The organism is Fictibacillus sp. EA-CB0309 (genome assembly GCF_055814265.1).
On the sequence record NZ_CP169271.1, the window covers coordinates 1,621,824 to 1,737,166 of the forward strand.

The following is a 115,343-nucleotide window of genomic DNA, read 5'->3' on the forward strand; positions in this document are numbered from 1 at the left end:
GGACTTAGAACGTGAACGTGGAATAACGATTAAATTAAATGCCGTTCAGCTTCAATATAAAGCAAAAGATGGTGAAATTTATACGTTCCACTTGATTGATACCCCAGGACACGTAGATTTTACATACGAGGTGTCTAGAAGCTTAGCAGCTTGTGAGGGAGCGTTGCTGATCGTTGATGCTGCTCAAGGAATTGAAGCACAAACGTTAGCAAACGTGTACTTGGCTCTTGAGAATGATCTTGAGATTTTGCCGGTTATCAACAAGATTGACCTCCCGAGTGCTGAGCCAGAACGAGTGCGCCAGGAGATTGAAGATGTTATCGGACTGGATGCGTCAGAAGCAGTACTTGCTTCAGCGAAAGCAGGCATTGGTATTCAAGACATCCTAGAGCAGATTGTGGCAAAAGTGCCAGCTCCTCCAGGTGATCCAGAAGGGCCGCTTAAAGCGCTTATCTTCGACTCTCTATATGATCCGTATAGAGGTGTAGTGACGTATATTCGTGTTGCTGAAGGAACTGTTAAGGTCGGCGATAAGATCAAAATGATGGCAACGGGTAAAGAGTTTGAAGTACTTGAACTAGGGGTGTTTACTCCAAAAGCGGTTCAGAAAGACTTCTTAACGGTTGGTGATGTTGGTTTCTTAACGGCATCCATCAAAAACGTCGGCGATACACAAGTCGGTGATACGATTACTAGCGCTGTAAAAGGGGCAACAGAGCCTCTTCCAGGTTATAGAAAGATGAACCCAATGGTATATTGCGGACTATACCCAGTAGACACGGCAAAGTATAACGATCTGCGTGAAGCGTTAGAACGACTTGTATTGAATGATTCTGCTCTTCAATATGAGCCAGAGACATCTCAAGCCCTTGGATTTGGATTCCGTTGCGGATTCTTAGGACTTCTTCATATGGAGATCATTCAAGAACGTATCGAACGTGAATTTAACATCGATCTAATCGCAACAGCACCAAGTGTTATTTATAACGTTACGATGACGGATGGGAAAAAATAGTCGTCGATAACCCTGCAAATATGCCTGAAGCACAGAAGATTTCTGTCGTTGAAGAACCATATGTAAAAGCTTCAATCATGACACCGAACGATTATGTTGGGACGATTATGGAGATCTGCCAAAAGAAACGCGGGATCTTCATGACGATGGATTATTTAGAAAACAATCGTGTAAACGTGCTTTATGAGATTCCGCTTTCTGAGATCGTGTATGATTTCTTTGATCAGCTAAAATCAAGTACAAAAGGGTACGCATCTCTTGACTATGAATTGATTGGTTATAAGCCATCAAAGCTGGTTAAAATGGAAATATTGCTGAACAATGAAAAGATTGATGCCTTATCAGTTATTGTTCATAAAGACTTCGCGTATGAGCGCGGTAAAGTTGTCGTTGAGAAGCTGAAAGAACTGATTCCGCGTCAACAGTTTGAAGTGCCAATCCAAGCTGCAATTGGTCAAAAGATTGTCGCTCGTTCAAACATCAAGGCATTAAGAAAGAACGTTTTAGCTAAATGTTACGGTGGGGATATCTCACGTAAACGTAAGCTATTAGATAAGCAAAAAGAAGGTAAGAAGCGTATGAAGACAATCGGTCGAGTTGATGTACCACAAGAAGCGTTTATGGCCGTTCTTCGTATGGATGATACTAACAACAACAAATAAAAACCATTATAAGACCGCGAAGGCAATTTTAGCGGTCTTTCCTAATTTATGAGAAAAAAGGCGGTGAACATCGTGCTTAAAGCGGCATATCTTCATATCCCATTCTGTGTTCAAATTTGTCACTATTGTGATTTTAATAAGATATTCATACATCAGCAGCCCGTAGATGAGTATATAGCGTCCATGAAAAAAGAGATGCTGAATACGACATCCAGGTTTAAGAACTATGAAATGGAGACGATTTTTGTAGGAGGAGGCACCCCACTTCTTTAAGCGAAAATCAACTGAATACCTTTTTAAATGATGTAAACGAAGTGTTAGGAAACAAATCCTTAAAAGAATTCACAGTTGAGGCGAATCCTGAACAAACAACAAAAGAAAAAATCGCAGTTTTAAAAAACAATGGGGTTAACAGGCTGAGTATAGGCGTACAAGCATTTCAATCCTCTTTGCTAAAAAAATTAGGCCGAACACATAATAGGGAAGATGTGTATTCGACGGTTGCTGAAGCTAAAGCAGCAGGAATTCACAATATGTCGATTGATTTGATGTTTGGTTTGCCGGGTCAAACGATGGATATGTTCAAGAAGTCAGTAGACGAAGCGCTAGCCTTAGATGTTCCGCACATATCGTCTTACTCATTGCAGATTGAAAAGAAAACCGTATTCTATAATTTAGCCCAAAAAGGTAAGCTCATCTTGCCAGAGCAAGAGCTTGAAGCCGCTATGTACGAATATTTAATTGAAACTCTTGATAAAAAGGGATACAAGCAATATGAGATCAGCAATTTTGCGATTCCCGGGTTTGAGAGCAAGCATAATCTCCAATACTGGAATAATAACGAGTATTTTGGCATTGGCGCAGGAGCTCATAGTTATGTTGAGGGGACGAGAAGAAGAAATGCGGGTCCGCTGAAACAATACATGAACTTAATTGAGGAACAAGGTTTTCCTTATATCGAAGAACATCCCGTACCTTTATCTGAAAAGATGGAAGAAGAAATGTTCATGGGACTTCGAAAACATGAAGGAGTTTCTGATAAGACGTTTGTTAATCGATATGGAGTATCTATGTTTGATGTTTATAAAGAGCCGATTGAAAGATTGATCCAAAAGGGATGGCTTGAAAAAAGGAACGGCACACTTCGTTTAACAAAGTACGGAATTCCTTTAGGTAACGAAGTCTTTCAAGAATTTATTGGTGTAGTTTTAGATTGACAACGAAGAGTACCTTTTGGTAACTTATATTATAGATTTAGCACTCGCTCTTTAAGAGTGCTAACAAATGGGGTGATGGTATGTTAACGGAACGTCAACTCTTTATTCTTCGTGTTTTAATAGATGACTATATTAAGCATGTTGAGCCTGTAGGTTCCCGTACAATCTCTAAACGAGAGGACATTACCTACAGTCCCGCAACGATTCGAAATGAACTTGCGGATTTGGAGGATCTTGGATTTTTAGAGAAAACCCATACATCATCTGGTAGAATACCGTCTGAAAAAGGTTATCGTTTTTATGTAGATCACCTTCTACCTTCTCTTTTTATGAAAGAAAGTGAGATTGGACAATCAGAACTTTTATTCACAGAAAAGGTACAGGAGGCAGAAGCGTTATTTGATCAATCAGCTAAAATTCTATCGGATCTGACCAATTATACATCTGTTGTTTTAGGACCGAACGCTCTAGACATGAAACTTAAGCACATGCAGATCATTCCGATATCGTCACAGATGGCTGTTGCTATTTTCGTAACGAACACCGGACATGTTGAAAACAGACAGATCGTTCTGCCTGATACGATTGAACCGTCTGAACTTGAGAAACTCGTTAATATTTTAAACGAGAGACTCGCAGGGGTTAGATTGATAGAGCTGAACACACGTATTCAAAAAGAACTTTCAGCTGTGTTTAAAAAACATCTCCGGGATTATCAAAACATGGGGGTTTTCCTCGATCAGCTTCTATTATGGAGCAAGAAAGAAAAGCTTTTTTATGGCGGGAAAACAAACATGCTTTCTCAACCAGAATTCCGTGACCTTGATAAGGTTAGACCACTTCTCGATTTTTTGGAAACGCGTGATTTAATGGAAAAGCTTGTTTCCTCTACTGATAAGGGTCTAACAATAAGAATCGGTACTGAGAATGAGCATGAAGCAATGAAAAATTGCAGTGTGATAAATGCTTCCTATACGATGCATGGAAAACATATAGGCACAATTTCATTGATCGGTCCAACGAGAATGGAATACAAGAAAGTTATTTCGCTGCTAGATTCGTTATCCAAGGAAATGACGAACCGGTTAAACGATTTTTCAAAATAAATGTATTAGTTTAGGGAGGTGAAAGCATGAACAAAGAGGACATCACTCAAGATCAAACACATACAGATGTGAATGAAGAAGTGACGAAAACGGAAGAAGTTGTTGAAGAAACAGAAGCTTCAACCGAGGAAACACTTAGTGAGGAACAGCAACGCATCTCAGAATTAGAAGCAAAGCTTGAGGAAGCTAGTCAAAAAAATCTTCGTCTGCAAGCGGACTATGATAATTTCCGTCGCCGTACAAGAGAAGAACAGGCAGCGAGCCTTAAATATAAATCTCAAAGTCTTTTAGAACAGTTATTACCTGCACTCGATAACTTTGAGCGTGCTTTGAAGACTGAAGCTACGAACGAGCAAACCAAAACGTTAATCCAAGGTATGGAAATGGTTTATCGTCAGTTGGCAGATGCGCTGAAACAAGAAGGATTGACAGAGATTCCGTCAGTCGGTCAAACATTTGACCCGAACTTGCACCAAGCTGTTATGCAAGTAGAGGATTCTGAATTTGAATCCAACACGGTTATTGAGGAATTGCAAAAAGGTTATTTGTTAAAAGATCGAGTAATTCGACCAGCGATGGTAAAAGTAAACGCATAAAAACTACATATGAATGATGGAGGGAAAAACATGAGTAAAATCATCGGTATTGACTTAGGTACAACAAACTCTTGTGTAGCTGTTATGGAAGGTGGAGAAGCGGTAGTTATTCCGAACCCGGAAGGTAACCGTACAACACCATCAGTAGTAGCATTCAAAGACGGAGATCGTTCAGTAGGGGAAGTAGCAAAGCGTCAAGCTGTAACGAACCCGAATACAATCATGTCGATTAAACGTTATATGGGAACTGACCATAAAGAAACGGTAGAAGGCAAAGATTACACTCCGCAAGAGATCTCTGCGATCATCTTGCAAAAATTAAAGTCTCATGCAGAAGACTATCTTGGAGAAAAAGTTGAAAAAGCGGTTATTACAGTACCTGCTTATTTCAATGATGCACAGCGTCAAGCTACTAAAGATGCTGGACAAATCGCAGGACTTCAAGTTGAGCGTATCGTAAATGAACCTACAGCAGCAGCATTAGCATACGGTCTTGAAAAAGACGAAGATCAAACGATCCTCGTATTTGACCTTGGTGGTGGTACGTTTGACGTATCAATCCTTGAACTAGGCGATGGTTTCTTTGAAGTAAAAGCTACTTCTGGAGATAACAAGCTTGGTGGAGATGATTTTGACCAAGTAATCATCGACCACTTAGTTAGCGAATTTAAGAAAGAGAACGGTATTGACCTTTCTCAAGATAAGATGGCGCTTCAGCGTTTGAAGGATGCAGCTGAGAAAGCAAAGAAAGATCTTTCTGGTGTAACATCTACACAAATCTCATTACCATTTATCACAGCAGACGCATCTGGACCTAAGCACTTAGAGTTAAATTTAACTCGCGCGAAGTTTGAAGACCTTTCTTCTAGCTTAGTAGAGCGCACGATGGGACCAACTCGTCAAGCACTTAATGACGCTGGTATGTCTCCGTCAGATATCGATAAAGTAATTCTTGTTGGGGGATCTACTCGTATCCCAGCTGTGCAAGAAGCAATCAAGAAATTTACAGGTAAAGAGCCTCACAAAGGCGTGAACCCTGATGAAGTTGTAGCACTTGGAGCAGCTATTCAAGGTGGAGTGCTTGCTGGTGATGTAAAGGATGTAGTTCTTCTTGACGTAACACCACTTTCATTAGGTATCGAAACAATGGGTGGCGTATTTACAAGATTGATCGATCGAAACACAACGATCCCTACATCGAAATCACAAGTATTCTCTACAGCTGCTGACAACCAAACTTCAGTTGATATTCATGTTCTTCAAGGGGAACGTGAAATGGCAGCACACAACAAGACGCTTGGAAGATTCCAGTTGTCTGAAATTCCGCCAGCTCCACGCGGTGTTCCTCAAATCGAAGTAAGCTTTGATATTGATGCGAACGGTATCGTAAATGTACGTGCAAAAGATCTAGGTACGAACAAAGAACAATCTATTACAATTAAATCTTCAACAGGGCTTTCAGATGAAGAAATCGACCGCATGGTGAAAGACGCGGAAGAAAATGCTGAAGCAGACAAGAAGAAGCGTGAAGAGATTGATACAAGAAACGAAGCGGATCAGCTTGTATTCACCGTTGACAAAACGTTGAAAGATTTAGAAGGTAAAGTTGACGAAGCAGAAGTGAAAAAAGCTGAAGAAGCAAAAGAAAGCTTGAAAAAGCTCTTGAAGGCAATGATATTGAAGCGATCAAGAAAGAAAAAGACGCTTTGAGTGAAATCGTTCAACAGCTATCTGTAAAACTTTATGAGCAAGCTGCACAACAAGCGCAAGCTCAACAAGGTGATGCAGAAGGACAATCTTCAAGCAAGAACGATGACAACATCGTTGACGCTGATTACGAAGAAGTTAACGACGATAAAAAGTAATTTTTAGCAGATAAAAGTCAAAGTCAGGTCATCTTGACTTTGACTTTTTTTCTGAAGTAAAGATTAGAACATCCGACTAAAGACGTAACAAAAGTGTTGCAGTTTTCGTCTTGAGTCAGGTGGTATTCAATGGTAAGATAACTTTTATGTGAGAATTCGGGAGTGTCCTATATGAGTAAACGAGATTATTACGAAGTACTTGGATTAGATAAAAACGCCTCAAGTGATGAGGTGAAAAAAGCATACCGTAAACTTGCCAGAAAGTATCACCCAGATGTAAATAAAGAGGCAGATGCGGAAACAAAATTTAAAGAAGTTAAAGATGCTTACGAAACGTTGAGTGATCCACAAAAGAAAGCTCATTATGATCAATTTGGCCATACGGATCCAAATCAAGGATTTGGTGGCGGCGGAGCCGGTTTTGACGGTTTCGGCGATATATTTGATATGTTTTTCGGCGGTGGAGGCGGTAGACGAAATCCGAATGCTCCTCGCCAAGGTAATGACCTTCAGTACGGACTGCGTCTTTCTTTTGAAGAAGCTGTGTTCGGAAAAGAAACTGAAATTCAAATTCCTACAGAAGAATCATGTGGGACTTGTCATGGTTCTGGTGCAAAGCCTGGAACAAAACCGGAGACATGCTCGCATTGTAACGGAAGTGGTCAGCTGAACGTTGAACAAAATACACCGTTCGGCCGAATTGTTAACAGAAGAGTATGTAACCACTGCAGCGGTAAAGGAAAAATCATTAAAGATAAATGTAATACTTGTCATGGTGCAGGAAAAGTACGCAAAAACAAAAAGATCTCGGTAAAAGTACCTGCTGGTGTTGATAACGGTCAGCAGATCCGTATGTCTGGCCACGGGGAACCTGGAGTGAACGGTGGACCTGCAGGTGATCTTTATGTGGTGTTCCAAGTAGCGAATCACGAGTTCTTCGAGCGTGATGGAGATGACATCTTGTGCGAGATGCCATTGACGTTTTCTCAAGCAGCACTTGGAGACGAGATTGAAGTCCCTACTTTATATGGGAAAGTTAAGCTGAAGATTCCTGCAGGAACACAAACAGGAACTCATTTCCGCTTAAGAGGAAAAGGTGTTAAGAACGTTCATGGAAGAGGTCAAGGTGACCAGCATATCCAAGTGAAAGTAATTACACCAAAAAACTTAACAGAAAAACAAAAACAGCTGCTTCGTGACTTCTCAGAAATCAGCGGCAGCATGCCAGATGAACAACAAGATGGATTCTTCGACAAAGTCAAACGCGCATTTAAGGGCGAGTAAAACTCTTTCAATAAATCAAAAGATTTTCCTTCCAAAAGCCTGCTGTTTTGTATGTATTACCTTCATTGACAGGTTGATTGGAACGGAAGGTGGCGAGACTCCTGCGGGACTGGCGGTCAGGTGAACCTTTAACGGCGCAAAGCGGCAAGGGGCTCACCGCCTGCCCCGCGGAAAGCGAGCCACATGGAGTGGATATCAACCACTTTCAAAGCAAGCAAGTAATAACCTATAAAAATGTTCTAAAAGCTAAACTAATAAACGGAGTTGATATGATGAAATGGTCAGAGATTAGCATCCACACTACTCAGGAAGCTGTTGAACCAGTATCGAATATTTTACATGAGGCAGGAGCAAGCGGAGTTGTGATCGAGGATGTTGATGACCTCTCTAAAGAGCGTCAATCCGTATTTGGCGAAATCTATCAGCTCAACCCATCTGATTATCCTTCTGAAGGTGTAATTTTAAAAGCTTACCTACCTGTTAACAGTTTTCTAGGTGAAACGGTTGAAGAGATCAAGCAAGCGATCACAAACCTTGTTAAATATGATATTGATATTGGGGCAAACACGATATCTATTTCAGAAGTGAATGAAGAAGAATGGGCAACCGCTTGGAAAAAATATTATAAGCCGGTAAAAATCTCAAAGAGAATCACGATTACTCCTACTTGGGAAGATTACAAGCCTGTTAATTCTGATGAACTTATTATCGAATTAGATCCTGGTATGGCTTTTGGGACAGGAACACATCCTACAACTGTTATGAGCTTACAGGCCATCGAAAAATACATCACAGAAGGCGATTCTGTTATTGATGTTGGAACAGGATCAGGTGTATTAAGTATCGCGTCTGCTATGTTAGGTGCAAAACAAGTTGAAGCATATGATCTTGACGAAGTAGCCGTAAACTCTGCGCGTTTAAATGTGAAGCTGAATAAGGTCCATACAAAAGTCCACGTAGACCAGAATGATCTTTTAAAAGGCATTGAGGGTCCTGTCGATCTTGTTGTAGGAAACCTTTTGGCTGAAATCATTCTATTGTTTGTCGAGGATACAGCTAAAGTTCTAAAGCCAGGCGGATACTTTATTACATCAGGGATTATACAAGGAAAAAAACGTGATGTGAAAGAAAAGTTAGAACAACAAGGCTTTACAATCGTAGAAGTCTTAGAAATGGAAGATTGGGTGGCAATCGTTGCTCAAAATCAGAAATAAGAAGATAGGAAGTGCACTTCATGCAAAGGTACTTTGTTCCTCCAGAAAACTGGAGAGATGACCGCGTAGTAATAACAGGGGAAGATGCGAAACACATCTTAAAAGTGATGAGGATGCAAGATGGAGACAACATCATCTGTTCAGATAACAATGGTCGTACCTCTTTGTGTGAAATCGTTGAGCTTGGCGGTAACGCTGTTGAAGTACAGGTAGTTAAAGAGGTTGAGACACAAGCTGAGTTGCCTGTCTTCGTTACCATTGCCCAAGGACTTCCAAAGGGTGATAAGCTCGAGTACATTGTCCAAAAAGGCACAGAACTTGGAGCTGTTTCCTTTTTCCATTTGCAGCTGACCGTTCAGTCGTAAAGTGGGATGAAAAAAGGCAGTGAAGAAGCAAGAGCGGTTAGAAAAGATAGCAAAAGAAGCTGCAGAACAGTCTCATAGAAGCCGGATTCCTGAGATCTTGAATCCAGGTTCTTTTTCTGATTTGCTTAAAATGGCGGAACAGTATAATATAAAAATCGTTGCGTTTGAGGAAGAAGCTAAACAAGACGAATCCTCACGTTTTGCTTCTGAGTTGAAAACAGCAGCTAAGGGAGATTCCATCCTTTGTGTCATTGGCCCTGAGGGAGGAATCAGCGAAAAAGAAGCGGTTTCCCTTAGTGAACATGGATTTATATTGTGCGGGCTTGGTCCTAGAATCTTAAGGACAGAAACAGCTCCATTATATATGTTATCTGCCATTTCTTATCATTTTGAATTAAAGGGGTGATCAATATGCCATCCGTTGCATTTCATACGTTAGGTTGTAAAGTAAATCATTACGAGACAGAAGCGATCTGGCAACTGTTTCAAGGTGAAGGATATGAACGAACTGACTTTGACAGTACAGCAGACGTTTATGTGATTAATACATGCACAGTTACGAATACTGGTGATAAAAAAGCAGACAAGTGATTCGAAGAGCCATCCGTAAAAATCCGGATGCGGTTATTTGTGTTACAGGTTGTTACGCTCAGACTTCACCAGCAGAAATTATGGCGATCCCGGGCGTAGATGTAGTGGTCGGCACACAAGATCGTTCTAAAATGCTTTCGTATATCCAACAATACAAAGAGGAACGTATGCCGATCAATGGAGTTTCAAACATTATGAAGGCACGAGTATATGAAGAACTAGATGTGCCAGCCTTTACTGATCGAACAAGGGCATCATTAAAGATTCAAGAAGGCTGCAATAATTTCTGTACATTTTGTATTATCCCTTGGGCAAGAGGTCTTCTCCGTTCACGAAAACCAGAAGATGTACTTGCTCAAGCTCAGCAGCTCGTTGATTCTGGATACAAAGAGATCGTTCTTACAGGGATTCATACAGCAGGTTACGGCGAGGATATGAAAGACTATTCGTTTGCAAAACTGCTTGATGATCTAGATAAAAACATTTCAGGCCTTAAACGTATACGTATTTCTTCAATCGAGGCTAGTCAGATTTCTGATGAAGTGATTGAAGTTATGGGAAGATCGGACAAAGTTGTTCCCCATCTTCACATTCCTCTTCAATCTGGTTCTAATACAGTTCTGCAAAGAATGAGAAGAAAGTATTCGATGGAAATGTTCGGAGAAAGATTAGACCGATTGAAAGAGGCACTTCCGGGACTTGCAATCACATCAGATGTAATTGTTGGGTTTCCTGGAGAGACAGAAGAAGAGTTTATGGAAACGTATCGATTCATTGAGAGTCATAAATTTATGGAACTTCATGTATTTCCTTACTCGAAGCGTACCGGTACTCCAGCTGCTAAGATGGAGAATCAGGTACCAGAGGATGTTAAGAATGAACGTGTTCACAAATTGATCGCATTATCTGATCAATTAGCTAAAGAATATGCTTCAAACTATGAAGATACAGTTGTTGAAGTTATTCCAGAAGAAGCTTTTAAAGATGCACCAGGAAGCGATTTATTTGTTGGGTACACTCCAAATTATCTAAAAGTTGTTTTTGAAGGCAGCGAAGAGATGATCGGTAAATTGGTGAAAGTGAAAATTACTGAAGCTGGGTATCCTTATAATAAAGGTGTATTTGTAAAACAAGAAATGGAAGAAATCCTGAAGCAAGCTGTTTCAAGCTAACATCCTGGAGTTCATGCCAGGATGTTTTTTTAGGTGGCTGTTTTCTAAAGGCTGTTTTCGCATACAATGTTGCTCTTGAAAGTAGCTGATTTCCGCTCCAGCTTGCTAATTAAGAGAAAAAACATTCGAAAGCAACAATATTTACAAAAACAGCGGATTATTATTTTAGATTTTGAAGTAACTCGATTTATGTCGAATTATTTGATATGATACTAACGGTGTTTAATTTTTTTATTTAAGAAAGGGTTTGTTGAAATGAGCAATTTAAACGTTGCAAGAATGATTGACCACACAGCATTAAAAGCAGATACTTCAAAGCAAGAGATCTTAACTCTATGTGAAGAAGCTAAAAAATATAATTTCTTTTCTGTATGTGTAAATCCTACTTGGGTTTATACAGCCTTTGAACAATTAAAGGATTCAGATGTTGCCGTATGTACGGTAATTGGTTTCCCATTAGGAGCAAACACACCTGAAGTAAAGGCTTTTGAAACGAAGAATGCGATTGAAAATGGTGCTACTGAAGTTGATATGGTTATCAATATTGGAGCTCTAAAAGATGGTAACTATGAACTAGTTGAACAAGATGTTCGTGCTGTAGTTGAAGCAGCAAAAGGTAAAGCACTTACTAAAATCATCATTGAAACGTCTCTTTTAACGGATGAAGAAAAAGTAAAAGCATGTGAAATTGCTGTAAAAGCTGGAATTGACTTCGTTAAAACATCTACTGGATTTTCAACTGGCGGAGCGACTGTTGAAGATGTTAAGTTAATGCGTGAAACTGTTGGACCAAATATTGGTGTAAAAGCATCTGGAGCAGTTAGAGACCGTGAAACAGCTCTAGCTATGATCGAAGCTGGTGCGACTCGTATTGGTGCAAGTGCAGGAATCGCAATTGTTGAAGGCGGAACATCCACTTCAGACTATTAATTTTTGTTTTAGAATAATTACCTGCTCTCTCCGACCAACTTGTTTAAATTAAGTTGACCGTATTGCAAGGATATATTATAATGGCAAAAGATATGTGACGCATCTTTACTTTATGTAAGGGTGGTCTGGAGGAGGGAAATACAAATGGCAGAAACACGTATTCGCAAGAATGAATCCATTGATGATGCTCTTCGTCGTTTTAAAAGATCCGTTTCCAAAGATGGAACATTGGCTGAAGTTAAAAAGCGCAAGCATTATGAAAAGCCAAGCGTAAAGCGTAAGAAGAAGGCTGAGGCAGCAAGAAAGCGTAAGTTCTAAGCGGGGTGTAAGTAAGAAATATGAGTCTTCTTAACGATTTAAACCAAGATATGAAACAAGCGATGAAGGACAAGAACAAGCAAAAGCTTTCTGTTATTCGCATGCTTAAGGCATCACTTCAAAATGAAGCCATCAAGCAAGGACGCGAATTAAATGAGGAAGAAGAGCTTACCGTTCTTGTACGCGAAATGAAACAAAGAAAAGACTCCCTCCAAGAATTCGAAAAAGCTGGCCGCGATGATTTAGTCGCTGGTCTTCAAGATGAAATTGCTGTTCTTACGCCATACTTACCAAAACAGCTTACAGAAGAAGAACTGCAAGAAATCGTTGCTCAAACGATTACTGAAACAGGTGCTGCTTCAAAAGCTGATATGGGTAAAGTTATGGGTGCACTTATGCCGAAAGTTAAAGGGAAAGCCGATGGCGGTCTCGTTAACCGTATTGTGCAGCAACAATTATCATAATTGAAATGACAAACGCTCTGTATACTATACAGAGCGTTTTCTTATTTTTTGAAACTTTTCCCACAAGATAACGTAAAATAAAATTGAGGGGGGTTCTTGTGAAAAAAACCCGTTTATTCATATATATGCTTTGTCTCTTATGGGGGTTCTATGGTTTGATTTCTACCCATCATGTTTTCTCCGCTGGAAAAGGGAAGACGGTAACTTTTATTCCAGTTGAACATGAAGTAGAGAGAGGTCTTGAAGTTTTTTAGAACGGAATATTAAAAAAGCAGAAGATGATGGTACTGATCATATCGTACTTGAAATCTACACACCAGGAGGCAGAGTAGACGCCGCATTACATATAGCAAAAGTCATGAGGGAAACAGAGATTCCAATTACGGCTTATGTCGTTAAGAATGCTTTTTCCGCAGGAGCTTATATAGCTCTTAATGCGGATCAAATCGTTATGAAACCTTCTACCACCATTGGATCAGCAGCTGTTATCGACAGTCAAGGCAATACAGCAGGACAAAAAGCAGAATCTGCTTGGAAGGCAGAAATGCTTGCAGCAGCAGAGCTGAATGAAAGAAATCCTCTATACGCTGAGGCAATGGTAGACCCGGATGTCGAGATTCCTGAACTTGGTTTAGAAAAAGGAGAACTGCTTACTCTAACAGCTAGCGAAGCAACAAAAGTAGGGTATGCAGAAAAAATCGCAGAAGATCGTCAGGAACTTCTTGCGTTTTTAAATTTGGAGGATGCTAAAGTTTTAGAATCTAATCCCACGTTTGCAGATAAGATAGCTCGCTTTGTTACAAATCCTGTCGTTGTACCCATCTTGTTGTCTTTGGGAAGCTTAGGACTTGTGTTAGAGCTTTATACACCAGGTTTCGGAATTTCAGGATCTATTGGTGCGCTGTCGCTACTGCTATTTTTTTATGGACATATGATAGCCGGTTTAGCGGGTTGGGAAGCAATCATCTTATTTGGAACTGGGATTGTATTAATCATATTGGAATTATTTCTGCCTGGAGGAATAATAGGCATACTAGGGGTGGTTGCCATGTTGACCGGATTAATACTAGCAGGTGGTTCACTATCAGGGATATTAATCGCCATTGCAATAGCAATTGTTGTGACAATTATAGGATCTTACTTTTTCATAAGATCGTTTGGGTACAATGGACCGTTGAAACGACTAGTCTTATCCGATTCAACAAGCTCTGAAAAAGGATACCTTTCTCATAAAGAACGAGTCGATTTAACAGGTAGAACAGGAATAACAGCTACCGCATTAAGGCCGTCTGGCAGTGTGAAGTTAGAGGATGAATATTTAGATGTAGTGTCTGAAGGCACTTTTATCGAAAAAGGACAACATGTAAAAATTATTAAAGTAAGTGGTGGACGCATCGTTGTAAGACCCATTGAAAATAATGAATGAATGGAGAGTGTGTAAATGTTAGAATTCGGTTCTATCGCAAGTATTGTGATTATCGGACTCATTGTTATTGCTTTAGCAGTTTTATTTACTTTTGTTCCAGTTATGTTATGGATTTCTGCATTAGCTGCAGGAGTTAGAGTTGGAATTTTCACATTAGTAGGGATGAGGTTAAGAAGAGTTATTCCGAATCGTGTAGTAAACCCTTTAATTAAAGCTGTAAAAGCTGGATTAGAGTTAAGTACAAACCAGCTTGAAAGTCACTACTTAGCAGGTGGGAACGTAGACCGCGTTGTTAACGCATTGATTGCTGCGCATCGTGCAAATATAGAACTAAGCTTTGAAAGAGCGGCAGCCATCGATCTTGCGGGGCGCGATGTCCTTGAAGCTGTTCAGATGAGTGTTAATCCTAAGGTTATTGAAACTCCTTTTATCGCTGGTGTAGCGTTAGATGGAATCGAAGTGAAAGCAAAAGCAAGGATTACAGTACGAGCAAATATTGAACGCCTTGTTGGTGGAGCGGGTGAAGAAACAGTAATTGCTCGTGTCGGTGAAGGGATTGTTTCTACAATCGGTTCTTCTCAAAACCATAAAAAAGTTCTTGAAAACCCAGATATGATTTCACAGACCGTTCTATCTAAAGGATTGGATGCTGGAACAGCTTTCGAAATTCTCTCAATTGATATTGCCGATATTGATATCGGCAAGAACATTGGTGCTGAGCTTCAAACAGATCAAGCAATGGCTGATAAGAATATTGCTCAAGCAAAAGCAGAAGAAAGACGTGCGATGGCCGTTGCTAATGAGCAAGAGATGAAGGCGAGAGTTCAAGAAATGAGAGCAAAAGTTGTGGAAGCAGAAGCAGAGGTTCCTATGGCGTTAGCAGAAGCGCTTAGATCTGGAAACATGGGCTTTATGGATTATATGAACATGAAGAACATTATGGCAGACACAACGATGCGTGAGTCGATCAGCAAGTCCTCTCATTCAGATAAAGAGAACAATGATGATAAAGGGCGGAAGATTTAAGGATGTTAGAAGCGATTCTTGAACTGCTGTTTGCGAATATTGTTTTTGTTATTCTAGTTGCAGGTGGAATATTTAGCTTCTTTAAAAGGTTGAAAGAAAATCAGAATACCTCAAGACCTGTACCCCGTAAGCGTGAAACGGAACTTCCAAAACAAACTGTCTCACCTTTTGGTATTCCAGCACAGCTTGAACATAGAGAAATTGTTGAAAATAAAGCAGCAGAGATTGTTGGCAAGAATTACGAAAGGCCAAAATCTAACCGTCAAATTAATACCGAAAATAACAATCGTTCGAACCGCTACCAAGATAAAGAAGAAATTTTAAGCGGCTTTAAAGTAGATCAACAAGAACTTCAAAAAGCGATTATCTGGTCTGAAATTCTCTCTAAGCCTAAAGCTCTTCAAAAGCGATAGTATTAAAACGAAACAATGAAATAGTGTGATAGTTTACCCCTGCTCTCATAAAAATGGAGAGAGGGGTTTTTTTATGGGAAAATTGCGGCAGCAAGTAAACAAATGGATGATGCAGAACCTTGAACTACCAGCAGATGTAGTGATGGATTTACCCCGGATTACGATGATTGGACAACTACACATATATATAGAAAACCACAGAGGTGTAAAAGCTTTTTCAAATGAACAGCTTACACTCAAATTAAAACAAGGGACTCTCGTTATTAAAGGAAGTGAATTTGTGATCAAAACGATCTTACCGGAAGAAATCTTACTTGAAGGTACAATATCTTCAGTTGACTTTGAAAATGAATAACGAGTTGATGAATAGGGAGGGACAAGATGAAAACCAATTGGAATCATGTGAAAGGCTATGTAAGGATTGAAATTATTGGACAAGAATCTAGCTCTTTTATAAATACGTGTTTGCAATCCGGAATACAGATATGGGATATCCAGCCTCTTGATCATAACCGCGTACTCGTCTCTATTTCTATATCTGATGTTCGGAAAGCGAAATCAATATTAAAAGAAAACAAGCTAAAGATTAGAATAAAAGAAAAAAGGGAACACCTTTTCTTTTAAAAAGAATGTGGAAAAGAAATGGTTTTATTCTTGGTATGGTCTCTTTTATCTTTGTGCTATTTTTATTATCAAATATGATTTGGAATATAAATGTTACGGGGGCAAATCCTAAGACAGAGTATGAGTTAAGAAAAGCCGCTGTTGAAATGGGAGTTACAAAAGGAAAGTTTATTTTTCTGTTGCCTAACGTTAGAGAGATTCAGCGGGAATTAACAGAGAAAATGGACAATGTCACATGGATTGGTGTAACCCAACATGGAACCTCATACCGCTTGGAAGTAGTTGAGAAAGAGATTCCTGAAGCAAAACCAATTACCGGACCAAGACATCTCGTCGCAACGAAAGAAGCCGTCATTCATTCTGTATTCGTTGAAAAAGGACAACCCATCGTTGGTGTTAATGATTATGTAAAGAAGGGGTCTTTATTAGTTTCTGGGCTCATTGGAAAAGAAAAAACCACAGCTCGTAAGTGCAAAGGGAGAGGTTTGGGGAGAAGTATGGTATCAAACAGAGGTGGAAGTACCATTAAATACTTCTTTTCAAACGTACACAGGAAAATATAAAAACAGACATTATGTATCCTTGTTTGGGCTAAATCTTCCTGTATACGGTTTTTCTGATGGAGAATTTGAAGACAAAACGGAAACACTAAATGAAACACCTCTTTACTTAGCGAAATGGAAGATGCCTTTTTCTTATATAAAAAAAGAAATTAGGGAAACGGATGGAGTCAAGCGCTCCTATACGAAAGCAGAAGCCATAGAAGTTGGTAAAAAGATGGCGAAGAAAGAATTGGGAAAGAAATTGCCTGAAGATGCAAAAATTAATGGTGAAAAAGTTTGGCAACAAAACGTCTCGAATGGTAAAGTTAAACTAACGATGCTCTACCAAGTAATTGAAAATATTGCATCTGAACAACCTATACCTATCCAACAAGGAGAATGAGTAGTTTGTCAGAAACGAAAAGACTTAATTCATTACAACTCGAAAATACGACTGAAGCAGCTTCCCTTTTTGGGCCGAACGATGCCTTCTTAAAGGTGATTGAAGACAAGCTTAACGTTAACATCGTCACCCGTGGAGAGGAAATATCAGTTTCAGGGGAACTTGAAAAAGCCGAAATGGTTGAAGAGACACTGTATGTCTTGCTGAAATTAGTGCGAAAAGGAATAAAAATCTCAGAGCGAGACATTGTTTATGCCGTTCAGCTTGCTGAAAAAATATGCTGGATGAATTAAGTGAGTTATATGAAGAAGACATCGCAGTAACAGCAAAAGGTAAACCTATTCGCGTGAAAACGCTCGGTCAAAGACACTATGTTCAGTCGATGAGAAAGCGTGATCTTGTTTTTGGTATAGGACCTGCAGGAACTGGAAAAACATATCTAGCGGTAGTGATGGCTGTTAATGCATTAAAAGAAGGTAAAATGAAAAAGATTGTACTTACTCGTCCTGCTGTTGAAGCGGGAGAGAGCCTTGGGTTTCTGCCTGGCGATCTAAAAGAAAAAGTAGATCCTTATCTGCGGCCTCTATACGACGCACTGCATGACCTCCTAGGGGCTGAACATACGGAAAGACTGATTGAGCGCGGGACGATTGAAATTGCTCCATTAGCGTACATGAGAGGCCGTACACTTGATGAAAGCTTTGTTATATTAGACGAAGCTCAAAACACAACACCAGAACAAATGAAAATGTTTATAACGCGTCTTGGGTTTGGCTCGAAGATGGTTATTACAGGTGACTTAACACAGATTGATCTTCCACGTGGAAAGGAATCTGGGTTGAAAGTAACCGAAAAGAGGCTGGAGAGCGTAAAAGGCATTGATTTTATATACTTAAAACAATTGGATGTTGTACGTCATCCGCTTGTTCAACGAATTATTGAAGCATATGAAACATACGAAGACTAAGCCGCCAAATCTCTGGTGGCTTTTTTACGTGGTGCAAGAATTGGACAAGATGTTAAGGAGAATAACCGCAGCTCGCTCAACTATTTCACTACTTATGCTTTCTCATCTATTGCTCTAAGTAGAGATTTCGTTCTTGTCTATTCAAAAGGCTGCTTTCAAAAGGATTGTTGTTTTTTTATTTTTTATTGCCTTCTTTGACAGTTGATTGGAGTGGAAGGTGCGAGACTCCTGCGGGACAGGCGGGCAGGTGAGACACTTAAAAGTGAAACGTACGAATGTGGCTCACCGTCTGCCCTGCGGAAAGCGAAGCACCTGAAACGGAAATCAACCCTTCCAGGAGCAAAAAAGTTTGCGAAAACAGCCACTCAATAACTGGATTACTTTTATCTTTTTCTTTTGATAAGTACCATATTTGTACAATTTTTGCTAAGATTAGAACAGGATGTACAAGTTTAAGGAGTGGTATCGCTTGTCCAATATCAGGCATCTTTTGTCCAATTACTTTCGTTTAAGTGTAGCAACAGTATCCTTTATTGTTATGGGCATCATCTTGTTTTCCCTTTTAGTCAGCAATGTGACTCCCAATGTAGTGGACGTCAATGTTTATGAGCGTGCTCCTAGGGATATCCAATCTCCTATTACAATTCCGCTTGAAGATCAGACGGAAGCGAGGAAAAGGCTGGCTGAAGAGAGTGTTAAGAATGAATATACCTTTAATAAAGATCTCGCTTTACTTCAAGCAGAAGCCCTGAAAGATCTATTTGATCTAGTCATTACCATTAATAAATCAGAAGAGGAAAAGAAGGATGACGAAGCCCCGCTATCCATGGATCAGAAGTTAGAACAGATAAAAGATTCGATAGACAAATCTGAAATATCTGATGAGACATATACTGCTCTGGCTCAAGCGAGTGAAACAGAATTAAACAATATGAAGAATTTGGGTCCGGATGTTGTGAACAAGGTTTTATCCAATCCTATTATGGTTGAAGAGGTAGAAGATGCTAGGAATGAAGCTGTTCAACTGATCCGTGAAAATAGCAATCTGTCCTATTCTTTAAGAAATGCTACAGAAGAAATCACTAGAAGTTTTATTATTGCGAATAGAACGCTTGATACTGAAAAAACAAGACAAAAACGAAAAGAAGCAAGTGATAAAGTTGAAGAGGTTGTGATTAGAGAAGGAGAAGTCTTAGTTAAAAGCGGGGCTGTGATTACGCCTGAAATCTTTGATAGGCTCAAAAAGGTTGGATTACTGGATCAGGAAATGAAAACGTATCCGTATTATGGTTTGTTCCTCTTTGTGCTGATCGTAATGGCTGGTTTGTATTATTTTATGAAAGAAGAGCGTGAGAAGGAGCATTTTAGAAAATATGTAACAATCTACGCCTTATTGTTCACGCTCACCCTCGTTGTAATGAAAGTGTTAAGTATCAGTACCAATCTTGGTTTAACGAGTCTAATGTATGCGGTTCCTGTTGCTGCAGGTGCGATGATGATCAAGATGCTATTTAATGAAGAGCTCGCTGTTGTTTCAACGATTATTTTTGCTTTTAGTGCAGCTTTAATCTTTAACGAGCAAACAGCAGGGAACTTTAACTTTATCATGAGCATGTATGTTTTATTTAACGGAATTGCTGGAATTGTATTTCTAGGCAAAACACAGCAGCGTTCGAAAATTCTTCAAGCTGGATTTTTCGTATCTTTTATAGCCATCCTAACGGTAGCGAGTGTTCTATTGTTGCAAAACGGAAAGTTCACATCTCTGCAAATAGGATTAGATCTTGGCTGTGCAGCCATTTCTGGTTTTGTCTCAGCTGTACTCACGCTAGGGTTGTTACCTGTTATTGAGTCTTCTTTTAACATATTGTCAGTAACAAAACTTATCGAACTATCTAATCCAAATCATCCTATATTGCGAAAAGTATTAATGGAAGCGCCGGGTACTTATCATCACAGCATCATGGTAGCCAATCTTTCTGAAGCAGCTTGTGAGTCTATTGGTGCTAACGGACTTCTCGCAAGAGTGGGTTCTTATTATCACGATGTTGGAAAAACGAAACGCCCCCATTTTTTTATAGAGAATCAAATGAATATGGAGAATCCGCATGACAAGATTGCTCCACAATTAAGTAAGACGATAATAACCGCACATCCTTATGATGGGGCAGATATGCTTAGAGCAGAAAAAATACCGAAAGAGATTATAGACATAGCTGAACAGCATCACGGAACGACTTTGTTAAAATTCTTTTATCATAAAGCAGCTAAGCTAACAGATAAGGAAGTTGCAGAATCAGACTTCCGATATCCTGGGCCAAAAGCCCAAACAAAGGAAGTTGCTATTATCGGTATATCAGATGCAGTTGAAGCGGCAGTACGATCATTATCTAAACCAACACCAGTTAAAATCGACGGAATCATTCGAAAGATAATAAATGATAGACTTGAGGATGGACAGTTTGACGAATGTGACATTACCCTTAAAGAACTGGATACGGTAGCTAAGACATTGACCGAAACATTGAAAGGGATTTTTCATTCCAGAATTGAGTATCCAGAAGAAACGAAAAAGGTGGAAAAACAATGATACTACATGTAGAGTATTTAAACGAAATTGATGAAAACAGCACAGAGTTTCAGGAACTTTTGACAAATGTCCTAGAAAAAGCGGCTGAAATGGAAGAAACGGGCCAAGCAGAAGTATCTGTGACCATTGTAACGAAAGAAAGAATTCAAGAAATTAATAGTGAGTATCGACAAAAAGACAGTGTAACGGATGTCATTTCCTTTGCCATGGAAGAGATGGGAGAAGATGAGACAGAAATTATAGGCGGAGAAGAGACGAGGTTCTTAGGAGACATTATTATCTGTTTAGATGTTGCTAAAGAACAGGCCGCAGAGTATGGCCACTCTTTAGAAAGAGAAATGGGCTTTCTTGCGGTACACGGCTTTCTGCATTTATTAGGTTATGACCATATGAACGAAGAAGATGAAAAAAGAATGTTTGGCAGACAAGAAGAAATCTTGGAGCAATACGGATTAAAAAGATGATTTCATGGAGAAAGTTGTTCTCAAGTTTTATGTTTGCATTTGCAGGCATTCTTACAACGTTTAAAACAGAACAAAATTTTCGAATCCACACCTTTATCAGTGTAATCGTTATCACTACAGCGATTGCACTTGATTTTTCTTCAGCGAGATTAATCATATTATTTATTGTTATCGGTCTGGTTTTAGCGCTAGAGCTAATCAATACTGCTATAGAAAATACAGTGGACTTAATTACACTGGAACATCATCCGCTTGCCAAGAAGGCGAAAGATGCTGCTGCAGGAGCAGTTTTGGTTTTTTCAATATTTGCTGTTATAATCGGTATACTGCTCTTTATTGAACCGCTTATAAACAGCATAAACAATATGAAGCAATAATTGTTAAGAAGGTGAATGAGTAATGAACAAAGAACAATTGATGGATCAAGCGAAACTAGCACGTGAAAAGGCTTACGTACCTTACTCTAAATTTCAAGTAGGTGCAGCACTTCTAACAGCTGAAGGTAAAGTATATATGGGAGCAAACATTGAGAACGCTGCTTACAGTCTGACTTGTTGTGCTGAAAGAACGGCGTTATTTAAAGCGTATACAGAAGGCGATAAAAAATTCAGTGCAATCGCTGTAGTAGCAGATACAAAGCGTCCAGTGCCGCCATGTGGAGCATGCCGACAAGTAATCTCAGAGCTTTGCCCGCCAGAAATGCCGGTTTATTTAACAAACTTAAAAGGTGACGTTCAAGAAATCTTAGTAAAAGATTTATTGCCAGGTGCTTTTTCGCCGGAGGATTTAAATGATTAAAGAAGGTTATAAATCTGGATTTGTTACCATCATCGGAAGACCGAACGTTGGGAAATCCACACTGTTAAACCAAGTGATCGGGCAGAAAATCGCCATTATGAGCGATAAGCCTCAAACAACAAGAAATAAGATTCAAGCGGTTTACACAACAGATGAAGCGCAAGTTATTTTTATTGATACACCTGGTATTCATAAACCGAAACACAAGCTTGGGGATTTCATGACGAGAACCGCTCAGCAGACGTTAAATGAAGTGGATCTGATCCTCTTTGTGATCAATGCTGAAGAAGGGTATGGCCGTGGAGATCAATTTATTATTGACAGACTAGAGCATGTGAAGAATCCAGTCTTCTTAGTCGTTAATAAAATTGATAAAGTACATCCAGATCAACTGCTTCCGCTTATCGATATGTACAGAAATAAACTAGACGTTGCCGAAGTAGTGCCAATCTCTGCTTTAAACGGCAATAATATCGATACACTTTTGGAACAGATCGTTTCCTACATGGAAGAGGGGCCACAATTTTATCCTGAAGACCAGGTTACCGATCATCCTGAGCGGTTCATTACGGCAGAGTTGATTCGAGAAAAAGTTCTTCATCTTACGCGAGAAGAAATTCCGCATTCAGTTGCTGTTGTCATCGAAGAGATGAAGGTGCGTGAAGAAAAGAATGTTGTGTTTGTAAATGCAACGATTATTGTAGAACGTTCTTCTCAAAAAGGAATCATCATCGGCAAACAAGGTAAGATGCTTAAAGAAATCGGAAAAAGAGCAAGAACAGATATTGAAACTCTGTTAGGCTCCCGCGTCTTTTTAGAATTGTACGTAAAAGTACAAACCGACTGGAGAAACAAGCAAAAACAGCTAGTTGAGTTTGGTTTTAACGAAGACGAGTACTAGGGCTAAAAACGCCACTCTAAAGGAATGTTGTTCTTTATTCCCTTCATTGAAAAGTTGTTTGTAGTGCAAGGTGTGAGACTCCTGCGGGACAGGCGGGTAGGTGAGACACTTAGAAGTGAAACGTTACAAATGTGGCTCACCGCCTGCCCCGCGGAAAGCGAGCACCTGGAACGGAAATCAATTACCAAGAGCGACAGTTTGCGAAAACAGTAATAATAAAAAAATGTTAAAATTTCCTTCACATGAAAAAAACAATTAAGGTGAACCTAGTTATAACAGGAGAAAAACAAATAGAAAGGTGTGTCCAAACATGAAAGAATTTACTTGGAAAGTATTCTGTGAAACGGGCAGTATTGATACCTATTTGTTATACAAAGAGCTAGACCATGAAATAACAGCATTATCAGCAGTTATTCCTTATGAAGAGTCTCTTGAGGAACCTCCATTTCATTAATAGTAACTACGGTGCCTTCTTGACGAGAGGGTGGTGATTTACCATGCTTTATAAAGTGGAAGGAATAGTCATTAAAACCGTTCCGTATGGTGAATCCAATACAATTATAACTTTGTATACAAAAGAATTAGGAAAAATTGGCGTAATGGCTAGAGGGGCTAAAAAACCAAAAAGCCGTTTCACATCCATTACGCAGCTTTTTACATACGGAATATTTGTTTTTCAAAAAGGCAGAGGACTCGGAACCTTGCAGCAAGGTGAGGCTTTGTCTTCTTTTCGCAAAATAAGAGAAGATTTAGTTAAGACTGCTTATGCTGCTTATTTAGCGGAATTGTTAGATAGACATACATCTGAAGATGATCTGAGACCAGACCTTTTTGGATGGATAAAGCAAGCGTTGGAATATATCAATCACGGGACTGACCCAGAAGTGATTACCTTTTTGTTTGAGATGAAAATGATGAAAACAGCTGGAATTGTACCTGAATTAAGCAAATGTGTATCTTGTCATTCGACAGAAGGAGATTTTTCTTTTTCTATTCGAGAAGGTGGTTTTCTTTGTGAAAGGTGTTCTTATAAAGACCCTTATCGAATGAAGATCTCTAAAGGTTCGGCTAAGCTTTTAAATATGTTTTATCACTTAGATTTAGCCAGACTTGGCAATGTATCTTTAAAAAAGAAACGAAAAGAGAACTTCGGATGCTATTTGATGCGTACATGGATGAGTATTCAGGTGTGTTTTTAAAATCAAAGAAATTCCTTAAACAATTAGATGATCTATCTTGAAAAACTGTGAAGTCATTAATCTTTGCAGTTTTTTTAGTTCGCATTCTTCCTTAAATAGGTTATAATAATGAAAATAAGTATAACACATTGGATGCGGCAAAAGGTGGTGTAAACAATCGAACTAAATAAGAGGCAGCAAAAAATTTTAGAGATTGTTAAAGATAATGGACCGATAACCGGAGAGCAAATTGCAGATCAGCTGGACTTAACACGGGCGACTTTAAGGCCAGATCTAGCGATTTTAACGATGGCAGGCTACCTGGATGCAAGACCAAGAGTAGGGTATTTTTATACAGGTAAGACGGGTTCACAATTGTTAACCGAAAAGGTAAAAAAATTAAAGTTGCTGAATTCACTTCCATTCCAGTGGTTGTTCAGGACTCAGCTACTGTTTATGAAGCGATTTGCACGATGTTTTTAGAAGACGTCGGAACACTATTTATTATTAATAAAAACGGACATCTAGCAGGGGTCGCTTCACGAAAAGATTTACTGAGAGCAAGTATGGGAAAACAAGAAATAAACAGCATTCCAATAAATATTATCATGACAAGAATGCCTAATATAACGTATTGTTTTAAAGAGGATTTCTTGTTAGATATCGCTCACATTTTGATCGGAAAGCAGATCGATTGTCTTCCAGTAGTCAAGCGTTCTAACGATGAGAACGGTCTTGAAGTAGTTGGCAGAATAACGAAGACCAATATTACGAAGGCTTTTGTCGAGCTAGCACATGATGAATTACTATAATTGAATGGGGAGGCCAACATGACAGGACGTCCAATTGTATATGTCGTGTCCGATTCAGTCGGTGAGACGGCAGAGTTGGTTGTAAAAGCGGCTGCTAGCCAGTTTAATTCAACCGGGATTGAGATTAAACGTGTACCTTATGTAGAAGATAAAGAAACCATAGATGAAGTGGTCTCTTTAGCGAAAGATCATAAGGGTATTATTGCTTATACACTTGTAGTCCCTGAAATAAGCAACTACCTTGCAAAACAGGCTGCATCATTCAACATCCCAACTGTGGACATTATGGGACCGATGATGAATCAGCTGCAATCCAGGCTGAATCAGGTACCAAGATATGAACCGGGTGTTGTACATAAACTAGATGATGACTATTTTAGAAAAGTAGAAGCGATAGAATTCGCAGTAAAGTATGATGATGGAAGAGACCCGCGTGGTATTTTAAAAGCAGATGTCGTTTTAATCGGTGTTTCTAGAACGTCGAAAACACCACTATCACAATATTTAGCACATAAACGATTAAAGGTTGCTAATGTGCCGATCGTTCCTGAAGTAGAACCACCTGAGGAATTATTCAAGGTTTCACCTAACAAATGCTTCGGCCTTAAAATTACGCCTGAAAAGCTAAACGACATTAGGCGAGAGCGTTTAAAAGCGCTTGGGTTAAATTCAGAGGCGAATTACGCCAACATGGAAAGAATTAAGCAAGAGCTTGTGTATTTTAACAAAGTTGTAGATCGAATTGGATGCAGAGTAGTAGAAGTTTCCAATAAAGCGGTAGAGGAATCTGCCAATGTAATCTACAATCTGTTTCAGGGAAAGTCTTATAAATAGCTCTGAGAATCGTAAACTTCCCTAACTTATATAAAAAACAATGGGGTCTATCATAAAAAGCGCAGATGATTGCGCTTTTTATTTTGGGCTAGACCTGTAACGGAAATCAACCACTTCCAATAACAGCAAAGTTTAAACAGCTTTATTTTTTATTCTTTTTACTGGTAAAATAGGTCGACTTTTATTATAATATTACATTGTGATTAAAATTTATAAGTTTGTCCAAAATAGTGATACATTGACTATGCTTTTTTTCGACAAATGCTCTCATATGAAGGAGAATCACTGTTAAAGTAGAACATATGAATATGGAAAAATTTATTAGAAATGTATTTATTGATGCAGATGCTTGCCCTGTCGTAATAAAAGAAGAGATTAATAAGTTTTCTATAATGTATAACTTTGAACCTATCTTCGTCACTTCTTATGCACACGCAAGCAATACTGACCAGCCTGGGCGCTGGATTTTGGTTGATGCAAGTCCTGAGGAAGTTGATATGTACATACATAATCATTCTAAGCAAAATGATCTTGTTGTAACACAAGATCATGCATTGGCTAGTCTTCTTCTTTCAAAAGGGGTTTACGTTATAACCCCAAGAGGGAAACAATTTCAAGAGAATGAAATGGAAAGAGTACTGCATGAACGTTATATGTCTGCAAAAGCAAGACGTTCAGGCAAGCATTCAAAGGGACCTGCAAAATTTAAAAAGGAGGACACTGAAAGGTTCTGCACAGTTTTTTGCGAAATCCTGTCGAATGTTGAAGGAAAATAGAGTTGTGCCACGAATATATATCTAGTGTCTAAAGAAACAGAGATTCTGTGGTGGTAATATGGAACGTATACCTGAGGATTTAATAGAGAAAGTCAGGTCATCAAACGATATAGTAGATGTGATTAGTGATTATGTTCCTCTAAAAAAACAAGGCAGAAACTATTTTGGACTTTGCCCGTTTCATGGGGAAAAGTCGCCATCCTTTTCTGTCTCGCCTGAAAAGCAGATCTACCATTGTTTCGGGTGTGGAGCAGGAGGCAATGTTTTTTCTTTTTTAATGAACATTGAAGGATACTCTTTTATTGAAGCTGTAACTCAACTTGGGAAGAAAAGTGACATTGAATTGCCTCAAATTCATCAGCAAAACTTCTCTGAAAAAAGTACTGACGAAAAAAGGACTATGGCAGAGGTTCATGAGTTATTGGCTAAATTGTATCATCATTGCTTACTTCACACAAAACAGGGCAGACCAGCATTGGAGTATTTGGAAAACAGAGGATTTACAAGAGAATCTATTGAACGTTTCCAAATTGGTTTTGCACCAGATTCATGGGAAACAGCCTCACAGTTTCTTCAAAAACGAGGTATGGATCTAAATATAGCTGAAAAAGTCGGTCTGATCGGTAAAAGGCAATCAGATGGAAAGCCGTATGATCGATTTAGAAATCGTATCATGTTTCCAATCTGGGATCGAACAGGTATAGTAGTTGCATTTGGAGGAAGGGTTTTAGATGGTGAGGACGAGCCGAAATATTTAAACAGTCCTGAGTCTAAAATCTTCCAAAAAGGAAAAACGCTCTATGGATTAAACCTTTCCCGTGCTGAGATGAGGCAGAAGCAGCATGCTGTAATTTTTGAGGGGTATGTAGACACGATTGCAGCTTTCAGAGCAGGTGTAACAAATGGTGTGGCTACATTAGGCACATCGCTTACCGAGGATCATGCTGCTATTTTGAAACGAAATGTTCAATCAGTCACAATCTGCTATGATTCTGACCGGGCAGGAGTAGAGGCAGCCTTTCGTGCATCAGAAATATTATCGAAACAAGGCTGTGCCGTGAAGATTTCTCAAATGCCAGATGGAATGGACCCCGATGACTATATTTCAAAATTTGGAAACGAGTCGTTCCTAAAAGATATAATAGGGGCTAGCCTGACTGTAATGGCATTTAAAATACAATACTACAGACGCGGCAAAAACCTCCGTGATGAAGGAGAACGGATGATCTATATCGAAGAGATTATCCAGGAAATAGCCCGTCTGCCAAAAGCGGTTGAACGAGATCATTATCTTCGGCAGATCGCTTCTGAATTTAATTTGTCATTAGATGCATTAAAGCAACAGCAAACTCAGACTTTCAAGCAACTGCAAAGGTCTAAGGATAACGGCCCTAAAAAGCGGGATAATAATTTTAGAATACAAACACTTTTGCAGAAGTCATTGTTGCCGAGAAACCTGAATGCTGAGCGGATTGTTCTTGCTCACATGCTAAAGAGTGAGGACGCAGCTTTCTTGATTCAGGAAAAGTTGGACTCGGGCTTTAATGTAGAAGAACATAATGCAATCGCCGCATACTTATATGCCTTTTATGAAGAAGGAAATAAACCCAATGTAGGGTTGTTCATGCAGCGTATTGATGATGACAAGTTAAGAAAATTAGCTTCGGAACTAGCGATGCTCACAATCAGCGAAGAGTTGAATGAGATAGAGCTCGCAGATTATATTCGCATTATTTCTAGTTATCCTTTATTGCGGGAAATACAAGAAAAAGAGAAGCAGCAAGAAGACGCGATAAGAAGGAATGAAATAAAACTGGCAGCCCAAATTGCCCAAGAAATTATGAGAATGAAAAGATCTCTTAAATAATCGGGATGTAAGATGGTTGAAGTTTTGGAAGGAGGGGATCGAATGGCTGAGAAACCAAACCGTCAAGGAACGGAAGGCGAATTAACCATCGATCAAGTTAAAGAACAATTAGTTGAAGCCGGTAAAAAGCGAGGACGGCTCACCTATACAGAAATTACAAGCAAGCTAGCTCCGTTTGAACAAGATTCTGATCAAATGGACGAGTTCTATCATTACCTGGAAGAGCAAGGTGTTGAAGTTGCCGAAGCTTCTGATGATTCCGAGGATGAAGAAGATCCTAAGTTCGTAATGGAAAAAGAGGAAGAAGAATTCGATCTAAATGATTTGAGTGTTCCACCTGGAGTTAAAATCAATGATCCGGTTCGAATGTATTTAAAAGAGATCGGGCGTGTTGATTTACTTTCAGCAGATGAAGAGATAGAACTTGCAAAGCGTATTGAAAATGGTGACGAAGAAGCAAAACGCCGTCTTGCAGAAGCTAACTTGCGTCTAGTTGTTAGTATTGCAAAACGCTACGTTGGCCGAGGTATGCTGTTCCTTGATCTTATTCAAGAAGGAAACATGGGTCTGATTAAAGCAGTTGAAAAGTTCGACTATGATAAAGGCTTTAAATTTAGTACGTATGCTACGTGGTGGATTCGTCAAGCAATAACTCGTGCCATTGCTGACCAAGCTCGTACAATCCGTATTCCTGTTCATATGGTTGAGACGATCAATAAATTAATACGTGTTCAGCGTCAGCTTCTTCAAGATCTTGGCCGAGAACCATCACCAGAGGAAATTGGAGCCGAAATGGAGCTTACTCCTGAAAAAGTCCGTGAAATCCTTAAAATTGCACAAGAGCCGGTTTCATTGGAAACACCAATTGGTGAAGAGGACGACTCACATCTTGGTGATTTTATTGAAGATCAGGATGCACTTGCACCTTCTGAAGCTGCTGCATACGAGCTATTAAAAGAACAACTTGAGGATGTCCTAGATACGTTAACAGATCGAGAAGAAAATGTTCTTCGCTTACGTTTTGGTCTTGATGACGGACGCACTCGCACTCTAGAAGAAGTAGGTAAAGTTTTTGGCGTAACGCGTGAACGTATTCGTCAGATCGAAGCCAAAGCTCTCCGTAAACTCCGCCATCCAAGCAGAAGTAAACGATTAAAAGATTTCTTAGAATAGAAAGTTTGCCCCTTAGAGGGCAAGCTTTTTTATTTCTTTTATTTTACTGATTATTCCACTTCAATGCAAACTGTCCAAAAACCTATTTTCTGCCGCTTTTTCTGCCAAATCCTATTTCTTGCTTACGCATTCTGCTTTATATTAAATTTAAAATTCTTTAAATCTTGTAAAAATTCCGCCTTTATATCTATAATAAATATGTAAGCGCATACAATATTGAGCGAAAATTATTAAAGGGTGGGATGCAGCCATGAATTTTACATTAACAGAAGAGCAGTTAATGATTCAAAAGATGATGAGAGAATTTGCAGATGAAGTCGTAGCACCAGGAGCTGAAGCCAGAGATAAAAATAAAGAATTTCCGCTAGAAATTTTCCAAAAACTTTCTAAGCTCGGCATGATGGGACTTCCTTTTCCAGAAGAATATGGAGGAGGAGGAGCTGACACGATCAGTTTTGCGATTGCTGTTGAAGAACTGAGCCGTGCATGCGGATCTACAGGAATTACATATTCTGCACACGTTTCTTTAGGCGGAGCTCCATTGAACTTATTTGGTACACATGAACAAAAAGAAAAGTATCTAACTCCGATTTGTACCGGTGAATCTTTTGGTGCGTTCGGATTAACAGAACCGAATGCTGGATCAGACGCTGGAGGTACGGAGACTTCTGCAGTACTGAATAACGGAGAATGGGTTATTAATGGAAGTAAATGCTATATCACAAATGCAAGCTACGCAAAACATTTAGCATTAACCGCTATTACGAACAGAAATGGCAGTGATAAGGAAATCTCTGCTATTATCGTTCCAACAGATGCTAAAGGTTTCCGCGTCATTGATAATTATGAAAAAATGGGTCTTCATTCATCCAATACAACTGAACTTTTCATGGAAGATGTAACAGTTCCAGAAGAAAACTTGTTAGGAAAGCGTGGAGACGGCTTTAAGCAGTTCCTGGTGACGTTGGATGGCGGAAGAATAGGCATAGGCGCGATGGCTGTTGGAATCGCACAGGCGGCTTATGAAAAGGCTCTTGCGTATGCAAAAGAACGCAAACAGTTCGGAAGGTCGATCTCCAAGTTTCAAGCTATTCAATTTAAACTTGCTGATATGGCTATGAAAATTGAGCTTGCAAGAATGATGGTTTATAAAGCAGCTTGGTTAAAAGACCAAGGTAAAAAGTTCTCTAAAGAAGCTTCAATGGCTAAATTATACGCGTCAGAAGCGTGTATGCAGATTTGTTCTGAATCTGTTCAAATTCATGGCGGTAACGGGTACATGAGAGATTATCATGTAGAACGTTATTTTAGAGATGCAAAACTTCTAGAAATCGGAGAAGGTACATCAGAAGTTCAACGTATTGTTATCGCTAGAGAGATTGGTTGCTAACGTTCGTTCATATTCTCATGTGATGGGGTGAATTATGGCTGAGTTAATGAAAGTAACTGTAGGAGATTGTTTAAAGAAACAGGCATTGAATTTTAAAGATCAAGAAGCTATGGTTTACAGTAAACTTGGAATTCGCTACACCTATCAGGAATTTTATGAATTAACAACAAAAGTTGCCAAAGGTTTGATGGCAATGGGAATTGAAAAAGGAGACCACATTGCTGTATGGGCTACAAATGTACCGGAATGGCTGCTTCTTCAGTTCGGTTCAGCTCGAGCAGGGGCTGTTTTAGTAACCGTAAATACGAACTATCAGTGTTCAGAACTGGATTATTTATTAAAACAATCTGACGCTAAAGCACTTTTCTTTATAGAAGAATTTCGTTCCACTTCGTATAAAGAAATGGTCGATTCTGTTAAAAGCAGGACGGATGAATTCCCTTTGCTTAAACATTTTGTTTTATTGGATTCAGATTCTTCATCGTATGAAACGTTCAAAGATATTTTAGAAGCTGGAGCAGTTATATCCGATGAAGCCCTTCAGGTAAGAGAGGCGTCTCTTCACTGTGATGATGTAATCAATATGCAATACACATCAGGAACGACTGGTTTCCCTAAAGGTGTAATGCTTACACACTACAACATTGTAAATAACGCTAGGCAGATTGCTGATAGCATGAACCTCACAAATGCTGATAGATTGTGCATACCTGTACCGTTTTTTCATTGTTTTGGCTGTGTTCTTGGAACGCTTGCTGCCGTTTCTGTTGGAGCAACGATGGTACCTATCGTACAGTTTGATGCCCAAGAAGTTTTAGAAACAGTAGAAAAGGAAAAGTGTACAGGTTTGCATGGAGTCCCTACGATGTTTATCGCAGAACTAAATCTTCCTGACTTTGATTCATATGACTTAAGCACACTGCGCACGGGCATCATGGCAGGCTCGCCTTGTCCGATTGAAGTAATGAAAAACGTGATTGGAAAAATGGGCATGTCAGAAATTACGATTGCTTACGGCCAGACAGAGTCATCGCCTGTTATCACACAAACGAGAACAGATGACCCGATTGAAAGAAGGGTTGAAACGGTTGGGAAAAAACATGCACAAGTAGAAGCAAAAGTAATTGACCCTGTAACAAATAAAGAAGTTAAATCAGGAGAGCAGGGCGAACTATGTACGAGAGGCTATCATGTGATGAAAGGCTATTACAAAATGCCTGAAGCCACTAATGAAGCCATTGATAGTGAAGGATGGCTTCATACTGGTGATTTGGCAACGGTGGATGAAGAGGGTTATTTTAAGATTACAGGCCGATTAAAAGATATGATCATTCGTGGAGGTGAAAACGTATATCCAAGAGAGGTAGAAGAGTTTCTCTATTCTCACCCTTCAATCTTAGATGTTCAAGTCATCGGTGTACCAGATAAAAAGTTTGGTGAAAAAGTAGCTGCGTGTATACAGGTGAAAGAAGGGTACACTCTTTCTGAGGAAGAGTTAAGGAATTATTGTAAAGGTAAGATCGCTCACTTTAAGATTCCTGAATACTACATGTTTCTTGATCAGTACCCAATGACTGCTTCGGGTAAAGTACAAAAGTTTAAGTTAAGAGAACAAGCAATCGAGGCTTTGTCAGTTATTCATGAGTAGCCACCTTGTGTGGCTATTTTTTGTTGTCGTATTTGAGATCTGTGCAGGGCGTTTCCTTTTTAAATAAGGATTTTTGTAAGTCTGGTTTTGTTTAAATAGTTAATACTGTGACAAAACTGGGAAAAATAGAGTTTGTACTTCCCAAGTAAACGCTTTTACAGTACAATAGGTTATGGATTGTTTACCAATACATATTAAGTTTATCAAGACAACAACAAATGTACCTGTACAGACGAAGGAGGAATATGCATGAAACGTAATCCACTCATTCCTTTTGCCATTATTGGAGTTATTGGAATTGTTCTTATGCTTACAATGGGCGGATATGGTATTAACAAAATTCATACAGCTAGTCAGGATAAAGAAAAGGCTGCTATGGATCCAGAAGCAATCTATAAGCAGAACTGTTCTTCTTGTCACGGACAAAATTTAGAAGGTAATGTTGGCCCTGCCCTTGAAAAGATTGGCGGCCAGTATAAGCCAGAAGAAATTGCGGATATCGTTAAAAACGGTAAAGGGTCTGGAATGCCTGCAGGACTAGTAAAAGGTGAAGAAGCGAAAATACTAGTTGATTGGTTAGCTGAAAAAAATAAAATAAGAAGAGCTTCTTGTTAATCTAACAAGAAGCTTTTTTCTTTGCAAAAAATCAAACAAGTTACGAATACTAAAGTGAAACAAACTAATGAGACGGTGATAAACATGAATTCTGAAAAATTATCAAAGCGGCTTGAAAGAGTTGCTTCCTATGTACCCAAAAACACAGTTCTAGCAGATATCGGGTCTGATCATGCGTATTTGCCTTGCTTTTTGGGGCTTAAAAAAGTAATCAAAAAAGGAATTGCTGGAGAAATCACAGATGGACCATTGTTATCTGCTAAAGAGCAAGTAACACTAGACGGATTAAACGAAATGATCGAAGTGAGAAAAGGTGACGGTCTGGCTGTTCTGAAACCCAATGAAGCAGAAGTCGTAACCATATGCGGTATGGGAGGTTCCCTTATAACATCCATTTTAGAAAAAGGAAAAGAAAAGTTAGGGAGTGCTAAACGTCTCATTCTTCAGCCTAATATCGGGGCTCGAAACGTTAGAAACTGGCTGTTAAAAGAAGGTTGGGTTCTTGTAGCAGAAGAAATTCTAAAAGAAGACGGGAAAATTTACGAAATTCTTGTTGCTGATCGAGCTGGGAACCAACCTTACACAAATAATATTGAAGCAGAGATTCTATTTGGACCATTTTTATTGAAGAATCAGAATGAAGCGTTTAAAGAAAAATGGTCTGGGGAAGTCAACCAATGGAAAACCATCTTGAATCAAATGGAAAACAGTCAAGGCATAACAGCCGAAGAGAAAAGAAAAGAGATTGAAAAAACTTAAAGCTAGCAGAGGAGTGGATTCTTTGAGTAAAGCGGCAAGCGGTCAATATATCATCTCTCTCTTAGAAAGTTTTGCACCAAAAAAGATGGCAATGGAGGGTGATCCCATTGGCTTGCAGATTGGTTCACTAAACAAGCCTGTAAAAAAAGTGATGATTGCTCTTGATGTATTGGAAAGTGTTGTCGATGAAGCGATAGAAGATGATGTAGATCTAATTATTGCACACCATCCATTGATCTATCGTCCTTTGAAAAAATAGATACGAATACTTCAAAAGGAAGAGTGATTGAAAAGTTAATCAAACACGATATCACGGTATATGCCGCTCATACCAACCTTGATGTTACGGCTTTAGGTGTAAATGATTGGCTTGCGAATCAATTGCAGTTAACACAAACAGAAGTGCTTTCAACCACCTATGAAGAAAAACTTGTAAAATTATCGGTGTTTGTACCTGTTTCGCATGAGGAGCAAGTGAGAGAAGCGATTGGCAATGCAGGTGCAGGTCATATAGGTAATTACAGTCATTGTACATTCACATCCAATGGGATAGGTACATTTACTCCGCTGGAAGGGACTACGCCATACATTGGAAAACAAGGTCAGTTAGAGCGGACGGAAGAAGTGAAGATCGAGTCAATCCTGCCAGAATCGATTCAAAAAGCTGTAGTCGCAGCCATGAAAAAAGCTCATCCATATGAAGAGGTCGCGTACGATCTTTATCCACTTTTGAACAAAGGAAACGAGCTCGGAATAGGCAAGATCGGAAAGCTGCCTAAAGAGATGGATCTTCAAGAATTTGTAGATCATGTAAAAAAGGTCTTTCGTATTTCAAGTGTTCGAGTCATTAAGGGGAATAAGTCTTCTATAAAAAAAGTAGCTGTTGTTGGCGGAGATGGAAACAAATATATCTATCCATCACTTCACAAAGGTGCGGATGTCTTAGTGACAGGGGATATTTATTATCATAACGCTCATGATGCACAAGAAGAAGGCCTTACAATTATTGATGCAGGACATCATATTGAACAAATTATGAAACGAGAACTGAAGAATGTTTTGGAGAATCAGCTTACGTCCGGAAAATATGAGACTGTTGTTGTAGAATCAAACCTGATAACCGATCCTTTCACGTTTATGTAGTATACTATCCTTCCTTTAGTCGGAAAATGAAAAAAGCAAAGCTGACAAAAATATCAGCTTTGCTTTTTATTATTTGGCTGTTTACTAAAGGATTATTGCTTTTAAATCTTTTTGTTCAATCGCTTCTTTGAAGAGTTGATTGTAGTGCAAGGTGGGAAACTCCTGTGGAAAGCTAACACCTGGAACGGAAATCAACTACTTTCAATATCAACAATGAATACGAACAAATCCTATTATTTTTCTCTTTTACTTTTGGGAGGATACGATTTAATGTAACTTTACGTTCTTTTTTCCACGTTTCTTCATTCGTATCATCATAATTTTTAAGAAAATCAATAACTTCTTTTGTTATAGGAGTTGGAGTAGAAGCACCAGAAGTGATGCCAACCTTTTTAACACCTTCTAACCAGGCTAGATCGATCTCTGATACATCTGAGATTCGATAAGCGGTAGTACCTGCTATTTCTTCTGAAACTTGTGCCAAGCGGTTTGAGTTATTACTTCTAGGGTCACCGACAACAAGAACAAGGTCACAATCTCCAGCTTGGTTCGCAACAGCTTCTTGTCTTACCTGTGTCGCTAAACAGATTTCTTTATGCACCTCTGCAGATGGGTACTTCATAAGCAACCGTTTAATAAGTTCAGCTACATCCCATTGACTCATTGTTGTTTGATTCGTAATAAGAATCTTATCGCTTTGAACATCAAGTGCTTCTAAATCATCAATATTTTCAACAAGATGAACAATGTGTGGCGCGATACCGATCGCACCTTCTGGTTCAGGATGTCCCTTTTTTCCGATGTAGATGATTTCATAGCCTTCTTTTTCTTTTTCTCGGATAAGATCATGTGTTTTTGTTACATCAGGACACGTTGCATCTATTTCATAAAGACCCTTTTCATGCGCGATGCGTCTCACTTCTGGTGAAACACCATGAGCCGTATAGATTACTGTACCTGATTGAATGTTTCGGATAATATCTAAGCGGTTATTTCCGTCGAGCGTAATGATTCCTTCTTCTTCAAAGGCATCAGTCACATGTTTGTTGTGGACGATCATACCCAGAATATAGATGGGTCTTGGCAGAGTGGGATCATTCGCAGCCTGCCGTGCCATCACCATAGCATCAACCACGCCGTAACAGTACCCTCTCGGAGATATTTTTACTATTTCCATGTTTGGATCTCTCCTTTATTCATATAAAAGACAGCACAGAAATCTATGCTGTCTTGGGAGATTTACTTCTGTATGTCTTTATTATAAAGGAGAGACCATTAGAACTCAAACACTATACTTATACATATAGTTTAGGTCCTTGCAATTGATAGCCTTTTGGCACGTTCGACCTTGGTGCTGATGGGATGGCTTTCGTTGAATTTGAAGCGATCTTGCCTTTGGGAGCTGCCTCGGCCTGTATGGCTGCTTTTGAAGATTTAGGACCTGCAACAACTACTGGCTCATCAGATTCTGGTTTCCGTTTGTCTTTCTTTTCTTTTTTCTTTGACTCGTTTTTTTCTTTTGCTTCATTTTTTCTTTTACTTCATTTTTTTCTATGTTCATTTCCGCTTTTTCGGAGGTATCTGCCTCAGTATCGTTATCTGCCTTTTTGCTCGGTCCGCTCTGGAAATCTTTAAGAGCTGTCATGATCGAAGGCAGATTTCTCATTGCAGGACCGTATTGCTTGATCATAGGACCCATGGTTTCAGCAACTTTTAGTACCTTTTGAACATTGTTCAGCATTGTAAAGACATTGGTACCACCTGTAACACTGCCGCCGCTTCCAATTGTTCCTAAAAATCGATCTACTGAACCCATCTGACGAGGCATCGGGTTCATTCCGGGCATTCCTTGCATGTTGTGCATATAAGGATTTACCTGAAACGGCTGCATCGGATGCTGAGGTTGATTCGGATATCTATAAAATGGCTGCATAATTCCCCCTCCTTTCCAAAATAATACGCTCATATACAGAATATGAAATTAGAAAAACATGTGTGATATTTATCCCTGTTTTCTTCCTAATTGTAAGGATGGTTGGCGGAAAAGCAAAACTTACTCTATAATACTAAAAGTGAATGAATTTATATTGATAAAGAAAAGGTGAGCGCATGAAATCTCCGTTTGAACGGTTAAAAATAAACGAATCGCTCCAAACTGCGTTAAGTAGTATTGGATTTGAAAGACCAACTGATATACAAGAACGTGTTATTCCTGGAATTATTAATGGACAAGACATGATCGGACAGTCACAGACAGGTTCAGGAAAGACATTTGCTTTCTTGTTGCCGCTAATGCACAGAATTGATGTAACAAAAGACGAAGTACAAGCTGTCATTACGGCACCAACACGTGAATTGGCACAGCAGATCTACAACGAGTTTCTTAAGATCTCTGAACATATGCCAGAAGAAAAACAAATCCGAGCAAAAGCCATCGTTGGTGGAACAGACAGAAAGAGAATGGCAGAAAAATTGAAGACCGTTCCTCAACTTGTAATCGGTACACCAGGGCGTATTAAAGATCTTGTAAACGCACAAGAGCTAGTTGTTTTTACAGCTAATATGCTCGTTGTGGATGAAGCGGATCAGATGCTGGATATGGGCTTTATTGAAGATGTAGATTTAATCGCTTCACGCATGGCCAACGAACTTCAGATGATGGTGTTCTCAGCGACAGTTCCAGAAAAACTGCAGCCGTTTTTGAAAAATATATGCAGAACCCTAAACACGTTCATGTAGAGCCTCAGCATATTACAGCTAAAGACATCAAGCATGTTCTTATTCAAGCGAAGCATAATGATAAACTTCCGATGTTAATTAAAACAGCAAGAAATTATAATCCTTATTTTGCGATTATTTTTGCTAACACAAAAAAAGCAGTAGATGAGATCGCAGATGCTATGAGCGCAGAAGGAATGAGTGTTGAGCGTTTGCATGGTGACATTCCGCCACGAACAAGAAAGAGCATTATGAAACGCGTTCAAAAAGCGGAGTTTCAATTCTTAGTTGCAACAGATCTTGCAGCACGAGGAATTGATATTAAAGGTGTCAGCCACATCATTAACTATGAGTTTCCGAAAGATCTTGATTTCTACATTCATAGAGCAGGGAGAACCGGCCGTGCAGGAATGTCAGGAATCTGTGCTTCTCTTTATGAACAGACAGATCAGCATTCTGTTCAAAAATTAAAAGAGAAAAAATTGTTTTTCACTTAGAACAATATAAAAATGGTGAATGGGTGCCTGTGAAACCGAGCAAAAAAAGCACAGGTGCTAAAGAGCAAGACGGCGTATATGTACCAAAGCCACGCAAAGTAAAACCAGGTTATAAGAAGAAAATGGACGAGCAGAAAAAGAAGTTAATGAAGAAGAAAAGAAGAAACATTAGATAGATTGTTGGGGAAGAGGGGAAAATATGATTAAATTAGGATCTCACGTTTCAATGAGCGGTAAGAAAATGCTTCTAGCTGCAAGTGAAGAAGCCGTTTCATATGGTGCCAACACATTTATGATCTATACAGGCGCACCTCAAAACACAAGACGCAAAAAAATCGAAGACCTCAATATTGAAGCGGGAACAAAACATATGATTGAAAACGGCATCGTAGATATCGTTGTTCATGCACCTTATATCATCAATATCGGGAATGCGGTTAAACCTGAAACATTTGAGCTTGGTGTTGATTTCTTAAGAAGAGAGATCGAACGAACCGATGCACTTGGAGCAAAACAAATCGTGCTGCATCCTGGTGCACACGTTGGGGAAGGTTCTGAGATTGGTATCAAAAAGATCATTGAAGGTCTTAATGAAGTGTTAACAAAAGAGCAAAACGTTCAAATTGCATTAGAAACAATGGCAGGAAAAGGATCTGAATGCGGTAAAACGTTTGAAGAGCTTGCACAGATTATTGATGGTGTTACATTGAACGAAAAACTTTCTGTTTGTTTTGATACGTGCCATACTCATGATGCAGGATATGACATCGTAAACGACTTTGATGGTGTTATGAATCAATTTGATAAAGTAGTCGGCATGGATCGTATAAAGGTATTCCACATAAACGACAGCAAAAATGTTAGCGGAGCTGCAAAAGACAGACACGAAAACATCGGGTTCGGACATATCGGATTTGATGCATTAAGCTATATCGTGCATCATGATCAATTCAAGGATATTCCTAAAATTCTTGAAACACCTTATGTAGGCACAGATAAAAACAATAAAAAGCCTCCGTATAAATTAGAGATCGAGATGATTAAAGCAAAAACGTTCGACCCAGAGCTTCAGAACAAACTGTTGAACGCATAGGTTATGTGACACTCGAAAGAAATGAATCAATTAATAACAAAAAGCCGCATAGTTAAAGCGGCTTTTTGTATTACCTATCAATATAAGTCTGAATTAAGTATTGGATATAGTTCGCTTTTTCAGGGCTAACTTCTTTTGCGATGGTAGCAATAATCATCTTGCGCTGTGATAGATTTTTGATATCAATCGTCTGCCTTCGCAATATGTTTACGATCTGTACGGCTTCTTTTTGTGATATGGGAAGCTGATATTGCGCGGCTAGTGTGATCAGCTCGTTCGGACTGATCGAATTAAGTTTCTGATTTACAAAATGAACAATGATTGGATTCATTTAGAAACCCCTCCCGACTTTCTCATTGTATGAGGCAGATGCGGAGAAAGTGCTAAAAAAGACTTTGGAAATTGTCCAAAGTCTTTTTGTATATATTTTATACGATTGTATGAAGGATAAAATTCATAAAGAATAAAAAGGCGATAACATACATTGGCGCTGTAACTTGTTTCTTCTGCCCAGACATCCATTTAACAAGTGGATATGCGATAAATCCAAATGCAAGACCATCCACGATGCTATACGTTAATGGGATCAGCGCAATGATTAGAAAAGATGGAAACATCTCTGTAAAATCAGCAAAAGGAATATGCTGAATCTGCTGTACCATCAAACCGCCAATGATAATCAAAATAGGAGCTATTGCCCCATCAGGAATATAAGCAATGAAAGGTGCTGCAAACATCGATAAAACAAACAACACAGCAACTGTAATACTTGTGATCCCTGTTCGTCCGCCTTCTTGAATACCAGATGCGCTCTCTACCGTTGAAATTGTTGGACTTGTTCCAAATAAACCAGAAACGATAGAAGAAGCTGCATTCGCTTGAAAAGCTTTTGGGAATTTTTCTTGATCTGGCAACAGTCCATATAACAGTCCCATGTTCTCGAATGTGATGATCATGGTTAATGAGAATGTTGCAATCCAAAAGGAAAGCTCAGTAATTCCTGAAAAATCGAAAGCGAATAATAATTCTCCAAACGGCTTAAAAGAAAATCCATCAGCCATGCCTTTGACTTCTTGTGTATGACCCATAAAGAATCCAATAAGAGTGGTCAAAGCAATCCCAATCAAAAAACTTCCTTTAACGTTTTTTAGAAACAGTGCTAGTGTAACCGAGAGACCTATTACAGTCAGGATAGCGTCAGGACGATCTAAATGTCCTAACTTAACAAAAGTCGCGGAGCTCGCTTCGATGATTCCGCCTTTTTGTAATCCTATAAATGTTAAGAACAACCCGATTCCCACTGTTATGCTATGTTTCAATGATTGAGGTATACTTTTTGAAAGTATATCCTTTAAAGGTGTCGAAGCTGCGATTAAGAAAAATATCCCAGACATCACGACAGCAGCAAGAGCTTCTTGCCAGCTTAAATTCATACCTTGGACGATGGTATACGTGAAGAACGCGTTTACCCCCATGCCAGGCGTTAATACGATCGGAGCTTTTGCGTATAACCCCATGATCAGACATCCAACTACAGAAGTAAGGATCGTAGCGAGAACTACGCCCTCATATGGCATTCCAGCATCTGCTAATATTAGCGGGTTAACGACAATAATATAAGCGATGGTGAAAAATGAGGTAATTCCTGCAAGTACTTCTTTCTTTAGTGAAACTTGATTTTGTTCCATTTCTTCCTTCCTTAAATCTTAAAAACATCCCTCTCCCACCCAGCAGTTTCCTGCCAGAGTTGATTATATAGCAAATGTAGAAATATGGCTAGAAAAAATCATTTACAATCTTGTGTCCACCCTATATAATTTGACTTAAGTAAAAAAGTTGCCCAGAGGAAACATTTTCTTAAGCGAAAATAATCACTATCCTTCTTTTTGTTTCATACATTGTGAAGGAACTATTTTTTTAACTAAAAGTTGCTCTTAGGCAAAAAAGTTACCGAGTGAAAAAGGAGGTCTTTTTTCCATGGCACGTGCATTAAAGATTGAACAATTATATGTTTCCTACCTAGGAATCAAGTTGTTAAAGATATATCTTTTTCAGTGGAAAAAGGAAGTTTAGTCGGCATTATAGGACCGAACGGAGCAGGTAAATCCAGTATGATGAAAGCCGCATTAAACTTAATCGCTAAAGATAAAGGCGAAATTGAGGTTTTTGGAGAACCGCTTAAAAAGTGGAAGAAAAGAATCGCTTATGTTCCTCAACGTTCAGATATCGATTGGGATTTTCCTATAACGGTATTTGATGTAGTACTTTTAGGAACGTATCCAAAACTAGGTTTATTTAAAAGGCCTTCAAAAAGTGACCGAGAATGGGCTTTTGAATGTTTAAAAACTGTTGGAATGGATGAATTCAGCAACCGACAGATCGGAGAGCTTTCAGGAGGACAGCAGCAAAGAGTTTTCCTTGCCCGAGCACTTGCTCAAAGGGCAGAGTTGTTTTTTCTTGATGAACCGTTTGTTGGTATTGACGTCGCAAGTGAAGAAACAATCATTCATATATTGAGGGATCTGAAGAAAGAAGGAAAAACGATTCTAGTCGTGCATCATGATTTGAGCAAAGCGGAGTCTTACTTTGATCACTTGCTTCTACTGAACAAAAACATGATTCATTACGGTGCTTCTGAAGAAGTTCTTCAGCCAGAGGTGATCACAAAAGCTTACGCCAATCAGTTTTCATTTCTTCAGCCTAAAGGGGTGAATGTGACAACATGAGTATTTTTGAATTTTTTCAAGCGCTGCTACAATATGAGTTTTTACAGAAAGCACTCTTTACTTCCGTAGTAGTTGGGGTAATTTGCGGAATCGTAGGATGCTTCATCATCTTGAGAGGCATGGCCCTAATGGGAGATGCGATTTCTCACGCAGTATTACCAGGAGTTGCAATCAGCTATATGCTGGGCATTAACTTTTTCTTTGGAGCAGTTATTACGGGTGTGCTAACAGCTATCGGAATCGGCTATGTAAGCCAAAACAGCAGGATTAAACATGATATGGCGATTGGCATCATGTTCACAAGCATGTTTGCAGTAGGAATTGTAATCATAACGATGATGAAAAGCTCTGCAGATTTATATCATATACTCTTTGGTAATGTTCTTGCTGTAAGGATGAGTGACATGTGGATCACACTTGGAATCGGCGTATTAGTAATTGGGCTAGTCGTTCTGTTCTATAAAGAACTGCTCGTTTCAACCTTCGATCCAACAATGGCTCAAAGCTACGGACTACCGAATAAATGGATACACTATGCACTAATGGCTGTACTAACAATGGTTACGGTTGCTTCTCTGCAGACCGTTGGAATCGTTCTTGTCGTTGCCATGTTGATCACTCCTGCAGCAACGGCTTATCTTTTAACAAACCGATTGTCGGTGATGATCTATTTATCTGCATTGATTGGAGTTATTTCGTCAGTATTCGGTTTATATTTCAGCTTTACTTACAACCTGGCGTCAGGTGCGACTATCGTTTTGGTATCAGCCCTTCTTTTTGCACTTGCGTTTTTCTTCTCACCATCTCAAGGTTTAGTATGGAAGGCGCACAAATCAAGAAAAAACAGACTAGAGTTGATGGGGAAATAGGGAGGATGATTGTATGTTTAAGAGAATAGGAAGTCTCATTTTAGCTGGTTCATTATTAACGGCTGCAGCAGGTTGCAGCGTTGGCAAGGATGATTCAGAAAAGGTAGAAGTCGTTGCTACTTACTCTATCATTTATGACTTAGTCAAAAATGTTGGTGGGGACAAAGTGGACGTTCATAGCTTGGCGCCGATCGGTTCGAATCCGCATGAATATGATCCTCTTCCTGAAGATGTTTTAAAAACAACTGATGCAGATGTTGTTTTCTTTAATGGATTGAACCTTGAGGAAGGAAATTCATGGTTTAATAAGTTGTTGAAAACATCCAATAAAGAGGGTAAAGATGCGCCTGTTTACCGAGTAAGTGAAGGTGTTAAAGCCATTCACTTGGAATCTAAAGGACTTGAAAAACAATATGATCCACATGCGTGGTTAAATATTGAGAACGGCATCATCTATGTTGAAAATATTCGAGATGCGCTTATAAAAGAAGATCCAGAAAACAAAGAGTACTATAAAAGCAATGCTGAAAAATACATTAGTGAATTAAAAGCTCTTCATGATAAGACCATTTCAGAGCTAAATATGATCCCCAAAGAAAAACGTGTCCTTGTAACGAGTGAAGGGGCATTCAAATATTTCGGAGAAGCGTACAACATAGAAACAGCTTACGTTTGGGAGATCAACTCTGAGAATCAAGGATCTCCACAACAGATTAAAGATTTGGTTGATTTACTTAAAGAAAGAAACGTTCCTGCGTTATTCGTTGAAACAAGCGTAGACGCGAGAAGTATGGAAACTGTATCAAAAGAAACAGGTATTCCTATCAAAGGAAAAGTGTTTACTGACTCATTAGGGAAACCTGGTAAAGATGGGGACACGTACAAAAAAATGATGGAATGGAACACCAAAACCGTTATTGAAGGCTTAAAATAAGAGATGAAGAGGAAGCTGAGGAAACACCTTCAGCTTCTATTTTTTTGTTTTTACTGTATTTGTTTTATAATAATTAGATGCATGTTTGAAATTAAGGTGGTTAATGTATGAAGATTAAAGCAGTTTGTTTTGATATGGATGGTGTAGTTGTAGATACGATGCGCCACCATGTTAAAGCTTGGCGTTATGCATTTAATAAAAAAGGCTATGATCATGATGAGCAGGTGTTTTACTTAAGAGAAGGAATGCCAGGCAAGAAGACCATTAAAGATGTATTTAAAGTTTCTAATGTAGATGCTACGGAAGAGATCATTGAAGATATATATGTACAAAAGCGAAATTACTTTAAGAACAATGCTCAATATGAGTTTATAGAAGAAACAGTTTCGACACTAAAAAGCCTTCAAAATCATCATATACCGATTGCTTTAGTAACCGGAAGCAGAAAAGAATTCGTTACCGAAGTGCTCGAGAAACTTCCAATCACATTTCATACAATCATTACCGGTGATGATGTGAAAGAAGGAAAGCCCGCACCTGAACCCTATTTATTAGCCATGGATCAGCATCCTTACGATCCATCCGAGTGGCTGGTGATTGAGAACGCACCACTTGGTATTCAATCTGCAAAGAGTGCAGGAGCTTTTTGTTTAGCCGTAGAAACAACGCTTGATCAGAAGTATTTAAAAGAAGCCGATCAAATTGTAAAACCCAAAGAATTACAACGAACGGTTGAAAGGCTATTAAAAGGCGTTGAGTAAGAAGTTAGTTTTACCCATTTCACAGCATGTCGCTTAGGCATGTTGTTTTACTTTGTTCAGATTTCGTGTATACTATGAGACAGTCTAAATCGTACTCATTACTACTTATTTTTCATTTTCACGGAGGTTAGTCATGGAGAATAATGCAAATTCAATAGCCATTCGTGTAGATGATTTATCGTTCCATTATGGTGATAAAAATGTACTTCAACATGTAACGATGGAAATCAAAAAAGGATCTTTTTAGGGCTTGTAGGTCCGAATGGTTCAGGAAAATCTACACTAATCAAATGTATTTTAGGTCTCCAAAAGCCTCAGCAAGGGCAAGTTTATCTTTTTGGAGAAAAAGTAAATAAATTTAATGATTGGGATAAGATCGGCTATGTTTCCCAAAAAGCAAACAGTTTTAACACAGCATTTCCAGCAACAGCGTTTGAAGTTGTGTCTATGGGGCTTTTCGGCAAGGTTGGTTTGTTTCGTTTCTTAAAGGCTGCGGATAAAAAGAAAGTATGGGACGCTTTAAAATCTGTAAACATGGATAAATTTGCGCATCAGAATATTGGTGAACTCTCTGGTGGTCAGCAGCAGCGAATCTTCATCGCGCGGGCGTTAGTAAGCGACCCTGAGCTTTTAATTCTCGATGAACCGACTGTTGGCGTTGATACAGAGTCATCGGAATCTTTTTATAAGATGTTAAAAGAGCTTCATCGCGATAACAAAATGACACTTGTTTTGGTTACACATGATGTAGGGGTTATGACCAATTATGTAACTGATGTAGCATGCTTGAATAAGCAGGTTCACTTTCATGGTAATACAAAAGAATTTGAGGAAAGTTCTTCTGAAAACATGTCTGCTTTTTATGGGCATCATGTTCATGTACTCCACCATGATCATGAACACGAGTAAGGGATGGATGAATGTTACCGTTTTTAAAATATGAATTTTTACAAAACGCCTTTTTAACAGGAATTATGGTGGGACTTCTTGCTCCTGTTTTAGGGGTCTTTATTGTTGTCAGGAGGCAAGCTTTAATTGCTGATGCACTTTCCCACATTACATTAGCGGGAATCGCTGCTAACTTGTTGTTAGGAAAGTGGTCACCATTCTTTGCTGCAGCTAATCCCATATACCTTGGGATGGCTTTTTCGGTGGGTGGAGCTATTTTTATTGAACAGCTTAGAAAAGTATATAAACATTATGAAGAACTTGCTATACCGATTATCATGTCAGCAGGGATCGGTTTAAGTGTTATCTTTATTTCAATGGCAGATGGATTCAACACTGATTTGTTCAATTACCTATTTGGAAGTATTATTGCGGTCAAGAAGTCGGATGTTTGGACCGTTTTTGCTATTCTTATTGTTGTCCTGTTATTTGTTTTCTTCATGTATAAAGAATTGTTTGTTCTATCCTTTGACGAAGAGCAGGGAAAACTCTCTGGAATAAGAAGCAATTGGATCTTAGTTGCATTTATGGCGATTACGGCCTTAGTAATTGCCGCATCAATGAAAATAGTCGGTATTCTTTTGGTTTCTGCACTTATGACGCTGCCGGTTGCGGCAAGTATCCGAATCGCAAAAGGTTTTAAACAGGCAATCTTGCTTTCCGTTCTTTTTGGGGAGGTTGCCGTCATTTCAGGCATGTTTCTTTCTTATTATCTAGATCTAGCTTCAGGAGGAACCATTGTTTTATGCCTTGTTGTTATTTTATGCTTAAGTATTCTTTATAAAAAATTTACAGGTTCCAGAAAGGTGGGTCACTTGTGAAATTTGCCATGACGATAGATAAAGCAATGGAGATTCTTAAAGAAAGCGGATATAAGTATACAGAAAAAAGAAAAGATCTTCTTTCTTTATTTTCAGTGGAAAAAAGATATCTTTCTGCAAAAGATGTCCAAGAAGCACTCAAGGAAAAATACCCTGGTCTTAGTTTTGATACGATCTATCGAAATTTAACGACTTTCGTTGATTTAGGACTGCTTGAAGAAACCGAATGGGAAGGTGAAAAAAGTTTCGATTCACCTGTTCACATAATGAACACCATCACCATTTGATCTGTCTTACATGTGGGAGCACGAAATCGATCCACACATGCCCGATGGAAGTTTTGAACAGTGAATTAAACGGGTTTGACGTAACGGGTCATAAGTTTGAGATCTACGGTTATTGTACGGAATGCAAAGATTAATTTTTTTGTGTGTAATCAAGTATGTTCCTCCTTTTATTTAGCCAAGCTAAAGACAAAGGAGGTTTTTTTATGCCTGAAGTAAAATGTAACGTATCCAATTGTACCTATTGGGGGAAGGCAATAACTGTGCAGCAGATGCCATTCTTGTTGAAATTGACAAGCATGCGAATATGTCTGTTGATATGAGCGCTGATGGTAACCTCCATGGAGATGCCGCTCATAAGGATGCTGCCTATGATCCAGCTGAAACTTGTTGTCACACGTTTAGACCGAAGCACTAAACGAGGAGGCCGTAATTTGGCCTCTTTTCTTATGCCCATAACTTAACATCTATGAATTACCACTTTTAAAGCCATAATAAGAACGCTCCTTAAGACTAAAAGAGGGGGAATCATCATGGCATACGAAAGAGATGAACGTAATATAAACGAAGCTGGCTTTCGCGAAGAAATGGCGGCTGAAGCTGTACCCGTTCCTGTTAGAAGTGAGATGACACTACCTGAAAACGAGCGACCTCGTTATGCAGATAGAGAAAGAGATCACCAACATGAACATGAACACGATGTAAACCGTGAAAGAGCAGGTGGAAAAGCCGCTGGAGTCATTGCGATTATTCTTTCTGTCTTATCACTGTTCATACTTCCCGTGTTATTTGGAGCAGCAGGTATTATCGTTGGTTTTATTGCCAGAAGACAAGGTGCACATTCGCTCGGAAATTGGGCGATCGGAATAGGTGTCGTATCGATTATCATTTCGTTATTTTTCGCACCATTCTTTTAAAGGAAGAAGGAGCAAAGGAAGAAGCTGAGGCTTCTTCTTTTTTTGCGGTGAGAAAGTCGTTTTGTTGTCAGATTGTGCCGAAAATTAAATATATTTCAATTAACGTGAAATTAATTGAAATAATGTGAAATTAAATATCCATGAATAGGTTTGTATGTTGGGTAAGCACAAATAAATGTTTTGTCCTTATCAGATGTTCGGTGGTAGTAAAATATCTTACTGGAGCCTTCAAAAATGATGAAAAACGATATCTCCCATCGCGAACGGACACTATTCCTCATAAAAATAACTGGAATAAGACCGGGAAAATTGTAATCCATCCAAACAAATGAAAAAGCTCCCAATAAACGGGAGCTTTCTTAAATCTTATGTCTGCTGTGCAGCTGCTTCAGCTTTTAATTTTTCTTCATGAGCTTTTGCCAAAATATCTACTTCTTTTTTAAGTTCATCTAAAAGCTGATCTTCAGGAATTTTTCGTACGATTTCTCCATGTCGGAATAATAGTCCTTCTCCGCGAGCCCCAGCTATACCGATATCAGCTTCACGAGCTTCACCAGGTCCGTTTACAGCGCAGCCTAGAACCGCTACTTTTATAGGAGCGCGTACATTAGAGATATACTCTTCTACTTCATTAGCGATTGAAATTAAGTCGATTTCAATTCGGCCGCAAGTTGGACATGAGATCAAAGTAGCAGCATCAGAGAGAAGTCCGAATGATTTCAACAGCTCACGAGCCACTTTAACTTCTTCAACTGGATCGGCACTTAACGAAATACGTACAGTATTACCGATACCTTTGTGAAGAATGGCACCAAGTCCAGCCGCACTCTTAACAGTACCAGCAAAAAGTGTACCTGATTCTGTAATACCAAGGTGAAGCGGATAGTCAAATGCTTTTGAAGCTTTTTCATATGCTTCAATCGCTAGGTTGACATCGGATGCTTTCATGGAAACGATAATATCATGAAAATCAAGTTCCTCTAGAATTTGAATATGGTGCAGTGCGCTTTCCACCATACCATCTGCAGTAGGATATCCGTATTTTTCAAGATATTTCTTTTCAAGAGAACCTGCGTTTACACCGATTCGAATTGGAATCCCTTTAGCTTTAGCTGCTTTTACAACAGCTTCTACCTTTTCGCGGCGCCCGATGTTTCCAGGATTAATTCTGATTTTGTCAGCTCCGCCTTCGATAGCCTTAAGAGCAAGTTTATAATCAAAATGAATGTCCACTACAAGCGGAATATTAATTCTTTTCTTTATATCTGCTATCGCTTCAGCAGCGCGCATGTCTGGACATGCTACACGTACGACCTGACAGCCAGCTTCTTCTAGACGCTTTATTTCAGCTACTGTGGCTTCTACATCATGTGTCTTCGTTGTTGTCATACTCTGAACAATAACCTGATTTGTACCACCAATTGTTAAAGGTCCTACTTTTACAGGTCTTGTTTTAGAACGGTGGGTGATTTCACTCATTTGGTGAATCGCTCCTTTTTCAAATTGACAGTATTAGTCTGTCCTATCATCAGTTCATTTTAGCAGGGATTATTTTGTTTTGACAAGTAATGTTATCTATCCACCTTATTGTAAAGTGGAAATTTATATGATTTTCCTAATTGAATATTTTCTGGGTTCACTCCAGGATTTAGGGATTTGAAATCTTTTATCATGGTAACAATTGAGTAATTCCCATTCGAATTAAGCCCTTCAACAACTGAGATTAATGTTTCTCCAGGTTTAACCTCATATGTTTCATACGTTTTATTTTGCTTTTTTTCTGTTTGGATCTCCGTATTTGCATTTGCAGGTGTAGATTGAGGGAGTGTACCAATTTTTAAATCATAAGCTACTACATATAAAATAAGCATAATTGCACAGACTCTCAAGAAACGTTTCATGAATTCCCTCTCCTTTTAGCATAAATTCACATATAAGACTATATGCTTGTCCATCTTTATTATGACAAGTTTAAAGTGACTTCTTAATTGACGTTGGTGTAAAATGGTAAGGCAGGAAGGACAGAAAAAAATATTTTTCTGCGTATCTTTGTAGATGTACCGATTGGAGAGGTGAAAGTTATGAAAAAGCAAAAGTGCTCGCCCTGCTATCCATAATGGCTGCAGCATTATTTATTGCCCCTTTAAAAATGTTTGCAGACGCAGCACCCGGGGATGTCATCGTTACACTTGGACAGAACTTAACGGAAGAACAAAAGAATAGTTTATTAAAAGAAATGGATGTATCTGCTGATGTAGAGACTGTGGAAGTAACAAATGAAGAAGAACATCAATATCTAGGTGAGTATATATCGAAAGCCCAAATTGGATCAAAAGCGATCTCGTCATCAAAGATTACAATTGGCGAAAAAGATCAAGGGTTATCTGTTGAAGCAAACAATATTAACTGGGTAACAGAAGAAATGTATATGAATGCTTTAACGACTGCTGGTGTTACCGATGCAGAGATCTATGTTACAGCACCTTTTGAAGTGTCTGGTACAGCTGCATTAACGGGAATTCTTAAAGCATATGAAACAACAGCTCAGATCGAGATTCCAGAAGCACAAAAACAAGTAGCTAATGAAGAAATGGTGAAAACAGCTGAACTAGGAGAAAGAATCGGTACAAAAGAAGCAACAGAGTTAATGACTCGTGTTAAAGAGGAAATAGCAAAGAATCCGGTAAAGTCAGAAGAAGATTTGCGGGCATTAATCGAAAAAGTTGCAAAGGATATGGGCATTGAATTAACGCAGGAAGAACTGAATGGGCTTATCGCCTTGTTTAACAAGATGAAAGACCTTAATATCGATTGGGATCAGGTTCAAAGTGATCTTAAGAACATCAGTGAAAATCTTGGAGACTTCTTAAACAAGGAAGAGACACAATCATTCATCCAAAAAATAATCGATTTTCTTATCGCACTGATCGAAGCGATTAAATCACTCTTTAAATAGGCAGTAAAAAAGCGGCACATCAGCCGCTTTTTTATTTTTTTACAGGAATCTTAGTAATAGCCAGGGTGCAAATAATAAACGATAATAGCCAAAACCAGATAAAAGAGTAAGAAATTTGTACATTTAATGTAAAAAGAATAGTGAATAAAAAAGAAGGCAGGGTAATGGAATAACAGGACATAACCCATAGATGTCTATACGTAAGTCTTCTGCCAAATATTTTTGTTGCAAGAATCGCAACACCAGCTAATATGGAGGCCCCTGAAAATAATACGCCTGAGAGCAGGACAAACATAACAGCATAAATAACGGCTACTATTATAGGGAATATTCCATCTAATGAAGAAGCGAAATTTTGCATTTGAGCTGGATTTAAACCAAAGCTTTCAAAATTGGACAAGGATTGATTACCTGATAGAAGGCTTAATAAGAAAATGATTAAAACAGGGAAGATACATAATAAGGTCAGGGATAAAACATAAAGAATCGTACTTCCTACACCTAATAATCTAAATTGAGCAATCGACTTTATAGAATATAAACTTTTAACAAAACGGATATGTAATTTCATTAAAGAATCTCCTTCGTTTACTGACCATAAATAGTTTACATGAACCTAGAACTTTCGACAATAAGATTCATTTGTAAAGGAAATGTTACAAATTCCGATTTTTTATTTACACAAACTATACAAATAGAGATAATGGCAAAGGTTGATAAATGATAGTTAATAAGGAGCTGTAAACATTGAATTATCAAGAAATGTTATTTCAATTTATCGGGGGACTGGGGATCTTCTTATTCGGTATTAAGTACATGGGAGATGGCCTTCAAAATTCTGCAGGAGACCGATTACGAGAAATACTTGATAAATTAACGACAAATCCTTTTATGGGAGTTTTAGCTGGGATATTTGTAACAGTATTGATTCAAAGTAGTTCAGGCACGACCGTTCTAACGGTAGGACTTGTTAACGCGGGATTCTTAACTCTAAGGCAAGCAATCGGAGTTATCATGGGAGCAAACATTGGAACAACGATTACGTCATTCATCATAGGTATTGATGTTGGTGAATATGCTTTGCCTATTATAGCAGTTGGATCCATCTTAATCTTTTTCTTTAAAAATCCGAAGTATAACTATTTTGGACAGATTACGTTTGGTTTTGGTGCATTATTCTTAGGTCTTGAACTTATGGGTGATGGTATGAAACCATTACGCAGCCTTGAAGCATTTCAAGAGCTGACGGTTTCTATGAGTGACAACCCAATACTTGGAGTTGTGATTGGAACATTATTTACTGTAATCGTTCAGTCTTCAAGTGCAACGATTGGTATTTTGCAAGAACTTTATTCTCAGAATATGATTGATCTTAAAGCGGCACTGCCTGTATTGTTCGGGGATAATATTGGTACTACAATTACCGCTATTCTAGCAGCAATCGGTACAACAGTTGCAGCAAGACGTGCTGCACTTACACATGTAATCTTTAACTTGATTGGAACAGTCATCTTCTTGATCATTCTTGTTCCTTTCAGACATTATATTGAATTCTTAACTCAAAAGCTTGACTTAGAACCAGCTATGCAAATTGCGTTTGCTCATGGTACGTTTAATGTGACGAACGTTCTGATACAATTCTGGTTCATTGGGTTATTAGCCTTTATTGTTACCAAGCTAATTAAAGGTGAAGATGTATTGATTGAGTACAAGGCGAAACATCTTGACGAAATCGTATTAGAGACATCACCTTCACTAGCAATCAGACAAGCTAAGCAAGAAATTATTCGTATGGCCAATTATTCTCAAGCGGGATTAAAAGAAGCCATCACCTATTTAAATGAAAAAGATAAAAAGAATTCTGATCTTGCTCTTCAATATGAAGAAGCAATCAATAACTTAGATCGTCAGATAACATCTTATCTTGTTAAACTGTCTGCACATCCGTTAACACCTCAAGAATCCAATGAACACTCAATGCTTTTAGACACATCTCGTGACATTGAACGTATTGGGGATCATATGGAGAATATTATTGAACTTGTTGATTATCAACTGCGTAATAATGTTCGTTTGACAGACACGGCTAAGCAAGACTTAGATGAAATGTTCACCTTAACGGTTTCAACAGTCGATAAGGCCGTTAAAGCATTGGAAGAAGGAAACATTGAACTGGCTAAAGAAGTACTCGGATTAGAAGATAAAATCGATAAAATGGAGCGTACACTTCGTAAACAGCACATTATGCGTATGAACGAAGGACTATGCGACGGAAATGCAGGTATTGTTTTTGTTGATATTATCAGTAACCTAGAAAGAATAGGGGACCACGCTGTTAATATTGCAGAAGCTGTATTAGAGAAGTAAAATGAAGCCAGGGAAATTCCCTGGTTATTTATTTGGTCTTTTACGAGAAAGGAGAAAGAAGTGGACTATTTATATTGGTTTTTGATTGGTTTAGCGTTCGTAATCAGTTTTATTGCGTTAATCTATCCGATCTTACCTGGAGTATTATTTTTAGCTGCCGGTTTTTTAATCTATGGATTTGCTTTTTCATTTGAGCCGTTCACTCCATTATTTCTTATCGTGCAAATGCTATTGTTTATTAGTTTGTTTGTTGTTGACTACATAGGGAATGCTTATGCGGTTAAGAAAAAAGGAGGATCTAAAGCGGCTTTATGGGGAAGTACGATCGGGTTGATAGCTGGACCATTTGTAATACCTGTTGCTGGGATACTGATTGGGCCGTTTCTAGGTGCTGTAATTGCAGAACTTCTATTCCAAAGAAAAGGATTGAAATCAGCCGTTTCTGTAGGTATTGGTACGGTGCTAGCTTTCGTAGGAACAACACTGATTAAAGTCTTTACACAAGCTTTAATGATCGGTTATTTTTATTATCAAGTATTATAAATCTTCATTGCTTATTGCTGTCGGGCGTGTTATATTATTTTTGTTCTAAAAAGTACATGTGTTCGCGCAAATTCATTTTAAAAATGTTATTGACATTAATTGCGGCAACGTGATATAGTAGTTCTTGTCCTTAACAAAGTTAAGACGTTATTCCACAGTAGCTCAGTGGTAGAGCTATCGGCTGTTAACCGATCGGTCGTAGGTTCGAGTCCTACCTGTGGAGCCATTTTGGCGGTGTAGCTCAGCTGGCTAGAGCGTACGGTTCATACCCGTGAGGTCGTGGGTTCGACTCCCTCCGCCGCTACCAAAATATTTTACTAATCACGATGGCGGTCGTGGCGAAGTGGTTAACGCATCGGATTGTGGTTCCGACATTCGGGGGTTCGATTCCCCTCGTCCGCCCCATAACATTTACATAAGCTTTATCTTTGGACCCTTAGCTCAGTTGGTCAGAGCGGTCGGCTCATAACCGATTGGTCGTAGGTTCGAGTCCTACAGGGTCCACCACATAATCGAGGAGGTATACCCAAGTCCGGCTGAAGGGATCGGTCTTGAAAACCGACAGGGGTTTAACGACCCGCGGGGGTTCGAATCCCTCTACCTCCTCCATTACATATTATGATGAAAAGATTTTTGGTTTTGAAAAATTTTTGGCTCGATAGCTACGAGCGTTACAGCACGAGTATGCTGCGAGTTGTCTCGACGGATACACCCTAGAAGGGAACGTTTAGAGGAAGAGACACAGTTATTAAATAAGACCATAAAATTTTGAAAAATTTTTGGCTCGATAGCTCAGTCGGTAGAGCAGAGGACTGAAAATCCTCGTGTCGGCGGTTCGATTCCGTCTCGAGCCACCATATTATACATATTAACCTTACGGCGTGCCGTAAGGTTTTTTTATGACTATAAAGGGTACAGTGTTTAAGAATTGAAAGTTCGTTATAAATTTGATAAGGTAAACATGTTGAATACTTTCTAAACAAGTAAGTTGATTAAATGGTTTCACTTTTCAAGCTACCCTTGAAAATGAACATATAAAACTCTACATATTATAAGGAGGAAATGAACATGGCTAAATTTGAACTGCCTGCATTACCTTATGAAACAAACGCACTTGAACCGCATATCGACAAAGAAACAATGGAGATCCACCACGGTCGCCATCACAAAACATATGTTGATAATTTAAATGCAGCACTTGAAGGACAAGCTGAATTTGAAAACAAGAGCTTGGAAGATCTTCTTTCCAACCTTGATGCTCTACCGCAAAGTATCCAAAATGCTGTTAGAAACAATGGTGGTGGGCACGCTAATCACAGTCTTTTCTGGGAAGTGATCGCACCAGGCGGAGCTAACGCACCATCTGGAGAGCTTGCTGACAAAATCAACAGCAAATTTGGAAGCCTTGATGCTTTTAAAGAAGAGTTTGCGAATGCTGGTAAAACAAGATTTGGGTCTGGCTGGGCTTGGTTAGTTGTAAACAACGGAGAGCTTGAAGTAACAAGCACGCCAAACCAAGATACACCGGTTATGGAAGGTAAAACGCCAATTCTTGGACTAGATGTTTGGGAGCATGCTTACTATTTAAATTATCAAAATAAACGTCCAGATTACATTGCTGCTTTTTGGAACGTTGTAAACTGGGATGAAGTTGAAAAGCGTTATAACGAAGCAAAATAATTAATGAAAGCTGCTGGCTTGCCAGTGGCTTTTTATTATGCCTTTATCATGAATTTCATAGTTATCTGCTAACCTTACTAAAAGTTCATCAAGAGATAGATTACCGTCACCGAATGGAACAAACGATTGAATAACAAATACATTTTTAGATTGAAAAGACCAAATAAAATCTTTGTTCAGCTTCGCACTGTCCTCCAATTTTTCAAAATCAACCATTACTTCGGAGTCATGGAGCAGTTCTATATCTACTTGATCAAAAATCCAATACTCAAACATATCATCATACTCCTTTATACAATAAAAACCAATTAATGAAAAAGTGAATAGCCCCTATCTTATTGAAAGACACTAACGACGATATGTAAGGGGGCGAAAACATGAGATTAAAAAATTCATGGATACCGACCAATACCCTAGAGATTTGTTCTTATTGTTATTTGTAGGTGGTTTATTTACCTTAAGTACAGCTCTTTCAAACACGTTTGTTAACATTTTTTATGGAAACAATCTGGGGAAATCACCGATATCGCTTTTTACAATCTTTCTATTGTTGTCATGCAGCCGATCGCGTTTTATTTAGCGGGATGGTTTGCCAAAAAGATTGATCGCGTTATCGTACTCAGAATTGGTGTATTAATCCTTGCTTTATTTTATATTGGTGTCCTTTTCATGGGGTCTGTGGCAAGTAACTATATCATTGTACTTGGGGCGATGTTAGGATTAGGCTTAGGATTTTATTGGCTTGCTTTTAACGTACTGACATTGGAAGTTACCGAACCGGAGACTCGAGATTTTTTTAACGGATATCTTGGCGTATTAAATTCCTTTTCGGGTATGATTGGTCCACTTAGCGCTGGGTATATCATTACTAGGATGGACAAACATTTAGGATACGAAACAATCTTCAGCATTTCAATGGTCTTGTTTTTAATTGCTGTAGCAATTAGTTTCTTTTTAAAAAGAAGAAAAGCTCACGGTTCTTTCGGGATCACGAAGGTCATGAAGGAACGAAAAAAAGACAAAGCTTGGCTGCAGCTGCTAAGGGCACACTTTTTTCAAGGGTTTCGTGAAGGGACATTTATTTTTTTAATTGTTATTTGGGTGTATACGACCTCTAAAAGTGAGTTTGCTCTCGGTACATACGGATTTGTTCAATCCTTAGTATCTTTTGTTGGCTATTATTGTGTGTCACATTATTTAAGTCCTAAGAACAGATTGAGAGCTATATTTGTTGGAGGATTGTTGCTCTTTATTTCACCGTTTATTCTGCTTTTACCCGTTTCATTCACTCTTCTCATTGTATATGGGGTATCTGTATCAATTGCTTATCCTCTGTTGTTGGTTCCATATGTTTCATTAACGTATGATATCATCGGGAAATGCCGGGGTATTCATGAAAAAAGAATTGAGTATATCGTTGTTCGTGAAATGTATCTGAATGCAGGAAGAATCATTTCAATCATAACGTTTATCATCGTTGTCAGTCTTTTAACAGAAGAAAAAGGTATCCCTTTATTGCTGCCCATCTTAGGTGCAGGCCACTTTTTAATATATTTTTGCTTAAGAAAAGTTTCTTTTTCTGAAAGTAGACCTGAAAAAACAATTGAGCTTGCAGAAACGCAGCAAGACGGGAACAATCCTAACAAACAATAATTATCTTTTGACATAATTGCCTTGGTAAGGATACTATTATTATGTAGATATAATTACCGGTTCGTTTTAGACACCTTTTTATAAAGGTGTCTGTGCTGTTTTAAAGGGAGATTTACAATATTATGAAAACAAAAGACAATAAAAAGAAAAATCATGTACCTATTCGAATCAATGCCCTCTTTTTATCGGTATTCTTTCTCTTTTCCGTTCTGGTTCTGCGACTTGGTTATGTGCAGATCGTAAAAGGTGAAGAATATAAGCGCGATGCCTACTTAACAGAAAATGTAACAACGAAATTGGATGCTCCACGAGGCAAAATGTTTGATGCGAATTACCGGGTAGTAGTGGATAACGAGCCAGTTTTCTCTATTACATATACGAGGACACAAGAAGCAGATGCAGAAGAAAGATATCAGTTAGCAATAAAATTAGCCGACCTTATTGAAAAAGATTTTAAAGAGCTAACCGAACGAGATAAAAAAGACTATTTTATTTTTCTGAATGAGAAGGAAGTAGAATCGAGAATTTCTAAAGAAGAGAAAAAGGATACTCCTCCAGAAGAACTTTATGACCTTATGCTTCAAAAAGTAACACAAGCAGATATTGAGTCTTTTACAGATAAAGAGCTCGAAGTTCTTGCGATTAAAAGTGAAATGGATCGAGGTTACACGCTTTCTCCGCAACGAATTAAAATTGGTGCTACGGAAAAAGAAATCGCTTTGATCAGTGAACATTTACCTGAACTTGAAGGTGTTGATATAAAACCTGATGCTGAACGGTCATATCCTTACAAGGATTCTTTCCGTGATATCTTTGGTCAGGTAAAACAAATACCAAAATCAAGAATGGATTATTACACTGCACGTGGTAATGACCGTAACGATATGGTCGGAACGAGTTTTCTTGAAGAACAATACGAATCCATTTTACGTGGAACGAAGTCGAAAATAAAATATGTTACAGATAAAAAGGGTAATCCAGTTGGAGATCCTGTAGAGGAAGATGGGGCAAGAGGCAGCGACCTTATTTTGACTGTAGACATGGATCTCCAGCAAAAAGTTGAAAAAGTCATTGAAGAAAAACTAAAAGACGCCATTCGAGGCAAGTATGCATACGATAACAAAAAGTTAAATAGCGCTTATGTTGTAATGATGAATCCGAATACCGGAGAAATATTATCCATGGCGGCTAAGAAATACGACAGAAAAACAGGGAAGTTTACAGACATACCTTTTGGCAACGTTTATGACTCATATGCCATGGGATCAACGGTTAAAGGGGCTACTGTTTTAACCGGTCTTAAAGAAGGAGTTATCGAGCCAAATACAATTATTTATGATGCACCATTGACTTTTGGTGACAGCCGTCCTTTAAAATCTCATGAAAATATGGGACCTGTCGACGCTGTTGAAGCTTTAGAAAGATCTTCAAACGTATATATGTGGCATATTGCCATGCGTTTAGCTGGCTATGATTATTCTAATAAGCGCTTTAACGAGAACAAAGTTCAAGAAGCATTCAATATATTAAGAAACTCATACAGTCAATTTGGTCTTGGAGTACCAACGGGAATAGACTTGCCTTCTGAGGCAACTGGTTATAACACAGGGATGAGCAGTGAATTATCGCAAGCGATGTTCTTCTCCATCGGTCAATTCGACACATATACACCGATGCAGATGGCACAATACGTTTCTACGATTGCAAACGGTGGTCTTAGAATGCAGCCGCATCTTTTAAAAGAGGTAAGAGAACCATCCGTTGACCCAAATAAGTTAGGAAAGCTTCTTTATCGATTTGAACCTAACATTTTAAATAGGATTGAAATGAAGCAAAGTGAAATTGCAGTAGTGCAAAAGGGTTTTATGAAGTGATGAACGGCAACAACGGTACAGCTTCATGGAAATTTAAAAACAAAGATTATAATCCAGCAGGTAAAACAGGAACAGCAGAAATTGATAAAGCAACAGGTGTTGTAAATAAGACGCTTATTGGATATGCCCCTTATGATAAACCAGAGGTTGCTTTTGCTGTGGTAGTTCCGAACATAAAAGAAGGAAACACGAACAGTGAGATAGCTGAAGGTGCCCTTGATGCATATTTCTCCATGAAGAAAGAAGGTATCCCAGCTAAACCAGAAATGGAAAATGAAAGTAAAGTAGAAGAACCGCGCTAATTATTAGCGTGGTTCTTTTTTGTATGGTGAATCTTATCATAATGATCATTTCTAAAAGTTCGCTGTTTTAGAGATAGAATGTTCTACACCCTGTGGAAAGCGAGCACCCTGGAGCTTAAATCAACTACTTTTACGAGAAACGCTGTTTTCGAAAATAGCTTTTGTATAGATAAAGACTATTTGTAAAGAATAAAAACATATTCGTCGATGAACCAGTCTTAACATTATCTTTACAATTCGTTAAAACGTAATTCACATTCAAGGTTTATTGTAGAACATGTAAGAAAGAAACAAGCATTTAAAAAGGGATCATGACCTGAGAAAAATTTCTCTAACATGAAAAGACGAAAATCATATTTAGGGGGACCTATCAAGATGAAGAAAATGAAGTCTGTGTACCTTTTGGCAGTAATGTCACTAATCCTAGTTTTCGCTGCAGCATGTGGAAACAAGAGTGAAGATGGAGCTGCTGGCGGTGGAGATCTAAGCGGAAAAATCAAAATCGACGGATCATCTACAGTATTCCCTATTATGGAAGCTGTTTCTGAAGAGTTCCAAGCTGGAAATCCTGATGTTCAAGCACCAGTTGGAGTATCTGGAACTGGCGGTGGATTTGAAAAGTTTGTTCGTGGAGAACTAGATCTTGCTAACGCTTCTCGTCCGATTAAAGATGAAGAAAAAACTGCTGCTACAGATAAAGGTATTGAATTCACTGAGTTCGAATTAGCAAAAGACGGTTTGTCTGTAGTTGTTCCAAAAGAAAATGATTTCATTGATCACCTTACATTAGATGAGTTAAAAAAGATTTTCCTTGAAGAAAACGCTGCAAAAACATGGGCTGATGTTCGTGAAGGATGGCCGAAAGAAAAAATTGAAGTTTATGCGCCTGGAACGGACTCTGGAACATATGACTATTTTGACGAAGTAATCCTTGAGGAAAAACCTATGCGCCGTGACGCACAACTTTCTGAAGATGACAACGTATTAGTACAAGGTGTAACAGGTTCTAAGAATGCAATTGGCTTCTTCGGTTATGCGTACTACCAAGCCAACAAAGAAAAAGTAAAAGCAGTTCCGATTGATGGCGGAAACGGACCAGTTGAACCAACAGCTGAAACAATTGAATCAGGCGAATATGCTCCACTTTCTCGCCCGTTGTTCACTTATGTTAATAACAAATCTTTAAAAGATAACGAAGCAGTTTATGAGTACATGAAGTTTGCTCTAGAAAATGCAGGTGAACTTGCATCATCTGATTCAATCGGATATGTATCTCTTCCGAAAGAAAAATATGAAGAGCAAATGAAAAAGCTTGATGAGCTTGCAGGTAAATAATAGTCCTTTATTGAAATAAGGGTATGGTAAATAACATACAGGTGAGGAGTGGAACAAACTCCTCACCTTTAACCTGTTTAGTATTGTCGAATTATAGGAGGTCTTGTTGGTGTCAAGAGATAAATCAAACCAAAAATCAATCCGCTCTATGATTCAGGAGAATAAATCTTCAAGAAGTCAATCGGCGGTAATGGAAAAGGTAGTTCCAAAAATCTTTTTGATTTGTGCTATTATTTCAATTTTTACAACTTTAGGTATTGTATTTACATTGTTAACAGAAACATTCACATTTTTTAATCGGGTTTCAATTGTTGAGTTTTTCACAAATACACGATGGTTCCCTTTTACATCTGACGAAAATGCAGACTACGGAATTTTGGCTTTGGTGATGGGTACTTTAACGGTCACAGCCATTGCCATGGTTGTAGCTATTCCTGTAGGTCTTGCTGTAGCTATATATTTAAGTGAGTATGCATCAGCGAAAACTCGAAAGTTTATTAAACCAATTCTAGAAGTATTAGCTGGTATTCCTACAATTGTATATGGATTCTTTGCGCTAACGTTTGTAACACCTTTATTAGATAAGATTATCCCTGGAGGAATTTCGATCTTTAACGCTTTAAGCCCTGGTATAGTTGTAGGGATTATGATAATCCCTATGATTGCATCATTATCTGAAGATGCGATGAATGCTGTTCCAAACTCTATGAGAGAAGGTGCTATGGCTTTAGGAGCGACGCGTTTTGAAGTTGCTATTAAAGTGGTACTGCCCGCTGCACTATCTGGAGTAATTGCATCGTTTGTTCTAGGTATTTCAAGAGCAATTGGTGAAACCATGATCGTGACGATTGCTGGTGGATCTAGACCAACTGCTGATATTAATGTAACAGAATCTATTCAAACCATGACAGCTTATATCGTACAAGTCAGCCAAGGTGATACAGGTTATGGTACTACCATCTATTACAGTATCTATGCTGTAGGTATGACGTTGTTTGTATTTACTTTAATCATGAATTTGCTTGCTCAATTTATTTCCCGCAAGTTTAGGGAGGAATATTAATGGGTTTAATTAATAAAGAATCTATGAAAAAGAAAATGGGGAGCAGAATAGCAGCGAACGGTTTTGCTAAATTCCTGTTTATACTTGCAACATGCTTTTCCCTGCTAGTGTTAGGTGTTTTAATCTATAGAATACTATCTGAAGGGTTACCTTATCTAAGTCTAGACTTTATTACAAACTTCGCATCTAGAATGCCTGAACGTGCTGGTATTTGGGCAGCCCTGCTAGGTACCATTTGGATCATGGCGGTTACGGCACCTGTCTCATTTATCCTTGGTGTTGGAACGGCTATCTACCTAGAAGAATATGCAAAGAAAAATGCTTTTACAAAATTTGTTCAGATCAATATTTCCAATTTAGCGGGTGTTCCATCCATAGTATTTGGATTGCTGGGACTTACAATCTTTGTCCGTTTAGCTGGACTCGGATCGAGTGTTTTGGCTGGAGGATTAACAATGAGTTTATTAATTCTTCCTGTTATTGTTGTTGCTTCCCAAGAAGCAATTAGAACGGTTCCGAGAGAAATTCGAGAAGCTTCATTTGGAATGGGTGCAACAAAATGGCAAACGATTAGAAGAATTGTATTTCCTGCAGCGCTTCCGGGTATTTTAACGGGTACAATCTTAGCATTGTCACGTGCGGTTGGTGAGACAGCACCATTATTAGTATTGGGTGCATTAGCGTATGTTGCATTTGTTCCGGATGGATTGTTTTCACAGTTTACGGTACTTCCGATTCAACTTTATAATTGGACAAGCCGACCGCAAGAAGAGTTCCATATGCTTGCTGCGAGTGGAATCATCGTATTATTGATCATCTTGCTGATCATGAATTCAATCGCTGTATTTATTCGAAATAAGTTTCATAAGCGCTTCTAACAGAGAGAAGGAGGACAAAAAACATGGACATCACAATTAATAAGCAATTGGTACAAAAGGGAGAAAAAGATCAGGATTTCACACCTGTCTTTAATATAAACAACTTGAACTTATGGTATGGACAAGATCACGCACTTAAAGATATTAAATTTGATATCCCTGAAAAACAGGTTACTGCCATTATCGGGCCATCAGGGTGCGGTAAATCAACGTTTATTAAAACGTTGAACAGAATGGTTGAAATGGTTCCGATCGTTCGTATGTCCGGGGAAATTGTCTACAGAGATAAAAATATTTTTGATCCTAAATACGGTGTAGAAGAACTGCGTACACAAGTAGGTATGGTATTTCAAAAACCAAACCCATTCCCTAAATCGATTTATGAAAATGTTGCATATGGACCACGTATTCATGGTATTAAAAACAAACAAGTTCTAGACGAAGTTGTCGAAAAAAGCTTAAGAGGCGCAGCCATTTGGGATGAAGTGAAAGACCGTTTGAATGAGAATGCCTATGGTTTATCCGGAGGGCAGCAGCAGCGTCTATGTATTGCACGCTGTCTTGCAATTGAACCTGACGTAATTTTAATGGATGAACCTACATCTGCACTTGATCCAATCTCGACATTAAAAGTTGAAGAGCTTGTTCAAGAATTGAAAAAGGATTATAGCATTGTTATCGTCACACATAACATGCAGCAAGCAGCTCGTATTTCTGATCGTACAGCATTCTTCCTTAATGGAGAAGTTGTAGAGTACACAGATACAAGCACGTTGTTCTCGAATCCATCTGATAAGCGAACAGAAGATTATATTACAGGACGTTTTGGCTAATAAAAGCGAATAGGAGTGGGATAAATGGTTGTTCGTGAAAATTTTCAGCTTCAATTAGAAGAAATGAAAAACGCTATTATTCAGATTTCAAAGCTGACAGAAGAAGCTTTGCTCGTATCGGTAGAAGCTCTAAAAAATCAAGATTTAGATAAAGCATTAGAAGTAATAGAAAATGATAACAGAATAAATGTCTTAGAAGATGAGATCAATGATATGGCCATACTTTTAATCGCAAAACAAGCTCCTGTAGCGTCGGATTTAAGAAGAATTATCGCGGCTATTAAGATTTCATCTGACATTGAAAGAATGGCTGATTTCGCAGTAAATATTGCAAAATCAACGATTCGAATCGGCAAGCAGGAACTGATTAAACCACTTGAAGAACTTCCTAAAATGGCTCATCACGCTATTAAGATGCTGACTGCAGCTACAAAAGCTTACGTTGAAGAAGACGTTGCACTTGCAAAAGAACTAGCTGAAATGGATGACTATGTTGATGAAACGTATGGAAAAATTATTAAAGAGCTTCTAGAGTTAATGACCAAAAACCCTGATCACCTTTCACAAATTAGCCAATTGTTGTTTGTGTGCAGATACATTGAGCGTACGGCTGATCATGCTACAAATATTGCAGAAAGCATTATCTTCTTGGTTAAAGGAAAAAGATACGGACTGAATGATTAAATAGACTTTTTCTTAAGGCTGTTTTCGTAATATGACTGCATAAAAAAAGCAAGCGCATTAAACATTGCGCTTGCTCTTTTTTTATGTACAATTATGAACTTGTAATTTCTTTGGCGATTTCATCAAAGTTCATCTTGCTGTTTACTTGATGAGATTCAGCCCTTACTGCACCTTCTAAGTTGTTTGAACGTAAATATTTCAAGAACTCTTTGCTGTCTTTAATGATATTTCCTTTTTGTAAAAGATCACAAACTTCACCAGTTGTCATTCCTTGAGTGATTGTCAAAGTCATTTCAGCAACTTTTTCTTCCTCTTTTACAGGAGCGGTCTTAGGTTCTTCCTTTGTTGCTGGAACAGCAACAGTATTTTGTGTTTCTTTTAATGTAGTAAATTCTTCTTTTGAAATTGCTATTTCGCCTTTTTCAGAAAGATATTGAGATACGGTTTCATCTGTCAAAACAGAATCTGTATCTGTATCAGCTGTATAATAAAAACCAGCTAAAATACCAGTTGAAAGAATAATACCTGCTGAAAATCCGCGAAGGTTTTTGCTTGTCATACCCATTTCCCTCACAAATTTAGTTCTTATCGTTAATCATCATTTCGTCTTCAAGAACTTTTAATTTCTTTTTTATTTGATAGATTTCTTTCATTAGCTGAATCGTGAAATTTTCTAGCTGGGTTTCAACTGAGTTTTCTCGATTTTTTCTAAAGGAAAGAATCAAAAGAATAACACCTACAAGTAACAATCCAAAAATAGCAAACTCCATAATATCCTCCCTAAAATAAAGCTATACACTTTACTTTTATAACATAGTATTGACCCGTGGTATAGGGTTTTTCGCAAATGTTTACATAAATTGCTACGATTCGACTATTTTCACGCAACCCGTGATAGAGGTTGGAAGTCGCCATGCAAAATCAATAGCGTTTTTTGTCCTACTTTGTCAATTTGACAGAATAATCTGACGGAGCAACCGGTTACAAAAACTTTACATATACGGAAATCTCAAGTGGGGTATGGAAGCGCCATTTTTCGACTTTTTTGACACATTGTATATAAAAATATCCAGTGATACGATTATTAAAAATACTAGGTATAATCTTTAGTTTACTAGAATAATTGATTAGGATGAGGTGATGAACTTGATCGAAGATATTGTGAAGTTAAAGGAAAAAGGCCTTACGTTACAAGAGATCGCACAAAGAATGAACATGTCTTTAGGAAAGGTTCAATACCGCTGGAATAAATACCGCCAGCAGCAAACACCATTGAATCACGAACTTTCTCCTCAAGCTGTTGAACAGAAGGAAAAGTGGTCGATGCCATATGAATACGAAGAAGATAATGTGTGTTTAATGCCAAGAACACCTGATAGTTTGTATGCATATTGGAGTTTTACAGATTCCATAAAGCAGATGGCAGAACATCATTTCCGCACAAAATGGGAAGAACTTCCTTCTGTGTTAAAGATCTATGATGTAACCGACATAGATTTTTTGGACATAACGCACACCGAACTTTTGAAGTAGAGATCCCTCCAATGACAAATAATTGGTTTATTCAACCTTTAGAATCTGGAAGGACATTTATTGTGGATATTGGAACGCGCACTTTTGATGGAAGCTTTTTCACACTGCTGCGATCAAATCCAGCTGAAACAAGTCCGGATCTTTATAACAGTTTGCAAGATGAAAAGATAGAGCGATGGAAACATCAGGATGTTAACGAGCCTGAATGGCTGGAGAACTTTTCAACCTATTCGTACTATCAAAAAATCAGATAGGAGAGTAAAACATGTCTAACGGGTATTTTTCATTGGTCTTGCACGCTCACCTTCCTTATGTGAGGCATAAAGAAGCAAATCGATTAGAGGAAAGATGGGTATTTGAGGCACTTACTGAGACTTACATCCCGTTATTGTGGGTACTCGAAGAACAGCCTGAATTCTTGTCTTGGACCTTATCGTTTTCACCACCACTTCTTGAACTATTAAACGATCCAGTGATTCAGAAACGATATTTAGAACATTTAGATCTTACAATAAAACTTGTTCAAAAAGAGAAAAAACAATCTGCTATTACGGAAGAAAAAGAAATCATTCAATTTTACGAAGAACGTTATAAAAGAATCATGGAAACTTACCAAAAACATGATTGTAAAGTTACAAACGCTTTTAAACGTTTTATGGAGCAAGGGAAGGTCAATTGCATTACTTCTTCGGCTACCCACGCCTTCCTTCCATATGTTCAAACAGAACAAGCATTAAAAGCTCAAATCCTTGCTGGAGTTCAAACATTTGAAAAGTATTTCGGTGAGAAGCCTAAAGGGTTTTGGCTCCCAGAATGCGCATATTCCCCTGGAGTAGACAAAGTGTTAGCAGAAGCTGGAATTCTCTATACCTTTGTAGATGAGGAAACTTTGCTAAGAAGCAAGCCCGCTCCGTCTAAAGGAATTGGGGCGCCCGTTTATTCTCCGCATGGAGTGGCATTGTTCTCAAGAAATCAATGTATTTCTGAGACGATTTGGAACTCATCCATTGGTTATCCTGGAGATTATGATTATCGTGAGTTCTATCGTGATGTAGCCTATGAGCGTGACTATGAGTACATTAAGAGCTTTATACATCCTGATGGTATAAGGATTGATACTGGATTAAAGTATTGGCGTATTACTGGAAAAACAGAAAATAAAGATTGGTACCAAAGAGATTGGGCTTTAAATAAACTGCAACAACATGCATCCGATTTTAGTAACCGAATTACAGAATATCTACATAACAACAAACAATCTTATCCTCCTCAGCTCATAACTGCACCATTTGATGCAGAACTATTTGGACACTGGTGGTTTGAAGGACCTGAATTTTTACTTCAAGCAATGAATGTTTCAACTGACAAAGACATCACGTGGATTACACCTCAAGAATTTTTAAACCGACACTATCAAGACCTTGAAACCGTTAGACCATGTTTCTCAACATGGGGAAAAAATCAAACAGGTGAAGTATGGTTAAACGAAACCAACGCCTGGATGTATAGACACCTGCATCACTGTGAAAGAAAGCTAGTTGAGCTTGCCGCTTATCTTTCAAATGGCAAAGTAAACATCGTCGTTGAACGATACGCTAATCAGATGGTAAGAGAGTGGATGCTTGCTGCTAGTTCTGACTGGGCTTTTATCGTTGAAGGTAATAGTGCCTCACAGTATGCAAAGAACCGTTTTCAGCAACACATTGAAAGGTTCAATGAACTGAATGATTCCATCTATAACCAGAACTATAACCCGGAAGAAATTTCAGCCTACGAAAATGAATTCCCTTTTCTTATGACAGATCTCTGGCAATTCTTTAAAAATTCGCATGATGAATACGTGGAAGCTCACTACAACAAGAAAGAAGGTAACGGAAAGAAAATTTTGATGCTATCTTGGGAGTTTCCTCCGATGGTAGTAGGTGGATTAGCAAGACACGTATTTGATCTATCAAGAAAGTTGGTAGATCAAGGATCTGAAGTTTATGTTGTGACATCTGCGGTTGAGGGATATCCAGAACATGAAGTCAATAATGGTGTTCATGTTTATAGGGTTGCAGGTAAACAGCCGAATTTTGAATCGTTCTTCCATTGGACAGGAAGTTTGAATATGGCGATGGCTGAACAAGCGATTTCTCTTGCTAAAAAGTTTGATTTTGATTGTATACACGCTCATGATTGGCTGGTTTCTGTTGCTGCTCTCGCCATAAAGAAGGAACTTAATGTTCCGCTAATAACTACGATTCATGCAACTGAGCATGGAAGGAATAATGGAATTACATCTCCGCTTCAATATGAAATCAACCAAAAAGAATGGGAACTCATGGATGGTTCGGACAGTCTTATTGTGTGCAGTAAATACATGAAAAAGAATTAATCGATGTTTTTAGCATTCCAGAAGAGAAGATTACGATTCTTCCAAATGGCATCGATCCTGAGCAGATTGCCTATCAATCTGAATTTGAATTTGACAAAAATGATAACAACCAAGAACTTCTTTTATTCTCAGTTGGAAGACTAGTAAAAGAAAAAGGATTTCAAACGATCATTGATGCTGCAGAGATTCTAAGGAACAATGGAAAGCGCGTAAAATTCGTTATCGCTGGAAAAGGTCCTTTGTTTGACGAACTGAATGAGATGGTAAGGCAGAAACATTTAGAGGAATTTGTGCACCTTGCTGGATTCGTAAGCGATGAAGAAAGAAATGAATGGTTCGCGAAAGCCGATGCAGCTTTGTTCCCAAGTCATTATGAACCGTTCGGTATTGTAGCACTTGAAGGCATGGCTTCCGGTAAGCTTACCATCGTTTCAGATACGGGTGGTTTAAGAGAAATAATTGATCATGAAGAGACGGGATTAAAGGTATATCCAAATGATCCTTATAGTATCGTTTGGGCCGTTGAATTCATCCTTTCTAACCGTGATCGATGCAAAGAGATTGCCCAAAAAGGTGAAGAAGTCGCAAAAACTGTTTTCAGCTGGGATTCTATAGCAGAAAAGACTGCTGAATTATATGCAATATCTCATAAAAACAAAACATCAAAAGTGGGAGGAATCGTGTAATGAAGGGTGTAATTATGGCAGGCGGAAAAGGGACACGTTTAAGACCACTTACATGCAATATGCCAAAACCAATGGTACCGATGCTTCATAAACCTGTAATGGAATATGGAATTGAACTTCTTAAGAAATTTGGTATTACAGATATTGCTGTTACCGTCCATTATCTTCCGGATGCAATCAAAAACTATTTTGGTAACGGCCGTGATTTTGGTGTAAACCTTCATTATTTTGTAGAAGACTCCCCATTGGGAACGGCGGGTTCGATCAAAAATGCTGAAGAATTTTTAGATGAGCGTTTTATTGTGATCAGCGGCGATGCTTTAACAGATTTTGATCTTGCTAAAGGGATTAATTTTCATGAAGAAAAGGATTCATTGGCAACGATTTTCATGAAACAAGTGGATTCACCTTTGGAATATGGTGTGATCATGACGAATCAAGAAGGAAAGATTATTCGCTTTTTAGAAAAGCCAAGCTGGAATGAAGTATTCAGTGATACGGTGAATACGGGGATTTATGTACTAGAGCCGGAAGTATTTAATTATATCGAAAAAGATGTTCCAGTTGATTTTAGTAAAGATCTGTTTCCTTTACTTATGAAAGAAGACAAAAATCTGTTTGGTTATCAAGCAGAAGGATACTGGTCTGATATTGGGAGTCTGCAGCAGTACCGTCAATCTCATTACGACATGTTAAACGGCCTTGTGAATCTGCCATTTGCAGGAAAAGAACATGAACCCGGAGTTTGGGTCGGTGAAAATGTCTTTATAGAAGGCGGTGCAGTCATTGAGGCACCTGTAAGCATTGCGGATGGAGCAGTCATCAGGAAGGGTGCGCATATCGGGAAATTATCTGTTGTAGGAAAAAACAGTGTTGTTAGCACCGGAAGTTCATTAAAGAAAACCGTCTTATGGAACGATGTCTTTGTAGGGGATCAGTGTGAATTAAGAGGAGCTACAATCGCGAATGGTACGAAAGTAGAGAAAGATGCTTCTGTATTTGAACATGCGGTTGTAGGTAATCATTGTACAATCGGAAGAAACGCTACACTTAAACCTGATGTGAAAATTTGGCCAGAAAAAGAAATTTTTGAGGAAGCCCTTGTCCATACTTCTATCGTATGGGGGAAAAAGGCGACAAAATCTTTGTTCGGCTCTAGAGGAATATCTGGAATCGCTAATGTGGAAATCACACCTGATTATATTGCTCGACTGGCTTCTGCTTACGGGGCTGTTCTTCCGTATGGATCACAGATCATCATTGCAAGTGACTCTCATGATTTCTCAGTAATGATAAAGCAGTCTTTTATACAGGGCCTTCATTCGTCAGGTGTGCACACACTTGATATAAGTCCGACGGTTGCACCCGTTGTCCGTTTCTCCATTGAAGAAGAACGTTTAGAGGGCGGAGTGTATGTCAGGTTCTCCAATCCTACCGGTGAAAAACAACTGATGATTGAGTTTTATGATAATAAAGGACTTCCTATTCATTCCGATCTTGAGCGAAAGATTGAAAATGCGTATTGGCAGGAAGATTATAGACGTGCCTCTTTTGACCGTATCGGTAAAGGAGCTGTACAAGGGAACAAACATGAAGACTATATCTCAGCTCTTTTAGAAGAAATACAAGAAAAAGGGATTCAAGAAGCCAAGTTTCGTGTAGTAGTCAATTACAATCATCAACCATATTTAAACTTTATTCCTAACCTTTATAACCGCCTTAACTGTGAAATCTTAACGGCCCCATATCAAACAAAACCTGAGGAAATGGCATCATTCGTTAGGGTAACGAACGCCAACATCGGTGTACTGATAGGGGAAGCTGGGGAAACATTGCGCCTCATTACCGAGACAGGTGAAGTGCTCGATGAAGAGACGATGCTCGCACTATATGTATTTACAGCTTTTTCACAAGGTAAACAAAAAGAGATGGCAATCCCGGTTTACGGATCTTCAGCGTTAGACTCCATGGCTGAACGTTTAAAAGGGAAGTTGATTAGAACGAAAGCTAACCCTAGATCAATTATGGAAGTTGGGAAAGGCGTTCTAAACTACCAATACGATGCTCAATATGCCTTTGTTCATATTTTAGAAATTATGGCTATCCAAAAAATCACTCTATCTGAATTGGTAAAGATGCTTCCAGATGTGCATATGTTAAGAGAATATGTACCTTGTCCAAGAGACAAAAAGGGAAGAGTGATGCGTAGACTGATGGAGGACATACGTGATAATAACGTAGAGTTGCTCGATGGCATCAAAGTGTTTCATCCTGAGGAGGCTGGACGCTAATATTGCCAGATGTTGAACAGCCTGTATTTACGGTTTATTCACAGAATACAGACCCTGAACAAGCGAAACAAGCTGCATCGCAATATATTGAAAAAATTCAGTTATATCAGCAGGTGTAATGTATGCCAAGACATTTGGTTTTAGGTAACGGGAATTTATTAATCAATTTAGATGAGCATTTGCAGATCAGAGACATCTATTTTCCTTACGTCGGTCAGCAAAATCATGTGCAGGGACATGTTAACCGCCTAGGAGCCAGTATTAATGGCTCCTTTTCTTGGCTTTCCTCAAAAGAATGGATTATTGAGCCAGGATATCACGATGACTCACTAGTAACTCTTTCTTATGCTAGAAATAATAAAGAAGGCATAACTCTTAAAATTGAGGATGCTGTTCATCAAAGAGAAAACATGTTTATGCGCAGGATTACTGTTCACAATGAGTCATATGAGGAAAAAAGATTAAACTCTTTTTTCATCAGGATCTTTCCATTTATGAAAATGAAGTTGGAGATACGGCTTATTATGATCCGGAAAAATCAGTAATCATCCACTATAAAAAGAATCGCTATTTTTTGTTTACTGCTTCTTTTGACCAAAAAGGGATTGACCAGTATACGACAGGTGTAAAACGGTTCTTAAGTGCAGAAGGAACATGGAGAGATGCTGAAGATGGTCATCTTCATGTGAACCCGATTGCACAGGGGTCAGTAGACAGCACTTTTTCAGTCGAAGGAATTGTTCCTCCTCATGAAAAAGGTGATGTATATTATGCGTTAACCGTTGGGAAAAGCAGAGAAGAAGTGTTTTCGCTCTATGATTATCTCATGGAGATCGGACCATCTTTAACTTTAGATAAAATTGACGTCTATTGGCGCAGATGGGTGAATAAAACGAAAATTAACCCCTGCAATCTATCTGATGAACTACTAAATCTGTATAACCGCAGTTTACTCATTATACGCACTCAAACGAATGAGAACGGATATATCATAGCGGCTAATGATTCTGATATTCAGCATTATAACCGTGACCATTATAGCTATATGTGGCCAAGGGATGGTGCCTTAATAGCAGCAGCTGTTGCTAAGGCGGGATTTCACGGCATGGTAAAAAACTTTTATCGTCGGTGTGCAGATGTTTTAACAAAAGAAGGCTATCTCCATCACAAATATAACCCGGATGGATCGATTGGCTCATCTTGGCACCCTATGATCAATAAAGATGGTGACAGCCAGCTGCCGATTCAGGAAGATGAAACCGCACTTGTTTTGTGGGCGTTTTGGGAACATTACAAAGAAACAGGTGATATAGAGTTTGCGCAATCTCTATACAGATCACTCGTTAGACCGAGCGCGAGATTTTTGCTTCAATATATGCAGGATGAGTTAGATCTTCCTATGCCATCGTATGACCTATGGGAAGAAAGAAGAGGGATTTTTACCTTTACAGCTAGCAGTGTATATGGCGGACTTATGGCAGCTCATTCATTTGCTACATTATTTGGTGAAGATGACCGTGCAGAACGGTATAAAAATGGTGCGGATCGTATAAAAGCAGGTATGGAAAAACATTTATACGATGAAGGAGCAGGAAGATTTTTAAGAGGCATCTACTTATTAGATGATAATGCGTATAAAAAAGACTTTACGATGGAATCCAGTATGTATGCTCTCTTTGCATTTGGAGTCTATCGCGCTGATGATGAACGCGTTGTTCGAACGATGCAGCAGATGAATGAAGAGTTAAGTATTAAGTCAGGTGTAGGTGGAATTGCGAGATACACGAATGATTATTACTTTCAACAAACGCATGATATGGCAAGAGCTCCAGGGAACCCTTGGCTGATCTGTACACTTTGGCTGGCAAAATGGCATATTCAATGTGCTAAATCTATTCATGACCTAGAACGTCCTCATGAAATATTACGCTGGGTACAGCAGCATAGTTTTTCAACAGGCGTCTTACCTGAACAGCTTCATCCGTTTACAGGTGAAGCATTGTCAGTTGCGCCTTTAACATGGTCACATGCCACATATGTCGACGTTTTGAAAGAATATACAAAAGTCTATGAGAAACTTTCGCAAAACTCACTTGCTCGTTAGAAAAGAATTTGTTATCATGTTATGGTATGGTTTAATAGAGAATAATGACTGTTAGTAACCATGATTATGTACTTTGGTAAAGATGTGGAGGGAAACAACAATGCGTGTAAACATTACTTTAGCTTGTACTGAAACTGGTGATCGTAACTACATCACTACTAAAAACAAGCGTACGAATCCAGACCGTTTAGAGCTTAAAAAATACAGCCCGCGTTTAAAGAAATACACAGTTCACCGTGAAACAAAGTAATTTCACGTAGAAACGCCTGAGACCCATGTAAATGAGGGATCAGGCGTTTTTTCATTCTCAAAATTTCTATACACGAATAGCTACATGATATGATAAATACATCACTTAATAGAGGTGTTTGATAAATGAATAAATCTGAATGGCGAAAAAAATAAAACAAATGTTGCTGTTGACAAAAGAGGATGAAAGAAGAAACAAAAGCAAGGCGATCTCTAACCATCTATTTGATACGGAAGAATGGAATAAAGCACAAAGTATCGGAATTACCGTTTCTAGAAAATTCGAATTGGATACTGCTTTTATTATTACAAAAGCGTGGGATGAAGGTAAGAAAGTCGCTGTACCTAAGTGCTATTCTGCAGATAAACAAATGGAATTTAGAGAAATTCGCTCATATGATGAACTTGAAAATGTGTATATGGATTTATTTGAACCTAAAATGGATGCGACCGAGCTTATTACTTCTGACCGAATAGACTTGATCATCGTTCCAGGACTCGTGTTTGATAAGAGTGGATATAGGATCGGATACGGCGGTGGTTATTATGATCGTTACTTACAAATGTATCAAGGTTCAAAAATATCACTTGCATACTCCTTTCAAACGACAGATACACTTCCACACGAAGAATTTGATATTCCAGTAGATCAAATCCTTACGGAAGATGGACGATTTATGTAATGGAAATCATAATCATAAGTGGGATTGCTCTACTTACTCTATTTTCTGCCCTTTTAAAATGGCTTACTATTCCGGAAGTGTAACAGCTTTCGTATTGGGCTTTATCATTTTTAAAGCTTTTGGCTGGCAAGGGCTGGTTATATTAGGCGTATTTTTTTAACCTCTACCTTATTAACAAAATGGAAAAGAAATTTAAAGCAAGACGAAAAAGCACTGCATGCAGAAGAAAAAAGGGAAGATCAGCTGGACAAGTATTGGCTAATGGAGGCGCTGCACTAATCGCTGCAGCATGTCACCTCGCCATTCCGAATCCTGTTTGGCTCATCATGTTCACTGCAGCTTTTGCGACCGCCACAGCGGATACATGGGCTTCTGAAATCGGTGTTCTCTCAAAAAAGAAACCATTCCATATAAAAGAGTGGAGAACAGTAGATCGTGGGCTATCTGGAGCTGTATCAACACTTGGTACTTTTGCGGCTGCTCTTGGTGCACTTTTAATCGGATTCAGTTTTTATCTTCTGTATGACATGTCATTTCTGCTTGCGCTATGTATTGCTGTCTCTGGTTTTATCGGCAACTTAGCTGACACTGTATTTGGAGCGTGGTTTGAACAAAAGTTTCTTTGCTCACTCTGTAAAAAAGAAACCGAAAGTCGAGTGCACTGTGGAAAGAAAACGATTAGGGTATTTGGGTTTTATTGGGTGTCAAACAATCTTGTGAATTTCACTTCTACTATAATAGGTGGAATGATTGCGGGAGGACTTTATCTATGGATAAACAATTGAGCTGTGTCGGAGTCGTTATAGCAGGTGGTGAATCTCGGCGATTTGGAAGTCCAAAAGTGCTAGCAGAGTGGAATAACAAAACATTCTTTGAGCGTTCAATGGATTCAATTGCTCCTTTATCAGATAGTCTTGTAGCCGTAGTAGGAGAAGAATGGATAGAAGCATTGAATCCGTACAATAGTTATCATGCGGAAATCATTACAGATGTTGATTTCTTTAAAGGAAATGGTCCTTTAGCAGGGATCTACAGCGCAATGATAAAAAGAGAAGCGGATTATTACTTGATTACACCTTGTGACATGCCGAGGATGAGCAGCAGGATGTATGAAAAATGGCTAAAAGTTGCCATGACTCATCCAGAGTATGATTGTGTTGTGCCACTTTGGAAAGGAAAAGTATATCCCCTTAACGGCGTATACAAACGGACTTGTCTGCCTGATATAGAAACATGTTTAACCAATGGAACGTACAAGGTATTACAGTTGCTGGAACGAAAAAACACCCATTATATAGATATTCGCAAGGATGAAGAGTACTTCTTTAACAATGTAAATACAAAAGAAGAGCTTTTGAAATTGGAAAATCAAATAAAAGCGAGAGAAAAATAAGAGCCATATTGTCAGTGCCAATGACGAATAAAATGTGCATATAAAACAGAAAGTAGTAGCAAGGAGGTTTTTATATGAAAGGGTTTGTGATTAAAAGTTTTTTGATATTCCTTGCTATTATGCTTGGCTACAGAATGAGATATCGCATGATTAATATGGCTCTTGGTCAACCGCTAATCCGTCGTTTCTTAGTTGGAAGCGCCATGTCTTTTCCGGGATTGCGCTCTAAAATGATGGACGAACTTATTTAGGTATGCAGACCGCTCAAAAAGCTGCTTTCTTTTTGATTTAGATAATACGCTGTTTGATTATGAAGCCTCCTTTAAGAAGGCTTCTTTGTTTGCTTTTCATACAATTACGAATAATGAATGGAAAGATACCCTATTTGTAGAAAAGTGGTTCACTTATTATAAGGCTTACTGTGATTTGTATTGGCCTCTTTATGAAAAGGAATTGATGTCACGTCAGGATTATCAAAAAAACGGCTGATTTCATCATTTGAGGCAATAGGGTTAAAGAGCCTCTGTGATGTGCAGGTTCGGCACTATCAAAAAGTTTTTGAAAAGAGTGTTCCTACTGAAGTGGAACCGTATATTTGGATAAAAGAAATCTTTAAACGATTAGATCAGCTAGGAATAATAATCGGAATCATTTCAAACGGTGACTCGTTAATTCAAAGGAACAAAATAAATAATTTGAAATTACATGTCCCAGAGAAAAACATTTATATATCATCCGAAATAAATTTTGCAAAACCCAATCCCGACATCTTCCATCTAGTTAAAGAGTGTACGAATGCAGAAGTTTATCATTATGTTGGAGATGCTTATGATCTAGACATTGTGCCAGCACGACAAGCTGGATGGACTGCAATATGGTGGAACCCGCTCAAGCAGCCTGCAATGTATAATTCTTACGCGATTTATAATTGCACATCAAGCAGTGAATTGATTGAAGTCATTAAGAGATGTATTGAATCAGCTGGATATTCTCTCCATTAGCGGTTTGAAGTAGTACAAATAAATATTTTTTATCTTTGCTGATTAAAATGAACGGCATAGAACTTCCAATCGGACTTACTTTTTGTCCGTTCTTTGTAGTGATGCCTAAAAAGTAGTTTTTGTATAACCCTTCCCAAAGTTTTCCTATAATTTCTTGGCTCTTTGCTTGAGAGAACCCAGGTAGCGGCTTAACATTGTAATCTGTTAAAGATTCTAATGAGATCACATTATAGTTATTGGGATCGATTTGATAATAATTTGTCGTTTGTGTAAGTGTTCTTTGAAGATACTGATTCGTTTTTTCATCTAATGCATTTTTTGCTCTTCTCTCTGAAGCGTTATTTGGAATTTGAAACCCAGCAAAAGATTGGCCAAGTGCAGATGTATACAGATAATCATTGCTCATTTGTTGAACAGAACGATACTTTTCTTCGTTTAGGTGAATTTCTCCCTGATGATAGGAAATGGCCTCCCAAAGTCCAGGAGTCGAACTCTTAATATCTTTCTCTAAATCAATTGATTTTGCAGATGTTTTCCATTCAGTCATTTTGTTATTTAATTTTCCGTTTTCAAAAATCATAGCGATGTCTTGCCGCAGATAAACCCGTTCAGATGTCTCTGAGTTTACACTCCAAAGTAATTCGTAGCTTGTCGGTGTACCCGCAATAAATGAAAGATCTGTTTTAGCCTTTGAAAAGGAAAACGAGCTGTCTAAAGGAAAGAATGTAATACTTTCACGCGCTTCTTTTTTAACAAACGGCTGGTAGATGATTCCTATTACAAGTATAATAATCAGCAGATAGATTGAAATTTTCCACTTCATAACGTTAGGCCTCCTATAGGACAAACTTGTTCCTAAATTCTATGCACTAGGCAAAAAAATAGAAGATGGAGTTGCAGAAAACGTAGGATTGGTGGAAACGAGGGAGAAAAGGTAATGGAAATACAAACAAATGAAATTGTCGGCTTTATTAAAGAACTCGTACATATTCCAAGTCCTTCAGGAAACACAGAAGCTGCAATAAGCTATATGAAAACATTTTTGAAGAAAATAATGTTTCATTTACCATGAGCAATAAAGGTGCTGTAATAGCAACCATTAAAGGTGAGGATGATACAAAACACCGACTCCTGACTGCGCATGTGGATACTCTCGGTGCTATGGTTAAAGAGATTAAAAATGATGGTCGCTTGAAACTAGATTTGATCGGTGGTTTTTATTGGAACACGATTGAAGGTGAATATTGCTCGATTCATACGAACACTGGAAAAGTATATTCGGGTACTGTTATGATGCACCAAACAGCAGCACATGTTTATAAAGGAATGAACGAATTAAAGCGCGATGAAAAGAACATGGTCGTTAGAGTCGATCAAGAATTTCATTCCAAGAAAGATGTTGAAGAAGCGGGAATCTCTGTAGGAGATTTTGTTTCTTTTGCTCCAAGGTTTGAAGAGTCTGAAAGCGGATTTGTAAAATCTCGGCACTTAGATGACAAGGCAAGTGTAGCGATTCTTATGCACATCATTAAACAAATTAAGCAGTCTTCAGTTACATTACCTTACACAACCCATTTTCTGATCAGTAATAATGAAGAAATCGGATTTGGGGGTAATTCTAACATACCAAAAGAAACAGTTGAGTATTTAGCAGTGGACATGGGGGCAATTGGTGATGGGCAAGCAACAGATGAATTTACAGTAAGTATCTGTGCAAAAGATTCTGGCGGTCCATATCATTTTGCTTTAAGAAAACATCTTGTCGCGCTAGCGGAAAAACATAATATTGGATACAAAGTAGATATATACCCTTATTATGGGTCAGACGCAACTGCTGCGATTCGAGCAGGGGCGGACATTGTACATGGTTTGATCGGACCAGGAATTGATGCTTCTCATGCATTTGAACGTACTCATATTAAGTCATTGAAGCAAACAGCGGATCTCATAAACGTATATTTGCAATCTCCGCTTGTGTAACAATTAAACCCTAGCCATTGCTAGGGTTTATTCTTTTGCTGTTTTCGTAAACATTGTAGCTCTTGGAAGTTGTTGATTTCCGTTCCAGGTGCTTCGCTTTCCACAGGGGCAGGATTTGGCGAGGATTGCAGACTCGTGGAAGATTGAGAGCTAAATCTCGTGGATAAACAGTCAAAATTTCTGGATTGCGTGCTGAAACTTCTGGATTTCTGAAGCTGTACACCCTGAGAGGTTTGATGAAAAGCAACAAATCTTCTGTTAAAGAGGTATGAATTGATAGAAGAATGTGAAGGATGATAGGCAGAGGAGTGATGAAAAAATGACATACCTGCCAAAAAAACAACCTCTTTCACCGAACTTTGATGAAAATGTACATTATATGAAGAAACAGCTTGGTGTAGATGTCAGTTTTGATTGCATTCACTTAGACTTAGAATATGCCGGCAGAAGAATGGCTTTATTTATGGTCGATGGATTTGTTAAAGACGACATCCTTCACTATCTAATGAAGCTTTTAGCAGATCTCGAACCCGGCCAGTTAGAACCAGACCCTTTATTAAAATTGATGAAAACCTATTTACCGTATATAGAGATCTCAACGTCTGACGATTTGAATCAAGGTATCGATTGGGTATTAAGCGGTCCTACTGTTCTGATCGTAGAAGGGGTATCAGAAATCCTCCAGATCGATGCAAGAACATATCCGGTCCGTGGACCAGAAGAACCGGATGTTGAACGTGTTGTTAGAGGCGCGAGAGACGGTTTTGTTGAAACGATCGTTTTTAACACTGCATTAACAAGAAGAAGAGTACGTGATCGATCGCTGCGCATGGAATATATGAGTATCGGTAGACGATCAAAAACAGATGTTTGCATCTCTTATATTGAAGATATTGCCGATCCGCATATTGTCGAGAGAATTAAAGATTCTTTGAAGAAAATTGACACCGACGGACTACCAATGGGGAGAAGACGGTCGAAGAGTTCATATGCGGAAGACACTTGAACCCTTATCCGCTAGTGAGGTATACGGAGCGTCCAGATACTGCAGCTGTTCATTTGTTTGAAGGGCATGTATTAGTCTTTGTAGATGGCTCACCTTCTGTTTTAATTACACCAACTACCTTTTGGCACCATCTTCAGCATGCAGAAGAATATAGGCAAAAACCAGTTGTTGGTGCCTATTTAAGGTTTGTACGTTTCTTAGCTGTATGGATTTCAATTTTTCTTCTGCCTCTTTGGTATTTATTTTCTGTACATAAAGAGCTGCTCCCAGTTCATCTATCTTTTATTGGACCAGAAGAAATTGGAGTTGTACCTCTATTTTTGCAGTTCGTTATTATTGAATTAGGAATGGATATGCTACGTATGGCCACCATTCATACACCAACTTCTGTTTCAACAGGTCTTGGGCTCGTTTCTGCCATCGTAATTGGACAAGTAGCCATTGAAGCGGGATTGTTTGTAAATGAAGTCGTTCTTTATATTGCAGTTGCTGCCATCGGTACATTTGCCACACCAACATACGAGCTCAGTCTTGCCAATCGTTTATTAAGGCTCGCTATGTTAGCACTTACTGCGTTGTTAGGGGTTCCAGGTTATATTTTTGGCTTAACACTAGCCATATTGTTCTTTGTTTCTTTTAAATCTTTCCATATTCCTTATTTATGGCCATTCATTCCGTTTAACTACAAAGCCATCAGGGATGTTATCTTTAGAATACCAATGCCTCTTAAGAATAGAAGACCAGTTGTACTGCATCCAAAAGACCCTGATCGATAATTTTGAAACAGCTGAAATCAATCAGCTGTTTTTTTATGCATAAATTCTGTGCAAAGGCTTGCATTCATCCCTATATATTTTGTTATAATGACAAAGGTGATTAATCATGAAGACAATGTATGATGTTCAGCAGCTGTTAAAAAGGTTTGGAACAATTATCTATACCGGAAATGCAATTGCTGATTTAGAATTAATACAAGAAGAAGTACGAGAACTTTACAATCAAAAACTGATTGATGTAAACGAATACAAAACAGCAATTCTTATTATTCGTGCAGCACACAATAAATTACAATAAAGGATGAGACAAGATGGAGAAATGGTTAGTTGGCGTTGACCTAGGCGGAACAACAATTAAAATAGCTTTCATAACTTTAGACGGGCATATTGTAGAAAAATGGGAGATTCCTACAAATATTGAGCAAGACGGTAAGAACATCGTGCCTGACATCGCTCTATCGATTGATGCAAAATTAAAAGAATTGTCAGAACCGAAAGAAAAGCTTGCTGCTATCGGTATGGGTGCCCCTGGATTTATCGATATGAAAACTGGATTTATTTTTCACGCAGTTAATATCGGATGGAGAGATTACCCACTAAAAGAAGAACTTGAAAAAGCAACGGGTCTTTCTGTTACTGTTGATAACGACGCAAACATTGCTGCAATCGGTGAAATGTGGCGCGGTGCTGGAGATGGAGAAGGTAACTTACTTATGGTAACTCTAGGTACAGGTGTTGGCGGCGGAATTATTGTAAACGGGCATATTATGCATGGTACGAACGGAATGGCAGGGGAAATTGGACATATCACTTCCATCCCAGACGGCGGTGCTCCATGTAACTGTGGTAGGACGGGCTGTATTGAAACCATTGCCTCAGCAACAGGAATCGCAAGAATATCAAAAGAAAAAGCTTTAAAAGATACAACTTCATCTCTTTACAAAATCTTAGAACAAAACGGTGAAATTCAGGCTAAGGATGTTGCAGCTGCAGCAGAAAAGGGAGATCAAGTCGCAATCGAGACGTTAGAAGAAGTTACTTTCCATTTAGGTCTTGTGATTGCGAATCTTGCGAACAGCATTAACCCAGGAAAAATCGTTATAGGTGGCGGCGTTTCTAAAGCGGGTAACACCCTTATGAAGAGACTTGAAGAGAAATTTAAACACTATGCTCTTCCAAGGGTTGCTGAAGGCGCTGAGTTAAAGGTAGCCACTCTAGGCAACGATGCAGGGGTTATAGGCGGAGCATGGCTAGCAAAACATAACCTTTAATATTCATTTGTAATTAGAGCCACATTCTTGTGGTTCTTTTATTTTGCTCTTATCTAAAAGATTGTTGCTTTCAAACCTCATTTCTTCTATGCCAGTTGATTGGAGTGTAAGGTGCGTGCCTGCCACTTGAAATTCTTCTTGCAAGGCATGCGACGAGGAAGCTCACTGCGTAGCATTTACTTGTAGACGCAGGAGCAAGAATACTTCCTTGAGGTGGGCAGGTGAGACACTTAAGAGTAAAACGTTAAGAATGTGGCTCACCGCCTGCCCCGCGGAAAGCGAGTACCTGGAACGGAAATCAACCACATCCAATAACAATAAAGTATACGAAAACAGCCCTTTTATTTGCTCTTTTTGAAACTTTTTGGGATAAGTTCGTCTAATGGTTTATGAACATAAAAAAAGGGTAAAACTAAAATAGTTTTGTTGTCCTATATTGTCAGAATCTTGAAATAGTGCGTTAGGGTATTGAATTCTTGTGTGAAACCATTTAATATACTCTTTATGTAATCCTTTGATTAAGGTTTTGTAAATTTGTAAATATGGATTTACAATTCCATTTGATCTTACCGGATGCACCAGAGAGTAGTTAATAAGGAAAATTAAAACGTGCAGGAACACAAGAGTTCTTTTTGATTGAGGAGGTCAGAGAACACATGAAAGAAAAAATGAAACAAGCTTTTGCAGATTATAAATTTTTCTTTATAGCAATTGCTTTATTATGGATTAAAACATATGTCGTTTATAAAACAGCTTTTGAATTACCAATGGACAATAAAGTACAGGAATTGATCCTTTTTATTAACCCGATTAGTTCCGTTATCCTATTTTTAGGAATCACCCTTTATTTTAAAGGAAGAGCACATAGACGGATGATTGTAGCTGTCAGTGCTATCATGAGTTTTGTAATGTATGCCAATATGGTGTTCTACAGATTCTTTAACGACTTTATTACGATTCCCGTCTTGTTTCAAACAAGCAATATGGGTGACTTAGGTAATAGTGTTTTTGAATTGATCCAGCCAACCGACTTATTAGTATTTATTGATATTGTGATTTTAGCGTATTTTATGAGACGTGCCGATTACCGTCCTGCTCGCGCTTCACGCAAGCAAATTACGATCACATTTGCTGCGGCAATCGTGTTTTTTATCGTCAATGTAGGGATTGCTGAGACTGAGCGTCCTCAATTATTAACTCGTACATTTGACCGTGAAATGCTAATCAAAAACATTGGTTCATATAACTATCACATCTATGATTCCATTATCCAATCTAAAGCAAAAGCTCAGCGTGCCTTTGCGGATGGAAGCGAGATCACAGATATTGAGAACTATTCACGAGCTAATTACAAAGAGCCGAACCCTGAAATGTTTGGTAAAGCCAAAGGCAAGAATGTATTTGTCATCTCAGTAGAATCAACTCAGAACTTTGTTATTAATGAATCTGTAAACGGAAAAGAAATTACACCATTTATGAATGATCTTATTAAAGACAGTTATTACTTCCCTAACTTTTATCACCAAACAGGGCAAGGTAAAACTTCTGACTCAGAGTTCTTATTAGATAACTCGTTATATCCGCTACCAAGTGGAGCAGTTTTCTTTACGCACTCTCAGAACCAATACAACGCAACACCAGAGATTTTAAAAGAACAGGGTTACTATTCATCCGTACAGCATGCGAACAACAAGAGTTTCTGGAACCGTGATATCATGTATGATAATTTCGGTTATGACCGTTACTACTCATTAAAAGATTTTGATGTCACACCAGAGAATTCAATTGGATGGGGTTTAAAGGATAAAGACTTCTTTAAACAATCCATTCCTCATTTAAAAGAAATGCAAGCAATGAATAAGCCTTTCTACACGAAATATATTACGTTAACGAATCACTTCCCATTCACATTAGAAGAGGAAGATGAAATGATTCCAGAATGGACTTCTAACGATGGAACAGTTAACCGTTACTTTACAACAGTTCGTTATACGGACGATGCATTAAAAGAGTTTTTTGCTGATGTAAAGGAAGCAGGTTTATATGAAGATTCAATCTTTATTATGTATGGTGACCACTACGGTATTTCCGAAAATCATAATGATGCAATGGGTCAATTCTTAGGAAAAGAAATTACACCTTTCGAATCAACTCAATTGCAAAAAGTACCGTTAATCATCCACATGCCTGGTGAAAAAGGTAAGGTAATTGATTCGGTGGGTGGGCAAATTGATTTAAAACCAACGATCCTGCACTTGCTAGGAATTGATACAAAAGGCGACATTCAGCTAGGTTCAGATTTATTCTCTAAGGACCATGAAGATTTCGCTGTACTACGTGATAATTCTTATATCACAAAGGATAATGTGTTTACTGATGGTAAATGTTATGACAAAGCAACGGGTCAACCTGTTGAAGGTGAAAACAATGCTTGTGAACCATACAGCGAGCGCGCTAAAACTGAACTAGACATGTCAGACCGTATTATATACGGTGACTTGTTGAGATTCTATGATAAAGATAAGGCGAAAGATAAGGCCGTAGATAAAGAAGACAAAGAAAAACAGAAACAATAAATAAGTTAAGCACTTAGCCTCGGCTAAGTGCTTTTTTTGCATATATGAGTAGGGTAAACATACATCTTTAAGAGGAACGTTTTATAGGGAGGGCTCTGTTTGGAAATTATCATGCGTAACGGCGATTCACTGTGGTACTATTCTCAACTTTTATCTATCCCGTACGTGTTGATTAAAGACTCTAATCCGAATATTTCCAGTGCAAATATGCAAGCAGGTGAAAAAATTCATATACCGGGTTTAAAGATTGAGAATTACAAAATTAAAAATGGGGATACATTTTTTTCAATTTCAGAGAAATTAGATATACCGCTGGATGCTATATACTTATTTAATCAAAATGTGAATCCCAAAAAATATTTACAAAGGACATCATAAATATTCCTAAAAAATTACCTTTCCCTTTGATAAATGCACAGCGAAAATACGATACAGCCGCCTTACAAAAAGATATGAAAATTCTGCTAGATACTTATCCATTTATAAAGAAGCAAGAGATCGGCAAATCTGTACTCGGCAAGTCGATAGATATGCTTATCATCGGTAATGGTAAAAAGAAAGTTCATATTAATGGATCTTTTCATGGTAATGAATGGATCACGTCTGGTGTATTAATGAAGTTCATCAATGAATATGCCTCTGCGCTATCGAGTGAAGCTGATTTGAGTGGCTACAAACCTTCTAAGCTATACAGAGATACAACGCTGTTAGCAGTTCCCATGGTCGATCCTGATGGCGTCGATCTTGTATTGAATGGTCCGCCTGAAGACGCTGTGTACAAAGAACTTGTGCTTAAATTAAATAAAGGAAGCAAAGACTTTTCTGGATGGAAAGCAAACATTCGCGGGGTAGACTTGAATAATCAATTTCCCGCAAGATGGGAGCTTGAACAAGTGAGAAAGCCAAAAGCTCCTGCACCAAGAGATTATCCAGGAACAGCCCCATTAACTGAACCTGAAGCAATCGTGATGTCTGAAGTGACAGAAAAATTTCAATTCGATCGAGTAATCGCCCTTCATACTCAAGGAAAAGAACTATACTGGGGTTTTGAAGGTGAGGAGCCTATGCCATTATCAGGTGAAATCGCCGAGGAGTTTGAAAGGGTAAGCGGGTATAAAGCCATCAGATATGTAGATAGCTATGCGGGATATAAAGACTGGTTTATTCAAGAGTACAGAAAACCTGGATTTACGATTGAACTCGGAATTGGAGTCAACCCATTACCATTAAGACAGTTTGATAAGATATATGAGGATACAAGAGGCATCATGCTTGCAGGCTTATATATGTAATACAAAGATTCGCAATCATAAAAAGAAAAAACCATCAGAATATGAATTCTGATGGTTTTTTGAGTTTTTAATGGCCTGTAGATCCGCCGCTGCCTACTAATACGTCCAGTACAGTCATGACTGTAAACCAGCCAAAAACTGCAAACGTTAAAAAGGCAAAGCCTGCAGCCATTAAATTTTTAATTTTTAACGAACGCAATAGTCCCAATGCAGCTAAAATAGCTACTAAGCCGAATATAATGGCTAATCCCATTATTCTGTGCCCCCTTGCTCTGGAGTAATACCAATCCTATGTATAACGCTTTCACACAGGTACAACCTTGTATTATTTTACTTGTTTTATTCTGGTTTGTCGAGTGAACATTTAGAACAAAATGAATTCGAGTGTTACTTTATAAGCAGAAGCCCACTTTTTAATGAGGAGCTGATGATGTTTACCTAAAATATAAATTCTTTTTCTTCCTCACAAACAGCAATTAATTCTTCTTCCGCTTGCAGGAGAAACATTTCTCTCTCTTGCTCCTCGCTGTTAATGATATGAAATGCACAAATCATATCCAGATAAATGTAATGGTTTTGTGAATCTGATACGAATCCATAATCCTCATATAAAGGTGTTGTCTGTATGGGATTGATGTGAAGTAAGGGGAAGGTCTCATAAAAATCTTCAATAGTATCTGAAACAATAATAAGATCATCATGTTGATCATGAACATGTATGTCAGTGCTCTCTATATTTTCGTATCCATAATATACTTTCATGCATTTCCTCCGTAATTATGACTATTTTAGTGTAAGATAGAAAGGAATAACATGCAATTGGAGGTTTGATCATGAAGTGGAAAAAGCTAACGGTAGGACCTGTTCAAGAAAATACATATATTATACACAACACTCTCGATGAAGCGATTGTTATCGATCCTGGCAGCGAAAGCAAGAAAATCATCCAAACGATTGAGGCGCTTAAAGTAAAGCCATTAGCTATTCTTTTAACACATGCTCATTTCGATCATATAGGGGCGGTAGATGACGTTCGAGAAAAATACAAAATTCCTTTATACTTGCACAAAAAAGAGTCAGACTGGCTGAGCGATACAAAAAAGAATGGTTCGAAGTATTTTGGTCAAAGAATTACAGCAAAGCCTGCAAGTCATCTTTTATCCGATCAAGACAATACCTTGAAGATTGGCAGCTTTACTTTTGAAGTCCTTTCAACTCCCGGACATTCACCGGGAAGCGTTTCTTTTATTTAAAAGGTGCCAGGGCAGTTTTTTCGGGTGATGCTTTATTTGCAGGAAGTATCGGGAGAACGGATCTTTCTGGGGGCAACCAAGATATCCTATTAAAAAGCATTCATGAAAAATTACTGAACTTACCCGAAGAGACGATGGTTTTATCAGGTCATGGTCCTGAAACTACCATTGGAATGGAAATGGATTCAAATCCTTTTTTAGGTGGTCTTTAAGCGTGTCGCTATTGTCTCTCCTTTATCAAAAACTTGAAGAGACCAAATGGTTAACGATGGAGGAATATATGGAGTACGCTCTATATCATCCTACAGATGGATATTACATGAGCGATAATAAGAAAATTGGAAGAAATGGTGATTTTTATACATCAAGTCTCGTATCAGATGTATTTGCGACCGTTTGGGCTGATTTCTTTGATAAGGTTATTCAAAAAAATAACTTAGACCCTGTCGTAGTAGAATTTGGTGGAGGAAGTGGCCATTTTGCTCAGCAAGTTCAGACAGCTTGGAAAAAAACAACACACCTCCTATTACTTATATCATTGTAGAAAGAAGTCCCTTTCACAGAAAATTGTTAGAAGAAGCATTAGAAGATTTTCCAGTAACGATTTTAAGTTCTTTTGAAGAGCTTAAACAAGAATACCCTTCCTTTAAAGGCATCATTTTTGCAAATGAAGTTCTTGATGCTTTTCCGCTACGGATTTTTCAATGTACAAAAGAAGGCTGGTTTGAAAAAGGCGTTACCTTAAAAAATAAAGATGAAAAACTATCCTTTGATTATAAAAAGGTCGATAATCTTTCATTACTTCAAACATTAAACAACGTTTTTGCGGGTCGAAATAAACGAAATGAATTAGAAGTATCGTTTCAAATGATCCAATGGTTAGAGAAACTGTACGAATGGACGGAAAAAGGTTCGTATTTATTCTTTGTTGATTATGGACTCACTGGTGATGAATGGAATCATGCTCATCTAAAAGAAGGAAGTATTCGAGGTTATTACCGTCATCAAATTCAGAACAATCCTTTAGCATATCCAGGTAAAATGGATATTACATATCATGTAGATTGGGATCATGTACAGAAGACAGGTAATGAATGTGGGGTTGAAACGCTTCAAATTAAAAATCAAGGTGACTTCTTGCTTGAAGAAGGTCTATTGTTACTGTTACAGAATACTCATAATCCGGATCCGTTTTCGATCGAACATAAAAGAAATCGTGCAATTCGTTCCTTTTTACTCGACAGCACGTTAGCGAATGGATTCCAAGTCATACAACAAAAAAAGCGGACCGTTTAGAACGGCCCGCTTTTTTATCGCTGTAGTTGAGTACTTCTTAATGTCCTCCGCCAGCTCCAGGAGTCATCATAAATGTTGACCAGTATGTAAATCCAACAAAGAAAACAGTTAAATAAGCACCAAAGATATAAATATACATACGCTCAGATAAGTTCAAATAACCTAATGAAACGAACATAATCGTTTGTCCTAAGAACAATAACGCCATGTCTTGCATGTCGCCAAGATAAGCCATGACGCCGATAATTCCAGTCCAAAAGCCTAAAACCTTATACATTCTTGACATATGTATCCCCTCCTTTTTTCGCCAATACTTGTATCCTTTAGTATTATATATGAGTTTCCACTCTCTTGTAAATGACAATTGTAAGCGGATAAATACACAATTAAAAGATAATTAATTAAAATAGGCTATTTTTGGTTTATTATGTCTCTTTTAAAGGTAATGTAAACCAAAAGGAGTGAGTCTTATGAGCTCGATTATATTCTACACTTATCCCAGCTGCACTTCGTGTCGAAAGGCTAAAATGTGGCTTAAACAAAATAAAGTTTCTTTTGATGAAAGACACCTTTTTAAAGAAACACCTTCTGTTGAAGAGCTTAGAGAGCTATTAAAGCTTACTAAGTACGGAACGGAAGATATTTTGGCAAAAAGAAGCCAATCCTTCAAATCTTTAGATGTGGATATTTACGATCTTTCCACAAATGAACTTCTTAAGTTGTTAACAAAAAATCCAAAGCTCTTGAAGCGTCCGCTAGTCACTGATGGTAAACAGCTGATCGCAGGATATAGTCCTGGAGATATGAAAAAATTATGTGCGTCAAAAGAAAAAGAACACATTTCTAGTCATGTGTCCTGAACGTAGCACTCTTTATATGAAGAGTGTTATTTTTTTGGCTGGGCTAGCTGGATTCGAACCAACGCATGACGGAGTCAAAGTCCGTTGCCTTACCGCTTGGCTATAGCCCAATGCAACAATAATAGTATGAGCTGTGTCGAAATTTATATGCGTTCTTTTTTATAAAAATTGCAGGAATTGTCGTTTAATGAAAGAAATGATTAACAACCAAAGAAAAAAGGAGGCTGATAATGCTTGCCGATTAAATTATTAGGCACTTCTATCCTTCATGAGGCTGCAATGCAGAATGCATCAGACATTCATTTTATACCAATCAAAAAAGGGGTATCGTTCAATTTCGAATAGATGATCGGCTTATTGAATTTAAAACACTTTCTCGAGAAGAGTACAACCGAGTTATAGCACATTTTAAATACTCTGCAAGAATGGATATTGGTGAACAGCGCAAACCGCAAAGCGGTGCAATGGATGTTATGCTAAATAATGCAAATGTGCATCTTCGTCTTTCGTCCATACCCTCTGCTTTTAATGAATCTCTTGTTATTCGATTACTTCCTCAGCAAGAAACCTTATCTCTTTATGAATTATCTCTTTTTCCTCAAGTGTTACAAAAATTAATCTCCCTAATAAAAAGATCTAGCGGATTATTATTGTTTACAGGTCCAACTTGTCCGATACGTGGGGACAATGTTATCATATTCTTATAATTAAATACCGAAATAAGGACTGATAACAACGTGATTTACTCCAACACCAATATCAAGAATGTATGTATATATTTACGACTATCAAGGGATGAAGAAGGAAAGGGTATTGAAGAAGTATTGAGAAACCACCGAGAAACCTTGATTGACCTTGTAAAGAAAAACAATTGGTCTTATGAAGTGTTTGAAGAAGTTGCTTCATCAAGAACAATTTCAAACCGTACCGAAATGGTAAAATTAATTCAGCGAATTGAACAGTATCATTTTGATGCAATTGTTGTAATGGACATTGATAGATTAAGTCGTAACGAATATGATCAGAGTGATATTAAACGTCTACTGTACAATACAGGAACATATGTAGTTACACCATACAGATTATATGATTTAAGAAGTGATGAAGATACTCTACTTTTAGGGATCACCGGATTGATTGCTTCACAAGAATACAAGATGATTCTGAAAAGGATGCAAAGGGTAAGATGTTTGCACAGAAACAAGGACACTGGACAAACGGAAAACCACCACTTGGTTATGATAAAGATTCAGTTACAAAAAAGCTTATAGTAAATAACCGTGCTGAAGATGTGAAATACATCTTTAATCAGATAGTGGATGGTACATCTATACCCAATTTACTGAAACAACTTGAATTGATGGGTATTAAAACAAAAATGGGTAGTCCTTTCAGATATAATTCGATACTTAGATTAGTGAACAATGAGTGTTATAAAGGCATGATGATAAGTAATAGAAGTATTGGTAAACATTCCGGAATACGACCTGAAGAAGAATGGATAATTGTTCATAATAATCATGAAGCAATTGTTGATGAAAGTGTTTGGGATAAAGCCAATAAGATTGTAAATGAGTACAGTTTTAAAGCACCAAGAAGTAAGAACAGAACATACCCAACCAGTAACCTTGTGTATTGTGGAAAATGTGGAAAGCTTCAAGGATGTAACTATCATTCACGTATTGATAAGGTTTATGTGAAAATGTGCAGTTGTGGGAACAGATCGCATTATTACAATCCTGTGTTAAAACTAATTAAAGAACAAGTTCTGGAATACAAACAAGTCATATTGAAAGCTATTCAGGGAATTGATGATGGATTGAAAGAAGATACTACTGAATTCACCATTCAGCAACTTACAAAGCAAATTGAAAAGGTTAATAAGGCATTGGTGAACATTGACTTCCTTTTTGAAGAAGCTGAAATTGACTTTCTCACATATAAAGAACGAAAAGCAACACGACAGAATCAGTTAGAATCATTGGAAACAGAACTTCAACAAGTTCAAAGTCGAGATCAAAGAGTTGTCAAGGATGAATTAGTTGAACAGTTGAAAGTAATTGATAAGTTGTTTGATAGTTGGCATTTCCTTGATGGTAAAGGATTAAGTGATGAAGAAGTAAACAGATTATTGCATTACTTGGTTGATAAGATTGAATGGACTTATGAAAAAGGAAGCACTGAACCAAAGCTTGAAATAACCTATAAGTAATCTTTTAATACAAACCTTCTGTGTGTTAAATAGGGGTTTTTTGTTGTCATTAAATCTATTACTATATCAACTGTAAAATATTGGTGTACAATTGAAGTGATTTAAAGTATAGGGGATGATAATAAATGGACAGAAGAAAACTGTTATACAGCATCTTAAAGGAACTTCAGGATGGTAATGAACCCAAACAAGCAGACTATGATCTTGATAATGAACATTGGGGTGAAATGCTGGAATTAATACGTGATGAAGGTTATGCAAAGAATGTAACTGTACAACGTGCAGGAATAGGCAATAAGGTTGTATATGCTTGGCTGGATAAAGCCAAGATCACTTTTAAGGGTATTGAGTACCTTGAAGCAAATAATGCAATGGCAAGGACATATAAGGGGTTAAAAGAAGTACGTGATTGGTTTAAACTTTAGAAAAGGGTGTGTAAGAAATGGATAGAAGAAAGCTTATATATAGCATCCTGAAAGAAGTGGAAAAAGGTTCTGAACCGAAACAAGCTGATTATGGTTTAAGTGATGAACAATGGGGTGAAATAACTGCATTGATTCGTGATGAAGAATATGCAAAGGGTATATCAATCTTATATGCTGATAATATCCCTTATATTGTTTCTTATTCTTCAGCTAGACTTACTATGAAAGGCATTGAATATCTTGAACAGAATAGTGCTTTAGCAAGGACATATAAAGGATTGAAAGAAGCACGTGAATGGATTAAGTTGTAGTTGAACACAAACGTATATAAAAAAAGAACCCTTGTATCTGAACCAGCACCGGAACAGAAGCAAGGGTTTAATTGTTTTGTAGTTTCAACAGAAAGCAAGAAGAAAAAGATAAATGACTTTCCATATTGTGTTAATATTTAACTATAAATTATTAAGGAATGATTATCATTAAAATAAAAATGACATTGATGGAAAACGCTTATGATTTTCTACACAATTCTTTATACTATTTCCATTTAGCTACATGTGAAGAATATCCAGCAGACTATAAACGGTTTTGGAAGTTTTCTTTAGTGAATTTAGTGCAATCACTTGAACTTATTTTCAAAGAATTATTAGTACGTGAAAATGAGTTTTTAATTTATGAGAACATTGATAAGCCAAAACATACTGTATCAGTAACAACAGCATTGAATCGTTTGAAGAATATAGTGAAAATAAACTTAGATCAGAAAGATGAGATCGTAATAAAAAAGCAATTGATCTTAGAAATGAAATTATTCATTATGGAATTGAACTTGATATAAAAGAATTGTCAGCAATTTATATTGTTTTGTTTGAGTTCTTACATTCATTTCACTTTAGGTTTTTAGGTGAAGAACTCCACGATAAAATTCATCCTGAATATTGGGAAGAAGAAGCATTATTAATTGAACAATTTAAAGATGATTTAGTCATTTATAATGGTGTGGAAATTAATAAGAACTATGCAATTGAAATTGCTGAATCACAACTGTTTACAACTTTTATTGTACAAGGTGATGAATATAAAAGAATCAAATTTGGAGATGAACCTAATAAAGACAACTATTCTGTATATAAACTAACTCATTGTGGAGATTGTGCAGTTAAGCAAGGTTATTTTCATGCACTTGGATGTGATTTAGAATTATGTCCTAATTGCAAAGGACAAGCGATAACATGCAAATGTAATCTATATGATGAGTTATATGAAGAAGAGTAAAATATTTTATTAAGGATGTAAAAAATGAACCAATTTATTATAGATCAGCCGTCATTGGATTCTTACTTTCGTGGTGTGATACTTTTCGGTAAAAATGCTGCAAGTTACAAGTTTGCTTTGGGAAAAAGCTTGATTGAACTTGCAACACAAGGAACTGATTTTGTATCTGAAAAAGATTTGGCGGTTCCCTTTATCAAGTATACAAACGAACATTTTCAGAATGGTACAAAACAAATAACATCAAACAGCAGTGGTTATTTTAATGCTTTCAAAACGTATAATGAAGGTTCTACTAGTATTGATGAAATGGTTAAGCTTACACTTAACAATCCTTTTAAAAATGTTATTGATAGGTTTCATGTTGTAAATGATACTGAACTTGATATGAAGTTTTACGAGAAAACAACAAGAAACGGTGTAAAAGGGATTGTATTAACTGATAACGTTTTTAAGCTTGAAGAACAAAGTAACTTTAATGATCTGATAAACGAAACAGAAGCACGTTGGAGATTAGTTGAAACTGCATGGACTTTAAAGATGAATCCAGCAGTGTTAAACGTTCGTTATGATACTGATACTGATTTATTTTTTATCAATGCACAGAATGATCTTCAAAGAAGAATTAATATAACTTCATCAAGGGAAGCATTAAACGGTTATCAACGTGGTAAGTGCTTTTATTGTGATAACAAGATTAGTATTGATTCTTTAGCTGATGATTTGGCTGATGTAGACCATTTCATACCACATACATTACAAACCTATACAGTTACAGATATAAATATCAATGGTGTTTGGAATTTGGTGTTAGCTTGTAAGGAATGTAATAGGGGTGCAAATGGGAAGCTTGCAAAAGTACCTACATTAAAATACTTAGAAAAGTTATATAATAGAAACGAATATTTTATAAGTAGTCATCATCCTTTAAAAGAAACGTTGTTAAATCAAACAGGGAAACAACCACAAATAAGAATGAAGTTTTTAAACGACATATATAATTATGCATACAATTCATTACTTTTCACTTAGGAACCATTGAAAAGATTCAGGTAGATGCATCCTAATGGATGTTTTTTATTTAATATAGATTTTATTATGTTATTCTGTGCTAATTCTATATTAGAAGTATGAGATACAAAAAACATTTTACAATATTTAATGGGGTTAGATATGGATACACAGTGGACACTTGAAACAGCAAAAAAAGCTTTTGAAAAAGTTGGTCTGATACTAAAAGCAACAGTATATAAAAATACAAAAGAATACATGGAGTACGAATGTAAACAATGTGGGTTTATTGGAACAAAGCAACTCACTAAAGTACACCATAGAAAACAAGGTTGTAAAATTTGTGGTAAAGCTAAAGGGCAAAATCAAGAAGAATAACAATTGATGAATTAAAGGAAAAGTTTGTTACCTTAGAAGCTGAATTAATAAGTACTGAATATCATAAGCGTGATTTACCACTTAAGTTTAAATGCTTACTATGTAATGAGATCGGACAGAGAACCTATGCTTCGGTAGTTAACAGTAAATTAGCATGTCTAACTTGTGGAAATAAATTAAGAATAAAAAATAAAACCAAATATACAACTGAAGATGCAAAAAAAATCTTTCTGGAATTAGGTTTAGAATTATTGGAAGAACAATATTCATCTTTTCATGAAGATATGAAATATAGATGTTTAGATTGCGGTTACTCAGGCGTAAAAAGTCTAAGTGTTGCAAAAGCAGAAAAAGGATGTCCGAAATGTGCTGGGATAATTCCTTTAACTTATGACGAAGTTAAAGAGTTGTTTAATGATTTTGAATTAAAATTGGAAGAAGAAGTTTATTTAAATGCACGTACTGGAATGAAGTATACTTGCTTAAAGTGCGGTAAGCAAGGTAATAAAACAGCAGATAGTTTAAAAGCTGGTAAGGGTTGTAAGGGATGTTCTACTATTGAAACGAGTACTAAACAAAGACTTCCTTATGATACAGTTAAAAAATTAGTCGAAAACATTGGATGGACATTAATTGCAAAAACTTATAAAGGCTACAGTAAAAAGCTACACATGAAATGTGATAAAGGTCATGATGTATTCATTAGTTTAAATAACTTTAGTAATGGTAAAGGGTGCAAAAAATGTTCTGGAATGGAATCTCCAACATTAGAAGCAAGAATTGCTGCATTCTATAAGCTGAATTTAGAGTTAATGGATAAAGAATATAAAAATGGGAATACACCATTAAAATACAAATGCTTAGAGTGCGGGTATATCGGTGATAAAACATGGAAAAGTGCCAGAAATGGATTTGGTTGTTTAGCCTGTTCACCATCATCAATAGGAGAAGAACGAATTGCTAACTGGTTGATATTAAATGATATTGCACATAAAAGACAGTTTAGAATAAGAGAGTGTAGAAACAACAAACCCTTACCATTTGATTTTGCTGTATTAGATGGGAATGGACTACTTATAAAACTAATAGAATTTGATGGTGAACAACATTTCACTGCAAGAGATTATTTCGGTGGAGAACGTGCCTTTTTAATTAGACAAGAAAATGATCAAATTAAAAATAGATATTGCATGGATAACAATGTAGATTTATTGAGAATTTCATATTTAGAAATTAATAAAATCGAAGATATCTTAGAAGATCAGTTGAATTTTTCCTGTAAATCAAATCCAAATTTTGCTAGTATTTAATTAGTAAATTATGGAGGTCATTAAATGGGAAGAAATAGTAATAGAAAAAAAGCAAGAAGAGAAGGGAACCACACCTTAATCTCAGAACATAGTAGACAAGGAAAGAAACTAATTCCACCATTTATGCAAATAGAAAAATTAAAAAAAGTTTCATGGGCTAACGATAGATTACCTGAATCATTATTGGTTGCTTTATTAGTTTCTTTAAACAATAGAGAAGAAGCAATTCATATCATTAAACGGGTGTCTAAATTTTTTTATGATCTAAAAGAAGAACATAGACCAGCTGATTTATCAATTTCCAGTTTAGCAAAATTAGAAGCAAGTATTTTTGATAAGTTTTTAGATTTTATATGCAACCAATTAGGTATGAAGGATACTCTACTTCCTTTGGCATTATTTGATAATATTCCTGGGAAAGACAAATGGAGAGAATATTTAAGTATTGAAGAACCTAAAAGTGAATGGGAAAAACTATTTATTACAATTGCAAAATGCTTTAATCACCAATCCCAAGAAGCAACTGATTGCAGATGGTCAAAATTATATTACCTTTTAGTTATAGGCAATTTTCCAATGCCTAAGGATATGGCAGAAACAATATTTGGATATCCCTATGAAGAAGGAGATATGCAGCGTGTTAGACCTTTAATTCGAAGTACTGAAATAGCAGTAAATATCCTTCCTGATGGAACAACAACAGAATCTTATTGGAGTGACCATTTTTGGGAACAAGGTATGAACGATACACCTTGTTGGAGTATGGATATTAGCATAAAACAAAATAAAGATATTAAATTGGATCAAATACAATTTGAATTAGTAAAAAATTCATTAAAGGATCATTTCGCTTTAACTAACATATCTACGGCTGTTGATGCTAAACATGATACGGTATTTGGTTTGGCAATGTATTGTATGGACATTCTTGAAGAATTAATAAGAGATCAAAATAATACATCTATTTTAAGTAGAATGGGATTAAGAACTATTGTCGAATGTTATATTACCCTTGCATACTTGTGTAACCAAGATAAAGAAGAAATTTGGCAAGCATATAGAGTGTATGGTTCTGGACAAGCAAAATTAGCATTCTTAAAGTTGGATGAAATGGAATCAAAACCAAAGTATGTTGATTCCGATACCTTACAAGCTTTAGCTGGTGAAGATCAGTGGGAAGAATTTGTAGAAATAAATCTTGGTCATTGGGAAAATACAAATTTAAGAAAAATGAGTGAAACTGCTGGGGTTAAAGAAGAGTACAATTCTTTTTATGATTGGACATCTGGTTTTGCACATGGTCAATGGGCAGCTGTAAGAAATACCACGTTTGATACTTGTGGTAATCCTATGCACCGACTTCACAGGATACCTAAAGATAAACCGGAGTTTAATGATGTTACAGAAGATGCAAAGCTGTTATGTAATAAGGTATTAGATTTAGTGAATAAGGTATATCCTGAATTTATGCTAAGAATAGAGTAAAAATTTTATTATCAAATCCCTTTATGTTTTTTCTATAAAGGGATTTTCCTTTTTTATACTCACTTCGTTCGTAATTTCCTTCACTATGTTCAGGAAATCCCTATTCCAGAATTAATGTTTTTATTAATATGTTCTGAACGAAGTGAAGAACTAAGCCGTTAGGCTTATAATTACTGGTTATTCTTCAGTAAGTTTAACCGGAAACTTATTCTACGTAAGTTTACCGTTATGTTGTTTTCTCTATCTTTATGTGCTTGAAACAGACCGAAAGTAAGACAAAACGCACCTAATTGTAACAAAATGTTCACAATTAATGCTAGTAAGTCACAAATCTTTGTCTTACCTGTGAATAACGTAATTTGTGGTGTGTTTTTACTTGTTAAAGAATTTTTAATGTGTGATGGAAGTACTTTTAAAGGTTGTTAAGGATATTTTAACAAGTATTTTTGCTGAAGATAGTTGTAAATTGATTGATTGGGATATGGTTATTTTCAGCATGAAACAAGCTGGACACGTGGAAAAGAAAATAAGTGTAAAGTGTTTTTCCTATACAAACAAAAAACCAGCATCAACTGTTAAGTATCAACTGGTTCAGGTTATGTATTAATCTTTTAGTTTTGCTTGAAATTCAGACAAACTTACAATGAAGTATACCTTATAAATAGTATTGCTTGCTTCAGTAATTACCTTATGAAACATGTATTCAGCGTTTAACGTTCTGTACTGGTTATCAATGATGTAAGCTGGTGAATCAATCTTACTTGCTTTTTCAAACCCATCAATCATTCTGATAATATGATCTGCATTTTCATAACTTGCTTCACGAAGTATTTCTTGGTTGAAAGTGTCTACAAATTGTAATATAAACATTCATTAACCACCTTCCAATAAGATAGTTCAATTGTAACATTAAAAAGGAAATAGGTGGAAATAAAAAAGAACCGGTTATTACACCAGTTCCTTCTGTTCTTCACGCTTCTTCAGATATCGGTGTAAAGTCATACGTGATACACCAATTTCTTCAGAAGCTTGTTTAATATTCATTTCACCAGTATCAATTAAATGTAAAGCATAGTTTAGTTGCTTGGTATCTACTGCTTTTCTTCCGATCTGTTTACCCTTCTTTTTAGCAACTTCCAAACCTTCCTTTGTTCTTTCTGAAATAAGGTCACGTTCAAATTGTGCTAAACCTGAAAACATTGTAAACATTAGCTTTCCGTGCGGTGTGGTGGTATCTAACCAGCTTTCTTTCAGTGATTTAAGGTTTACACCATTTTCTTCAAACAGTTCAACAAGTGCAATTAAATCTTTTGTGCTTCTTGATAAACGTGTAAGATCGGTTATTAAAACAGTATCTCCGGTTCTTAACTGTTCTAGCATCTTATTTAACTGCGGTCTTTCTTTCTTGGTTCCGGTTACCTTTTCAAAGAATACTTTTTCAGCACCGGCATTTAATAGTGCTTCTTCTTGTCGATCAAGGTTTTGTTCAACTGTACTTACCCGCATATAGCCAAATATCATTATGTATGTTCCCTTCATATTGTTCTTGATTATAGTGTAACAAAAAGGGTTATGCGAGTAAAGTGTTACACTTTTATTTTGTTACATCCTTTTGTTACACGAAAAACAGCGTAAAATCAAGGAACAAATAAGTTCAATTCAATGTAACTTTAACGAACGTAATGTTACATGTAATTAATGCTGTTAAACATTGAAGATCACTGAACAACCTTTAAGCTTCATATTCAGTGTGTGTAACTGTTGTAAAAGTGTTGAATACAAACCATTTAGAAGTATTTACTGAATGAATACAGTGCTTCCCGTACCTTCTGTTGTGATGCTTAAAGACAAACGAAATAACACATGATTCAAATTGCTGATTCAGTGTGTTCAGTATAAGTTGAAGAATAATATTCAAAAATACATATGCCAAAATTTAAGATACCGGTATAAGGGGGATGGGATGATAATGATGTGTTGGTTTAGGTATTTATTTTACATACAATAAATTGAAATAATGGGATTTTATTATGATAAAATTACTTGTATATAAATTATAAATGGGGTGTGTACTATTTTATTTAATACGAGGGAATATGCCATAATTATTTGGTTTATTATATTTTTGGTGTTTGTATTAGTTTCTCTTAATAAAAGTAAAAAAGGTTTTGGCAGTATTATTAGAGTATTTAAATTATTTCTTAATCTACTTAAACATCCTTTTATGATAGCAACTTTGATGTACATAGTATTTTTATTCTATTGTTATAGTACATTTGGATATATCAAAGGTCTGGATTTAATTAAAGATTATATAAAACTAATATTTTTCGGGTTGTTTCCTATGATCTATAAAGTTGTAACCCAATATACTCAAATTAATGTTAGAAGCATGGTAAGTGGAATGATAAAGTTCAGTATTATTCCAATGTTTATAATTAATGAATACACCTTTAATATTTTTGCGGAGTTATTATTAGTTCTAACTTGTACAATAATAACCATACTAATAGCAGTGGCAGACTATAAACCTGAATATGAAATAGTAAAAAAATACCTTAATTGGATAATTGTTGTGATTTTAATACTTGTAGTAATTTTTGCATTCAAAGGGTTCTTTTCGAAAATTAATGATATTGAAAATTTAACATTTTGGAAAAAAATGTTTATGGAACTATTATTACTAAGTCATTTACCATTATTATTTTTGTTGCAAATTGCTTGTTATTATGAAAACCTACTAATACGGATTAGAATTAAAACCCAATTAGGAAAAACTTTTAAGGAAAAAATGATCATTTTTTTATTTTATTTAAGAACTGTTATTTTAGTAAGCAGAAACTTAATGAAGCTTCAAATCTTGTAACGAGAAATCGTATAGAAACATTTAAACAGTTAGAAAATATTTTTGTTGACAAAGAACAGGATATGTCTTACTTTCATTAGTTTTTAAATCCCTATATGTGTGAAAGTAATAATACATCAAAAGGTGCTGGATTCCAGCATCTTTTTTTATTGTAGCTTTCAATAAATTTGAAAATGGAAGGGTGTATTCAATGAATAATAGTCTTATTAAAAATCTTCGATTAATAAAAGGATTAACACAAAAAGAACTTTCTGAAAACATTGGTGTTCATAATTCATTAATTTCAAAAGTTGAAGGCGGTAAAGCAACACTTACTAAGAAACTGGAACAGAAAATTAAAGATTCGTTCCATACTGAAGGATTTACTGAAACTGATCTTAGACAATTTACGGAACTGGTAAAGAAAATTGGGGGATCAAGTACATGATAGTAATTAAATCGGAAGAAAGAAAGAATACAGAAAATGTGAAACGAAACTTAAAATACATCCAGAAAAGCATACTGAATGGAACTTATAAAGAACAAAGTGCAATTCTTTCGGTAATTGTTGCTGAAACTTTTGAAGTAATTAAGAACATGAAGTTCTTTTATGAAGTGCCTTTTTCAAATGAAAAGTACACAAACCATTTTTACACTTATTCCAGCATGGCTAAAACATCAAAAGCAAAACTGCTTTCTGATCTTGAAGAAGTACAACGAGAACTTTCAAGAAGAACCACAAATGTAAAAAGGTTACTGGTACTTATTGAAGGTATGCTTCAGACAAACTTATATAAAAACGGTATACAAGCTTCACTTGATAAATGGGTGAACACTTCAAACTTCACAACAAAATACCAGCTTATTTATGTGTAAAGGGGATGAATGATAATGGAAAATAAAAAGATTCCAGTTCCTTCAGGTATTACTGAAGAACAAGCAAGACTTGCAAAAGCATTTGTTCAAGAAAGGCATATTTCAGGTATTAACGTTGCTGATTTTTGCAGTAAATACGGTGTTTCAACTGCTACTTGGTACGGTGATAACTTTATGAAAAACCCAGTGTTTGAAAGTTACATAACTGCACTTGGTGGAACTGTTGTAAGTGAAGATGAGAAAGAAGCTTATCAGATTGTTAAGCAAAAGATAATGCAGATGGCAACAAAACAAAGTGCCGGTGTAAAAGAAATTCAGTTGTTTCTTGAAAACTTTTCCCATGTTGTTGAAGCTGATAAACAAGAAAGAATGAAAGAACTTGGTATTTTTCCTGAACATGAGAAGTCACAGCATAAAACTATTGAAGAAAAGAAAGCTTCATTGCTTTCAAGGTTAAAGGGATAAGGGTGGTTATTTTATGAATAGTTATCAATTAATTTCAGCCGGTTATGAAGCTGAACGTCAGAAGCAACAAGCAATTAAACAAGCTGATTTAAAGAACCAGCAAGAAAAAGAAGAAATGCAGAAAGCAGAAGAAGCTGAAGGGAGTAAAGCAGAAGTTTCTGAAATGCCTTTAGAAGATCAAGTAAGACTTCTTTCAATGGCAGTGCTTGAACTAACTGAAAAACTTAATGGGAATGGGGAAATGGAATAATGAAATTACTAAACAAACTTGAAGGATTATTTGTAAAGGTTGATAAAACAGAAGAATCATATCAAAAAGCACGTGAACAGAAGGAAGAACAGCTTCTTCAACTTCAGGTAGAACTGAAAGAAAAAGAATTAAGTTATCGTGATCTTCATAAAATGGCAATGCTTGGACAAGTTACACAAGCAACTTTTGAAGCTGAAAAAGGGAAGTTCGATAAATTAAAAGAAAAGGTTGCAGAAGTAAAGAAAGAACTTTCATTAATGGAAGAATACAAAACAGAAGATGTACACGCAATTCTTGCAGAACTTGAAGCTGAACGTGGTAAGTATTCAGCAGAAAAGCAAAAAGAAATTAAAGCTATTCAGGAAGAACTTCTTGCTTCAAAACTTGCTTATATTGAAAACCTTGTTAAAGCAAAAGAACGTTATGATGCACTTACTTCACCAGCAAAAAAGCTTGATGCACTTAAAATAAAGCTTGGTATGAAGCAAACAACCTATGTCAGTGATGCCTATGAAGCAATAAACCTTGTTTCAGTTGGTGCTGAAGGTTATGAACGTTTAACAGTTGAACAGCGTGAACTTCATGATGCTTTAGCTTTTGGAAGAACACCGGAACAACTTAAAAGACTTGTGAAGGGAAGTAAATAACATGGAAGTTATTATTGATCTTTCATTTTTCCTTTCAGCATCTTTTGTTTTTCTTACTGGTGTAATTGATCAGTATTTTGTAAATTTAAAATTTATATTCAAACCCTTATGAAATATAAAACCCTTCATTGTTCCATAATTGGAATGGTGAAGGGTTCTTTTTTTGTATGTAAATACTGTACATGTACCATATGCGAATTAAACGGTATGTACGTACATCAGGAAAAAAGTAAATTAACTACAATCGTCACCAGCAACCCATGTTTTATGTCTGAAGTTTATCCCTTTGTTGTATCAGGTTTGAAAGCACACCTAAACAAAGGGGAATAAGAATGAAAAAGGAAAATCAAAAGAAGCACATTAAAATAACTGTAATAACAAAAAATAAACCTTCTATTGAAGCAATAATAAATTCAGCAAAATACCTTAAATCCTTGAGTGAATAACTTAGGGATTTTTTTATGGTTATAAATTTGAAGATAATGAAAAAGCAAAAACATTAGTTTCTTATGCTAAACGAAGGAAAATAATAGGATAAAATGGAACAAAATGTTATGATTTATCTTAGTAATAATTATTTGATAGTTATTTTGAAGGGGGACAATTTAACTTGCTAATTCAAGGGAATTTCGATGGCAAAGTGCAAAAGATGGTGGTGATCCGATTGCCACTGGAGAAATACCGTTAATTATATTTGAAGGAGTTACATACCAGTTTCCGGAAATACTTAGATTAATTGATAGGGAAAATAGTGACTGGCAAAAACTCTTTGAAGGTGTAAAATTTAAATATACTAAGGTGAAATCCAGTTTCTTTGAACGCTTTATTAGTGGGATTGATAAAGGTAATTATGACTGGGAAATTGATATTGATTACTCGGTAGAACATATTGAAGTTTATAGACACAGTGTGCCAATTCATCTTCACATACCTGTTAAGGTTTATTAAGAAAATTAAGACTGCTGAATGCCTATGTTGATTCATAGGCATTTTCTTTTTGAAATTTGTTGTCCCGAAATACATTTCTAACTGGTTCAGGTAAAACAACAATCCTTTACTCCTTGCTTCATTACCTTCAAAAACACTATAAACGACAAGTAGTAACACTAGAAGATCCTGTAGAACGTAAAGTTGATTCCTTTCTACAAATGGAGATCAATGAGAAGGCTGGCATAACGTATGGCGAAGGTTTCAAATCCTTATTACGTCATGATCCCGATGTAATCATGATCGGTGAGATTAGGGATGAGTCCACAGCTAGACTCGTTATCCGTGCTTCTTTAACGGGCCATCTCGTATTGTCAACGATGCATGCGGCTGATTGTATAGGGTGTATAGATCGCCTGAGAGAGTTTGGCATTCAGGAGGCTGAACTCAATCAAACACTTATGGGGGTTGTTTCACAAAGACTTATCTCCATTCCTTGTCGCTTTTGCGGGGATGATTGTTATGATTTTTGTTTTAAGTCTAGAACCTACAGGAGAGCTGGCATCTATGAAATGCTGTGTAATCAAGAATTAGAAGTTGCTTTAAACAGAGCTAATCATTTGAAGTCCCTTTACAAAAACCTTCCTTATTACTTTAACCATGCTCTCGCAGCCGGATTTATTACAAAGGAAAGTTATGAAAGATGGATGGGAGGAGAGACCTAAGTTGAAGAGCGGAGGCTGGAAACGAGCTTCTCAAGGAACTTTTCTTTATAAACTTGGTTTTTTGTTAGAGCAAGGCTACACCATTCAAAAGAGCATCGAGCTTTTAAAGTCACAACTGCCACAAAAAAGCAGGTATTGTTAGAGGATATGCTTGATATTCTTGCTTCAGGTCGTTCAATCCAAGACGTTTTTTCACCGCTTCAATTACCTAAAGAAGTGATGAGTTCTTTATCGATTAACAGTACTAACGGAAATTTGACGAAAAGTTTAATGGAGAATGGTACATTCATGAAAAAGAAAGCAGAGTGGAACCTGCGACTGATTAAAGCACTAAGGTATCCTTTGTTTTTGTTGTTTTTAACAGCTTGGATCGGCATTTTATTTTACCAATTTTTATTTCCTCAATTTTCACTTCTTTTTCTTCCTTAGAAGTTAAAACTCCGACTTTTACAACGTGGATGCTAACATTTTTAGGATTGATACCCAAAATAGGGTTGATCGTTCTAATCCTTAGCGTAATCTCTTGGATTATCATTTACTTCATCAAGAAGAAAGCTAAATATTCTACACAAATGAGTTTATTGATGAAGATCCCTCTATGTAAAAAAATTTTACGCTTAACCAATTCGCACTTCTTTAGTGTTAATTTCGGAACGATGTTAAAAAGTGGTTTGCCGGTATCTGATGCATTAGTTGTCATGGAAATGCATTTAAACAAAGGCTTCTATAAAGAAGAAAGTCAGCGGCTACAAAAAGGATTGATTAATGGAAAATCGCTGCCCGATCTTTTGCTCATAAAACCATATTTCACAAAGGAATTAGCGGAGATTGTTCGTTTCGGTCAGGCACATGGAAAGTTAGGAACTGAACTGATTTCATATGGAGAGTGGATCTTTAGTGAATTAGAAGAAATGATCTATTCTGCATTGCAGAAAATACAGCCTGTATTATTTGCTGTGATAGGAGGTTTTGTTCTGCTTATGTTTGCATCTATGTTATTACCCATGTTCAAACTGATGGAAGCATTATAAGGAGGATTATGAATGAAAAATGAAAAAGGATTTACCCTGATTGAAATGATGATCGTTTTACTTATTATTTCTGTGCTGATGCTTATTGCGCTCCCGAGCATGACTAAGAATAACAGTCTTGTAAAGTCGTTAGGCTGTGAGGCAACCATCGATCTTGTGCAAGGGCAAGTGGGTGCTTATGAAGCAGAGAATAATAAACTCCCTACAATTACTGATTTATATGATGACAAGTATATTGATACGACGGTGTGTCCTGACAAAAAACCACTAGTCATAGATAGCGAGGGAATTGTTAGTGTGAGTAGTGAGTAAGCACAAACATCCGTTGAGCAATCAACAGGGGTTTAGTTTAATCGAAATGGTAATCGCATTGATGATAATCGCAACAATTGGCGCAATTGCTTATCCTGCGTTTGACACGTTTAGGAAAAATAGAGAAACAGAATACTTTTTACGATCCTTCCAAAAAGACATCGTTCATATGCAGCAAAAAGCGATCAATGAAAATCGAATTTATAATTTGTCCATTGACAACAAGACTCATGTATATGAAGTAAGGGGAAACGGTTTACGTGAGCCACTAAAACGAACTTTTCCAGAACACATACGTTTTGAAAGCTTTACAATCCTTTTAACGATTCAGTTTAATCAATACGGAAATATTAGTCGAGCAGGAACAATCTACATTCATTCTGCAAATGGTACGTATAAGATGGTATTTCAGATTGGTAAAGGAAAGTTTTATGTTACGAAACTCTAAAGGCTATCTATTACTTGAAGCCATGCTAAGCGTTTTGCTGATCTCCGCAGTGTGTTCCATCTGTTTACCTTTCATCCATGTCGCTTATCAAGAACAAAAAACCTCTAAAGAACTTTTATACGCTATGACAGAAGTAGATTTAGCCGCTGCAATATATAGTGCGGATGAAGGGCCGGTGACAGAAAAAGAGTGGACCCAAGAAGGTATACGTTATCACCTATTAACAAGAAAAGGTGTTACAGATGAGTATGAAATATGTATTGCGTTTCAAGGTTCTAACGATAAAGAGTACCAAACCTGTGCAAGTTCTTACTAAACGGTTTCTTAATAAAGATGGTCATTCCCTTATAGAAGCAATTATTGCACTTGGCGTTCTGCTTGTACTTGCCTCACTCATCCCGTTGCTGCTTTTCCCCATTCAGAGACATCCACCTTCAATCCTACTTGAAGAAACAGCATTATTTTTTTCTATGTTAGGTAAAGAAGTGAGAGAAGGAAATCGATTGAAGTAAGAAACAACGGGTTGTACATTACTCAAACGACGGGTGATGAACTAAGTTTTACAAAATATCATTCTCTTATACGTAAACAAGTGAATGGGTTAGGACATGAAGTGTGGGTACAAAATGTTCAAGATATGGTAGTGACGTACACATCTGAAAAATTTATTAAAATAACTCTAAGGGATGCACAAGGAAAAGAATTTATACGTGTTTTTAGGAGATTAGAATAATGAATGAAAGAGGATTCGTGTATCCCCTTGTTGTTACTCTTTGTTTTATGATCCTGATCTTCTTTAGTTTTGTTACAGAGAATGTGTTTTCTGAACGAGAGTTTGTTTATTTGCAAGAAGAACAAATGCTTCAAGTTCGTCTTTTACAGCAAGCTGTTGACCGCGCTTCTGAATTGGTTGATGTTGTCGTTTACTTTCCTTCAGAGCACCTATTGAATGTGAATGAAGGCCGTATACAAATAGTGATCTCGAAAATGTCAGAAGATGAAGTTGTGTTTGATATTGATGCTGTTACAGCTCGACAGCATACAAGAAGAGCGAAAGTGTATTATAATGTAAAACAGAAAAGCGTAACAAAATGGGTGGAGGGTTGAATTTTGAACATCATATACTTAGTCGGATTTATGGGTTGCGGAAAAACATCTGTAGGGAAACAACTTTCTAAACAGTTAGAAGTTCCGCCTTATGACGTTGATTCGACCGTTGAAAAACTTAGAGGGAAGACCATAAAGGAAATCTTTCACAACGAAGGTGAAGAAGCGTTCCGAAATTATGAATCACTTGCCATTCGACAACTGCCGCTCGAGCATGCTGTAGTGATGACTGGAGGCGGGGCAGTCGTAAGGGAAGAAAATCTGTCCTACATGAAAAGTAAAGGGATCGTCATCTACTTAAAGACAAGTTTTCCGGTTCTGTGGAATAGGCTGATGAAAGAAGACGAAAGAAATAAAAGACCTTTATTATTAACTCGAACGAAAGAGGAAGTACAGGCGCTTTTTGATGAGAGAAGTAAGCATTATGAAAGAAGTGATATTGAGATCGTCACTGATCATTTCACTACTGAAGAAGTGTGTCATGAAATTCTAGAGAAGTTAAATCGTTTAAATATGGAGCAATTAGACAAAACTAAGAAGTGAATGTAATCAAAAGGAGTTTTGTCAATGGCTGCAGGTACAGACGTTATTAAAATTCTTACACAAAAAATTGTTAAATATTTGGATGAACCAAAAGCCGTAAGAAAGGAAAGGCGAATTTCTAAAAAAATAAAAGAGAGCCAATACTCACTTATTTGTTTGGTGTTGTTCCAATGGCGCTTGGGTTAGCATTTCGTAAAAAAGAAGAAAATAGGGATTGGCTGGAAAAAGGAAGAGCCGGGTACAGAACCTGGCTCTTATTTACATTGTATTATGAAGTCTGTTTTTTAAAGGATTGTTGCTTTTCCTTTTTTTTATTGTCTTCTTTGAACACTTGTTTGTAGTGGAAGGTGCGAGACTCCTGCGGGTCAGGCGGGAAGGTGTGACACTGCAACAAAGTTTGCGAAAACAGACATCATGAAAGGTAAAAGAGCCCCCGTTTATGATCTCTACGATAATTTTCGGCTCGTACTGCGTACGGAGTGCTTCTTTTTCTACGTGATACGCTTCTGGCTTCGTGAGAGAATCCTCATAAAAGCTCTCCAATAAATCCTGATCTTCTTTCCAACGGCTTCTCGCATCCTCTGCCCACGTGTGGTTATCTGCATCAATCACTTCTTGGATTTTGTTCTCCAATCGTTTGATTGCACTCTGAGGCTTAATAAATGGAGAAAGTGTATAACAAAAATCCGGAATCCTTTTCGTTAATAACATTTTTTGAAGACGCTGATGAAATTGATCTTCAATTGTTCCATTAATCAATTGAATACCATAAGAAAGTACTCGGTCTTTCTTTTGATCACATTGATAGGTGACTTTAACATTTAGGCAGAGCCATGGTTGCAGCGGTACTTGTGCTCCTTGTTGTGGGACAGATTCATACAGCCGAATAAAAGACGCGAGTTTCTTCGTCGATCCAAAGATTTGGTGAAGTCGTGGTGACCCAAAATGGATAAACTCGCCTTTTCCATCAGGTGCTTGCTGTTGTCCTGTTACAAGTGTTAACGTCATCGGATTTGGTGTACCACCGGTTTTCTCAAGATAATGCCAGTAGAACGGGCGATTCATTAAGACTTTGTCCAGTTCTGTGGTCAATTGGACTTTCATATAACTAAAGTTTTTTTCAAGAATCCGGCATTCATTTGCATCAAAATATCGTTCAAGAAAGCGATGTATCTCGTGCTGCTGCATGCTCTTCCCATCCTTTCTGCTTGATCCCGCCATCCAAGTTGATTAAGGAAGCAAGATTATCCATCTTCACTCGGATCTCACCTTCACTATCAGACGTGTTCATGATGTCTGCTATATGTCGCTCTATGTTCTTGATCTCAAATTTTGTTAAAATCTCATCGAGCTCTCCAATAACACTTTCAAATAGGTTAATTTTGTTGTATAGCAGATTTAAGATATGTTCCTCTATTGTGTTTTGAGTTGCAAAGTTGTAGATATGAACATCCCCTTGCTGGCCAATACGGTGGATACGTCCGATTCGCTGTTCGATCCGCATCGGGTTCCATGGTAGATCATAGTTGATAATATGCTGACAGAATTGAAGGTTAATTCCTTCTCCCCCTGCTTCAGTTGCGATTAACACTTGAGCGCGTGTTCTAAAGAGGTGGGTCATCCAATCCTTTTTGCTTCTTTTAAACCCGCCCCTAAAAGGTACTGAAGAGATGCCGTGCTGCTGTAAAAACCACTGTAAGTACAATTGAGTAGCGCGATACTCTGTAAAAATAATGACCTTGGAATCGATCGATTGGATGAGTTCCAATGCTTTTAGAGCTTTGGAATTTTGGTCGACCATTTCGATTTTTTTCATTAAGTCAACGATCCGGTTCTCCATCAACGTCGAAGGTACCTCTTTTTGCAACATGTTTTTAAGTGTTAAAAATACAGCTTCTCGAGAACTGCATGCTTCACGCTGCAATGTAACGATTGAGAACTTACTTCGATCAAAGTATGGGTCTCGTTTCAGTTTTGAAATTTCATCATATAGATCACGTTCGGTTTTTGATAATGTAATAGGTATGGTTTTAACAAGGCGTTTCGGCCATTTTAGACCGGTTTCTTCACGTCTGTTACGTACCATTACTTTGTTAACAAGTTGCTTTAACTTCTCTTCATTCTTAAGGGAATACTTATCTTCTTTAAAGTCTTTATCAAAGTTCTCTCTGTTTCCGAGGTGTCCTGGTTTCAATAGAGATACAAGATTAAAAATCTCCTCAACTCTATTTTGTACAGGAGTAGCGGTTAACAATAAACAGAACTTCTTTTTTAACAACTGTACAAATTCATAGTTTTTTGTTTTTTTGTTTTTGAGTTTGTGTGCTTCATCTATAATAACGAGATCATAATCCTGATTTAGCACGATATCACGGTGGGGAGCGCGCTTGGCAGTATCAATAGAAGATACAACAACGTCGCATTGTTCCCAGACGTAAGCTTTTTCTGTGCAATAGCAGGGATAAAGAACTTTTGATTCAATTCGTTTGTCCACTGAATAACAAGTGATGCGGGAACAAGAATCAGAATCTTTTTCGCTAAACGACGAATCATATATTCTTTGAGAATTAATCCTGCTTCTATCGTTTTCCCTAGCCCAACCTCATCTGCTAATATTGCTTTTCCGTTCATTTGTTCAATAACGGTTGTTGCAACGTCCAGCTGATGTGGCAAAAAAGTCATCTGTGGGAGATGGTTCGGAGCTTGAAGTCCTAGAAAATCAGGAATTGCCAAATGATTCTCTGCCTCGAGCGCCAAGTTATACATATCCCAATTGGCCCAAGGTCCATCTTCTTCCACACGCTTAAAAAAGTCATCATGCCAATCTTGCTGAAACTGAACGTCGATTTTCATAACGGATTTCCTTTCTTTAAAAAAGTTCGTTGCCATTCCATTTGTAAAAATGATAGGATAATAATGTAGTAAACATAGTAATAGTATGTGCGACCTTGGACAATAACATACTCGCGAATGAAAGTAAGAGGAGAGACTGCGTTAGCAGCGCCGAAGGAGCAAACAATTGTGAAACTCTCAGGCAAAAAGACTCTTGCTAGACGCATCTCTGGAGAGTGCTTTTTAATAGATGAAAGCCACCAACGAAGAAACTCAGGAAGCTATACTGAGAAACTTACAGGTTGCAGGACAGAGGATCCCATTTTGAAGGGGTCTTTCTGTCCTTTTTTTGTCCAGAAAAGTCCGAAAATTTTTAAGTATGAAAAAGGAGGAATTCACATGGCTACATTGTTACGAACACCGCTATTCGAAACATACAAAGAACACGGTGGAAAAGTAATTGATTTTGGTGGTTGGGAATTGCCTGTTCAGTTCTCAAGTATCAAAGAGGAACACGAGGCTGTAAGAACAAAAGCAGGTCTATTCGATGTATCTCACATGGGAGAATTTGATGTAAGAGGACCTAACGCATTATCGTTCTTGCAATATACGATGACAAATGATGTTTCCAAACTTCAAAACGGCCAAGCGCAATATACGGCTATGTGCTATGAAAACGGCGGTACAGTAGATGACCTTTTAATTTATAAAAGAAATGATAACGATTACTTGCTCGTTGTGAATGCCTCAAATATTGAAAAAGATTTCGAATGGCTTATGAGCAAAAAGCCTGAAGGTGTAGAACTTGTGAATGTGTCTCCTGAATATGCGCAACTCGCTATTCAAGGACCACAAGCAGAAGAAATTTTACAAAAGCTTACGGATACAAACCTTTCTGAGATCGGATTCTTCCGTTTTAAAGAAGATGTTTCATTAGCTGGAATATCTGCTCTTGTTTCTCGAACAGGCTACACAGGTGAAGACGGGTTTGAGATTTATTTGAAAACTGAACATGCTGAAAAATTGTGGAGATCCATTCTTGAAGCTGGCAGTGAAGATGGTTTGCTTCCAGCAGGACTTGGTGCGCGTGACACGCTTCGTTTTGAAGCTAAGCTCGCTCTATACGGTCAAGAACTTACAAAAGAGATCACTCCAATAGAAGCAGGAATCGGATTCGCTGTAAAAACAGATAAAGAAGAAGATTTTATCGGAAAAGAAGTACTGGCAGAACAAAAGAAGAATGGGGCACCAAGGAAGCTTGTCGGCATTGAAATGATCGATAAAGGTATCCCGCGTTCTCATTATGAAGTATACAAAGGTGATGTGAAGATCGGTGAAGTTACTACCGGTACACAATCGCCAACACTGAAGAAGAATCTAGGCCTTGCTTTGCTCGAAAAAGAGTATACAGAGCTTGGTACCGAAGTCGAAGTACAGATTCGCCAAAAGCGCTTAAAAGCAAAAGTAGTCACTTCACCATTTTATAAACGAGGAAAATAGAGTTCTTAAGGAGGAGAAACCATGACGTTCCGCTATTTGCCAATGACAGACCAAGATAAAAGGAAATGCTTGAAACGATTGGAATTGAAACGACAGAAGATCTTTTTCAGGATATTCCAGAAGAAGTTCGTTTTAAAGGACGCTTACAAATTGAGGAAGCATTGTCTGAACCTGAGCTAGTTAAGGAAATGGGCCGATTGGCTGCGTTAAACAAAAATACAAAAGAATATGCATCATTCCTAGGAGCAGGAGTTTACGATCATTACACTCCATCAATCGTTAACCATATGCTTCTGCGTTCTGAGTTTTACACAGCATATACACCTTACCAACCTGAGATTTCTCAAGGTGAACTTCAAGCGATCTTCGAGTTTCAAACGATGATCTGTGAATTAACAGGTATGGATGTTGCTAACTCTTCCATGTATGATGGCGGAACTTCACTTGCTGAAGCAGGTCTATTGTCAGCAGCGCAAACGCGCAGAAAGAAGATCGTTGTTTCCAAGTCCGTTCATCCAGAATCTCGTGATGTTCTGAAGACATATGCTAAAGGACAGCATTTAGAAGTGGTTGAAGTTGAAATGGAAGACGGAATGACGTCACTCAACGCCTTGCGTGCTGAGGTGGATGAAGAAACGGCATGTGTGATCGTGCAATATCCAAACTTCTTCGGTCAGATCGAACCGTTAAAAGAGATTGAAGAAATCGTTCATGGAGCAAAAGGGATGTTTGTTGTTTCTTCAAATCCGTTAGCTTTAGGCGCACTAACTCCCCTGGGAAGTTTGGGGCAGATATCGTTGTAGGTGATGCACAGCCTTTTGGAATCGCACAAGGCTTTGGTGGACCTCACTGTGGATATTTTGCTGTAACAACCAAGTTAATGCGTAAAGTACCTGGACGTTTAGTTGGTCAAACTCTCGATGAAGACGGGAAGCGCGGTTTTGTATTAACGCTTCAAGCGAGAGAACAGCATATCAGACGTGATAAAGCGACAAGTAACATCTGTTCAAACCAAGCGCTAAATGCTCTTGCTGCATCCATTGCCATGACTGCTCTAGGTAAGCAAGGTGTTAAAGAAGTGGCTCACCAAAATATCCAAAAAGCACACTATGCAAAAAAGTACTTGAAGAAAAAGGCTTCAAAACAGCCTTCACAGGGCCGTTCTTTAACGAGTTTGTTATTGAGTTAAAGTGTACAGCTAAAGAAGTGAACGCAAAACTATTAGAATCTGGCATCATCGGCGGTTATGATTTGGGTCTTTCGTATTCAGAACTTAAGAACCATATGCTTTTAGCCGTTACGGAAATGCGAACAAAAGAAGAGATCGATCAGCTTGCAAATGTATTGGAGGGATTAGCATGCGTACAGAACATCAGTCATTAATTTTTGAATTGTCCAAACCAGGTCGAGTGGGGTACAGCATTCCTGAACTTGACGTTCCAGAAATAAATGTAGAGTCAATCATTCCTTCCGATTATTTGCGTACGGAAGAAGCTGACCTTCCTGAAGTGTCTGAGCTGCAAATTGTTCGCCACTATACAGCATTATCCAATCGTAACCATGGAGTTGATTCAGGTTTTTATCCGCTTGGTTCATGTACGATGAAATATAATCCGAAGATCAATGAAGATGTAGCACGTTTCCCTGGATTTGCAAATATCCATCCGCTTCAAGAAGAAGAAACTGTTCAAGGTGCGATGGAAATGATGTACCGTCTTCAAACATCTCTGGCTGAGATTACGGGTATGGACGAAGTAACTCTGCAGCCGGCAGCTGGTGCACATGGTGAGTGGACAGGTCTTATGATGATCCGTGCTTATCATGAAGCGAACGGAGACTTCAATCGAACAAAAGTTATCGTTCCAGATTCAGCACACGGAACGAACCCAGCATCGGCGACCGTAGCCGGGTTTGAATCCATTACTGTAAAATCTGACGAGCGCGGTCTTGTTGATCTTGATGATTTAAAACGAGTAGTCGATCAAGATGTTGCGGCTCTTATGCTTACGAATCCAAATACACTAGGACTTTTTGAAGAACATATTTTAGAGATGGCAAAAATTGTCCATGAAGCTGGTGGAAAGCTTTACTATGACGGCGCGAATGCAAACGCAATCTTAGGTTTTGCTAGACCTGGAGATATGGGCTTTGACGTTGTTCACTTGAATTTGCATAAAACATTTACAGGACCACATGGCGGTGGCGGACCTGGATCAGGGCCAGTAGGAGTGAAAGCGGATCTGATTCCTTTCTTGCCAAAACCAGTACTTGTTAAAGAAAAAGATGTTTATAAGTTTGAGTACAATCGCCCACAATCAATCGGTCGGGTAAAACCTTTCTATGGTAACTTCGGAATTAACGTTCGTGCGTTTACTTATATCATGACGATGGGTCCTGATGGATTGCACCAAGTGTCTGAAAATGCAGTATTGAACGCAAACTATATGATGCGCCGACTTGAGCCTCATTTCGATCTTCCTTTTACACAGCACTGTAAGCATGAGTTCGTATTATCAGGACGCCGTCAGAAGAAGTTAGGTGTAAGAACACTCGATATTGCAAAACGTCTTTTAGACTTTGGCTATCACCCGCCAACGATCTACTTCCCATTAAGTGTGGAAGAAGCCATTATGATCGAGCCGACTGAGACAGAGTCAAAAGAAACACTTGATGAATTTATCGAAAAGATGATTCAGATCTCGAAAGAAGCAGAAGAAACACCAGAAATGGTTCAAGAAGCTCCTCATACAACAGTTGTAAGAAGATTGGATGAAGCAACAGCTGCTAGAAAACCAATCTTAAAGTACAGCAAACAAGTATAAAAGTACAAAAAAAGCAGCCCGATTTTTTCGGGCTGCTTTTGTATGTGTTAATTTGATTTTACACGGCCTGTCCATTTGCGGAAGCCGCCTTGTAAATGATGGAGTTGGCCGTACTTTTTCTTTTAAGAAAGTTGGCTGCACGAGCGCTTCTGAATCCGCTCTCGCAATATAAGTAAACAGGCTGGTCGTTACGAACTTCCTTCAATCTTTGCCTCATTTGAGATAAGGGAATGTTGCGAGCTCCTAAGATGTGTCCCTTTTTAAATTCTTCAGGTTCACGGACATCAATCAGTTGAGCTTTTCGATAACCTGCCTTGAACTCTTCTTCGTTTAAGGTCTTTAGAAATCTCTTTTGGTATAGACCCATACCAATCACATACGCCAATAAAGCTACTACAATACCTGCTAAAACTATCCATCCCATAACGCTTGCACTCCTTTAAACAATCTACCACAATTATAGCGGTGCGCGGCTCTATAGGCAAAAGAAAAATCTAACTTTAAGCGATTGTTTTGACACATGCCCCGAATTTGGTACACTAGTTACGAATGAATGGCAGGGAGACGAAGACGTGGAAAAAGAAAACTGGTATTATATCGATTCAGGAAATTGCGAACCAGCAATAAATATGGCAATGGATGAGGCTCTTTTAACTTGGCACAGTGAAGGGAAGATTCCGCCTGTTATCCGCTTTTATGGATGGAATCCAGCGACATTATCCATCGGCTACTTTCAAAAAGTAGAAAAAGAGATTAACCTTGATGCGGTAAAAAAATATGATTTAGGATTCGTTAGGCGTCCAACTGGAGGTCGGGGAGTTCTTCATGACCAAGAATTGACGTATAGCGTAATCGTATCTGAGTCACATAAAGATATGCCTCAAAGTGTTACAGAAGCCTATCGAGTGATCTCTGAAGGAATTAAAGAAGGCTTTCAAGGTTTAGGTCTGGATGCTTACTTCGCTGTTCCAAAAACAGAAGAAGAACGCGAAGGGCTAAAGAATCCAAGATCTGCAGTATGCTTTGACGCTCCATCGTGGTATGAATTAGTCGTGGAAGGCAGAAAAGTGGCAGGCAGTGCGCAAACAAGACAAAAAGGCGTGATTCTGCAGCACGGATCGATTCTACTAGACTTGGATGAAGACAAACTCTTTGATTTGTTTAAGTACTCAAGTGACAGACTGCGTGAAAGAATGCAGGCTGCGTTTAAGAAAAAGGCAGTTGCGATTAACTCACTGCTAGCTGCTCCTGTTACGATTGAAGACGCGAAGGTTGCCTTTAAAAAGGGCTTTGAAGACGGCTTGAACATTAATCTTGTTCCATATACTCTATCAGACGATCAATGGGTCGAAGTGGAAAATATCGCAAATACCCGCTATCGTAACGACGAATGGACGTTCAGACGTTAA

At 37.7% G+C, this 115,343-nt stretch carries 107 protein-coding genes, 7 tRNA genes, 26 pseudogenes and 1 riboswitch (1 of these 141 only partly in view); of the genes and pseudogenes, 119 read left to right on the plus strand and 21 right to left on the minus strand.

All coding sequences use genetic code 11. From position 1 onward, the window contains the following. The 35 genes and pseudogenes from lepA to ACEWFH_RS09120 form a co-directional block, all read left to right on the plus strand. Positions 1-1,677, plus strand: a pseudogene (gene lepA / locus ACEWFH_RS08950) (translation elongation factor 4); it begins 158 nt to the left of the window's first position. Positions 1,678-1,725: 48 nt separating this feature from the next. Beyond that, positions 1,726-2,894 (plus strand): annotated as a pseudogene (hemW, locus tag ACEWFH_RS08955) (radical SAM family heme chaperone HemW). Between the two features lie 80 nt (positions 2,895-2,974). Next, complete coding sequence (hrcA, locus tag ACEWFH_RS08960) at positions 2,975-4,000, plus strand: heat-inducible transcriptional repressor HrcA (RefSeq protein WP_473726908.1); 1,026 nt, start codon at positions 2,975-2,977, stop codon at positions 3,998-4,000. 26 nt (positions 4,001-4,026) lie between these two features. Beyond that, positions 4,027-4,596: a nucleotide exchange factor GrpE gene (gene grpE, locus ACEWFH_RS08965; RefSeq protein ID WP_473726909.1), complete on the plus strand. Its 570-nt coding sequence runs from the start codon at positions 4,027-4,029 to the stop codon at positions 4,594-4,596. A 30-nt stretch (positions 4,597-4,626) separates the two neighbouring features. Further along, positions 4,627-6,461, plus strand: a pseudogene (dnaK, locus tag ACEWFH_RS08970) (molecular chaperone DnaK). A gap of 171 nt (positions 6,462-6,632) precedes the next feature. Further along, on the plus strand, positions 6,633-7,745 hold the full coding sequence (gene dnaJ / locus ACEWFH_RS08975) for a molecular chaperone DnaJ (RefSeq protein ID WP_473726910.1): 1,113 nt from the start codon (positions 6,633-6,635) through the stop codon (positions 7,743-7,745). A 272-nt stretch (positions 7,746-8,017) separates the two neighbouring features. After that, positions 8,018-8,959, plus strand: coding sequence for a 50S ribosomal protein L11 methyltransferase (gene prmA / locus ACEWFH_RS08980; RefSeq protein ID WP_473727255.1), 942 nt, complete (start codon positions 8,018-8,020; stop codon positions 8,957-8,959). A gap of 20 nt (positions 8,960-8,979) precedes the next feature. After that, positions 8,980-9,730: pseudogene (locus tag ACEWFH_RS08985) on the plus strand (16S rRNA (uracil(1498)-N(3))-methyltransferase). 5 nt (positions 9,731-9,735) lie between these two features. Then, positions 9,736-11,087, plus strand: a pseudogene (gene mtaB / locus ACEWFH_RS08990) (tRNA (N(6)-L-threonylcarbamoyladenosine(37)-C(2))-methylthiotransferase MtaB). 255 nt (positions 11,088-11,342) lie between these two features. Next, entirely contained in the window at positions 11,343-12,017 is a 675-nt protein-coding gene (deoC, locus tag ACEWFH_RS08995) for a deoxyribose-phosphate aldolase (protein ID WP_473726911.1), read from the plus strand. A gap of 144 nt (positions 12,018-12,161) precedes the next feature. Then, entirely contained in the window at positions 12,162-12,335 is a 174-nt protein-coding gene (gene rpsU, locus ACEWFH_RS09000; RefSeq protein WP_066237650.1) for a 30S ribosomal protein S21, read from the plus strand. Between the two features lie 20 nt (positions 12,336-12,355). Then, positions 12,356-12,799 carry a GatB/YqeY domain-containing protein gene (locus ACEWFH_RS09005; protein WP_473726912.1) on the plus strand — a complete coding sequence of 148 codons (444 nt, stop codon included), beginning with the start codon at positions 12,356-12,358 and terminating at the stop codon, positions 12,797-12,799. Between the two features lie 295 nt (positions 12,800-13,094). Then, positions 13,095-14,225, plus strand: coding sequence for an NfeD family protein (locus tag ACEWFH_RS09010; RefSeq protein ID WP_473727256.1), 1,131 nt, complete (start codon positions 13,095-13,097; stop codon positions 14,223-14,225). A 15-nt stretch (positions 14,226-14,240) separates the two neighbouring features. Continuing rightward, positions 14,241-15,251: a flotillin-like protein FloA gene (gene floA, locus ACEWFH_RS09015; protein ID WP_473726913.1), complete on the plus strand. Its 1,011-nt coding sequence runs from the start codon at positions 14,241-14,243 to the stop codon at positions 15,249-15,251. Positions 15,252-15,253: 2 nt separating this feature from the next. Then, positions 15,254-15,664, plus strand: coding sequence for a hypothetical protein (locus ACEWFH_RS09020; RefSeq protein ID WP_473726914.1), 411 nt, complete (start codon positions 15,254-15,256; stop codon positions 15,662-15,664). 73 nt (positions 15,665-15,737) lie between these two features. Continuing rightward, the gene (gene yqfC, locus ACEWFH_RS09025; RefSeq protein ID WP_473726915.1) at positions 15,738-16,019 is read left to right on the plus strand and encodes a sporulation protein YqfC; all 282 of its coding nucleotides are present in this window, start codon (positions 15,738-15,740) and stop codon (positions 16,017-16,019) included. Between the two features lie 26 nt (positions 16,020-16,045). Continuing rightward, positions 16,046-17,233, plus strand: a pseudogene (gene yqfD, locus ACEWFH_RS09030) (sporulation protein YqfD). Positions 17,234-17,238: 5 nt separating this feature from the next. Next, positions 17,239-18,200 (plus strand): annotated as a pseudogene (locus ACEWFH_RS09035) (PhoH family protein). Positions 18,201-18,669: 469 nt separating this feature from the next. Beyond that, entirely contained in the window at positions 18,670-20,790 is a 2,121-nt protein-coding gene (locus ACEWFH_RS09040; protein ID WP_473726916.1) for an HD family phosphohydrolase, read from the plus strand. Next, on the plus strand, positions 20,787-21,254 hold the full coding sequence (gene ybeY / locus ACEWFH_RS09045) for an rRNA maturation RNase YbeY (protein WP_473726917.1): 468 nt from the start codon (positions 20,787-20,789) through the stop codon (positions 21,252-21,254). Before ACEWFH_RS09040 ends, ybeY begins: the two co-directional genes overlap by 4 nt. After that, positions 21,251-21,631 (plus strand): diacylglycerol kinase family protein, encoded by a 381-nt coding sequence (locus ACEWFH_RS09050; protein ID WP_473726918.1) that lies wholly within the window; start codon positions 21,251-21,253, stop codon positions 21,629-21,631. Before ybeY ends, ACEWFH_RS09050 begins: the two co-directional genes overlap by 4 nt. A 22-nt stretch (positions 21,632-21,653) precedes the next feature. Further along, on the plus strand, positions 21,654-22,052 hold the full coding sequence (locus ACEWFH_RS09055) for a cytidine deaminase (protein ID WP_473726919.1): 399 nt from the start codon (positions 21,654-21,656) through the stop codon (positions 22,050-22,052). Further along, positions 22,045-22,953, plus strand: coding sequence for a GTPase Era (gene era / locus ACEWFH_RS09060; protein ID WP_473726920.1), 909 nt, complete (start codon positions 22,045-22,047; stop codon positions 22,951-22,953). Before ACEWFH_RS09055 ends, era begins: the two co-directional genes overlap by 8 nt. A gap of 310 nt (positions 22,954-23,263) precedes the next feature. Then, positions 23,264-23,407: a YqzL family protein gene (locus ACEWFH_RS09065; RefSeq protein ID WP_082861442.1), complete on the plus strand. Its 144-nt coding sequence runs from the start codon at positions 23,264-23,266 to the stop codon at positions 23,405-23,407. Positions 23,408-23,450: 43 nt separating this feature from the next. Then, positions 23,451-24,193, plus strand: a pseudogene (gene recO, locus ACEWFH_RS09070) (DNA repair protein RecO). A 115-nt stretch (positions 24,194-24,308) separates the two neighbouring features. Next, positions 24,309-24,943: pseudogene (locus ACEWFH_RS09075) on the plus strand (helix-turn-helix transcriptional regulator). Positions 24,944-24,961: 18 nt separating this feature from the next. Further along, complete coding sequence (locus ACEWFH_RS09080) at positions 24,962-25,777, plus strand: pyruvate, water dikinase regulatory protein (protein WP_473726921.1); 816 nt, start codon at positions 24,962-24,964, stop codon at positions 25,775-25,777. A 302-nt stretch (positions 25,778-26,079) separates the two neighbouring features. Further along, positions 26,080-26,553 carry a YaiI/YqxD family protein gene (locus tag ACEWFH_RS09085; protein ID WP_473726922.1) on the plus strand — a complete coding sequence of 158 codons (474 nt, stop codon included), beginning with the start codon at positions 26,080-26,082 and terminating at the stop codon, positions 26,551-26,553. A 58-nt stretch (positions 26,554-26,611) separates the two neighbouring features. Beyond that, a complete protein-coding gene (gene dnaG, locus ACEWFH_RS09090; protein ID WP_473726923.1) occupies positions 26,612-28,420 on the plus strand; it encodes a DNA primase in 1,809 nt (602 codons plus the stop codon). A gap of 42 nt (positions 28,421-28,462) precedes the next feature. Beyond that, complete coding sequence (gene rpoD, locus ACEWFH_RS09095) at positions 28,463-29,593, plus strand: RNA polymerase sigma factor RpoD (protein ID WP_473726924.1); 1,131 nt, start codon at positions 28,463-28,465, stop codon at positions 29,591-29,593. Between the two features lie 250 nt (positions 29,594-29,843). Further along, complete coding sequence (locus ACEWFH_RS09100) at positions 29,844-30,983, plus strand: acyl-CoA dehydrogenase family protein (protein WP_289495095.1); 1,140 nt, start codon at positions 29,844-29,846, stop codon at positions 30,981-30,983. A gap of 34 nt (positions 30,984-31,017) precedes the next feature. Beyond that, positions 31,018-32,631: an AMP-binding protein gene (locus ACEWFH_RS09105; protein WP_473726925.1), complete on the plus strand. Its 1,614-nt coding sequence runs from the start codon at positions 31,018-31,020 to the stop codon at positions 32,629-32,631. A gap of 249 nt (positions 32,632-32,880) precedes the next feature. Next, positions 32,881-33,246, plus strand: a complete 366-nt coding sequence (gene cccA, locus ACEWFH_RS09110; RefSeq protein ID WP_473726926.1) for a cytochrome c550 — start codon at positions 32,881-32,883, stop codon at positions 33,244-33,246. Between the two features lie 84 nt (positions 33,247-33,330). Further along, complete coding sequence (locus ACEWFH_RS09115) at positions 33,331-34,005, plus strand: tRNA (adenine(22)-N(1))-methyltransferase (protein ID WP_473727257.1); 675 nt, start codon at positions 33,331-33,333, stop codon at positions 34,003-34,005. Between the two features lie 22 nt (positions 34,006-34,027). Further along, a pseudogene (locus ACEWFH_RS09120) lies at positions 34,028-35,148 on the plus strand (Nif3-like dinuclear metal center hexameric protein). 172 nt (positions 35,149-35,320) lie between these two features. On the opposite strand, the gene ACEWFH_RS09125 reads toward ACEWFH_RS09120, so the two are convergent. After that, entirely contained in the window at positions 35,321-36,325 is a 1,005-nt protein-coding gene (locus ACEWFH_RS09125) for a 4-hydroxy-3-methylbut-2-enyl diphosphate reductase (protein WP_473726927.1), read from the minus strand. Between the two features lie 273 nt (positions 36,326-36,598). Beyond that, complete coding sequence (gene vrrA / locus ACEWFH_RS09130) at positions 36,599-37,081, minus strand: VrrA/YqfQ family protein (RefSeq protein WP_473726928.1); 483 nt, start codon at positions 37,079-37,081, stop codon at positions 36,599-36,601. A 176-nt stretch (positions 37,082-37,257) separates the two neighbouring features. Between vrrA and ACEWFH_RS09135 the strand changes: the two are divergent. Both ACEWFH_RS09135 and ACEWFH_RS09140 read left to right on the plus strand, forming a co-directional pair. Beyond that, a pseudogene (locus ACEWFH_RS09135) lies at positions 37,258-38,539 on the plus strand (DEAD/DEAH box helicase). A gap of 23 nt (positions 38,540-38,562) precedes the next feature. Beyond that, entirely contained in the window at positions 38,563-39,456 is an 894-nt protein-coding gene (locus tag ACEWFH_RS09140; RefSeq protein WP_473726929.1) for a deoxyribonuclease IV, read from the plus strand. 70 nt (positions 39,457-39,526) lie between these two features. Here ACEWFH_RS09140 and ACEWFH_RS09145 read toward each other — a convergent pair whose 3' ends face one another. Then, complete coding sequence (locus ACEWFH_RS09145; protein WP_473726930.1) at positions 39,527-39,787, minus strand: DUF2624 family protein; 261 nt, start codon at positions 39,785-39,787, stop codon at positions 39,527-39,529. Between the two features lie 97 nt (positions 39,788-39,884). Further along, positions 39,885-41,144: an NCS2 family permease gene (locus tag ACEWFH_RS09150; protein WP_473726931.1), complete on the minus strand. Its 1,260-nt coding sequence runs from the start codon at positions 41,142-41,144 to the stop codon at positions 39,885-39,887. Positions 41,145-41,433: 289 nt separating this feature from the next. On the opposite strand from ACEWFH_RS09150, the pseudogene ACEWFH_RS09155 reads away from it, so the two are divergent. From ACEWFH_RS09155 to ACEWFH_RS09195, 9 genes and pseudogenes are all read left to right on the plus strand, one after another. Beyond that, positions 41,434-42,182 (plus strand): annotated as a pseudogene (locus tag ACEWFH_RS09155) (metal ABC transporter ATP-binding protein). Beyond that, the gene (locus tag ACEWFH_RS09160; protein ID WP_473726932.1) at positions 42,179-43,051 is read left to right on the plus strand and encodes a metal ABC transporter permease; all 873 of its coding nucleotides are present in this window, start codon (positions 42,179-42,181) and stop codon (positions 43,049-43,051) included. Before ACEWFH_RS09155 ends, ACEWFH_RS09160 begins: the two are co-directional and overlap by 4 nt. 13 nt (positions 43,052-43,064) lie before the next feature. Next, positions 43,065-43,985, plus strand: coding sequence for a metal ABC transporter solute-binding protein, Zn/Mn family (locus tag ACEWFH_RS09165; RefSeq protein ID WP_473726933.1), 921 nt, complete (start codon positions 43,065-43,067; stop codon positions 43,983-43,985). A 107-nt stretch (positions 43,986-44,092) separates the two neighbouring features. Continuing rightward, complete coding sequence (locus tag ACEWFH_RS09170; protein ID WP_473726934.1) at positions 44,093-44,746, plus strand: HAD family hydrolase; 654 nt, start codon at positions 44,093-44,095, stop codon at positions 44,744-44,746. Positions 44,747-44,879: 133 nt separating this feature from the next. Beyond that, positions 44,880-45,655 (plus strand): annotated as a pseudogene (locus tag ACEWFH_RS09175) (metal ABC transporter ATP-binding protein). A gap of 11 nt (positions 45,656-45,666) precedes the next feature. Continuing rightward, entirely contained in the window at positions 45,667-46,515 is an 849-nt protein-coding gene (locus tag ACEWFH_RS09180) for a metal ABC transporter permease (RefSeq protein ID WP_473726935.1), read from the plus strand. A gap of 8 nt (positions 46,516-46,523) precedes the next feature. Continuing rightward, positions 46,524-46,936 (plus strand): annotated as a pseudogene (locus ACEWFH_RS09185) (Fur family transcriptional regulator). Between the two features lie 107 nt (positions 46,937-47,043). Then, on the plus strand, positions 47,044-47,217 hold the full coding sequence (locus ACEWFH_RS09190; protein WP_473726936.1) for a DUF1540 domain-containing protein: 174 nt from the start codon (positions 47,044-47,046) through the stop codon (positions 47,215-47,217). 115 nt (positions 47,218-47,332) lie between these two features. Then, positions 47,333-47,716 (plus strand): hypothetical protein, encoded by a 384-nt coding sequence (locus ACEWFH_RS09195; RefSeq protein WP_473726937.1) that lies wholly within the window; start codon positions 47,333-47,335, stop codon positions 47,714-47,716. Positions 47,717-48,082: 366 nt separating this feature from the next. Here the strand turns inward: ACEWFH_RS09195 and ispG are convergent, their stop codons facing one another. Together ispG and ACEWFH_RS09205 are read right to left on the minus strand one after the other, a co-directional pair. Beyond that, the gene (gene ispG / locus ACEWFH_RS09200; RefSeq protein ID WP_473726938.1) at positions 48,083-49,195 is read right to left on the minus strand and encodes a flavodoxin-dependent (E)-4-hydroxy-3-methylbut-2-enyl-diphosphate synthase; all 1,113 of its coding nucleotides are present in this window, start codon (positions 49,193-49,195) and stop codon (positions 48,083-48,085) included. A 92-nt stretch (positions 49,196-49,287) separates the two neighbouring features. Continuing rightward, a complete protein-coding gene (locus ACEWFH_RS09205) occupies positions 49,288-49,617 on the minus strand; it encodes a LysM peptidoglycan-binding domain-containing protein (RefSeq protein WP_473726939.1) in 330 nt (109 codons plus the stop codon). 215 nt (positions 49,618-49,832) lie between these two features. Here ACEWFH_RS09205 and ACEWFH_RS09210 point away from each other — a divergent pair, with 215 nt between their 5' ends. After that, positions 49,833-50,672: a DUF1002 domain-containing protein gene (locus tag ACEWFH_RS09210; RefSeq protein WP_473727258.1), complete on the plus strand. Its 840-nt coding sequence runs from the start codon at positions 49,833-49,835 to the stop codon at positions 50,670-50,672. Positions 50,673-50,703: 31 nt separating this feature from the next. On the opposite strand, the gene ACEWFH_RS09215 is transcribed toward ACEWFH_RS09210, so the two are convergent. Beyond that, positions 50,704-51,243, minus strand: coding sequence for a DUF1189 family protein (locus ACEWFH_RS09215; RefSeq protein WP_473726940.1), 540 nt, complete (start codon positions 51,241-51,243; stop codon positions 50,704-50,706). A 191-nt stretch (positions 51,244-51,434) separates the two neighbouring features. On the opposite strand from ACEWFH_RS09215, the gene ACEWFH_RS09220 reads away from it, so the two are divergent. From ACEWFH_RS09220 to ACEWFH_RS09260, 9 genes are all read left to right on the plus strand, one after another. Beyond that, positions 51,435-53,039, plus strand: a complete 1,605-nt coding sequence (locus tag ACEWFH_RS09220; RefSeq protein ID WP_473727259.1) for a Na/Pi cotransporter family protein — start codon at positions 51,435-51,437, stop codon at positions 53,037-53,039. Positions 53,040-53,099: 60 nt separating this feature from the next. Further along, positions 53,100-53,582 (plus strand): DUF456 domain-containing protein, encoded by a 483-nt coding sequence (locus tag ACEWFH_RS09225; RefSeq protein WP_473726941.1) that lies wholly within the window; start codon positions 53,100-53,102, stop codon positions 53,580-53,582. A gap of 151 nt (positions 53,583-53,733) precedes the next feature. After that, a tRNA-Asn gene (locus tag ACEWFH_RS09230) sits at positions 53,734-53,808 on the plus strand. A 4-nt stretch (positions 53,809-53,812) separates the two neighbouring features. Next, positions 53,813-53,889: transfer RNA gene (locus ACEWFH_RS09235), tRNA-Met, on the plus strand. Between the two features lie 22 nt (positions 53,890-53,911). Next, positions 53,912-53,987 (plus strand) — tRNA-His (locus ACEWFH_RS09240). A 25-nt stretch (positions 53,988-54,012) separates the two neighbouring features. Continuing rightward, positions 54,013-54,089: transfer RNA gene (locus ACEWFH_RS09245), tRNA-Ile, on the plus strand. A 9-nt stretch (positions 54,090-54,098) separates the two neighbouring features. Next, positions 54,099-54,191: transfer RNA gene (locus ACEWFH_RS09250), tRNA-Ser, on the plus strand. A gap of 172 nt (positions 54,192-54,363) precedes the next feature. Continuing rightward, positions 54,364-54,439, plus strand: a tRNA-Phe gene (locus tag ACEWFH_RS09255). A gap of 211 nt (positions 54,440-54,650) precedes the next feature. Next, positions 54,651-55,262: a superoxide dismutase gene (locus ACEWFH_RS09260; protein ID WP_473726942.1), complete on the plus strand. Its 612-nt coding sequence runs from the start codon at positions 54,651-54,653 to the stop codon at positions 55,260-55,262. On the opposite strand, the gene ACEWFH_RS09265 is transcribed toward ACEWFH_RS09260, so the two are convergent. Then, positions 55,263-55,538 (minus strand): hypothetical protein, encoded by a 276-nt coding sequence (locus tag ACEWFH_RS09265; protein ID WP_473726943.1) that lies wholly within the window; start codon positions 55,536-55,538, stop codon positions 55,263-55,265. A 118-nt stretch (positions 55,539-55,656) separates the two neighbouring features. Between ACEWFH_RS09265 and ACEWFH_RS09270 the strand changes: the two are divergent. The 7 genes and pseudogenes from ACEWFH_RS09270 to phoU all read left to right on the plus strand — a co-directional run bounded on the left by ACEWFH_RS09270 (position 55,657) and on the right by phoU (position 63,884). Further along, positions 55,657-56,915 (plus strand): annotated as a pseudogene (locus ACEWFH_RS09270) (MFS transporter). A 122-nt stretch (positions 56,916-57,037) separates the two neighbouring features. Beyond that, positions 57,038-59,091 (plus strand): annotated as a pseudogene (locus ACEWFH_RS09275) (penicillin-binding transpeptidase domain-containing protein). A gap of 375 nt (positions 59,092-59,466) precedes the next feature. Then, complete coding sequence (locus tag ACEWFH_RS09280; RefSeq protein ID WP_473726944.1) at positions 59,467-60,426, plus strand: PstS family phosphate ABC transporter substrate-binding protein; 960 nt, start codon at positions 59,467-59,469, stop codon at positions 60,424-60,426. Between the two features lie 106 nt (positions 60,427-60,532). Next, positions 60,533-61,489: a phosphate ABC transporter permease subunit PstC gene (pstC, locus tag ACEWFH_RS09285; RefSeq protein WP_473726945.1), complete on the plus strand. Its 957-nt coding sequence runs from the start codon at positions 60,533-60,535 to the stop codon at positions 61,487-61,489. Then, positions 61,489-62,367, plus strand: a complete 879-nt coding sequence (gene pstA / locus ACEWFH_RS09290) for a phosphate ABC transporter permease PstA (RefSeq protein WP_473726946.1) — start codon at positions 61,489-61,491, stop codon at positions 62,365-62,367. Before pstC ends, pstA begins: the two co-directional genes overlap by 1 nt. A 35-nt stretch (positions 62,368-62,402) precedes the next feature. After that, complete coding sequence (pstB, locus tag ACEWFH_RS09295) at positions 62,403-63,200, plus strand: phosphate ABC transporter ATP-binding protein PstB (protein WP_473727260.1); 798 nt, start codon at positions 62,403-62,405, stop codon at positions 63,198-63,200. 24 nt (positions 63,201-63,224) lie between these two features. Beyond that, complete coding sequence (gene phoU, locus ACEWFH_RS09300) at positions 63,225-63,884, plus strand: phosphate signaling complex protein PhoU (RefSeq protein WP_473726947.1); 660 nt, start codon at positions 63,225-63,227, stop codon at positions 63,882-63,884. Between the two features lie 91 nt (positions 63,885-63,975). Here the strand turns inward: phoU and ACEWFH_RS09305 are convergent, their stop codons facing one another. Further along, a complete protein-coding gene (locus tag ACEWFH_RS09305) occupies positions 63,976-64,443 on the minus strand; it encodes a hypothetical protein (RefSeq protein ID WP_473726948.1) in 468 nt (155 codons plus the stop codon). A gap of 19 nt (positions 64,444-64,462) precedes the next feature. Beyond that, entirely contained in the window at positions 64,463-64,654 is a 192-nt protein-coding gene (locus ACEWFH_RS09310) for a hypothetical protein (protein WP_188401863.1), read from the minus strand. A 589-nt stretch (positions 64,655-65,243) separates the two neighbouring features. Between ACEWFH_RS09310 and ACEWFH_RS09315 the strand changes: the two are divergent. The 11 genes and pseudogenes from ACEWFH_RS09315 (at position 65,244) to ACEWFH_RS09365 (ending at position 76,201) form a co-directional block, all read left to right on the plus strand. Then, positions 65,244-65,671: pseudogene (locus ACEWFH_RS09315) on the plus strand (DUF4912 domain-containing protein). Between the two features lie 11 nt (positions 65,672-65,682). Next, positions 65,683-67,794 carry a 1,4-alpha-glucan branching protein domain-containing protein gene (locus ACEWFH_RS09320; protein WP_473726949.1) on the plus strand — a complete coding sequence of 704 codons (2,112 nt, stop codon included), beginning with the start codon at positions 65,683-65,685 and terminating at the stop codon, positions 67,792-67,794. A gap of 65 nt (positions 67,795-67,859) precedes the next feature. Continuing rightward, the gene (locus tag ACEWFH_RS09325; RefSeq protein ID WP_473727261.1) at positions 67,860-68,480 is read left to right on the plus strand and encodes a glycosyltransferase family 4 protein; all 621 of its coding nucleotides are present in this window, start codon (positions 67,860-67,862) and stop codon (positions 68,478-68,480) included. Further along, the gene (locus ACEWFH_RS09330) at positions 68,480-70,771 is read left to right on the plus strand and encodes a sugar phosphate nucleotidyltransferase (protein ID WP_473726950.1); all 2,292 of its coding nucleotides are present in this window, start codon (positions 68,480-68,482) and stop codon (positions 70,769-70,771) included. Before ACEWFH_RS09325 ends, ACEWFH_RS09330 begins: the two co-directional genes overlap by 1 nt. Positions 70,772-70,893: 122 nt before the next feature. Then, a pseudogene (locus ACEWFH_RS09335) lies at positions 70,894-72,875 on the plus strand (glycoside hydrolase family 15 protein). 100 nt (positions 72,876-72,975) lie between these two features. Then, the gene (gene rpmG / locus ACEWFH_RS09340; RefSeq protein WP_066242361.1) at positions 72,976-73,125 is read left to right on the plus strand and encodes a 50S ribosomal protein L33; all 150 of its coding nucleotides are present in this window, start codon (positions 72,976-72,978) and stop codon (positions 73,123-73,125) included. A 139-nt stretch (positions 73,126-73,264) separates the two neighbouring features. Next, positions 73,265-73,807, plus strand: a complete 543-nt coding sequence (locus ACEWFH_RS09345; protein ID WP_473726951.1) for a 5-formyltetrahydrofolate cyclo-ligase — start codon at positions 73,265-73,267, stop codon at positions 73,805-73,807. A 164-nt stretch (positions 73,808-73,971) separates the two neighbouring features. Then, positions 73,972-74,592 (plus strand): annotated as a pseudogene (locus tag ACEWFH_RS09350) (DUF92 domain-containing protein); the annotation flags it as partial. Continuing rightward, entirely contained in the window at positions 74,577-75,200 is a 624-nt protein-coding gene (mobA, locus tag ACEWFH_RS09355; RefSeq protein WP_473726952.1) for a molybdenum cofactor guanylyltransferase, read from the plus strand. The pseudogene ACEWFH_RS09350 and the gene mobA, both read left to right, overlap by 16 nt. Before the next feature lie 74 nt (positions 75,201-75,274). Then, positions 75,275-75,451 carry a hypothetical protein gene (locus tag ACEWFH_RS09360; protein WP_473726953.1) on the plus strand — a complete coding sequence of 59 codons (177 nt, stop codon included), beginning with the start codon at positions 75,275-75,277 and terminating at the stop codon, positions 75,449-75,451. A gap of 201 nt (positions 75,452-75,652) precedes the next feature. Then, entirely contained in the window at positions 75,653-76,201 is a 549-nt protein-coding gene (locus ACEWFH_RS09365) for an HAD family hydrolase (protein WP_473727262.1), read from the plus strand. Here the strand turns inward: ACEWFH_RS09365 and ACEWFH_RS09370 are convergent. Further along, positions 76,161-77,024 (minus strand): hypothetical protein, encoded by an 864-nt coding sequence (locus tag ACEWFH_RS09370; protein ID WP_473726954.1) that lies wholly within the window; start codon positions 77,022-77,024, stop codon positions 76,161-76,163. The two genes, ACEWFH_RS09365 and ACEWFH_RS09370, sit on opposite strands and share 41 nt — an antisense overlap. 114 nt (positions 77,025-77,138) lie before the next feature. Between ACEWFH_RS09370 and ACEWFH_RS09375 the strand changes: the two are divergent. The 7 genes and pseudogenes from ACEWFH_RS09375 (at position 77,139) to ACEWFH_RS09405 (ending at position 85,102) form a co-directional block, all read left to right on the plus strand. Next, positions 77,139-78,181: pseudogene (locus tag ACEWFH_RS09375) on the plus strand (M42 family metallopeptidase). A 319-nt stretch (positions 78,182-78,500) separates the two neighbouring features. Continuing rightward, positions 78,501-79,963: pseudogene (locus ACEWFH_RS09380) on the plus strand (spore germination protein). Positions 79,964-80,069: 106 nt separating this feature from the next. After that, the gene (locus ACEWFH_RS09385) at positions 80,070-80,261 is read left to right on the plus strand and encodes a YqgQ family protein (protein ID WP_473726955.1); all 192 of its coding nucleotides are present in this window, start codon (positions 80,070-80,072) and stop codon (positions 80,259-80,261) included. A 13-nt stretch (positions 80,262-80,274) separates the two neighbouring features. Next, entirely contained in the window at positions 80,275-81,234 is a 960-nt protein-coding gene (locus tag ACEWFH_RS09390; RefSeq protein WP_473726956.1) for an ROK family glucokinase, read from the plus strand. A gap of 656 nt (positions 81,235-81,890) precedes the next feature. Continuing rightward, positions 81,891-83,810: an LTA synthase family protein gene (locus tag ACEWFH_RS09395; RefSeq protein ID WP_473726957.1), complete on the plus strand. Its 1,920-nt coding sequence runs from the start codon at positions 81,891-81,893 to the stop codon at positions 83,808-83,810. Positions 83,811-83,909: 99 nt separating this feature from the next. After that, positions 83,910-84,188: a LysM peptidoglycan-binding domain-containing protein gene (locus tag ACEWFH_RS09400; RefSeq protein ID WP_473726958.1), complete on the plus strand. Its 279-nt coding sequence runs from the start codon at positions 83,910-83,912 to the stop codon at positions 84,186-84,188. A 74-nt stretch (positions 84,189-84,262) separates the two neighbouring features. Beyond that, complete coding sequence (locus ACEWFH_RS09405; RefSeq protein WP_473726959.1) at positions 84,263-85,102, plus strand: M14 family metallopeptidase; 840 nt, start codon at positions 84,263-84,265, stop codon at positions 85,100-85,102. A 67-nt stretch (positions 85,103-85,169) separates the two neighbouring features. Here ACEWFH_RS09405 and ACEWFH_RS09410 read toward each other — a convergent pair whose 3' ends face one another. Together ACEWFH_RS09410 and ACEWFH_RS09415 are read right to left on the minus strand one after the other, a co-directional pair. Then, on the minus strand, positions 85,170-85,355 hold the full coding sequence (locus tag ACEWFH_RS09410) for a DUF2759 domain-containing protein (protein WP_066242324.1): 186 nt from the start codon (positions 85,353-85,355) through the stop codon (positions 85,170-85,172). A 185-nt stretch (positions 85,356-85,540) separates the two neighbouring features. Further along, complete coding sequence (locus tag ACEWFH_RS09415; protein WP_473726960.1) at positions 85,541-85,864, minus strand: hypothetical protein; 324 nt, start codon at positions 85,862-85,864, stop codon at positions 85,541-85,543. Between the two features lie 71 nt (positions 85,865-85,935). On the opposite strand from ACEWFH_RS09415, the pseudogene ACEWFH_RS09420 reads away from it, so the two are divergent. The 3 genes and pseudogenes from ACEWFH_RS09420 to ACEWFH_RS09430 all read left to right on the plus strand — a co-directional run bounded on the left by ACEWFH_RS09420 (position 85,936) and on the right by ACEWFH_RS09430 (position 87,651). Further along, a pseudogene (locus ACEWFH_RS09420) lies at positions 85,936-86,567 on the plus strand (MBL fold metallo-hydrolase). A 2-nt stretch (positions 86,568-86,569) separates the two neighbouring features. Beyond that, positions 86,570-86,899, plus strand: coding sequence for a hypothetical protein (locus tag ACEWFH_RS09425; RefSeq protein ID WP_473726961.1), 330 nt, complete (start codon positions 86,570-86,572; stop codon positions 86,897-86,899). After that, on the plus strand, positions 86,857-87,651 hold the full coding sequence (locus ACEWFH_RS09430; protein ID WP_473726962.1) for an SAM-dependent methyltransferase: 795 nt from the start codon (positions 86,857-86,859) through the stop codon (positions 87,649-87,651). Before ACEWFH_RS09425 ends, ACEWFH_RS09430 begins: the two co-directional genes overlap by 43 nt. Before the next feature lie 37 nt (positions 87,652-87,688). Here ACEWFH_RS09430 and ACEWFH_RS09435 read toward each other — a convergent pair whose 3' ends face one another. Then, positions 87,689-87,937, minus strand: coding sequence for a DUF2626 domain-containing protein (locus ACEWFH_RS09435; RefSeq protein ID WP_066242314.1), 249 nt, complete (start codon positions 87,935-87,937; stop codon positions 87,689-87,691). A 184-nt stretch (positions 87,938-88,121) separates the two neighbouring features. Between ACEWFH_RS09435 and ACEWFH_RS09440 the strand changes: the two genes are divergently transcribed. After that, on the plus strand, positions 88,122-88,511 hold the full coding sequence (locus ACEWFH_RS09440; RefSeq protein ID WP_473726963.1) for a Spx/MgsR family RNA polymerase-binding regulatory protein: 390 nt from the start codon (positions 88,122-88,124) through the stop codon (positions 88,509-88,511). A gap of 35 nt (positions 88,512-88,546) precedes the next feature. On the opposite strand, the gene ACEWFH_RS09445 is transcribed toward ACEWFH_RS09440, so the two are convergent. Further along, positions 88,547-88,621: transfer RNA gene (locus ACEWFH_RS09445), tRNA-Gln, on the minus strand. 246 nt (positions 88,622-88,867) lie between these two features. On the opposite strand from ACEWFH_RS09445, the gene ACEWFH_RS09450 reads away from it, so the two are divergent. The 12 genes from ACEWFH_RS09450 (at position 88,868) to ACEWFH_RS09505 (ending at position 97,211) form a co-directional block, all read left to right on the plus strand. After that, the gene (locus tag ACEWFH_RS09450) at positions 88,868-89,218 is read left to right on the plus strand and encodes an ATPase, T2SS/T4P/T4SS family (RefSeq protein WP_473727263.1); all 351 of its coding nucleotides are present in this window, start codon (positions 88,868-88,870) and stop codon (positions 89,216-89,218) included. Positions 89,219-89,248: 30 nt separating this feature from the next. Then, the gene (locus ACEWFH_RS09455) at positions 89,249-89,782 is read left to right on the plus strand and encodes a recombinase family protein (protein WP_473726964.1); all 534 of its coding nucleotides are present in this window, start codon (positions 89,249-89,251) and stop codon (positions 89,780-89,782) included. Further along, on the plus strand, positions 89,698-90,723 hold the full coding sequence (locus ACEWFH_RS09460) for a recombinase family protein (RefSeq protein ID WP_473726965.1): 1,026 nt from the start codon (positions 89,698-89,700) through the stop codon (positions 90,721-90,723). The genes ACEWFH_RS09455 and ACEWFH_RS09460 overlap by 85 nt, the downstream gene beginning before the upstream one ends. Before the next feature lie 125 nt (positions 90,724-90,848). Beyond that, a complete protein-coding gene (locus ACEWFH_RS09465; protein ID WP_473726966.1) occupies positions 90,849-91,148 on the plus strand; it encodes a YjcQ family protein in 300 nt (99 codons plus the stop codon). 17 nt (positions 91,149-91,165) lie between these two features. Further along, a complete protein-coding gene (locus ACEWFH_RS09470) occupies positions 91,166-91,459 on the plus strand; it encodes a YjcQ family protein (protein ID WP_473726967.1) in 294 nt (97 codons plus the stop codon). A 158-nt stretch (positions 91,460-91,617) separates the two neighbouring features. Beyond that, positions 91,618-91,986 (plus strand): hypothetical protein, encoded by a 369-nt coding sequence (locus ACEWFH_RS09475; protein ID WP_473726968.1) that lies wholly within the window; start codon positions 91,618-91,620, stop codon positions 91,984-91,986. Positions 91,987-91,991: 5 nt separating this feature from the next. After that, a complete protein-coding gene (locus tag ACEWFH_RS09480) occupies positions 91,992-92,423 on the plus strand; it encodes a hypothetical protein (protein ID WP_473726969.1) in 432 nt (143 codons plus the stop codon). Between the two features lie 24 nt (positions 92,424-92,447). Beyond that, a complete protein-coding gene (locus ACEWFH_RS09485; protein WP_473726970.1) occupies positions 92,448-93,452 on the plus strand; it encodes an HNH endonuclease domain-containing protein in 1,005 nt (334 codons plus the stop codon). A gap of 141 nt (positions 93,453-93,593) precedes the next feature. Beyond that, positions 93,594-93,809 (plus strand): hypothetical protein, encoded by a 216-nt coding sequence (locus ACEWFH_RS09490; protein ID WP_473726971.1) that lies wholly within the window; start codon positions 93,594-93,596, stop codon positions 93,807-93,809. 251 nt (positions 93,810-94,060) lie between these two features. Continuing rightward, the gene (locus tag ACEWFH_RS09495) at positions 94,061-95,119 is read left to right on the plus strand and encodes a hypothetical protein (protein ID WP_473726972.1); all 1,059 of its coding nucleotides are present in this window, start codon (positions 94,061-94,063) and stop codon (positions 95,117-95,119) included. 24 nt (positions 95,120-95,143) lie between these two features. Further along, the gene (locus ACEWFH_RS09500) at positions 95,144-96,604 is read left to right on the plus strand and encodes a DUF5677 domain-containing protein (RefSeq protein ID WP_473726973.1); all 1,461 of its coding nucleotides are present in this window, start codon (positions 95,144-95,146) and stop codon (positions 96,602-96,604) included. Positions 96,605-97,001: 397 nt separating this feature from the next. Beyond that, entirely contained in the window at positions 97,002-97,211 is a 210-nt protein-coding gene (locus ACEWFH_RS09505; RefSeq protein WP_473726974.1) for a hypothetical protein, read from the plus strand. Here ACEWFH_RS09505 and ACEWFH_RS09510 read toward each other — a convergent pair. Then, positions 97,208-97,474 carry a hypothetical protein gene (locus ACEWFH_RS09510; protein WP_473726975.1) on the minus strand — a complete coding sequence of 89 codons (267 nt, stop codon included), beginning with the start codon at positions 97,472-97,474 and terminating at the stop codon, positions 97,208-97,210. The genes ACEWFH_RS09505 and ACEWFH_RS09510 overlap by 4 nt on opposite strands. Positions 97,475-97,552: 78 nt before the next feature. Then, positions 97,553-98,125 carry a recombinase family protein gene (locus ACEWFH_RS09515; RefSeq protein ID WP_473726976.1) on the minus strand — a complete coding sequence of 191 codons (573 nt, stop codon included), beginning with the start codon at positions 98,123-98,125 and terminating at the stop codon, positions 97,553-97,555. 823 nt (positions 98,126-98,948) lie between these two features. Here ACEWFH_RS09515 and ACEWFH_RS09520 point away from each other — a divergent pair. The 17 genes from ACEWFH_RS09520 to ACEWFH_RS09600 all read left to right on the plus strand — a co-directional run bounded on the left by ACEWFH_RS09520 (position 98,949) and on the right by ACEWFH_RS09600 (position 106,966). Continuing rightward, positions 98,949-99,470 (plus strand): hypothetical protein, encoded by a 522-nt coding sequence (locus tag ACEWFH_RS09520; protein ID WP_473726977.1) that lies wholly within the window; start codon positions 98,949-98,951, stop codon positions 99,468-99,470. A gap of 190 nt (positions 99,471-99,660) precedes the next feature. Beyond that, the gene (locus tag ACEWFH_RS09525) at positions 99,661-99,897 is read left to right on the plus strand and encodes a helix-turn-helix domain-containing protein (RefSeq protein WP_473726978.1); all 237 of its coding nucleotides are present in this window, start codon (positions 99,661-99,663) and stop codon (positions 99,895-99,897) included. Continuing rightward, positions 99,894-100,325 carry a hypothetical protein gene (locus ACEWFH_RS09530; RefSeq protein WP_473726979.1) on the plus strand — a complete coding sequence of 144 codons (432 nt, stop codon included), beginning with the start codon at positions 99,894-99,896 and terminating at the stop codon, positions 100,323-100,325. The genes ACEWFH_RS09525 and ACEWFH_RS09530 overlap by 4 nt, the downstream gene beginning before the upstream one ends. Positions 100,326-100,340: 15 nt before the next feature. Continuing rightward, entirely contained in the window at positions 100,341-100,790 is a 450-nt protein-coding gene (locus ACEWFH_RS09535) for a hypothetical protein (protein WP_473726980.1), read from the plus strand. A 13-nt stretch (positions 100,791-100,803) separates the two neighbouring features. Next, positions 100,804-101,040 (plus strand): hypothetical protein, encoded by a 237-nt coding sequence (locus tag ACEWFH_RS09540; protein ID WP_473726981.1) that lies wholly within the window; start codon positions 100,804-100,806, stop codon positions 101,038-101,040. Further along, complete coding sequence (locus ACEWFH_RS09545; protein WP_473726982.1) at positions 101,040-101,687, plus strand: hypothetical protein; 648 nt, start codon at positions 101,040-101,042, stop codon at positions 101,685-101,687. Before ACEWFH_RS09540 ends, ACEWFH_RS09545 begins: the two co-directional genes overlap by 1 nt. Positions 101,688-102,694: 1,007 nt before the next feature. Next, positions 102,695-103,339, plus strand: coding sequence for an ATPase, T2SS/T4P/T4SS family (locus ACEWFH_RS09550; protein ID WP_473726983.1), 645 nt, complete (start codon positions 102,695-102,697; stop codon positions 103,337-103,339). 147 nt (positions 103,340-103,486) lie between these two features. Next, complete coding sequence (locus ACEWFH_RS09555; RefSeq protein ID WP_473726984.1) at positions 103,487-103,768, plus strand: hypothetical protein; 282 nt, start codon at positions 103,487-103,489, stop codon at positions 103,766-103,768. Between the two features lie 227 nt (positions 103,769-103,995). Then, complete coding sequence (locus ACEWFH_RS09560; RefSeq protein ID WP_473726985.1) at positions 103,996-104,370, plus strand: type II secretion system F family protein; 375 nt, start codon at positions 103,996-103,998, stop codon at positions 104,368-104,370. A gap of 12 nt (positions 104,371-104,382) precedes the next feature. After that, positions 104,383-104,682 carry a competence type IV pilus major pilin ComGC gene (gene comGC / locus ACEWFH_RS09565; protein WP_473726986.1) on the plus strand — a complete coding sequence of 100 codons (300 nt, stop codon included), beginning with the start codon at positions 104,383-104,385 and terminating at the stop codon, positions 104,680-104,682. Next, positions 104,675-105,130: a competence type IV pilus minor pilin ComGD gene (gene comGD, locus ACEWFH_RS09570; RefSeq protein ID WP_473726987.1), complete on the plus strand. Its 456-nt coding sequence runs from the start codon at positions 104,675-104,677 to the stop codon at positions 105,128-105,130. Before comGC ends, comGD begins: the two co-directional genes overlap by 8 nt. Next, complete coding sequence (locus ACEWFH_RS09575) at positions 105,114-105,446, plus strand: hypothetical protein (protein WP_473726988.1); 333 nt, start codon at positions 105,114-105,116, stop codon at positions 105,444-105,446. The genes comGD and ACEWFH_RS09575 overlap by 17 nt, the downstream gene beginning before the upstream one ends. Then, positions 105,430-105,642: a hypothetical protein gene (locus ACEWFH_RS09580; protein ID WP_473726989.1), complete on the plus strand. Its 213-nt coding sequence runs from the start codon at positions 105,430-105,432 to the stop codon at positions 105,640-105,642. The genes ACEWFH_RS09575 and ACEWFH_RS09580 overlap by 17 nt, the downstream gene beginning before the upstream one ends. An 11-nt stretch (positions 105,643-105,653) precedes the next feature. After that, positions 105,654-105,863 (plus strand): competence type IV pilus minor pilin ComGF, encoded by a 210-nt coding sequence (locus ACEWFH_RS09585; RefSeq protein ID WP_473726990.1) that lies wholly within the window; start codon positions 105,654-105,656, stop codon positions 105,861-105,863. Continuing rightward, complete coding sequence (comGG, locus tag ACEWFH_RS09590) at positions 105,863-106,237, plus strand: competence type IV pilus minor pilin ComGG (protein WP_473726991.1); 375 nt, start codon at positions 105,863-105,865, stop codon at positions 106,235-106,237. The genes ACEWFH_RS09585 and comGG overlap by 1 nt, the downstream gene beginning before the upstream one ends. Before the next feature lie 3 nt (positions 106,238-106,240). Further along, complete coding sequence (locus tag ACEWFH_RS09595) at positions 106,241-106,780, plus strand: shikimate kinase (RefSeq protein WP_473726992.1); 540 nt, start codon at positions 106,241-106,243, stop codon at positions 106,778-106,780. A gap of 24 nt (positions 106,781-106,804) precedes the next feature. Next, the gene (locus ACEWFH_RS09600; RefSeq protein ID WP_473726993.1) at positions 106,805-106,966 is read left to right on the plus strand and encodes a YqzE family protein; all 162 of its coding nucleotides are present in this window, start codon (positions 106,805-106,807) and stop codon (positions 106,964-106,966) included. 237 nt (positions 106,967-107,203) lie between these two features. Here the strand turns inward: ACEWFH_RS09600 and ACEWFH_RS09605 are convergent. The 3 genes and pseudogenes from ACEWFH_RS09605 to ACEWFH_RS09615 form a co-directional block, all read right to left on the minus strand. Then, a pseudogene (locus ACEWFH_RS09605) lies at positions 107,204-107,968 on the minus strand (YqhG family protein); the annotation flags it as partial. After that, positions 107,937-108,650 carry a DEAD/DEAH box helicase gene (locus ACEWFH_RS09610; RefSeq protein WP_473727264.1) on the minus strand — a complete coding sequence of 238 codons (714 nt, stop codon included), beginning with the start codon at positions 108,648-108,650 and terminating at the stop codon, positions 107,937-107,939. The gene ACEWFH_RS09610 and the pseudogene ACEWFH_RS09605, both read right to left, overlap by 32 nt. 102 nt (positions 108,651-108,752) lie before the next feature. After that, positions 108,753-109,669: pseudogene (locus ACEWFH_RS09615) on the minus strand (DEAD/DEAH box helicase); the annotation flags it as partial. Between the two features lie 81 nt (positions 109,670-109,750). Beyond that, positions 109,751-109,836, plus strand: a riboswitch (glycine riboswitch). Between the two features lie 175 nt (positions 109,837-110,011). Between ACEWFH_RS09615 and gcvT the strand changes: the two are divergent. From gcvT to gcvPB, 4 genes and pseudogenes are all read left to right on the plus strand, one after another. After that, complete coding sequence (gene gcvT, locus ACEWFH_RS09620) at positions 110,012-111,112, plus strand: glycine cleavage system aminomethyltransferase GcvT (protein WP_473726994.1); 1,101 nt, start codon at positions 110,012-110,014, stop codon at positions 111,110-111,112. Positions 111,113-111,177: 65 nt separating this feature from the next. Further along, a pseudogene (gene gcvPA, locus ACEWFH_RS09625) lies at positions 111,178-112,301 on the plus strand (aminomethyl-transferring glycine dehydrogenase subunit GcvPA). Between the two features lie 17 nt (positions 112,302-112,318). Next, a complete protein-coding gene (locus ACEWFH_RS09630; protein WP_473726995.1) occupies positions 112,319-112,495 on the plus strand; it encodes a hypothetical protein in 177 nt (58 codons plus the stop codon). After that, positions 112,471-113,934 carry an aminomethyl-transferring glycine dehydrogenase subunit GcvPB gene (gene gcvPB, locus ACEWFH_RS09635; RefSeq protein WP_473726996.1) on the plus strand — a complete coding sequence of 488 codons (1,464 nt, stop codon included), beginning with the start codon at positions 112,471-112,473 and terminating at the stop codon, positions 113,932-113,934. Before ACEWFH_RS09630 ends, gcvPB begins: the two co-directional genes overlap by 25 nt. 47 nt (positions 113,935-113,981) lie before the next feature. Here gcvPB and ACEWFH_RS09640 read toward each other — a convergent pair. Further along, positions 113,982-114,358 (minus strand): annotated as a pseudogene (locus ACEWFH_RS09640) (rhodanese-like domain-containing protein). A gap of 148 nt (positions 114,359-114,506) precedes the next feature. On the opposite strand from ACEWFH_RS09640, the gene ACEWFH_RS09645 reads away from it, so the two are divergent. Further along, on the plus strand, positions 114,507-115,343 hold the full coding sequence (locus ACEWFH_RS09645) for a lipoate--protein ligase family protein (protein ID WP_473726997.1): 837 nt from the start codon (positions 114,507-114,509) through the stop codon (positions 115,341-115,343).

Excerpts from the sequence above, each read along its gene's own strand:
- hrcA (WP_473726908.1), top strand. The coding sequence starts at position 2,975 with ATGTTAACGGAACGTCAACTCTTTATTCTTCGTGTTTTAATAGATGAC.
- grpE (WP_473726909.1), top strand. The coding sequence starts at position 4,027 with ATGAACAAAGAGGACATCACTCAAGATCAAACACATACAGATGTGAAT.
- dnaJ (WP_473726910.1), top strand. The coding sequence starts at position 6,633 with ATGAGTAAACGAGATTATTACGAAGTACTTGGATTAGATAAAAACGCC.
- prmA (WP_473727255.1), top strand. The coding sequence starts at position 8,018 with ATGAAATGGTCAGAGATTAGCATCCACACTACTCAGGAAGCTGTTGAA.
- deoC (WP_473726911.1), top strand. The coding sequence starts at position 11,343 with ATGAGCAATTTAAACGTTGCAAGAATGATTGACCACACAGCATTAAAA.
- rpsU (WP_066237650.1), top strand. The coding sequence starts at position 12,162 with ATGGCAGAAACACGTATTCGCAAGAATGAATCCATTGATGATGCTCTT.
- ACEWFH_RS09005 (WP_473726912.1), top strand. The coding sequence starts at position 12,356 with ATGAGTCTTCTTAACGATTTAAACCAAGATATGAAACAAGCGATGAAG.
- floA (WP_473726913.1), top strand. The coding sequence starts at position 14,241 with ATGTTAGAATTCGGTTCTATCGCAAGTATTGTGATTATCGGACTCATT.
- ACEWFH_RS09020 (WP_473726914.1), top strand. The coding sequence starts at position 15,254 with ATGTTAGAAGCGATTCTTGAACTGCTGTTTGCGAATATTGTTTTTGTT.
- yqfC (WP_473726915.1), top strand. The coding sequence starts at position 15,738 with ATGGGAAAATTGCGGCAGCAAGTAAACAAATGGATGATGCAGAACCTT.
- ybeY (WP_473726917.1), top strand. The coding sequence starts at position 20,787 with ATGATACTACATGTAGAGTATTTAAACGAAATTGATGAAAACAGCACA.
- ACEWFH_RS09050 (WP_473726918.1), top strand. The coding sequence starts at position 21,251 with ATGATTTCATGGAGAAAGTTGTTCTCAAGTTTTATGTTTGCATTTGCA.
- ACEWFH_RS09055 (WP_473726919.1), top strand. The coding sequence starts at position 21,654 with ATGAACAAAGAACAATTGATGGATCAAGCGAAACTAGCACGTGAAAAG.
- era (WP_473726920.1), top strand. The coding sequence starts at position 22,045 with ATGATTAAAGAAGGTTATAAATCTGGATTTGTTACCATCATCGGAAGA.
- ACEWFH_RS09065 (WP_082861442.1), top strand. The coding sequence starts at position 23,264 with ATGAAAGAATTTACTTGGAAAGTATTCTGTGAAACGGGCAGTATTGAT.
- ACEWFH_RS09080 (WP_473726921.1), top strand. The coding sequence starts at position 24,962 with ATGACAGGACGTCCAATTGTATATGTCGTGTCCGATTCAGTCGGTGAG.
- ACEWFH_RS09085 (WP_473726922.1), top strand. The coding sequence starts at position 26,080 with ATGAATATGGAAAAATTTATTAGAAATGTATTTATTGATGCAGATGCT.
- dnaG (WP_473726923.1), top strand. The coding sequence starts at position 26,612 with ATGGAACGTATACCTGAGGATTTAATAGAGAAAGTCAGGTCATCAAAC.
- rpoD (WP_473726924.1), top strand. The coding sequence starts at position 28,463 with ATGGCTGAGAAACCAAACCGTCAAGGAACGGAAGGCGAATTAACCATC.
- ACEWFH_RS09100 (WP_289495095.1), top strand. The coding sequence starts at position 29,844 with ATGAATTTTACATTAACAGAAGAGCAGTTAATGATTCAAAAGATGATG.
- ACEWFH_RS09105 (WP_473726925.1), top strand. The coding sequence starts at position 31,018 with ATGGCTGAGTTAATGAAAGTAACTGTAGGAGATTGTTTAAAGAAACAG.
- cccA (WP_473726926.1), top strand. The coding sequence starts at position 32,881 with ATGAAACGTAATCCACTCATTCCTTTTGCCATTATTGGAGTTATTGGA.
- ACEWFH_RS09115 (WP_473727257.1), top strand. The coding sequence starts at position 33,331 with ATGAATTCTGAAAAATTATCAAAGCGGCTTGAAAGAGTTGCTTCCTAT.
- ACEWFH_RS09125 (WP_473726927.1), bottom strand. The coding sequence starts at position 36,325 with ATGGAAATAGTAAAAATATCTCCGAGAGGGTACTGTTACGGCGTGGTT.
- vrrA (WP_473726928.1), bottom strand. The coding sequence starts at position 37,081 with ATGCAGCCATTTTATAGATATCCGAATCAACCTCAGCATCCGATGCAG.
- ACEWFH_RS09140 (WP_473726929.1), top strand. The coding sequence starts at position 38,563 with ATGATTAAATTAGGATCTCACGTTTCAATGAGCGGTAAGAAAATGCTT.
- ACEWFH_RS09145 (WP_473726930.1), bottom strand. The coding sequence starts at position 39,787 with ATGAATCCAATCATTGTTCATTTTGTAAATCAGAAACTTAATTCGATC.
- ACEWFH_RS09150 (WP_473726931.1), bottom strand. The coding sequence starts at position 41,144 with ATGGAACAAAATCAAGTTTCACTAAAGAAAGAAGTACTTGCAGGAATT.
- ACEWFH_RS09160 (WP_473726932.1), top strand. The coding sequence starts at position 42,179 with ATGAGTATTTTTGAATTTTTTCAAGCGCTGCTACAATATGAGTTTTTA.
- ACEWFH_RS09165 (WP_473726933.1), top strand. The coding sequence starts at position 43,065 with ATGTTTAAGAGAATAGGAAGTCTCATTTTAGCTGGTTCATTATTAACG.
- ACEWFH_RS09170 (WP_473726934.1), top strand. The coding sequence starts at position 44,093 with ATGAAGATTAAAGCAGTTTGTTTTGATATGGATGGTGTAGTTGTAGAT.
- ACEWFH_RS09180 (WP_473726935.1), top strand. The coding sequence starts at position 45,667 with ATGTTACCGTTTTTAAAATATGAATTTTTACAAAACGCCTTTTTAACA.
- ACEWFH_RS09195 (WP_473726937.1), top strand. The coding sequence starts at position 47,333 with ATGGCATACGAAAGAGATGAACGTAATATAAACGAAGCTGGCTTTCGC.
- ispG (WP_473726938.1), bottom strand. The coding sequence starts at position 49,195 with ATGAGTGAAATCACCCACCGTTCTAAAACAAGACCTGTAAAAGTAGGA.
- ACEWFH_RS09205 (WP_473726939.1), bottom strand. The coding sequence starts at position 49,617 with ATGAAACGTTTCTTGAGAGTCTGTGCAATTATGCTTATTTTATATGTA.
- ACEWFH_RS09210 (WP_473727258.1), top strand. The coding sequence starts at position 49,833 with ATGGCTGCAGCATTATTTATTGCCCCTTTAAAAATGTTTGCAGACGCA.
- ACEWFH_RS09215 (WP_473726940.1), bottom strand. The coding sequence starts at position 51,243 with ATGAAATTACATATCCGTTTTGTTAAAAGTTTATATTCTATAAAGTCG.
- ACEWFH_RS09220 (WP_473727259.1), top strand. The coding sequence starts at position 51,435 with ATGTTATTTCAATTTATCGGGGGACTGGGGATCTTCTTATTCGGTATT.
- ACEWFH_RS09260 (WP_473726942.1), top strand. The coding sequence starts at position 54,651 with ATGGCTAAATTTGAACTGCCTGCATTACCTTATGAAACAAACGCACTT.
- ACEWFH_RS09265 (WP_473726943.1), bottom strand. The coding sequence starts at position 55,538 with ATGTTTGAGTATTGGATTTTTGATCAAGTAGATATAGAACTGCTCCAT.
- ACEWFH_RS09280 (WP_473726944.1), top strand. The coding sequence starts at position 59,467 with ATGAAGAAAATGAAGTCTGTGTACCTTTTGGCAGTAATGTCACTAATC.
- pstA (WP_473726946.1), top strand. The coding sequence starts at position 61,489 with ATGGGTTTAATTAATAAAGAATCTATGAAAAAGAAAATGGGGAGCAGA.
- phoU (WP_473726947.1), top strand. The coding sequence starts at position 63,225 with ATGGTTGTTCGTGAAAATTTTCAGCTTCAATTAGAAGAAATGAAAAAC.
- ACEWFH_RS09305 (WP_473726948.1), bottom strand. The coding sequence starts at position 64,443 with ATGACAAGCAAAAACCTTCGCGGATTTTCAGCAGGTATTATTCTTTCA.
- ACEWFH_RS09310 (WP_188401863.1), bottom strand. The coding sequence starts at position 64,654 with ATGGAGTTTGCTATTTTTGGATTGTTACTTGTAGGTGTTATTCTTTTG.
- ACEWFH_RS09320 (WP_473726949.1), top strand. The coding sequence starts at position 65,683 with ATGTCTAACGGGTATTTTTCATTGGTCTTGCACGCTCACCTTCCTTAT.
- ACEWFH_RS09330 (WP_473726950.1), top strand. The coding sequence starts at position 68,480 with ATGAAGGGTGTAATTATGGCAGGCGGAAAAGGGACACGTTTAAGACCA.
- rpmG (WP_066242361.1), top strand. The coding sequence starts at position 72,976 with ATGCGTGTAAACATTACTTTAGCTTGTACTGAAACTGGTGATCGTAAC.
- ACEWFH_RS09345 (WP_473726951.1), top strand. The coding sequence starts at position 73,265 with ATGGCGAAAAAAATAAAACAAATGTTGCTGTTGACAAAAGAGGATGAA.
- mobA (WP_473726952.1), top strand. The coding sequence starts at position 74,577 with ATGGATAAACAATTGAGCTGTGTCGGAGTCGTTATAGCAGGTGGTGAA.
- ACEWFH_RS09360 (WP_473726953.1), top strand. The coding sequence starts at position 75,275 with ATGAAAGGGTTTGTGATTAAAAGTTTTTTGATATTCCTTGCTATTATG.
- ACEWFH_RS09370 (WP_473726954.1), bottom strand. The coding sequence starts at position 77,024 with ATGAAGTGGAAAATTTCAATCTATCTGCTGATTATTATACTTGTAATA.
- ACEWFH_RS09385 (WP_473726955.1), top strand. The coding sequence starts at position 80,070 with ATGAAGACAATGTATGATGTTCAGCAGCTGTTAAAAAGGTTTGGAACA.
- ACEWFH_RS09390 (WP_473726956.1), top strand. The coding sequence starts at position 80,275 with ATGGAGAAATGGTTAGTTGGCGTTGACCTAGGCGGAACAACAATTAAA.
- ACEWFH_RS09395 (WP_473726957.1), top strand. The coding sequence starts at position 81,891 with ATGAAAGAAAAAATGAAACAAGCTTTTGCAGATTATAAATTTTTCTTT.
- ACEWFH_RS09405 (WP_473726959.1), top strand. The coding sequence starts at position 84,263 with ATGAAAATTCTGCTAGATACTTATCCATTTATAAAGAAGCAAGAGATC.
- ACEWFH_RS09410 (WP_066242324.1), bottom strand. The coding sequence starts at position 85,355 with ATGGGATTAGCCATTATATTCGGCTTAGTAGCTATTTTAGCTGCATTG.
- ACEWFH_RS09415 (WP_473726960.1), bottom strand. The coding sequence starts at position 85,864 with ATGAAAGTATATTATGGATACGAAAATATAGAGAGCACTGACATACAT.
- ACEWFH_RS09435 (WP_066242314.1), bottom strand. The coding sequence starts at position 87,937 with ATGTCAAGAATGTATAAGGTTTTAGGCTTTTGGACTGGAATTATCGGC.
- ACEWFH_RS09440 (WP_473726963.1), top strand. The coding sequence starts at position 88,122 with ATGAGCTCGATTATATTCTACACTTATCCCAGCTGCACTTCGTGTCGA.
- ACEWFH_RS09460 (WP_473726965.1), top strand. The coding sequence starts at position 89,698 with ATGTTTGCACAGAAACAAGGACACTGGACAAACGGAAAACCACCACTT.
- ACEWFH_RS09465 (WP_473726966.1), top strand. The coding sequence starts at position 90,849 with ATGGACAGAAGAAAACTGTTATACAGCATCTTAAAGGAACTTCAGGAT.
- ACEWFH_RS09470 (WP_473726967.1), top strand. The coding sequence starts at position 91,166 with ATGGATAGAAGAAAGCTTATATATAGCATCCTGAAAGAAGTGGAAAAA.
- ACEWFH_RS09475 (WP_473726968.1), top strand. The coding sequence starts at position 91,618 with ATGATTATCATTAAAATAAAAATGACATTGATGGAAAACGCTTATGAT.
- ACEWFH_RS09485 (WP_473726970.1), top strand. The coding sequence starts at position 92,448 with ATGAACCAATTTATTATAGATCAGCCGTCATTGGATTCTTACTTTCGT.
- ACEWFH_RS09490 (WP_473726971.1), top strand. The coding sequence starts at position 93,594 with ATGGATACACAGTGGACACTTGAAACAGCAAAAAAAGCTTTTGAAAAA.
- ACEWFH_RS09500 (WP_473726973.1), top strand. The coding sequence starts at position 95,144 with ATGGGAAGAAATAGTAATAGAAAAAAAGCAAGAAGAGAAGGGAACCAC.
- ACEWFH_RS09510 (WP_473726975.1), bottom strand. The coding sequence starts at position 97,474 with ATGTTTATATTACAATTTGTAGACACTTTCAACCAAGAAATACTTCGT.
- ACEWFH_RS09515 (WP_473726976.1), bottom strand. The coding sequence starts at position 98,125 with ATGATATTTGGCTATATGCGGGTAAGTACAGTTGAACAAAACCTTGAT.
- ACEWFH_RS09520 (WP_473726977.1), top strand. The coding sequence starts at position 98,949 with ATGATCTATAAAGTTGTAACCCAATATACTCAAATTAATGTTAGAAGC.
- ACEWFH_RS09525 (WP_473726978.1), top strand. The coding sequence starts at position 99,661 with ATGAATAATAGTCTTATTAAAAATCTTCGATTAATAAAAGGATTAACA.
- ACEWFH_RS09530 (WP_473726979.1), top strand. The coding sequence starts at position 99,894 with ATGATAGTAATTAAATCGGAAGAAAGAAAGAATACAGAAAATGTGAAA.
- ACEWFH_RS09535 (WP_473726980.1), top strand. The coding sequence starts at position 100,341 with ATGGAAAATAAAAAGATTCCAGTTCCTTCAGGTATTACTGAAGAACAA.
- ACEWFH_RS09540 (WP_473726981.1), top strand. The coding sequence starts at position 100,804 with ATGAATAGTTATCAATTAATTTCAGCCGGTTATGAAGCTGAACGTCAG.
- ACEWFH_RS09545 (WP_473726982.1), top strand. The coding sequence starts at position 101,040 with ATGAAATTACTAAACAAACTTGAAGGATTATTTGTAAAGGTTGATAAA.
- ACEWFH_RS09555 (WP_473726984.1), top strand. The coding sequence starts at position 103,487 with ATGCTTGATATTCTTGCTTCAGGTCGTTCAATCCAAGACGTTTTTTCA.
- ACEWFH_RS09560 (WP_473726985.1), top strand. The coding sequence starts at position 103,996 with ATGTTAAAAAGTGGTTTGCCGGTATCTGATGCATTAGTTGTCATGGAA.
- comGC (WP_473726986.1), top strand. The coding sequence starts at position 104,383 with ATGAAAAATGAAAAAGGATTTACCCTGATTGAAATGATGATCGTTTTA.
- ACEWFH_RS09575 (WP_473726988.1), top strand. The coding sequence starts at position 105,114 with ATGTTACGAAACTCTAAAGGCTATCTATTACTTGAAGCCATGCTAAGC.
- comGG (WP_473726991.1), top strand. The coding sequence starts at position 105,863 with ATGAATGAAAGAGGATTCGTGTATCCCCTTGTTGTTACTCTTTGTTTT.
- ACEWFH_RS09600 (WP_473726993.1), top strand. The coding sequence starts at position 106,805 with ATGGCTGCAGGTACAGACGTTATTAAAATTCTTACACAAAAAATTGTT.
- ACEWFH_RS09610 (WP_473727264.1), bottom strand. The coding sequence starts at position 108,650 with ATGTTGCAAAAAGAGGTACCTTCGACGTTGATGGAGAACCGGATCGTT.
- gcvT (WP_473726994.1), top strand. The coding sequence starts at position 110,012 with ATGGCTACATTGTTACGAACACCGCTATTCGAAACATACAAAGAACAC.
- gcvPB (WP_473726996.1), top strand. The coding sequence starts at position 112,471 with ATGCGTACAGAACATCAGTCATTAATTTTTGAATTGTCCAAACCAGGT.